The organism is Peribacillus faecalis, from assembly GCF_014712675.1.
GTDB classification, from domain to species: Bacteria; Bacillota; Bacilli; order Bacillales; family DSM-1321; genus Bacillus_AD; species Bacillus_AD faecalis.
The window spans coordinates 115343-215264 of record NZ_JACXSI010000012.1; the positions used below are offsets into that span (position 1 = coordinate 115343).

87 protein-coding genes and 1 pseudogene (1 of these 88 only partly in view) are annotated in these 99922 nt (G+C 39.2%); 28 read left to right on the forward strand and 60 right to left on the reverse strand.

Features of this window, described 5'->3' with window-relative positions; genetic code table 11:
* A protein-coding gene (locus IEO70_RS06320) for a copper homeostasis protein CutC (protein ID WP_190997518.1) crosses the window boundary here: on the reverse strand, window positions 1–451 show its 5' portion. Its footprint begins 230 nt before the window's first position; the window shows 451 of its 681 coding nt (coding positions 1–451); its start codon is at window positions 449–451; its stop codon lies beyond the left edge, outside the window.
* Window positions 452–1226: 775 nt separating this feature from the next.
* Between IEO70_RS06320 and IEO70_RS06325 the strand changes: the two genes are divergently transcribed.
* Both IEO70_RS06325 and IEO70_RS06330 read left to right on the forward strand, forming a co-directional pair.
* Window positions 1227–1985, forward strand: a complete 759-nt coding sequence (locus IEO70_RS06325; RefSeq protein ID WP_190997519.1) for a TrmB family transcriptional regulator — start codon at window positions 1227–1229, stop codon at window positions 1983–1985.
* Window positions 1986–2228: 243 nt separating this feature from the next.
* The gene (locus IEO70_RS06330) at window positions 2229–3413 is read left to right on the forward strand and encodes an MFS transporter (RefSeq protein ID WP_190997520.1); all 1185 of its coding nucleotides are present in this window, start codon (window positions 2229–2231) and stop codon (window positions 3411–3413) included.
* A gap of 48 nt (window positions 3414–3461) precedes the next feature.
* Here IEO70_RS06330 and IEO70_RS06335 read toward each other — a convergent pair whose 3' ends face one another.
* The gene (locus tag IEO70_RS06335) at window positions 3462–5384 is read right to left on the reverse strand and encodes a heavy metal translocating P-type ATPase (RefSeq protein ID WP_190997521.1); all 1923 of its coding nucleotides are present in this window, start codon (window positions 5382–5384) and stop codon (window positions 3462–3464) included.
* Between the two features lie 356 nt (window positions 5385–5740).
* Here IEO70_RS06335 and IEO70_RS06340 point away from each other — a divergent pair, with 356 nt between their 5' ends.
* The 5 genes from IEO70_RS06340 to IEO70_RS06360 all read left to right on the forward strand — a co-directional run bounded on the left by IEO70_RS06340 (window position 5741) and on the right by IEO70_RS06360 (window position 11708).
* The gene (locus IEO70_RS06340) at window positions 5741–6400 is read left to right on the forward strand and encodes a biosynthetic peptidoglycan transglycosylase (protein ID WP_190997522.1); all 660 of its coding nucleotides are present in this window, start codon (window positions 5741–5743) and stop codon (window positions 6398–6400) included.
* Window positions 6401–6960: 560 nt separating this feature from the next.
* Window positions 6961–8712, forward strand: coding sequence for a SulP family inorganic anion transporter (locus tag IEO70_RS06345; RefSeq protein WP_190997523.1), 1752 nt, complete (start codon window positions 6961–6963; stop codon window positions 8710–8712).
* Window positions 8712–9038 (forward strand): ArsR/SmtB family transcription factor, encoded by a 327-nt coding sequence (locus tag IEO70_RS06350; protein ID WP_190997524.1) that lies wholly within the window; start codon window positions 8712–8714, stop codon window positions 9036–9038. The genes IEO70_RS06345 and IEO70_RS06350 overlap by 1 nt, the downstream gene beginning before the upstream one ends.
* A gap of 298 nt (window positions 9039–9336) precedes the next feature.
* Window positions 9337–9852 (forward strand): sigma-70 family RNA polymerase sigma factor, encoded by a 516-nt coding sequence (locus tag IEO70_RS06355; RefSeq protein WP_206711511.1) that lies wholly within the window; start codon window positions 9337–9339, stop codon window positions 9850–9852.
* A complete protein-coding gene (locus tag IEO70_RS06360) occupies window positions 9849–11708 on the forward strand; it encodes a hypothetical protein (RefSeq protein WP_190997525.1) in 1860 nt (619 codons plus the stop codon). Before IEO70_RS06355 ends, IEO70_RS06360 begins: the two co-directional genes overlap by 4 nt.
* Before the next feature lie 48 nt (window positions 11709–11756).
* On the opposite strand, the gene IEO70_RS06365 is transcribed toward IEO70_RS06360, so the two are convergent.
* Both IEO70_RS06365 and IEO70_RS06370 read right to left on the reverse strand, forming a co-directional pair.
* Window positions 11757–12524, reverse strand: coding sequence for an IclR family transcriptional regulator (locus tag IEO70_RS06365; RefSeq protein ID WP_190997526.1), 768 nt, complete (start codon window positions 12522–12524; stop codon window positions 11757–11759).
* 490 nt (window positions 12525–13014) lie between these two features.
* The gene (locus IEO70_RS06370; RefSeq protein ID WP_190997527.1) at window positions 13015–15195 is read right to left on the reverse strand and encodes a malate synthase G; all 2181 of its coding nucleotides are present in this window, start codon (window positions 15193–15195) and stop codon (window positions 13015–13017) included.
* Window positions 15196–15514: 319 nt separating this feature from the next.
* Here IEO70_RS06370 and dacB point away from each other — a divergent pair, with 319 nt between their 5' ends.
* Window positions 15515–16972 carry a D-alanyl-D-alanine carboxypeptidase/D-alanyl-D-alanine endopeptidase gene (gene dacB, locus IEO70_RS06375; protein WP_190997528.1) on the forward strand — a complete coding sequence of 486 codons (1458 nt, stop codon included), beginning with the start codon at window positions 15515–15517 and terminating at the stop codon, window positions 16970–16972.
* Window positions 16973–17059: 87 nt separating this feature from the next.
* Here the strand turns inward: dacB and IEO70_RS06380 are convergent, their stop codons facing one another.
* Window positions 17060–17821 (reverse strand): glucose 1-dehydrogenase, encoded by a 762-nt coding sequence (locus IEO70_RS06380; protein ID WP_190997529.1) that lies wholly within the window; start codon window positions 17819–17821, stop codon window positions 17060–17062.
* Window positions 17822–17919: 98 nt separating this feature from the next.
* A complete protein-coding gene (locus IEO70_RS06385) occupies window positions 17920–18324 on the reverse strand; it encodes a nitrous oxide-stimulated promoter family protein (RefSeq protein WP_328820884.1) in 405 nt (134 codons plus the stop codon).
* 89 nt (window positions 18325–18413) lie between these two features.
* Between IEO70_RS06385 and IEO70_RS06390 the strand changes: the two genes are divergently transcribed.
* Entirely contained in the window at window positions 18414–19586 is a 1173-nt protein-coding gene (locus IEO70_RS06390) for a M20 family metallopeptidase (RefSeq protein WP_190997531.1), read from the forward strand.
* 531 nt (window positions 19587–20117) lie between these two features.
* Here IEO70_RS06390 and IEO70_RS06395 read toward each other — a convergent pair.
* The 8 genes from IEO70_RS06395 to IEO70_RS06430 form a co-directional block, all read right to left on the reverse strand.
* Window positions 20118–20537 (reverse strand): MarR family winged helix-turn-helix transcriptional regulator, encoded by a 420-nt coding sequence (locus tag IEO70_RS06395; RefSeq protein WP_235973509.1) that lies wholly within the window; start codon window positions 20535–20537, stop codon window positions 20118–20120.
* 16 nt (window positions 20538–20553) lie between these two features.
* Window positions 20554–21768 (reverse strand): MFS transporter, encoded by a 1215-nt coding sequence (locus IEO70_RS06400; protein ID WP_190997532.1) that lies wholly within the window; start codon window positions 21766–21768, stop codon window positions 20554–20556.
* Window positions 21769–21976: 208 nt separating this feature from the next.
* Entirely contained in the window at window positions 21977–22660 is a 684-nt protein-coding gene (locus tag IEO70_RS06405; RefSeq protein WP_190997533.1) for a hypothetical protein, read from the reverse strand.
* Window positions 22657–23388, reverse strand: a complete 732-nt coding sequence (locus tag IEO70_RS06410; protein WP_190997534.1) for a hypothetical protein — start codon at window positions 23386–23388, stop codon at window positions 22657–22659. Before IEO70_RS06410 ends, IEO70_RS06405 begins: the two co-directional genes overlap by 4 nt.
* Window positions 23357–24268: an ATP-binding cassette domain-containing protein gene (locus tag IEO70_RS06415; RefSeq protein ID WP_190997535.1), complete on the reverse strand. Its 912-nt coding sequence runs from the start codon at window positions 24266–24268 to the stop codon at window positions 23357–23359. Before IEO70_RS06415 ends, IEO70_RS06410 begins: the two co-directional genes overlap by 32 nt.
* Before the next feature lies 1 nt (window position 24269).
* Complete coding sequence (locus tag IEO70_RS06420) at window positions 24270–24647, reverse strand: GntR family transcriptional regulator (RefSeq protein WP_190997536.1); 378 nt, start codon at window positions 24645–24647, stop codon at window positions 24270–24272.
* Window positions 24648–24928: 281 nt separating this feature from the next.
* Window positions 24929–26746 (reverse strand): ABC transporter ATP-binding protein, encoded by a 1818-nt coding sequence (locus IEO70_RS06425; protein ID WP_190997537.1) that lies wholly within the window; start codon window positions 26744–26746, stop codon window positions 24929–24931.
* The gene (locus IEO70_RS06430; protein ID WP_190997538.1) at window positions 26739–28496 is read right to left on the reverse strand and encodes an ABC transporter ATP-binding protein; all 1758 of its coding nucleotides are present in this window, start codon (window positions 28494–28496) and stop codon (window positions 26739–26741) included. Before IEO70_RS06430 ends, IEO70_RS06425 begins: the two co-directional genes overlap by 8 nt.
* A gap of 148 nt (window positions 28497–28644) precedes the next feature.
* Between IEO70_RS06430 and IEO70_RS06435 the strand changes: the two genes are divergently transcribed.
* Window positions 28645–29190 carry a TetR/AcrR family transcriptional regulator gene (locus IEO70_RS06435; protein ID WP_190997539.1) on the forward strand — a complete coding sequence of 182 codons (546 nt, stop codon included), beginning with the start codon at window positions 28645–28647 and terminating at the stop codon, window positions 29188–29190.
* Between the two features lie 56 nt (window positions 29191–29246).
* Here IEO70_RS06435 and IEO70_RS06440 read toward each other — a convergent pair whose 3' ends face one another.
* Window positions 29247–30212, reverse strand: coding sequence for a bile acid:sodium symporter family protein (locus tag IEO70_RS06440; protein WP_190997540.1), 966 nt, complete (start codon window positions 30210–30212; stop codon window positions 29247–29249).
* A 208-nt stretch (window positions 30213–30420) separates the two neighbouring features.
* Here IEO70_RS06440 and IEO70_RS06445 point away from each other — a divergent pair, with 208 nt between their 5' ends.
* Window positions 30421–30621, forward strand: coding sequence for a YwbE family protein (locus tag IEO70_RS06445; protein ID WP_190997541.1), 201 nt, complete (start codon window positions 30421–30423; stop codon window positions 30619–30621).
* Window positions 30622–31123: 502 nt separating this feature from the next.
* On the forward strand, window positions 31124–31321 hold the full coding sequence (locus IEO70_RS06450) for a hypothetical protein (protein WP_190997542.1): 198 nt from the start codon (window positions 31124–31126) through the stop codon (window positions 31319–31321).
* A gap of 168 nt (window positions 31322–31489) precedes the next feature.
* On the opposite strand, the gene IEO70_RS06455 is transcribed toward IEO70_RS06450, so the two are convergent.
* The 5 genes from IEO70_RS06455 to IEO70_RS06475 all read right to left on the reverse strand — a co-directional run bounded on the left by IEO70_RS06455 (window position 31490) and on the right by IEO70_RS06475 (window position 35129).
* A complete protein-coding gene (locus IEO70_RS06455; RefSeq protein WP_190997543.1) occupies window positions 31490–32095 on the reverse strand; it encodes an alpha/beta hydrolase in 606 nt (201 codons plus the stop codon).
* A gap of 501 nt (window positions 32096–32596) precedes the next feature.
* A complete protein-coding gene (locus IEO70_RS06460) occupies window positions 32597–33022 on the reverse strand; it encodes a MarR family winged helix-turn-helix transcriptional regulator (protein WP_190997544.1) in 426 nt (141 codons plus the stop codon).
* Between the two features lie 101 nt (window positions 33023–33123).
* Window positions 33124–33882, reverse strand: coding sequence for a type I 3-dehydroquinate dehydratase (gene aroD, locus IEO70_RS06465; protein WP_190997545.1), 759 nt, complete (start codon window positions 33880–33882; stop codon window positions 33124–33126).
* A 75-nt stretch (window positions 33883–33957) separates the two neighbouring features.
* Complete coding sequence (locus IEO70_RS06470) at window positions 33958–34506, reverse strand: shikimate kinase (RefSeq protein ID WP_190997546.1); 549 nt, start codon at window positions 34504–34506, stop codon at window positions 33958–33960.
* A 173-nt stretch (window positions 34507–34679) separates the two neighbouring features.
* Window positions 34680–35129 carry a DinB family protein gene (locus IEO70_RS06475; protein WP_190997547.1) on the reverse strand — a complete coding sequence of 150 codons (450 nt, stop codon included), beginning with the start codon at window positions 35127–35129 and terminating at the stop codon, window positions 34680–34682.
* A gap of 179 nt (window positions 35130–35308) precedes the next feature.
* Between IEO70_RS06475 and IEO70_RS06480 the strand changes: the two genes are divergently transcribed.
* Complete coding sequence (locus IEO70_RS06480) at window positions 35309–36448, forward strand: conserved virulence factor C family protein (RefSeq protein WP_190997548.1); 1140 nt, start codon at window positions 35309–35311, stop codon at window positions 36446–36448.
* A 71-nt stretch (window positions 36449–36519) separates the two neighbouring features.
* On the opposite strand, the gene IEO70_RS06485 is transcribed toward IEO70_RS06480, so the two are convergent.
* From IEO70_RS06485 to IEO70_RS06525, 9 genes are all read right to left on the reverse strand, one after another.
* A complete protein-coding gene (locus tag IEO70_RS06485) occupies window positions 36520–37203 on the reverse strand; it encodes a Crp/Fnr family transcriptional regulator (RefSeq protein ID WP_190997549.1) in 684 nt (227 codons plus the stop codon).
* A gap of 217 nt (window positions 37204–37420) precedes the next feature.
* Entirely contained in the window at window positions 37421–38380 is a 960-nt protein-coding gene (gene arcC, locus IEO70_RS06490) for a carbamate kinase (protein WP_190997550.1), read from the reverse strand.
* Window positions 38381–38401: 21 nt separating this feature from the next.
* Window positions 38402–39817, reverse strand: coding sequence for an arginine-ornithine antiporter (gene arcD, locus IEO70_RS06495; protein WP_190997551.1), 1416 nt, complete (start codon window positions 39815–39817; stop codon window positions 38402–38404).
* Window positions 39818–39891: 74 nt separating this feature from the next.
* Window positions 39892–40902, reverse strand: a complete 1011-nt coding sequence (gene argF / locus IEO70_RS06500; protein ID WP_190997552.1) for an ornithine carbamoyltransferase — start codon at window positions 40900–40902, stop codon at window positions 39892–39894.
* 172 nt (window positions 40903–41074) lie between these two features.
* Window positions 41075–42307, reverse strand: a complete 1233-nt coding sequence (gene arcA / locus IEO70_RS06505; RefSeq protein WP_190997553.1) for an arginine deiminase — start codon at window positions 42305–42307, stop codon at window positions 41075–41077.
* Window positions 42308–42596: 289 nt separating this feature from the next.
* Window positions 42597–43049, reverse strand: a complete 453-nt coding sequence (argR, locus tag IEO70_RS06510; RefSeq protein WP_190997604.1) for an arginine repressor — start codon at window positions 43047–43049, stop codon at window positions 42597–42599.
* A gap of 146 nt (window positions 43050–43195) precedes the next feature.
* Window positions 43196–45835, reverse strand: a complete 2640-nt coding sequence (locus IEO70_RS06515; RefSeq protein ID WP_190997554.1) for a cation-translocating P-type ATPase — start codon at window positions 45833–45835, stop codon at window positions 43196–43198.
* A gap of 657 nt (window positions 45836–46492) precedes the next feature.
* Entirely contained in the window at window positions 46493–46708 is a 216-nt protein-coding gene (locus IEO70_RS20180) for an S-layer homology domain-containing protein (protein ID WP_328820882.1), read from the reverse strand.
* A gap of 241 nt (window positions 46709–46949) precedes the next feature.
* Window positions 46950–47837, reverse strand: coding sequence for a R2-like ligand-binding oxidase (locus tag IEO70_RS06525; RefSeq protein ID WP_190997555.1), 888 nt, complete (start codon window positions 47835–47837; stop codon window positions 46950–46952).
* Window positions 47838–47930: 93 nt separating this feature from the next.
* On the opposite strand from IEO70_RS06525, the gene IEO70_RS06530 reads away from it, so the two are divergent.
* Together IEO70_RS06530 and IEO70_RS06535 are read left to right on the forward strand one after the other, a co-directional pair.
* Window positions 47931–48617 (forward strand): helix-turn-helix transcriptional regulator, encoded by a 687-nt coding sequence (locus IEO70_RS06530; RefSeq protein ID WP_190997556.1) that lies wholly within the window; start codon window positions 47931–47933, stop codon window positions 48615–48617.
* Window positions 48618–48706: 89 nt separating this feature from the next.
* Window positions 48707–49438, forward strand: coding sequence for a GTP pyrophosphokinase (locus tag IEO70_RS06535; RefSeq protein ID WP_190997557.1), 732 nt, complete (start codon window positions 48707–48709; stop codon window positions 49436–49438).
* Window positions 49439–49672: 234 nt separating this feature from the next.
* Here the strand turns inward: IEO70_RS06535 and IEO70_RS06540 are convergent, their stop codons facing one another.
* Window positions 49673–50881: a LacI family DNA-binding transcriptional regulator gene (locus IEO70_RS06540; RefSeq protein ID WP_190997558.1), complete on the reverse strand. Its 1209-nt coding sequence runs from the start codon at window positions 50879–50881 to the stop codon at window positions 49673–49675.
* Window positions 50882–51169: 288 nt separating this feature from the next.
* A complete protein-coding gene (locus IEO70_RS06545) occupies window positions 51170–52843 on the reverse strand; it encodes a PTS transporter subunit EIIC (RefSeq protein ID WP_190997559.1) in 1674 nt (557 codons plus the stop codon).
* A 257-nt stretch (window positions 52844–53100) separates the two neighbouring features.
* Between IEO70_RS06545 and IEO70_RS06550 the strand changes: the two genes are divergently transcribed.
* A complete protein-coding gene (locus tag IEO70_RS06550) occupies window positions 53101–53532 on the forward strand; it encodes a DUF2871 domain-containing protein (RefSeq protein ID WP_190997560.1) in 432 nt (143 codons plus the stop codon).
* Window positions 53533–53811: 279 nt separating this feature from the next.
* On the opposite strand, the gene IEO70_RS06555 is transcribed toward IEO70_RS06550, so the two are convergent.
* The 5 genes from IEO70_RS06555 to IEO70_RS06575 form a co-directional block, all read right to left on the reverse strand.
* A complete protein-coding gene (locus IEO70_RS06555) occupies window positions 53812–55470 on the reverse strand; it encodes an FAD-dependent oxidoreductase (protein WP_190997561.1) in 1659 nt (552 codons plus the stop codon).
* Between the two features lie 189 nt (window positions 55471–55659).
* The gene (ahpC, locus tag IEO70_RS06560; RefSeq protein WP_190997562.1) at window positions 55660–56223 is read right to left on the reverse strand and encodes an alkyl hydroperoxide reductase subunit C; all 564 of its coding nucleotides are present in this window, start codon (window positions 56221–56223) and stop codon (window positions 55660–55662) included.
* A 428-nt stretch (window positions 56224–56651) separates the two neighbouring features.
* Window positions 56652–57572, reverse strand: a complete 921-nt coding sequence (gene cysK, locus IEO70_RS06565; protein ID WP_190997563.1) for a cysteine synthase A — start codon at window positions 57570–57572, stop codon at window positions 56652–56654.
* Between the two features lie 74 nt (window positions 57573–57646).
* Window positions 57647–58231: a redoxin domain-containing protein gene (locus IEO70_RS06570; RefSeq protein ID WP_190997564.1), complete on the reverse strand. Its 585-nt coding sequence runs from the start codon at window positions 58229–58231 to the stop codon at window positions 57647–57649.
* A gap of 15 nt (window positions 58232–58246) precedes the next feature.
* Window positions 58247–58894 carry a hypothetical protein gene (locus IEO70_RS06575; RefSeq protein ID WP_190997565.1) on the reverse strand — a complete coding sequence of 216 codons (648 nt, stop codon included), beginning with the start codon at window positions 58892–58894 and terminating at the stop codon, window positions 58247–58249.
* A 285-nt stretch (window positions 58895–59179) separates the two neighbouring features.
* Between IEO70_RS06575 and IEO70_RS06580 the strand changes: the two genes are divergently transcribed.
* Window positions 59180–60286 (forward strand): response regulator, encoded by a 1107-nt coding sequence (locus IEO70_RS06580; protein WP_190997566.1) that lies wholly within the window; start codon window positions 59180–59182, stop codon window positions 60284–60286.
* 22 nt (window positions 60287–60308) lie between these two features.
* Here the strand turns inward: IEO70_RS06580 and IEO70_RS06585 are convergent, their stop codons facing one another.
* The 4 genes from IEO70_RS06585 to pruA form a co-directional block, all read right to left on the reverse strand.
* Entirely contained in the window at window positions 60309–63386 is a 3078-nt protein-coding gene (locus IEO70_RS06585; RefSeq protein WP_190997567.1) for a hybrid sensor histidine kinase/response regulator, read from the reverse strand.
* A gap of 16 nt (window positions 63387–63402) precedes the next feature.
* Entirely contained in the window at window positions 63403–63945 is a 543-nt protein-coding gene (locus IEO70_RS06590) for a hypothetical protein (RefSeq protein ID WP_190997568.1), read from the reverse strand.
* A gap of 582 nt (window positions 63946–64527) precedes the next feature.
* On the reverse strand, window positions 64528–65442 hold the full coding sequence (locus tag IEO70_RS06595; protein WP_190997569.1) for a proline dehydrogenase family protein: 915 nt from the start codon (window positions 65440–65442) through the stop codon (window positions 64528–64530).
* 11 nt (window positions 65443–65453) lie between these two features.
* The gene (gene pruA, locus IEO70_RS06600) at window positions 65454–67001 is read right to left on the reverse strand and encodes an L-glutamate gamma-semialdehyde dehydrogenase (protein WP_190997570.1); all 1548 of its coding nucleotides are present in this window, start codon (window positions 66999–67001) and stop codon (window positions 65454–65456) included.
* Window positions 67002–67168: 167 nt separating this feature from the next.
* Here pruA and IEO70_RS06605 point away from each other — a divergent pair, with 167 nt between their 5' ends.
* Window positions 67169–68812 carry a sigma-54 interaction domain-containing protein gene (locus IEO70_RS06605; RefSeq protein ID WP_190997571.1) on the forward strand — a complete coding sequence of 548 codons (1644 nt, stop codon included), beginning with the start codon at window positions 67169–67171 and terminating at the stop codon, window positions 68810–68812.
* A 4-nt stretch (window positions 68813–68816) separates the two neighbouring features.
* Here the strand turns inward: IEO70_RS06605 and IEO70_RS06610 are convergent, their stop codons facing one another.
* Both IEO70_RS06610 and IEO70_RS06615 read right to left on the reverse strand, forming a co-directional pair.
* Window positions 68817–69977 (reverse strand): AI-2E family transporter, encoded by a 1161-nt coding sequence (locus IEO70_RS06610; protein ID WP_190997572.1) that lies wholly within the window; start codon window positions 69975–69977, stop codon window positions 68817–68819.
* A 907-nt stretch (window positions 69978–70884) separates the two neighbouring features.
* A complete protein-coding gene (locus IEO70_RS06615; protein WP_190997573.1) occupies window positions 70885–71493 on the reverse strand; it encodes a class I SAM-dependent methyltransferase in 609 nt (202 codons plus the stop codon).
* A 107-nt stretch (window positions 71494–71600) separates the two neighbouring features.
* Between IEO70_RS06615 and IEO70_RS06620 the strand changes: the two genes are divergently transcribed.
* Together IEO70_RS06620 and IEO70_RS06625 are read left to right on the forward strand one after the other, a co-directional pair.
* Entirely contained in the window at window positions 71601–72818 is a 1218-nt protein-coding gene (locus tag IEO70_RS06620) for an ATP-binding protein (protein ID WP_190997574.1), read from the forward strand.
* 310 nt (window positions 72819–73128) lie between these two features.
* The gene (locus IEO70_RS06625; protein WP_190997575.1) at window positions 73129–73596 is read left to right on the forward strand and encodes a GNAT family N-acetyltransferase; all 468 of its coding nucleotides are present in this window, start codon (window positions 73129–73131) and stop codon (window positions 73594–73596) included.
* A 113-nt stretch (window positions 73597–73709) separates the two neighbouring features.
* Here the strand turns inward: IEO70_RS06625 and hemG are convergent, their stop codons facing one another.
* From hemG to IEO70_RS06645, 4 genes are all read right to left on the reverse strand, one after another.
* On the reverse strand, window positions 73710–75107 hold the full coding sequence (hemG, locus tag IEO70_RS06630; RefSeq protein WP_190997606.1) for a protoporphyrinogen oxidase: 1398 nt from the start codon (window positions 75105–75107) through the stop codon (window positions 73710–73712).
* A gap of 129 nt (window positions 75108–75236) precedes the next feature.
* Window positions 75237–76295 carry an ABC transporter substrate-binding protein gene (locus tag IEO70_RS06635; RefSeq protein ID WP_190997576.1) on the reverse strand — a complete coding sequence of 353 codons (1059 nt, stop codon included), beginning with the start codon at window positions 76293–76295 and terminating at the stop codon, window positions 75237–75239.
* Window positions 76296–76328: 33 nt separating this feature from the next.
* Complete coding sequence (locus tag IEO70_RS06640) at window positions 76329–77159, reverse strand: ABC transporter permease (protein WP_190997577.1); 831 nt, start codon at window positions 77157–77159, stop codon at window positions 76329–76331.
* A gap of 2 nt (window positions 77160–77161) precedes the next feature.
* The gene (locus IEO70_RS06645; RefSeq protein WP_328820885.1) at window positions 77162–77929 is read right to left on the reverse strand and encodes an ABC transporter ATP-binding protein; all 768 of its coding nucleotides are present in this window, start codon (window positions 77927–77929) and stop codon (window positions 77162–77164) included.
* An 895-nt stretch (window positions 77930–78824) separates the two neighbouring features.
* On the opposite strand from IEO70_RS06645, the gene IEO70_RS06650 reads away from it, so the two are divergent.
* From IEO70_RS06650 to IEO70_RS06665, 4 genes are all read left to right on the forward strand, one after another.
* Window positions 78825–80417 (forward strand): acyl CoA:acetate/3-ketoacid CoA transferase, encoded by a 1593-nt coding sequence (locus IEO70_RS06650; RefSeq protein WP_190997579.1) that lies wholly within the window; start codon window positions 78825–78827, stop codon window positions 80415–80417.
* Between the two features lie 78 nt (window positions 80418–80495).
* Complete coding sequence (locus IEO70_RS06655) at window positions 80496–81734, forward strand: L-lactate MFS transporter (RefSeq protein WP_190997580.1); 1239 nt, start codon at window positions 80496–80498, stop codon at window positions 81732–81734.
* Window positions 81735–81823: 89 nt separating this feature from the next.
* Window positions 81824–82786, forward strand: a complete 963-nt coding sequence (locus IEO70_RS06660) for a DUF561 domain-containing protein (RefSeq protein ID WP_190997581.1) — start codon at window positions 81824–81826, stop codon at window positions 82784–82786.
* Window positions 82787–83077: 291 nt separating this feature from the next.
* A complete protein-coding gene (locus tag IEO70_RS06665; RefSeq protein WP_235973511.1) occupies window positions 83078–84463 on the forward strand; it encodes a sigma-54 interaction domain-containing protein in 1386 nt (461 codons plus the stop codon).
* Window positions 84464–85159: 696 nt separating this feature from the next.
* On the opposite strand, the gene IEO70_RS06670 is transcribed toward IEO70_RS06665, so the two are convergent.
* The 3 genes from IEO70_RS06670 to IEO70_RS06680 all read right to left on the reverse strand — a co-directional run bounded on the left by IEO70_RS06670 (window position 85160) and on the right by IEO70_RS06680 (window position 87348).
* Window positions 85160–86254 carry a DUF1648 domain-containing protein gene (locus tag IEO70_RS06670; protein ID WP_190997582.1) on the reverse strand — a complete coding sequence of 365 codons (1095 nt, stop codon included), beginning with the start codon at window positions 86252–86254 and terminating at the stop codon, window positions 85160–85162.
* A 19-nt stretch (window positions 86255–86273) separates the two neighbouring features.
* Entirely contained in the window at window positions 86274–86657 is a 384-nt protein-coding gene (locus tag IEO70_RS06675) for a GntR family transcriptional regulator (RefSeq protein WP_328820883.1), read from the reverse strand.
* 109 nt (window positions 86658–86766) lie between these two features.
* Window positions 86767–87348, reverse strand: a complete 582-nt coding sequence (locus tag IEO70_RS06680; protein ID WP_190997583.1) for an ANTAR domain-containing response regulator — start codon at window positions 87346–87348, stop codon at window positions 86767–86769.
* 172 nt (window positions 87349–87520) lie between these two features.
* Here IEO70_RS06680 and IEO70_RS06685 point away from each other — a divergent pair, with 172 nt between their 5' ends.
* Window positions 87521–87916, forward strand: coding sequence for a hypothetical protein (locus IEO70_RS06685; protein WP_190997584.1), 396 nt, complete (start codon window positions 87521–87523; stop codon window positions 87914–87916).
* Window positions 87917–87951: 35 nt separating this feature from the next.
* Window positions 87952–88368 carry a hypothetical protein gene (locus tag IEO70_RS06690; RefSeq protein ID WP_190997585.1) on the forward strand — a complete coding sequence of 139 codons (417 nt, stop codon included), beginning with the start codon at window positions 87952–87954 and terminating at the stop codon, window positions 88366–88368.
* A gap of 479 nt (window positions 88369–88847) precedes the next feature.
* On the opposite strand, the gene IEO70_RS06695 is transcribed toward IEO70_RS06690, so the two are convergent.
* Entirely contained in the window at window positions 88848–90296 is a 1449-nt protein-coding gene (locus IEO70_RS06695; protein ID WP_190997586.1) for a protein adenylyltransferase SelO, read from the reverse strand.
* A gap of 167 nt (window positions 90297–90463) precedes the next feature.
* Between IEO70_RS06695 and IEO70_RS06700 the strand changes: the two genes are divergently transcribed.
* Together IEO70_RS06700 and IEO70_RS06705 are read left to right on the forward strand one after the other, a co-directional pair.
* On the forward strand, window positions 90464–91000 hold the full coding sequence (locus tag IEO70_RS06700) for a hypothetical protein (protein WP_190997587.1): 537 nt from the start codon (window positions 90464–90466) through the stop codon (window positions 90998–91000).
* A 195-nt stretch (window positions 91001–91195) separates the two neighbouring features.
* On the forward strand, window positions 91196–91531 hold the full coding sequence (locus IEO70_RS06705; RefSeq protein WP_190997588.1) for a thioredoxin family protein: 336 nt from the start codon (window positions 91196–91198) through the stop codon (window positions 91529–91531).
* A 617-nt stretch (window positions 91532–92148) separates the two neighbouring features.
* On the opposite strand, the gene IEO70_RS06710 is transcribed toward IEO70_RS06705, so the two are convergent.
* The 10 genes and pseudogenes from IEO70_RS06710 to IEO70_RS06750 form a co-directional block, all read right to left on the reverse strand.
* The gene (locus IEO70_RS06710) at window positions 92149–92772 is read right to left on the reverse strand and encodes an HAD family hydrolase (RefSeq protein ID WP_190997589.1); all 624 of its coding nucleotides are present in this window, start codon (window positions 92770–92772) and stop codon (window positions 92149–92151) included.
* Between the two features lie 157 nt (window positions 92773–92929).
* Window positions 92930–93394 carry a DinB family protein gene (locus tag IEO70_RS06715; RefSeq protein ID WP_190997590.1) on the reverse strand — a complete coding sequence of 155 codons (465 nt, stop codon included), beginning with the start codon at window positions 93392–93394 and terminating at the stop codon, window positions 92930–92932.
* 164 nt (window positions 93395–93558) lie between these two features.
* Complete coding sequence (locus tag IEO70_RS06720; protein WP_190997591.1) at window positions 93559–93885, reverse strand: hypothetical protein; 327 nt, start codon at window positions 93883–93885, stop codon at window positions 93559–93561.
* Between the two features lie 504 nt (window positions 93886–94389).
* Window positions 94390–95856 (reverse strand): recombinase family protein, encoded by a 1467-nt coding sequence (locus IEO70_RS06725; RefSeq protein WP_190997592.1) that lies wholly within the window; start codon window positions 95854–95856, stop codon window positions 94390–94392.
* Window positions 95856–97247, reverse strand: a complete 1392-nt coding sequence (locus IEO70_RS06730; protein ID WP_190997593.1) for a recombinase family protein — start codon at window positions 97245–97247, stop codon at window positions 95856–95858. Before IEO70_RS06730 ends, IEO70_RS06725 begins: the two co-directional genes overlap by 1 nt.
* Entirely contained in the window at window positions 97237–97419 is a 183-nt protein-coding gene (locus IEO70_RS06735) for a hypothetical protein (RefSeq protein WP_190997594.1), read from the reverse strand. The genes IEO70_RS06730 and IEO70_RS06735 overlap by 11 nt, the downstream gene beginning before the upstream one ends.
* Before the next feature lie 92 nt (window positions 97420–97511).
* Entirely contained in the window at window positions 97512–97646 is a 135-nt protein-coding gene (locus IEO70_RS20185; RefSeq protein WP_268938719.1) for a hypothetical protein, read from the reverse strand.
* Window positions 97627–97869, reverse strand: coding sequence for a hypothetical protein (locus tag IEO70_RS06740; protein WP_190997595.1), 243 nt, complete (start codon window positions 97867–97869; stop codon window positions 97627–97629). Before IEO70_RS06740 ends, IEO70_RS20185 begins: the two co-directional genes overlap by 20 nt.
* A gap of 753 nt (window positions 97870–98622) precedes the next feature.
* Window positions 98623–98792, reverse strand: a pseudogene (locus tag IEO70_RS06745) (transposase); the annotation flags it as partial.
* Window positions 98793–99756: 964 nt separating this feature from the next.
* Window positions 99757–99922, reverse strand: a 166-nt coding sequence (locus IEO70_RS06750) for an IS3 family transposase (RefSeq protein WP_190997596.1), incomplete at its 5' end; no start/stop codon positions are given.

The following is a 99922-nucleotide window of genomic DNA, read 5'->3' on the forward strand; positions in this document are numbered from 1 at the left end:
CATATCCGCCTGATGTCAAAATCGTATTGATAGACGGATAATCCATTAACGTCCGCAACCCTTCCTCTAAATCAAACAATTCATCAAAAGCCCGATGAAAGGTAACATTAAGCCCTTTGCTGACATGAAGCAATTTCTCGAGCATTTTTACATCAATGCGGCTATTTGCTTGCAGACAGCCAAACACCACTCCATCAGCTCCAATTTCCTTCACCGCTTCAATATCATACTTCATTACTTCCAGATCATAAGAAGAATAGCAAAAACTACTGCTCTTCGGCCGAATCATAACCCTAATCGGCAACGATACAGCTTCAACGCATTGCTCAATCATGCCGATGCTCGGTGTCAATCCGCCCTCTGAAAGCGCGCTCACCAATTCAATTCGATCTGCACCCGCCTTTTCGATCGCTACACAATCTTCCACACTCATCGCAATAACTTCAAGCATTTTCGCCACCTCAAATCTATATATCAAAAAAATTTTTATTTATCATTGACTACATCTTAAACAACTAAATACGTTATAAATTTATTATACCAAGAAAAATTCTAGTATTATTAGAATCTCACACATATTTTTTTCATTTTTTTTTTTGTAAATAAGGGTTATTGTTTTGTGCACCGGGTATATATTAGTAACGGGATGATAAAACATTCCGTTGAAGATAAACGGTGGTCGGTTGCTTAACTTACAGCATTGCACCTTGTAAAGAAAGGGTGTAATTTTTAAGCAAGATTGTTAAAGCAAACTCGTTAACATCTGTATGTGACAAAACGGTTTGATGAACGTTCAGACGTTCTGGAGCAAATGGTATTGTTATAACAATCGGGAGAACGATCCGTTAAACAAGGGGTATTCGAAAACCTGAAAACGTTATAACAAATAGGAACGCGATTCAAATCAATCGGCAGTTTATCAACATTCACTGCGAGCGAATGAAGAGGCTGCTAACAATAGTGAACGTTTTGAGAGCAAAAAGATGAATTAACTAATCATTTAAGAGGGTGTAGCGAAAATAAGCACACAAGACTCAAATAAACAGAGAAAGCAACCTGCCACCCATTCATACCGAATAAAGAGTGAGGCTTCCAAGCAAAGGAAGCCTCTTTAATTGTTTAGGAAATTATAAAAATCTACATTGTGTATAAGTTTAAAAACGCTGCTTGTAAAAAAAACAACATACACATATGATATAAAGACCAACATTTTACTAGGAGGACATATGCTACAAAAGTTCGGCTTTTCTCAATACGAAAGCAAAATATATGAGGTTCTTGTCTCAAGCGAGCAACCCATAGATGTCAATATGATTGCCAAACATTCCAGCGTCCCGAAGGCTAAAATCTACGAAGTCCTTGCACGTATGGTACAAAAAGGCATGATTATGGAGGCCGTTTCAGAAAAGAAAAAAATGTATACTGCCCTGCCGCTCAATCAAGCCGTTGAACGTCTGACAGCTGAATTTCAAGCTAATATTGAGAAATTCAAAACAAGCACAACAAAAAAAACATTTCGCGATGATCGCGTTTGGAGCTTCAAAGTGCAGGCAACGATTAGGATGCAGATCAAACAGCTCATCCGAGAAGCCAAAAAATCAATCCGCTTCTCTGCATGGAATGATGATTTCGCTTTCTATTTGCCTATGCTGAAAGAAAAAGAATCAGAAGGTGTTGACGTAAAAGTACACATTGTCGGTGAACCGCAAGCTGAACTGAAGGAAATACATTATTTTATTCCAACCGAAGAAGATGTTTTTCTGGAGCGTTTCCAGTTGCTGATTGTTGATGATCAAGAAATCATTTTCGCAACGAACGAAGATGAATCATGGCAAGCTATCCGTACAATGTCTACTCCCTTCGTTAAAATATTCGCTGAGTTTTTCTACCATGACGTCGTTTTAACAAAAATTTTAAGCAAATATAGCGATACGCTCATGAGAGATCCGGAAATTAAAAATACTGTGACGAAATTACGGTTTTAATAAGAAAAACCGTTACCGGTCCTCATCTTCGTTCAAAAATATACACTTTGAAACAAAGGCCTGCCGAAATGGCAGGCCTTTGTTCGTTAATCGGTCAGCATTTCCTGTTAATCATTCCACCTATAAAAGAATTTATCCACATTAAAAATCTAGGTCTTGAATTTCTCGCCTATTTCAGTTAGCATTGAAAGAGTGATTTTTTACTACAGCAGTGGTAAAAGAAATGAAGGAGCGGAATTTTTCATGAATTTTAAAGTATACATCTTGGCTATTTCCGTTTTTGTAGTAGGCATGGTCGAGTTGATGGTAGGCGGGATTTTACCGCTTATTTCGGCAGATTTAAATGTTTCGATCAGTACAGCAGGACAACTTATTACTGTCTTCGCCCTCGTGCTAGCGATTGCAACACCGACAACGTTGGCTGCAACTGCAAAAGTCGAACGAAAAAAACTGTATATATCAGCTTTATTTATGTTTTTTATCGGAAATATCCTTTCCTATTTCAGCCCAAACTTTACAATGATGATGGTTGCACGTGTATTTACGGCAACGGCGGCAGCATTGCTGATCATTTTATCCTTGACGATTTCAGCTAAAGTCGTTCAGCCTGGATTCCAGGCGAGAGCCATCGGAATCATCACGATGGGTATCAGCGCATCACTAGTGCTTGGTGTGCCGGTTGGCGTAATGATTGCCAACGCATTTGGTTGGCGCATTCTTTTCTTAATTATTGCGATGTTGACGCTCGTTTCCATGCTTGTAATCTATCGTTATTTAGATCCGATTCAGCCGGAGAAAACGGTGCCGCTTCGAAAACAATTTGCTTCCTTGAAAAGCAACAAAATTATAAGTGCGCATCTAGTGACTGTCTTTACGTTAGCTGGTCATTACATGATTTACGCGTATTTCACGCCATTTTTACAAGAAACGATGTCTCTAAGCGCTTCATGGATTAGCGCTGCTTATCTTGTGTTCGGAATGTCCGCTGTCATTGGCGGAGGCTTCGGCGGTGTTCTTTCGGACAAACTTGGAGCGAAGAAAAGTATTTTAATCATTGTCGGCGTACTTGTCGTTACATTAATTGTTTTGCCATTTTCAACACATGTACCGCTTCTGTTCATTCCGGTATTGATTATCTGGGGCATGCTAAGCTGGGCTCTAAGTCCGCCGCAGCAAAGCTATTTGATTGAAACGGCACCTGAATCAGCGGCCATTCAGCAAAGCTTCAATACGTCCGCCCTGCAAATCGGAATCGCACTTGGTTCTGCATTAGGCGGAATCGTTATTGAAATCGCACCGGTTTCTAATGCTTCCTACTTTGGCAGTGCGGTTGTAGCAATCGCATTCTTATGCGCGGTTTACTCAATTACACGACCTGTTCGCACTGACAAAACAAACTCAACAGTAAAAGAACAAAGGATTAGCTAAATAAAAAGTTGTCCAGAGCACTCGCTTTGGACAACTTTTTTGTTTAAGTTATAAATTTTTCTCCATTCGTATAGCTTGCAACAAGCGCAAACCATTCAAAATGACTAAAATCGTGCTGCCTTCATGTCCGATGACACCGTATGGCAGACTGATAAATTGCAAGAAGTTTGAGCAGATCAGCAGCATGATGACCGCAATTGAGAAGATGATGTTTTGTTTAATGATTTTATTCATTTTTCTTGAAAGCACAACCGCTTCCGCAATTAATGAAAGATTATTTTTCATTAATACGACATCTGCTGTTTCAAGCGCGACGTCTGTACCTTCACCCATCGCAATCCCAATTGATGCTGTCGCAAGTGCCGGCGCGTCATTAATGCCGTCACCGACCATTGCCACTGTTCCGTACTTTTCTTTTAGTTTCTTAATTTCCTCTACCTTCGTTTCCGGAAGACATTCTGCTACGAAGCCGTCTATGTGGCTTTCTGCTGCAATTGCCTCCGCTGTCGCCTTGCCGTCACCTGTCAGCATGAAAGTATGCACCCCTACTGATTTCAGCTTTTCAATTGCCGCAATCGTTTCAGGTCGAACCATATCTTTCAATGTAATCAAACCGGCAATACCTTTCTCATCGCGTACAAACACTGTTGTTTTTCCTTCTGCTGCTAGCTTCAATGCAATGCCATCTTGGAACTGCACCGCTTCCTCCGCTCCTACAAAATCTTTTTTGCCGACTTTCCACTGTTTTCCGTCTAAAATTGCTTGTGCACCGTTTCCAGAAATATCTTCAGATGAATCAGGCGAAATCAGCGGCAATTCAGTATGCTCGGCTGCGTATTTCACAATTGACTGCGCTAGCGGATGATTAGAATATTTCTCAACAGAAGCAACGTGTTGAAGGAATACTTCTTCCGTTAAATCGTCACGAAAAATAACATCTGTCACCTCAGGTTTACCTTTCGTCAACGTTCCTGTTTTATCAAGAGCAATTGCCTTTAAGTTTCCCAAGTTCTCCAAATGGATACCGCCTTTAAAAAGAATGCCACGGCGAGCTCCATTAGAAATCGCTGATAACGTAGCTGGCATGATTGATGCTGCCAAGGCACATGGCGATGCTACTACAAGCAGAACCATTGCGCGGTAGATCGTTTCGTTCCAGCTCCAGCCTAATGTGTAGTGCGGCAAAAACATCATAATTGCCACAAAGATCAATACGCCATTTACATAAGCGCCTTCGAATTTTTCAATGAATAGCTGTGAAGGCGATTTTTCGCTTTGTGCTGATTGTACGAGTTCGATAATCTTTTGGAATAAAGTCTCTTCCTGACCCTTCGTAATCTTAACCGTAATCGTACCTCTTAAATTCACCGTTCCTGCAAAAACTTCATCTTCTATTTGTTTAATGACAGGGATTGGTTCTCCAGTAATGGCCGATTCATCAATATTGGTCGAACCTTTAACGATCATGCCATCTGAAGGGACACGTTCCCCGGCCTTAATTAAAACTATATCCCCGATTTGCAAATCTGCCACTGACACAACGGTTTCTTTGCCATCATCATCAATCTTCACCGCTTCTTCCGGCTGCAAATCCATTAAAGCAGAAATCTCTCTATGGCTCTTATTCATCGTATACGTCTCAAGCGCACCGCTTAATGCAAAGATGAAAATTAAAATTGCGCCCTCTGTCCAATAGCCGATGACTGCTGAACCGACAGCTGCCAAAAGCATGAGAATTTCTACGTTCAGTTTCTTATCCTCGATTGTCGCCAAAATCCCTTCCTTCGCTTTGGCATATCCACCGATCGCAAAGGCAAAAAGGAAAGTAATGATTGACCACGTTTCAATTTTATTTTCTGACAAGAGCCATGCAACCAAAATCAGAACACCGCTAAGTAAAGCCGCAATCAATTCGGCATGCTCACGCAATTTCTCCCAACGGTTACGTAAAACCCCTACTGATGCATCCATAGGAATCCCCCACTTTCTCAAAATCATTTCCAGTAATTAAGTAAATAATTTCCTTGTTATCTATCTAAGTTAACCTTAACAAAGAAAAACATCCTAGTCAATCTAATTGATAAAATTATTTTCTAATTGAGAACGAGTGTTAATTACAACCAATAATTATCCTCAATTAGCCATTTTCTATTCGATAATTATTATCAATTACAATTTGTTTTTTTCAGTCTTTATAAGCAATAGATAATTGTCAGATGAATCCATAGCAGTTTTCAATCGTATTCATTAAAATAGCAATATACACTCTAGGTTTTGTCTTTTTGGCATACTAAGAGCAGAAGTCACAATAATTACGAGGGAATCAAATGTTTAAACTTATCCGTAAGCTAATCAAATTAATACTGATTGCAGCGATTTTAGTTGGTGCATTTATCGGACTGACCGGCTATTTCAAATACAAAGAAGCGATTAAAGCAATTCCGATTGAAGAAAAGGTCGCTTCTATTCAAGAAAGCAGCAATTATACACCTTTAGATGAAATATCGGCCGATTTCACCGATGCGATTGTCGCTATCGAAGATCATCGTTTTTATGAGCATGGTGCAGTCGATCCTATCGCTTTAGCTCGCGCCACGTTTATTAACCTGCGCGAAAAAGAGGTGTTGCAAGGCGGCAGCACACTAACACAGCAGGTTGCGAAAAACATTTACTTTGAAAACGATCAAAACTTTGTCCGAAAAGTTGCCGAACTATTCGTTGCCTACAATCTTGAAAAAATCTATTCAAAGGACGAAATTCTTGAGCTGTACGTTAACGTCATCTATTACGGAGACGGCAATTATGGCATTAAAGAAGCAAGCGAAAACTACTTCGGTAAAATGCCATTAGAACTGAATTATGATGAAGCGACACTACTTGCCGGTTTGCCTCAAGCCCCAAGCGCCTATGCCCTAAGCACCAACTATGAACGCGCGAAACAAAGACAATCGGAAGTAATCGAAGCCTTGACGGAATATAGGAACTAAGAAAAACCGTCACCGGTCCTTTATCATTTTTGAATCCTCCTCTTGAATTACTTCAATGAAAAAGGAGCCATGCGACAGGACTAAGACAGCCGCGCCGTGAAACCCGATCTTGGTTTCACAGAGTGGTTGGCTTAGGACCTAGCATGGCAGGTGTAAGGTTAGACAATGAGAAAAACCGTCACCGGTCCTTTTTCATTTTTGAATCCTCCTCTTGAATTACTTCAATGAAAAAGGAGCCATGCGACAGGACTAAGACGAACCTTGAAGGAAACCCGCTTCTGGTTTTCGAAAAGGGACGGCTTAGGCTCGAGCATGGCAGGTGTAAGGTTAGACAATAAGAAAAACCGTCACCGGTCCTTTTTCAGCAACTACAATCAAAATATAATCTTTATAATTAAGGGACAGTTTGGTTCCTCCATTAAATGGAGAATTATCAAACTGTCCCTTTTCTTTCCTCATATAAAACTGGGTAAAATATCCACAATAAAACATATTGAAATAAGCTAACAACAGGAGTAATATTTGTATGTTCAAATATTTGAATATGCAAATACAAGGAGATGAAAAGCTTGTTTTCAAATTGGTTTAAAAACTATAATGCCGATATGTTCAAGAAAGACTTACTCTCCGGTATCATTGTCGGTGTCATTGCGATTCCACTCGGTATGGCATTTGCCATCGCTTCAGGAGTCAAACCTGAATATGGTATTTACACGACAATTATCGCCGGTATTTTAGTCTCTATTTTCGGCGGATCCAGCTTTCAGATTTCCGGTCCTACAGGAGCGTTTATCCCGCTATTATTTGGTATAGTCGCTACATATGGCTATAATGGTCTCCTTATTTCCGGATTTATGGCAGGTATTATTCTTATTTTAATGGGTGTTTTCAAATTAGGCGCCTTAATTAAATACATCCCTCGCCCCGTGACAATCGGGTTTACGACAGGTATTGCTGTCACCATCTTTGTCGGGCAAATATCGAAGTTCCTGGGACTGGACGGTGTTGCCAGCAAAGAATATTTTCACGAAACGGTGCACGAAATCATTACTCATTTTTCTACAATTGATATTTATAGCATCCTCACAGCAATTATTTGCTTAACGACAATTATACTGACACCCAAAATTGCTCCAAAGGTTCCGGGTGCCATTATCGGGATTATTGTTTCTACTGTTTTTGCACTTATCTTTTTCCCGGACAAAGTCGCAACAATCGGTTCAGCTTACGGAGATATCCCGAGCTCATTACCGAAGTTTTCATTCTTTGATGCGTCATTTCACGAAGTAGTGAATTTGATTCGCCCAGCCTTCACGATTGCGATGCTATGTGCGATTGAGTCCCTGCTATCGGCTGTCGTTGCTGACGGCATGACAAATACTCGTCACAACAGTAATAAAGAGTTAATTGGGCAAGGTATCGCCAATATGGTAACACCACTGTTCGGCGGTATTCCGGCAACAGGTGCGATTGCCCGTACAGCAACTAACATTAAAACTGGTGCGCAAACTCGTATGGCCGGTGTCATTCACGGTGTTGTCGTGCTGCTGACATTAATAATTCTTGCTCCATATGCATCCGTCATTCCATTAGCGAGCATGGCTCCAGTACTGATGGTTGTTGCTTGGAACATGAGTGAACGCAAAGAATTCATGCACGTCTTAAAAACGAAAACCGGCGATTCTATCGTCTTACTTCTTACATTCCTGCTGACTGTTTTCGTTAACCTGACAGTTGCCGTAGAAGTTGGATTGCTACTAGCCGTTATTTTGTTCGTAAAACGTATGAGCGAAGTTTTCCAAGTAAACAAAGTGCTTCCTGAGCTTAGCGATGACATCAAAGGTAAAGTAACGTCATCTGCTGTTTCACAAGCGCATTTCTGTCCGCAAATCAATATATTTGATGTAGAGGGCTCGCTATTCTTCGGCGCTGCCGAAACATTTGCGTACTATGTACAGGATTCGATTAATTATCATCCGGAAGTTGTCATCCTGAAGATGAATAAATTGATTCACCTTGATACAACCGGCGAAAACAATCTAAAACACATTATTGAACAACTGGAGAAGAACAACTCGACAGTACTCATTTCCGGGCTGAGAGGACAACCATTGCAAATGGTGAAACTGACAGGTCTATATGATAAAATGGGTGAAAAGCACTTCTTCAAAGATACTCAATCAGCTATTCACTATGGAACAACCCTTATTTCAAAAGATGTTTGCAAAGGGTGTGACCATTTTGCCTTTAAAGAGTGTCAAAAGCTTTCTAATGTGAAGAGTGGCCCAAGACCGGAGACGGAGGAGAAATAATGAACCTAGAAATGCAGCAGTTTAAAGCCGACTTCTTTAAAGCACTCTCCCATCCATTACGTATACGCATATTGGAATTGCTTGCAGAGGGTGATAAAAATGTCAATGAACTGCAAAGCTTAATAGGGAGTGAAGGATCAGCTGTTTCCCAGCAACTTATGGTTTTGCGCAGCAAAAACATCGTAACGGGAACAAAGGACGGCAACAAAGTCGTTTATTCACTGAGCGACCCGATGATCCTCGAATTGCTTGAGGTCGCAAAAAAAATATTCAGCAATCAGCTGGTCAATACAATCAACATACTCGACTCCGTTCGAGATAAATAGAAAAACCGTTACCGGTCCTTTTTCATTTTTGATTATGCTTCTCGATTCTACTTCAATGAAAAAGGAGCCATGCGGCAGGACTAAGACGAACCGACCGAGAAACCCGGTTTTGGTTTCTTGGGTGGGATGGCTTAGGCCCGAGCATGGCAGGTATAAGGTTAGACAGCGAACAGGCAGAGAATCAAATTTCTCTGCCTGTTTATTTATGAGATAATAATCTTACAGAAATTTCACACAACATAAAACGTAGGGTACTTATTCCTCGTCTAATGGATGGAGGCAGAAAGGAGGGCACTTGTTGAACTATTCAGATGAGCGAATTTTTGATGAAATTGTCGCAGGTCAAACAGAGTATTTGTTGCGCATTGCCTACTTGTATGTGAAAGATTGGCAAGCGGCAGAAGACATTGTGCAGGATGTATTTTTAACCTACTATGAGAAGTTCGAACAATTCGAAGCGAAATCATCTTTAAAAACATATCTCGTTCGGATGACAATCAATAAATGCAAAGACTATTTAAAAAGCTGGCGTTACCGCAAAAATGTTCTTACCAATCAATTTTTTCAAGCGAAGAAAGACCGTGAAGCATTATTAGAGCAAACTGAGCGTCTCGATATCGCCAACGCTGTCCTGAAACTGCCATTGCATTTGCGCGAGGTGATTATCCACTACTATTACAATGAACTGCCAGTGCTGGAAGTAGCACAGCTGCTTTCGCTTTCAGACAATACCGTAAAAACAAGATTGAGACGTGCTCGTCAAGTTTTGAAAAACCAACTGCCAAGTACGGAATGGGAGGTGCTTTCGGAATGAATGAAATTAAACGGCAGCTTGATGAAAAAATGGGCAATACAAAAGAGAAGGCCAACAATCTCATAACCAAAATTAACAAAGAAAAGCTGCAAAGTCACCATAAAAGAAAAGCTCCATCCAGTATTCCATACTATGTGACTTTAGGCTCCTTCACTGCTTTAATCATATTATTCTTCCTTATGAATCCTTTAGATTTCTTCCAAGAAACCACATCAGACGACCCTGCTGAAGAGTCTATAATTGTCAAAGATGACTTGAAAAGCTACTTCCGAAAATCAGGAGAGATTGCTTATTATGAGGGCGTCAGCAGCGACATAGCGACTTATTCCGTGAAAACAACATGGCTTTCCGACAATTATGTGCAACATGTCATTGAAAATGACGGTGCTATTGTCCAAAGAATTTTCCGGATAACAGACAAGGAAGTCCAGTTCGTCTACAATCAAGAAGTTGTTGAACCTGCTGACTTCAAAGAAGATGAACTAGAACAATTGCCTGTTCTCTCGGTTCTGTTAAAATCACCACTTGAAGTCGGAGATACTTTTGATAAAAAAACAGTTTCCTTCCCTGAAATGGTCGAAACGCCAATTGGAATATTCAATAATGCCATTAAAACATCAGAGCAAATGGAAGACGGCGTCAATCATGTTTATTATGTGCCGAATGAAGGAATTGTTAAAACTGTCTACACCTTTAATGACGGTGATGAAGTCGTAAGCGAGCTTGTTTCCGTAGCTAACGTTAACCAACAAGCACTGAAAAGTTATTTCAGAAAAACCGGAGACATCGCTCACTTTGTCGGTAATTACGGTGATTCTTCTAATTATACTATTGAAACAACATGGCTCGCTGACAATTACGTACTGCACATCATCGCCTATGAAGGCACATCTACACAAGAGATTTACCGAATAACAGAAGATGAGATCCAGCTTGTTTATCAAGGTAATTACGAACAATACCCTGCTCACTTTGAACTAGCTGCTTTAGATCAGTTGCCTGTCCTCTCTGTTATGTTAAAAACAACTGTTAAAGACGACGAGACATTTGATGGTAAAACCGTTTCCTATCTTGAAAAAATTGAGACACCAATCGGGTCTTTTGACAATGCTATAAAAGTATCAGAGCCTCTAGAAAGCGGTGAAAAACACGTCTACTATGTACCGAATGAAGGGATAGTAAAAAAAGTCACTTCCTTTAGCGACGACTCGGACATAGTAAGCGAGCTTCAATCAGTAGAGTCATCAATTAATCCAAAAAAGTATGCCAATCTACCGGAAACCATCACTGCATTGAATGCTAAAACAAATGAAAATCAGACTGTTAACTTAGATGAACACCCGACACTACAAATTATCTTAAATCGCATCAGTGAAAATATTCAAAACATCTCGTTCATCTATCTCCCTTTTGCTGTGAAAGGTAGTTCTGCTGAATATGGCATATTGGAATTCAACTGCGTAGACGACATTTGCACGTTACTATTTATAAAAGAAACACAAGGACAAACTCAATCAACATTAATTGGCTATGGAAAATCCTCTGACTCAATGCTGATTTCTCCTGACGGAAAGAAAGCAATGATCAAGATTCGAGCAAATTTAGTTACGAATTCAGGTTTCGATTTATATCAAGACAGATTAGCATTAATAGATTTACAAACTTTGTCGCTGACTCAACCTGCCGGATTCGAGCAATATCAGGACCGACCGATTAAAGAATCCAAATGGCAAGATGACGATACGATTGAGATTGTCACAGCCGACATCGAGGAGTCTTCCATCGAAGCAGTAGAAGAATGGTTCAGGCTAAAAGAGAAAGCTCCGTTGAAAGAACTGACCATTAATATTCAATAACGTTCCAAAGAGAAAAGCGTACTCGACTTCGAATACGCTTTTCTTCTGCTATTGACTATACCCTAACCGCTCGGAAATTTGTTTCCCAATCGTAATCATTCGCTTATGAAGCTGCTCCAGCCGCTCCTCTGTCATCCGGATTGTCGGCCCCGATATACTGACAGCCGAAACGACATTGCCTGTATGGTCAAAGATTGGAACCGCAATACATGTGATACCGAGTTCATTCTCCTCTAAATCGAGCGCATAGCCGCGTTCACGAACTTGCTCTATCTCCTTCATAAGCACTTCTTTATCCGTAATCGTGTGAACTGTATGTACCGGCATCCCTTTTCGCTCAATAATGCCTTCGATCACATTGTCCGGCAATTGCGCAAGGATTGCCTTGCCGACTGATGTACAGTGCATTGGAGCGCGCTTTCCGACCTTCGAATGCATACGGAGCGTCTCATTGCCTTCAAGCTTCTCAATATAGACAACTTCACCTTGGTCATACACGACAAGGTGAATTACTTCATTCGTTTCACTCTCTAGCTCCTGCAAAAATGGTCGTGCCTCACCGCGCAAATCAATCGACTCGAGAAGTTTTGAGCTAATTTCGAGAAACTTGTAACCAAGCTTATATCGACCCGTTTCCTCATCTTGCTCCACATACCCATACTGCACAAGCGTTGATAATATACGATACACAGAACTTTTATTTATATCAATATTATTGGCTATTTCCGTCACACCAAGACCGCCCTTCTTCAGGCTCAGCATCGTAATGATATCAAGCGCCCTGCTGACAGATTTCACCATATTCTCTCTTGTCAAATTCCACCACCGCCCAAAATAATCTAACCATTCTAAATATTATATCATTATAATAGAAAAACCGTCACTGATTCCTTTTGGTTGAAGCAAATATTGAATAATTAGCAGTCATCTCAAAATTATGATTGTCTCTATAACAAGAAAGGCTGACTCAAAAAGCAATGTTTTCAAGCCAGCCTGCTGTTTATGCAAAATAAAAGTATATATTTTTGAAGGAGGTGGGTGTCTAACCTTATATCTGCCATGCTCGGAGGCCTACAGGATGTAGGTCCATCGGCGTTGCCACAGGACGTGGCGCCTTTAGCCGATGTTCCTCTTTTCCCGTGCCGGCTAGGAAATCAAAGGGCGAATTTCCCATCCGTCCCGTCTTACATCTGCCGCATGGCTCCTTTTTGATTAGCGGAATAATAATAATGATGCTCATTTTGAATTTGCACCTAATTATATATGTTGCGTTTCACCAAAAAGGACCGGTAACGGTTTTTCTATATTATTGTTTAATTGCAAATTTTTCTTTCGCTTCAATGCGGCGACGGTGAAGAATCGGCTCAGTGTAGCCATTTGGTTGCTCATAGCCTAATAAAACTAGATCGCGAGCTGCTTGGAAAGCAACCGAATCATCATAGTTCGGGCTCATCGGATAGTATGCTTCATCACCCTCATTTTGCTTGTCAACAAGGATCGCCATACGCTTCAATGACTCCTCGATTTGTTCTTCAGTCAAAATACCGTGGTGCAACCAGTTCGCTAAAATTTGGCTAGAAATACGCAACGTTGCTCGGTCTTCCATTAATGCAACATTGTAAATATCAGGCACCTTCGAGCAGCCGATTCCTTGCTCAACCCAGCGAACTACGTATCCTAAAATACTTTGGGCGTTATTATCTAGCTCTTCTTGAATTTCTTCCTTGCTCCAATTTGGATTTTCCGCTAATGGAACGTTCAAAATTGCATCAAGTTGAGAAGCAGACTGCTTCGCTAATTCATCTTGTACACTTGGCACATTTAATTGATGGTAGTGAAGTGCATGTAACGTAGCTGCTGTATTAGACGGTACCCACGCTGTATTCGCTCCCGCTTTCAAATGGCCGATTTTTTGCTCCATCATTTCCGCCATTAAATCTGGCATAGCCCACATACCTTTTCCGATTTGCGCGCGGCCTTTGAAGCCTGTATCCAAGCCTGTGAATACATTCGCTTTTTCATAAGCTTGCAGCCATTGCGACGCTTTCATTTCATTTTTACGGATCATAACGCCTGCTTCCATTGATGTATGAATTTCATCGCCTGTACGATCTAAGAAACCAGTGTTGATGAATACGACACGGTCTTTTACTTCGCGTATACATGCCTTCAAGTTAACAGAGGTACGGCGCTCCTCGTCCATAACACCAATTTTCAGCGTATGGCGCTCTAATCCAAGCATATCTTCAATACGGTTGAACAATGTATTCGCAAACGCTACTTCTTTCGGTCCGTGCATTTTCGGCTTAACAATATAAATCGAGCCTTTTGACGTATTGCTATACTTCGCATTACCAAGCAATGTATGCTTCGCAATCAAGCTTGTAATAACACCATCCATGATGCCTTCTTGCACTTCATTGCCATCAGCATCCAAAATCGCACTGTTCGTCATTAAATGACCAACATTACGAACAAACATTAACGCACGGCCGTTTAATGAAAACTCTCCACCATTAACAGCATTGTACTGACGATCAGGGTTTAACGTTCTTGTCACTTCTTTACTGCCCTTCGTGAATGTCGCCGCTAAATCACCTTTCATTAAACCAAGCCAGTTGCGGTATACTTCTACTTTATCTTCCGCATCAACAGCCGCTACTGAATCCTCACAGTCCATAATTGCTGTAATTGCTGATTCTACTAAAATATCTTTTATGCCAGCATCATCATCTTTACCGATTGGATGATTACGGTCGATTTGAATTTCGAAGTGTAGGCCGTTATTTTTGAAAAGGATCGCAGATGGCTCCTCTTCTGTACCTTGAAAACCGGCAAGCTTCTCAGGATTCACTAAACCGACAACGCTTCCGTTGTTTAAAGTGACAGCCAGTTTGCCATCTTCTATGCTGTAGCTTACCGCATCATTATGTGACCCACCTTGCAAAGCAATTGTCTCGTTCAAGAAATTTCTTGCGAACGCAATAACCTTTCCGCCACGAACAGGATTATATCCGCCGGCACGATCAGCTCCGTCTTCTTCACTGATGGCATTTGTGCCGTACAGCGCATCGTATAAACTTCCCCAACGGGCATTTGCCGCATTAATCGCATAGCGTGCATTGTTGACCGGCACAACTAGTTGCGGACCAGCCTGCAAAGCGATTTCTTCATCGACATTTTCAGTGCCGATTTGGAAGTCTTCTCCTTCTTCTTCCAAATAACCGATGCTTGTCAAAAATGCTTTGTATGCTTCAATCTTGATTTTGCCGCCATTTTCTTTATGATAAGCATTTATTTTAGCCTGCAATTCATCACGCTCTGCAAGCAATTGTTTATTAACTGGGGTTAAATCTGTAATGATTGCTTCAAAGTCTGCCCAAAACTGCTCTTCTGTCACGCCGCTTCCCGGAATTACTTCTTTGTTAACGAAGCTGAACAGCTCCTCTGCTACTTGTAACTGACCTGTTTTTACGTAATTGCTCATTTCTAAATCCTCCCCTTGTTATCTGTTTGGTATTACGCAACTATGTTTCTTTATCTTTGCAAAAAAATATACATCACTTTGTTTTGTAATAACAAACAATGTTTCTGATTAGTTTCAAAAAAATATAACTTCTTCCAAAATTTATAAATCCTATACTTATTAAAGCATCAATACTTTTAGTTTTCAATATATTTTTTGAATATTTAAAAATATATCCCTTTCTTTATTTTACCTTTTTTAACCATTAACTAAAGGAAAATTTCACTCAATGATGAATATATTTCATTATATCTAAATCAATTGATGAAGGGAGTAATCCATGGAGAAAAAATGGGGAAGCTGGATAGCCGCAATGGCTATGCTGCTGATTGTAATCGGACTTAGCCAGCCAGCACAAGCTGAGGCCGCTCGAACTGAACAAATAAATCAATCAATAAGACAGATTGTGGAGCAGAAGTTAGCTGGCGGAGATGTTAGTATTGCCATCAGAGACCGGACTACCGGGAGATTACTCTATGAATATAACGGAGAGAAACCTATCAAACCCGCATCTAATATGAAGCTGATTACCGGAGCTGCGGCATTAGAGGCATTAGGCCAAGATTATCGCTTTACGACCGGCCTCTATACCAACGGAACACTGAACAAAGGTGTGTTAACCGGCGATGTTTATTTAAAAGGCGAAGGGGATCCCACCTTATCTATAGAAGATTTAAAACAATTTGCACAGGAGCTCAAATCAAAAGGGATAAACAAAATCGATGGCCGACTCGTCGGAGATGATAAGTGGTTTGATAATGTACGGCTTACTCCGGGCATTTGGGCAGAAGACGAACCGTATTATTTTGCAGCTCCTATTTCCGCCCTGACAACCTCCCCAAATAGTAACTACGATTCCGGTACAGTTATTATAGATGTTTCCAGTTCAACAATAGGACAGCCGCCCGCAGTTCAAGTGATACCCCATCAAGGAGATTTAGAAATCGTAAACGAAGCCGTAACAGTTGCGGCCGGTAATAGCAATACCGTTACCATTGCACGGCCTTATCAAACGAACCGTATTATGATTAGCGGGAATTTACCGGTCAATCAGACAAGCGGAGGTGTAGTCACTGTTCAGAATCCTACTGCCCACACATTAACCATGTTTGCAGCAGTCCTATCGGAAGCCGGAATTGAATATACAGGCGAAAAGTTATTTAGAGAAGCAACTCCGAAAAAAGCAAAGCTAGTAGCCATGAAAAAATCCATGCCTCTTGAGCAGCTTCTGATTCCTTACATGAAGATGAGCAATAATGGGATTGCAGATATTTTAATCAAAACAATCGGCAAGGTTCAAATTCAATATGGAAGCACACATACCGGATTAAAGGCTGTGAGAAGCTTCTGTAAGTCAATTGGTCTTCACATGAATAATTGGTACCTTGAGGATGGTTCAGGTATGTCACATGCCAATAATGTATCCGGCAATGAATTAAGCGACTTGTTATTTAAAGTACAAAAAAAGAACTGGTTCCCCAGCTTTTACAAGAGCTTACCTGTCTCCGGAAATCCCGAAAAGATGGTTGGAGGAACACTTAGAAAAAGATTAAACGATCCGATGACAGCCGGGAAAGTTATCGCAAAAACAGGATCTCTGGACGGTGTCAGCACTTTAAGCGGTTATCTGGAAAGCAGCAGTGGGAAGCAATATATCTTTAGTGTACTAGTGCAAAACAAAGAAGGATCAGGGTATGTGATTGATGAGATTGTAAGAGTAATGGCCAGTGGATTATAGGAAAAACCGGTATCGGTCCTTTTATCCTTGGAATAGAGCTATACAAAAAGGCGTGCTCATTCGCACGCCTTCAGATTATAAATTGTATTAATAAGCAGACCAGCCACCATCAGCTTTAATGACTACACCATTTACAAAAGATGATTCGCTCGAAGCTAAAAATAATGCAATATTAGCAATTTCCTCCTTAGTGCCTGCTCTTGTCATTAGGTTTGTACCAGCTATCGCTCTTTCCATCCCGAATTTATCAGGACTAGTTAAAGATGCTGTGATGTTTGTCGGAATAGAACCCGGCGCGATGGCATTGCATCGGATACCGAGTGGAGAATAATGAGAAGCGACGTTTTTCGTCATACCGACAACAGCAAATTTTGAAGCTGTATACGCCAGTCCTCCTCTTCCTCCCTCCACTCCAGAAAGCGATGCCATATTGACAATTACACCTGCTTTTTTCTCCTCGAAAATCGGCAACACCTTTCTCATCGTACGCATAACGCTTTTTGTATTAATTTCAAGCACACGGTCCCATACGTCATCAGGTACATTGGCTGCACAGTACATATTGTCAATGATTCCTGCGTTATTCACTAAAATATCCAATGATCCGTATGTTTCTATTGCTGCATTAACCATAGCATCGATATCTTCTTCAACCGTCACATTTGTTTTAATGGCGATTGCTTGCCCACCATTTGCTTTTATGTGAGCAACTGTTTCTTTTGCCCCTTCAATATTCAAATCAGCAACAACAACCTTTGCACCTTCCTTAGCATACAGCTCAGAAATTTCTCTACCAATTCCTCCACCGGCACCGGTCACAATTGCTACTTTATCAGTTAAACGGCCCATAGTATCTACCCTCCTGAAATACACTAAATATTCTATTAATTATATTTTACCATCAAGTAAAATCAGGCAACAAATTGATAGATACTGTTAATGCTTTCCTACAATGCCGATTCCTTCTCTCTTTCCGGCAACTCAGGCGCCTGAAAAAACATATCGTATACGAACATCCCCGCCAAAATTGGATACTTGAGCAGTAATCTCGTGCCAGTTTTGCGGATTACCTTCTTCATAAAATCTCTCATATCCGGTCTAAAACATTGAATAACACAATTTTGACATGATGGTTTTTCTGCTTGAAAAGGACATTGTGTCAATCTGAAAAAAACATAGTTTTTCAATTTTGTACAATCATCGCACAATTTCTCCCGTCCATGCTCGGATTTGCAGTATAAATCCAGCATCACCATGATTGTTTTCCTTTCCCTCTCAAATCGCTCCATAGTCTGTACCCTCCAGCTATTATATGTGACTACCATTATAGAAAAAAGTAAAGTGGGAATCATCAAATTTTTTTGTCACTCTTCGCACTTCTTCTTGAATATCGGTTTAATGTGCTATACAGTTAAGTAAAATTATAGAAAGAAGGGTGATCATGGAAAAATTGTTTGCGAGAATTGAAGAGCTTTATCCTGAAATGGTTGAGCTACGGCGCTACTTCCATCAGCATCCGGAACTTTCTTTTCAGGAGGTTCACACGCCGAAGAAAATTGCACAGTTTTTGAGCGAACTTGGGATAGAAGTCAAAACGGAAGTTGGCGGCCGAGGTGTTGTAGGTTACATTCGCGGAGGCAAACCTGGCAAGACTGTTGCCTTGCGTGCTGACTTTGATGCATTGCCTATTCAGGACGAGAAAGATGTTCCTTATAAATCAACAGTCGATGGCGTCATGCATGCATGCGGTCACGACGCGCACACATCCACCCTATTATTTGTCGCAAAAGTGCTCGCAGAACATAGAGAAGAATTGGCAGGAACGGTTGTGCTCATTCATCAGTTCGCCGAAGAAATTACGCCGGGTGGAGCGATTTCTATGATTGAAGACGGCTGCTTAAATGGAGTTGATGCAATTTTCGGTACGCATCTATGGTCGCCAATGCCGATTGGAACAGTCGGATACAATGCTGGTCCTTTCATGGCTGCCGCTGACCGCTTCGAACTAGAAATCATTGGGAAAGGCGGTCATGGCGCGAGTCCGCACGAAACAATTGACCCGATTGCAGTCGGTACATCGATTGTCCAGCAGCTGCAACAAATCATCAGCCGCCGCATCAATCCATTGAAACCGGCTGTGTTGACCGTAGCAAGCTTCAATGCCGGTTCCGCATTCAACGTCATTCCTAGTGCCGCCAGTATCACTGGAACTGTTCGCACATTCGATATCGATGTACAAAATCAAATCATCACCGAAATGGAGATGATCATCGCTACCACTTGTGAAAGTGCCGGAGCAACTTATATTTTCAACTATACGAAAGGCTATCCGGCTGTCATTAACCACCCGGATGAAACAGCCTTGCTTATGAAAAGCGCCAAGAAAGTAGTCGGTCCTGAGCAAACAATCAATATCGACCCTAGCATGGGCGGTGAAGATTTTGCCTACTATCTACAAAAAGTGCCAGGCACTTTCTTCTTCACCGGAGCTAGCAACGCAGAAAAAGGCATCACCTATCCGCACCATCACGGCAAATTTGATATTGATGAACAAGCGATGTTAATTGCAGCGAAAGTGTTGCTGACCGTTACACTTGATTATTTGCAACAATGAGCCGTGCGGCAGGACTAAGTGAACCATCGAAGAAACATGGTTTTGGTATATATGTTGGGACAAATAATACTCATCGGCTAAAGTAGTCACGTCCGCATGCCTTCGACGACTGTACCTACATCTTGTAGGCTCCGAGCACGGCAGGTATATCAAAATCCCTTTTTTGAGCTTAAATCCTTTAATTATCGATTCATTTTCGTTAAAAAACTTGCTATTTGAGCTTATTTTTAAAGTTTTAAAGTGAAGAGATGAGAAAATTTGCAATTTGGGAGTCTTCGCGAGAAATTTGAGAGCGGTCATGGCAAACTTGAGAGCCTTCGCGATGAATTTGAGAGCGGTCACGGCAAACTTGAGAGCCTTCGTGATGAATTTGAGAGCGGTCGCGGCAATTTTGAGAGTCGCCGCGAGAAATATGTGAGCGGTCACAGCAATTTTGAGATCGTTCACGGAGAACTTAAGAGCGGAGCACTAAGCCTGTTACCAAATTATCTACTTTCCTATAGTGTGACGAAAGCCCGCAAATCGCGGGCTTTATCCTTTTCGCTTCATCATATTGACGAGCATTTTTTCCAGTACTTGCTCGGTCACTTCCCGTTCTTCGCCGGTGACTCCTTGCAACAGTTCCTCTTGAAAAGCATCCATTTCTGCTTTAATCGCCTTATGTAACTCTAATCCTGCTTCTGATACATGCATCACTTTCTGGCGTTTGTCTTTGCCGGGTGCGACAAAAATAATCCCGCGTTCGTAAAGTTTTTGCACAATCGGTGTCACAGTCGGCCGCTCCACTTGCCAGTAAGAAGCGACCTCGCTCAGCTTCGCCGGACCTGCCTCTGATAAATAACGGAGCAATGCCCATTGAGTCGATGAAAAATTATACTTAGACAGCAATTCATTTAGATGATTGTGATACATCCGATGCGTATACGTAAACGTCGTTAGAAAAGAAAACATATGTGACACCTTCCCTTTATTTCATTTGAGTGCCTCTAGAAACCGGCACTTTCAGCAACTCTCGGTCTTTTCGTCCGTGCAGCAAGTAATACAATGGAACCGAGCAGACAATTAAAGCAACCATTGCCATAAAGATTATGCGATATCCTGTATGTGGAACAACAAACCCAAGAATAAAAGGTCCGACTCCCAATCCAATGTCAAGTAAAATAAAATACGTTGATGTCGCAAGTCCAAGACGATGTGGCTCCGTCACTTTAACAGCAATCGTTTGGGCAATTGAACTGAAGTTTCCATAGCCTAGCCCAATCAGCACAGCTGATAACAATAGCATCCATCCGGCAGTCGCCTGGCTGAACAAAACCATTCCGACAGCAAACAGCAAAAGACTCGGATAGGTAACAACATTCGCTCCTCTCACATCCATCAGCTTGCCGGTGAATGGCCGCGAGAATATAATCGCAATCGCATACACTAAGAAAAAGTAACCTGATGCTGTAACAAGGTCAATTTCCTCGGCGTAAAACGATAAAAATGACATAACTCCTGAATAAGCGAATCCTAACAGCAGTACGATGAATGAGATCGGCATTGCCTTCGGTTCTATAAATTTCGACAGCAAGCCTCCATTGTTATCCTCATTCTTGCGAGCAGGCAGCTTCGGCACATCAATTTTCACTAGCGCATAAAAAATGATACAAATAAAAGCCAGCACAACATTCATAGCAAAAATCAATGTAAATCCATTTTCGATATTAATCATCAAGATGCCGATGAACGGACCGATTGCAGTTGCCAAAACTGAACTTAAACTATAATAGCCAATCCCTTCTCCTTTACGGGCAAGCGGTAAAATTTGCGCAATAATCGTTCCCGTTGCTGTCGAGGCAAGACCTACTGCTACTCCTTGCAGCAAACGATTAACAAGTAAAAGACCGACATTGACCGCAGCAAAATACAGAACAGAAGTAACCGTAAATGCAATCAACCCGATCCAAAGTGTCTTCTTCGTTCCAATTTCTCCGCTGATGCGGCCTCCTGCCAAACGCCCAAAAAGCGCACCGATGATAAATATGCTAGAAACAAGCCCTGCCGTACTTGTCGAAGCATCAAACTCCGCCTTTGCATACGAAGCGATTGTAACCATCAACAAGTAAAACATCAGAATTAAAAGAAAATTAATGACGGATACAGTTACAAATTCCTTCGTCCACAGTTTCTCCTTTTTCAAAAACCATCCCTCTTTTTAAGTAGTTAGTTTTACTAACTAATATTAATTCTAGCAATCTTTCACGTCAATAAAACAGACTCGCTTATCAATTAAAGCGAGCCTCTTCCCTTATAATAGCTTTGGAAATTTAGTTACAGTGTCGGACGAATTATTTGCAAGAAGAAAAGGCAATGAAAGGTCTAGTGACCTCGATTGCTAATTTATAACCTTACCACTCAACATACTGCGTCTCAAATCTCGTTTCATTTTTAACCACAACATTCTTTGGTACTTGAATGTATGTGACGATGCTTCCTATATTAGAACCACTGAAACTAAGAGCAGTATCTTTATCCCCCGAAAACTGTGTAATCGGATATTCTTTGTTAAAGGCTATTCTTTTTAAATACACTGGCTCTGAGCTATAAAACATTAACTGTTCATCTTCCAATTTAAGTTTCGCCGGTTTTAGATAACCTGAAACATCTATATCACTCACATATGCACCCGTATGCAGTTGTTTGACATTAACGATTCCATCATTCTCATCCTTTATCTCAATAAAAGCAACATACCACTCATTCATGTCTGGTGATTGCTCGAGAATCAGCTCTTTACCGCTGTATTCAAAAGATTGCTCATCGATAATATAGTCTTCTAGTTGTTCAATTCTTCCGCTTTCTAAATCGGTATAGACCTTCTCATATTCCTCCTCATACTGCCCTTCATATTGGAGTGCTTTTATTTGAACATCTGGTTTCGACAAAATAAAGTAGACGATTGTAAAAATGACTAAACTAAAAATATAACTGCCCAAAACAATATTAACGTTTTTCAAAAACAGTGCTTTTTTCGAAATTTGAACAAAGAAAAGCAAAATAGAAAATAAAAGAATCACCAATATGATACTCATTTCCTAACCTCCATTCGATTAGAAATGACGCTCGCTAGTAGAAAAAAGATAAAAGTCGGGATGATCACTTTAAACATAAAATTTAAAAACGATGTTTCCATAAGATAAAATTGCAGCATTGAACTTATCATCTCAGAATTTGCGAACAGCATGCCAATCAGTAAAATCGGCAGAATAAATTTAAAGGCTTTATTCAATTGGGAGATAGTTCCGACAAGGTAGCCTAACGCACTTAGTAAAAGGCAATACAAAACAGTTGCCATAATGCCGACAGCTAAGTTTGTAACTGTGTAAGGCGCTGATAATATTTCAGCTGAAATAACTAATGGGAATAACAAACGATATGCAAACCCTATCAAAATAGCTGTCGCCCCTGCAACTGCGCTTATTGAAAGTAAAAATAACATATTTGAAAGATTGCTTGTTTGACGATTAGCAACAAAGGAGAAATCATCATATCGATAGTTTTTAGATGTAATCGTCATGCCTGTTACAAATGCCCATAACAAAGTAAAAGCAAATACCATATTAGTCGAATAAATATCGAACTCATATGAAAAATCACCTGAGGATGAACCACCCATGCTGCCTGATACCGTCGTTGAAAACAATAAACCAATTATCTGAACAGCCATCAGCGAACTGTATGATCCTTTGTACGCCTTCAGCTTGTACAAATATTGCTTCTTCACAATCTCACTCTTCGTCGTTTGCACGAAAGACATCATCAATTCCTCCTTTACTCTTATTCGTCAAGTACACGCATAAATCAGTCGCAGAAACTGAAAGTACCGTCAAACCGTTCATTTTTATCGACTCACGTTCCTGTTCTGACAAATTATTATCCACAACAACATACGTCATGCTGCCACCAAGTTGCTTCTCAAATAGTACTTCGCGATTCGCCGTCCAATCTTTTACTTTCTCAGTTGGTCCCTGTACAGCAATCGCCCACTCTTTCATTTCATCTATCGAGATATGTAATTGATTTTTGCCTTTGTCAATCAATAAAACGTCCTCAAGCAAATCCTCTATTTCCTCCAAATGGTGACTTGAAAATAAAACTGTCCGTGGAAACGCGATGAAATCCTTCAATAGCGCACGGTAAAAATCTTTTCGCACCGCTGCATCCATACCGAGTGTCGGTTCATCGAAAATCGTGAGCGCACAGCGCGAAGACAGGCCGATAATGCTGTGAAACGTACTTCTCATCCCTTTCGACATATCATTAACGTACAATTTTTCATCGAGCGAAAAGTAAGACAACAGTCGAAACGCCAACTTACGGTCGAAGTTCGGATAAAAACGGCTCGCTTCTTCTAAAATTTCGCCTAGCTTCAAAATTGTCGGCAGCGGCATTTCGTGATCGACCATAATTGAATTAGCTGATACGTTCAGGTTATTAAATGGTCTCTCGCCAAATACTTTCACTTCACCGGCACTTTCCTGAAAGAAGCCGGAAATAATTTTTAAGAATGTTGTCTTTCCTGCCCCGTTTCGGCCGATAATGCCAGTTATTTTATTTTCTTTAATCTCACAGGTAAATCCATTTAACGCCTTATTGCCTCGATACTTTTTCACTAAATCATTGCATTGAATAATCGCCACGCTATTTCCCCCTCATCTTTCTGACATTTTGAATCATCGAAATCAGCTCCGCCTCATCGACATCAAGACGTTCTGCCTCATCGACTAAATCAGCTATTAATTTCTTCAACGTCTGTTCTTTTCTTTTCTGCAAAATTCTTTCCCTTGCCTGATCCGCAACGAACATTCCGAGTCCCCGCCTTTTATAAAGAATTTCGTCCTCTGCCAGCAAATTCAGTCCTTTCGCGGCTGTTGCCGGATTAATCGTAAACATTTCCGCCAGCTGATATTGCGAATGCACTTTGTCATCTACTTGAAAATGGCCGCTTAATATTTCCGTTTCCAGCCATTCGGCAATTTGCACATAAATCGGTTTTGAATCATCACTGTTTAAAATCATGCCAACACCTCCAACTACCTCAGTGCATTACTGTTATAATGTACTATATTACATCAACTGTAAATAAACAACATTTTTGGTAATTTTCTTACTCAAATGATTAAAATACTTTCTTCTCATAAATCCTTATAGATAACAGACAAGACCAGACTCTAATCAAATCAGTCCACTTTCAAAAATAATCGAGCCCCATTTCCAATCAATCAGTCCAACCGAACTCCTGCTACAAAAAAACTCCCCCGGAAGCAATCTCCCAGGAGAGTCTATTAATCTATTAAGCTTTAAACGACCATTTCTTCTTCAAATGTACCTTCACTGAACTGGCTATTGTACAGATCAGCGTAGAAGCCTTGTCTTGCAAGCAATGTATCGTGGTTGCCGCTTTCGATAATGTCACCGTCTTTCATTACTAGAATCAGGTCAGCATTTTTAATTGTCGATAAGCGGTGGGCGATAACAAATGATGTGCGTCCGACTGTCAATTTGTCCATCGCTTGCTGGATCAGCAATTCTGTGCGTGTATCGACAGAGCTTGTCGCTTCGTCCAGAATCAATAATGGCGCGTTTTCTACCATTGCACGGGCAATCGTCAGCAATTGTTTTTGACCTGCTGATAAGCTTAGCTGATCATTCAATACCGTGTCATAACCGTGCGGCAACGTTTGAATAAAGTGATCAATGCCGACTGCTTCACAGGCGCGCACCACTTCTTCATCTGTCACACCTTTTTTATTATAAATGATGTTTTCTTTAATTGTTCCTTCGAACAGCCATGTATCTTGTAATACCATACAGAATAAATCATGGACATTTTCACGAGTAAGCGTATGCGTCGGTACACCGTCGATTTTGATTTCACCGCTGTTCACTTCATAGAAACGCATTAGCAAGTTGACCATTGTTGATTTCCCGGCACCGGTCGGTCCAACGATAGCCACCTTTTGCCCGGCTTTCGCATGAACAGAGAAATCATTGATGATGACTTTATCTTCGTTGTAACCGAATTTAACGTTTTTAAATTCAACGTCGCCTTTTACCTCAGTCAGTACAGCTGTTTTATGGCTTTCATCTTCTAGCTCAGCTTCTTCTAAAAATTCGAAGACACGACGGCTAGCAGCAGCAGTCGACTGCAGTTGAGTAGCAGCTTGTGCCATTTGTGCAAGCGGCTGTGTAAACAAGCGAATGTACATCATGAAGGCTACGATAACACCGAAAGAAATTTTTCCGTCCATCGCTAGTGCTGCACCGACAACACAGACAGCAACATAGCCAAAGTTACCGATAAACATCATGATTGGCATCATTAACCCAGATAAGAATTGTGATTTCCACACGCTGTTTTGAAGACGTCCGTTAATTTCATCGAACGTTTTCTTCGCTTCTGCTTCACCGTTATACACTTTAATGATGTTGTGACCCGCATAAATTTCTTCAATATGAGCATTCATTGCACCAAGCTCTTGTTGTTGGCTCAAGAAATATTTTTGTGACTTTTTAATGATCAACCCCATTAAACCGAAGCCGATTAATGTTGAGGCAATCGCTGTTAAAGTCATGATGACGTTCGTTGTGAACATCATCACTAACGAACCTAAAAATAATGTAACAGCGCTGACAAGTGTTCCGATACTTTGATTCATCGTCTGTCCGATAATATCGATATCATTTGTGATACGGCTAAGAACATCCCCGAAGTTATGTGTATCAAAATATTTCAGCGGCAATTTGTTGATTTTCTCTGAAACATCTGTACGCAGCTGTTTGGAGACGCGCTGTGTCACAGTCGCCATAATAAAACCTTGAATGTAAGAAAATAATGCGCTGCAACCATATAAAGCTACAAGCAAAAAGCCGATTTTCGATACAGCATCCAAATCAATTGAACCGAATAATCCGGCTGTAACGTGATCAGTCAATTCACTCAATTTGTCCGGACCGATAATCGTGAAAATTGTTCCGGTAATCGCAAGCACGATCGCTAAAACAATAACTGGCAAATACGGCTTACAGTAAGCAATCAATTTGCCCCATGTGTCGCCGAAGCTTGCTTTTGGCTCATCAGAAGAGCCGGGATGTTGGTGTTTTTTCTTTTTAAGCATACTCTAGCTCCTCCTTCGAAAGTTGGGAATACGCGATTTCTTGATACACAGGACATGATTTCAACAGCTCTCGATGTGTACCGCAGCCGACCATTTCCCCTTCATCAAGCACGATAATTTGATCAGCATCCATAATAGTTCCGATTCGTTGCGCAACAATTAAGTTTGTCGCTTCACTTGTTTCATTTCTTAATGCGGCGCGCAGAACGCGGTCCGTTTTATAGTCCAGTGCAGAGAAAGAATCATCGAAAATATAGATTTCCGGATTTCTGTATATCGCACGTGCAATTGCTAGACGTTGTTTTTGTCCGCCGGAGAAGTTTGCCCCGCCCTGTGCGACATGCGATTCATATTGGTCTTCCATTTTTTCAATGAAGTCTGTTCCTTGTGCGATCGCTACTGCTTTTTTGACAGCCGATTCGCATACATTTCCTACTCCGTAAGCGACATTGCCTTTCACGCTGCCGCTGAACAGCACATTGCGTTGAGGCACATAGCCCAATTTATCGTGAAGATTCGTTTGCTTATATTCTTTAACATTAATACCGTTGACAAGCACTTCTCCTTCTGTAGCATCGTAAAAGCGCGGAACTAAGTTAATAAGCGTACTTTTCCCGCTTCCTGTCGCACCGATGAAGGCAACCGTTTCACCTTTTTTCGCTGTGAAACTGATGTTTTTCAGAACATATTCTTCTGAATCAGGATATTTGAAGCTTACATTGCGGAATTCAACATGGCCTTTTTGTTTAGAAGGCATTTGATTATTGATTGAACCGTCAGTAATTGATATCTCTGTTTCTAAAACTTCATTAATACGGTTAGCAGCTACAACTGCACGCGGCATCATAATGAAGATAACCGTCATCATCACGAAAGCCATCACGACTTGGACAGCATATGCGGAAAAGACAATCATGTCGCTGAACAGACCGATTTTATCAGTCATTTCAGCTTGTTCAATCAAGTGAGCACCAATCCAATAAACAGCTAAGCCCAACCCGCTCATAATCAGCATCATGAATGGCATTAGTCCTGCCATAACACGATTTGTGAAAAGGTTAGTTCTCGTTAAAATATCATTTGCTTCTTCAAATTTTTCTTCTTGGTAACCTTCTGCATTGTAGGCACGTATGACACGGAGACCTGTCAGATTTTCGCGCGAAACGCGGTTCAGATTGTCCGTCAATGATTGAATTGCTCTGAACTTAGGCAGGGCAACCAGTCCGACTACGACAACGAACAATAATAATGCACCGACAGCAGCGGCAGTAGTCGCTGTCCACTCCCAGCTTTTGCCCGAAATTTTCACAATGGCCCATACTGCCAAAATTGGTGCTTTAATCAATACTTGAAGACCGAATGTCACAATCATTTGAATTTGCGTAATATCATTTGTTGAGCGTGTAATTAAACTTGCTGTAGAGAAGCGGTTAATTTCCGCCATTGAAAACGACTCTACTTTATTGAACAGCAGCGAACGAAGGCGTGCTGAAAATGATGCTGCAATTCTTGTCGCGAAGAATCCGACTACAAATGCCGCCGCCAAACTTCCTAAAGCACATAGAAGCATATAACCGCCCGCTTCCCAAATTTGACTCATTGTGCTGCCTTCCGTTTGCACATAGCCGGTGATTTCCGACATATAATCCGGCAATTTCAGATCAAGCCAGACTTGAGCGACGATGAATACTAAACTAGCTAAAATAAGCAGCCATTCCTTCAGCTGCAAATGTTTTAATATTTTAATCATACAGTTGGATACTCCTTCGCATAAATGTTTATCTTTGTTGGTTGATTCCGAATGTAACACTTGTTACACTAGATATTCATTATATTAGTATAATTTTGAAACTCAATAGTTTGAACAGCAACTGTAACAAAAAAGGGAGTTTTGTTTCATGAAAAAAGAACGGAATTCAGCGAATGCGTTTGCAAAGGATTGCATCGCTACTGCTTTCTTTAAATTAATGAAGGAAAAAGAATATGAAGATATCACGATTACCGATATTGCGAAGAAAGCAGGCGTTTCGCGCGTCACCTATTACCGTAATTACAATTCGAAAGAGGATATAATCACACAATATATGGATGAACTGGGTTATCAGTTTGAGGAACAAACGAAGCATCTTAATATTATTAAGGATACGCGGACATTTATCGTTTCCTTCTTTCAGCATTGGCTAAAGCATGAGGAATTTTTGTTAAGCTTATTGCAAGCCAATCGAACAAATATTATGCTAGAACACATTAATAAATCAATTAAAAAGAATACTACAACCGCAATGCAAAAGTATGAGGCCTGTCATTATTTAGGTTCCATACACAATATTTTATTTGAATGGATTAAAGGCGGTAAAAAGGAGAGCCCGGAAGAAATGGCAGATATCATTTGCATGTTGTACCAATCTCCTCTAACACCTTCGCTAATAGAAAAAAGGCTATAAAATGCGCCTAAAAGAAGATGACTCCGGATTTTTCCGAAGTCATCTTCTTACTATTCTTAAACTGTTTTCGATTCATTCTGTTCAATCGTTTCATTCTTATCCTTCATGCGGCTGAAAATTGTCGCCAATATCGGCCCGGAAATATTATGCCAGACACTGAAGATGGCGCTTGGAACAGCTGCCAAAGGCGAAAAATGTGCGACTGCAAGCGAAGCGCCCAATCCAGAGTTTTGCATCCCTACCTCAATAGCAACAGCTTTCTTTTTCGACAAGTTCATGCCGAATAGTTTACCGAATAAGTAACCGACTAAATAACCTAAGCCATTATGTAAAATAACAACCGCGAAGATCAACAATCCTGTTTCTGCAATTTTTTGCTGATTTGCTGCAACAACTGCCGCAACAATAGCAACAATAGCAATAACAGATACGAGCGGCATGACCTTCACACTTGCTTTTGCCTGTTTATTGAACAGCTTTTGGACAATAAAGCCAAGGACAATTGGAATCACAATAACTTTTACAATCGACATAAATAAAGATGCTGGCGCAATATCTATATATTCACTTGCAAATAAATAAATAAGTGCTGGTGTTACAAATGGTGCCAATAAAGTAGTAATCGATGTAATTGTGACCGATAAAGCCACATCGCCTTTCGCCAAGAATGTCATGACATTGGAAGCCGTACCTCCGGGACAGCAGCCTACCAAAATCACCCCAACCGCAATTTCAGGTGGCAAATCAAACAGCTTGACCAGTAAAAAGGCTAACCCCGGCATAATGACAAACTGACCGACAACGCCAATTGCCACATCTTTCGGTCTCGTAAATACTTCTTTAAAATCTGCTGCAGAAATCGTTAATCCCATCCCGAACATAACGATTCCCAATAATATTGTGATATATGCCGCAATCCATGAAAAACCGCTTGGCACAAAGAAGGCAAAGGCTGCAAAAATAAGCACCCATACAGCAAATGTATTGCTGACAAATTGACTGAAACGCTCTAATGCTTTCATAGTACACCTCGTTGTTAAATTTTATTCGTTATGGGAAATTATACATCCATAACAAAATATACGCAATAGTCTGAATATTTTTACTAACATGTGTGTAGTGGAAACGTTAGAGGGAATTAATAAATAAAACCGGATTCATTGAAAGAAGAAGCATTTTTTCTAGCTTCCTGCTACAATGAAGCATACATACTTTTGGGAGGTGCATCTTATGGAGCATACAAAACGAAGCAATATCTCACCCGGTGCATTGGTGGATATCGTGCTAAAAAAGGATCAGAGAACCGGCAAACTGACTCGTGGAACAGTGAAACGTCTATTAACGAACTCAAGCACCCATCCCCACGGCATTAAAGTCGAGCTGACAGACGGACAAGTCGGCCGTGTACAACATATTATCGAAAAAGCATAATTTTTCACTTCAATCCGCCTTTCCCTTATTATTAAGAAAAACCGTCACCGGTCCTTTTGAGTGGTTTGCAGTCAGTTTAAGATGATTACCTTCTTAAATATGTAGCAAATCAAAAGGAGACATGCGGGAACCGAAAAGCGGAAGCGGCCCGTTCAGCCCCGACCTGCATAAGACGAATCACGTAGGAAATTGTAAAATTTCTGGAGTGATTTGGCTTATGACCTCGAGGGGCTGGCCGCTGCAGCTAGACAAAACCTAAGAAGAAACAGCGACTAAGAGTGCTACGTCCTGTAGCAACGTCGCTGTGACTCTCATCCTGAGAGCCCCACGCAAGAAACCCGGTTTTGGTTTCTTGCTGGGACAAGTAATGAACATCGGCTAAAGGCATCACGTCCGCATGCCTTCACCGATGTGACCTACATCCTGTAGGCCCCTAGCATGGCAGGTGTAAGGTTAGATAGCTACCGAAGTTCAAAATTTAATAGTGTAAGGAGGCCTATAAATGGCTAATTGCAGCATGTGCTTTGATGGAAAGATTATTGATGAGAGCCATCCTGATTATGAAAGATTAGATAATGAACTGATCCGACTAATCGATGGCGGAGAATTTTCCTATTATACGGCATTCAAGCGTGCCACAAGACTTTATCCGGCCGTAATGGATTGCCCTGATTGCAAAGGAACAGGTATTGTCGAATAATTAATTACTTGCTTTCATCACATTTCCTATGTTATAGTAGCAAAGCGATGAGCTAATTGTGTAAGACGACAAACACTCCTTCAGTGGAAATGCAGGGATGTGGCCCGCAGTTTGTCGCCTCAATATTCGAAAAAAAAACGGATACCCCAGGGTGTCCGTTTTTTTTGCTTAAAAAGTTCTTTTATACCATCTCCCAGCCGCTTCCACTTCCGTACGCGAAAGCGAATGTCCATTGCTCTCCCAATGGACAGCAACTGCTGCTCCTGCATTTGCCAACATCTTTTCCAGTTCCTCTGACTCAGCAGCCGGACAAATCGGATCATTGACACCAGCTGCGATAAACACAGATGTTCCTGCTAAATTCGGCAATACGATGCTGCGACGCGGAACCATCGGGTGATGCAAAATTGCCCCTTTCAATGCAGCTTCATAATGGAACATTAAGCTTGCCGCAATATTGGCACCGTTTGAATAACCGATTGCCACCACATTATTTCTGTCAAAGCTATACTTTACTGAAGCTTCTGTTATAAAGTCATTCAACTGTGCTGTGCGAGCAATCAGATCGGCTTCGTCAAATACCCCTTCAGCCAAACGTCTGAAGAAACGCGGCATCCCATGCTCCAATACTTCGCCGCGAACACTCAAGACAGAAGCTTCTTCATCGACCATCTTCGCTAACGGCAATAAATCGTATTCGTCTCCGCCCGTCCCGTGCAATAAGAGCAGCGTCGACTTCGAGTCATCTTTTCCTTTTTGGAAAATGTGCTTCATCTCTATCTCTCCCTTTCGAAAAACCGTCACCGGTTCTTTTTCATTTTTGAACCTACTCCTCGATTTACTTCAATGAAAAAGGGGCCATGCGGGAACCGAAATGCGGAAGCGGCCCGCAAGTAAGGAACAGCGACTAAGGACGCTACGTCCGCATATCTTCGTCGCTGTGACTCTCATCCTGAGAGCCTCCGACCTGCATAAGTCGAATCACGTAGGAAATTGTAAAATTTCTGGAGTGATTGGGCTTATGACCTCGAGGGCTGGCCGCTGCAGCTAGACAAAGTCTAAGAAAGGAACATCGGCTAAAACCGCCACGTCCGCATGCCTTCGCCGATATGACCTACATCCTGTAGGCCTCCGAGCATGGCAGGTGTAAGGTTAGACAGTTATCTTCGTTCAAAAATATGCTTTCTTAAAAGCAAAATATCTCTATTTCGAGATTTTTACTCAAAATTTTTCAGGCTAAAAAACCGCACTGTCTGGCTTTCGCCTGAAAAATAATTACTGTTCTGCTTTTCCAATCTTCTTCAGCAGCGTCATCGTAGTCTGCAATTCTTCTTCCGTCAAATCAGCGAAAATTCCTTGAATCGTTTCTTCATGCTGAGGAAAAATTTCTTCAATGAACGTCCTGCCTTTTTCGGTAATTGCCGCATACGTCACACGGCGGTCTTTCGGGCAAGCTTTGCGCTCTACCAATTGTTTTTTCTCTAATTTATCGACCACATACGTAATGCTGCTACTTGCAAGCAAAATCTTTTTGCCGATATGCTGAATTGGCTGATCGCCTTTATGGTACAGCAGCTCTAATACCGCAAACTCAGTCAAATTGACACCGTACTTCTCCATATCGCTTCTTAAAATATCTTGTACAGCCTGCGAAGCACGCATAAATACAATCAACGTTTTTAAAGAAAGCTCTTTTTTCATTTTTTTCACACCTATAATTTAATTGAAATATCTCAATTTTAAATATTCTCTATTCGAGATAATTTTAACAAAAGAGCGATTAAATCGCAACTTTTTCATTATTAGCTGTTGCTGTACTTATGTATTATATGCAAGGCAGACTTTAATTCTCCAATCGGAATTTGTCCCGGTGCCGAGGCTGCTTTTACCGTTCCGAATGTTAAATCTGAGCCAAAAACTTCTCCTGCCAGTCGGCTAATGACACCTAAATTCCCCATCGACATTGTCACAATCGGTGCATCGCACTGCTGCTTCATTGTATTAGTCGCATCCAGCAATGTCAGCACATCATTGACAGATTGAGGCATAACGGCAATCTTCAAAAGGTCGGCACCATACTGTTGCATCTTTTCCAGACGGGCAATAATCTCTTGCTTGGAAGGTGTTTTAGAAAAATCATGATTAGATATCATAATATACACTTCAAATTCATTCGCTTTCGCAGTCAGAGCCTTCACTGTTTCTTCTTTACTGAACAGTTCGACGTCAACTAAATCCACAACACCGCTCTGAATGACAAGCTGATTCATATCGAAATAGTAGTCTTCATCAATTTCCCTATTGCCTCCTTCTTTGACGCTTCGGAATGTAAAAAGCAGCAATTCATCGTTGAATAGGTTGCGCAGCTTCTGAACCAATTTCAAAACTGCGGCTATATTGTCTACCTCTTCAAAAAAATCGGCACGCCACTCGACAATATCAGGCTCATACGTTTTGACAACGGCCGCTTCCCTCAATATCTCTTTCTCTGTTCTTCCAACAAGAGGAACAACAACTTTAGGCTTTCCTTCTCCGATTGTCACATTCTTGATTATCAGCATCCCGACATCCTCCGCTCCAATTGATATAAGTAAGGGCCTCCAAAAAGTTCAGAAAGCCCCTCTCTAATAAATCATTTAATATAATTCCCAGGCTAGTTTTAAAGAGTCGACAATATGGGTTGCGACTTCCTCGGGATCCTGCTCATCTGTCTCCATTTTCGAATGGTGTACTTCATAATATTCCTGTCTTTTATAGAAAAGCTCTTCAATTTCGTCCAAAGAACGCCCTTGCAATACAGGTCGGCTGTCAATGATCAAGCCGATTCTGTCTTTCCAATGTTCCCATGATAAATCTAAATAAATGACGATGCAGTTTTCCAAGCAAGCTTTTCTAATTTCCTCTTGCATGAAAGCTCCGCCGCCAAGCGAGATGATATGCAGCTTCTGCTCAGTGCACAAATGAGTAATTATCTCGCGTTCCTTATCGCGGAATGTTTTCTCACCATATTTTTCGAAAACTTCTTTTGGCGGCATACCAAATGCTTTTTCAATCTCATCATCCGCATCTATAAAACTTCTATACAGTTTCTCAGCCACTCGCTTGCCTATCGTTGTCTTCCCCACACCCATGAAACCGATAAACACAATATTTTTCTCTCGTATAGACAATTCATGACTATTCATTCAGTGCGTCTCCTTGCTCTCTTTTTAATAGTATTTTACCAAAATTATAAGAGATTGTTTAGTTTAAATGAAAATAAAGTACAGAATTATCAAAAAACTCTTTCGCTAAGCTCGCTAAAGACAGAAAAAGCCTGAAGCATTACGCCCCAAGCTTGATTATAAAATGTTGGCTCTTAAGCCTCTACAATGCGTTTCATCGCTTTCATTTGTCCAAGATGCTCTGCTTCATGGTGCAGCATCAAGTCGTATAAATCACCGACTGTATCAATGCCCTCTTTCGGGAATTTGAACGGAAGCGGATGAACAAAGCAGCTTTCCGGAAGTTCAGCTAAACGCCCTGCTTGCTCCTTCAAAGCTCCTGCAAGTGTTTCAATTGATGGTACATCGCCTTGCCAGTCAGCTGGCTTCGTGCCGAAACCGAAAAGAGCCGCATACTCTGCTGGTACATTGTCTGCGTTTTTTGGATAGCCGAACATAAAAGATTCTGCAGTCACTAGCAAATGTCCGATATGCCAATGAATATTATTGTTGAATCCCTTTGGCTGAACCTTTGCTGTTTCTTCATTTAAACCGTTTACAAAATCTAAAAGCATGCCGCGTGTTAATTGAAATTGTTTAGACATATAATTCTCCCCCTATCATTTAACCAATATTCGTCGGTTTGATTTAATAGTACAAAAAAAAATTCTTTCTGACTATTAATCCGTTTCTAATTAATTGAAAGCATGCTGTTTGCTTTATCTGACAGCCTTTCGATAAGATGAACTTACAGATTCATACGAATAAAGAAGGGGTGCATTCTATGAACATCAAATCGATTGAACCGACTCCAAGTCCAAATACGATGAAAATAAATTTAGACCAAGAAATGCCTGCTGGCAAGAGCAATAATTATAAGAAAGAACATGCCGAACAAGCACCGGCGCTTATTAAGGAGCTGCTGGAAATTGACGGTGTAAAGGGCATTTATCACGTTGCTGATTTCCTCGCTGTCGAGAGAAATCCTAAGTACGATTGGAAAGATATTTTAATAGCTGTCCGACAAGCATTTGGCGAGGAATCCGCTGATGAACAACGACAAAATGTGATGCTGGAGACATATGGAGAGGTAGCCGTACAAGTCCAGCAATTTAAAGGAATACCTATGCAAATTAAGTTGAATGACGGGCAAACGGAAAAACGATTTGCATTACCGGAGCAATTTATACAAGCATTGGCAAAAGCGCAAAAGCCTGATGATAATATAGTCATGCTACGTAAATGGGCTGATTATGGCTATCGCTATGGTGATATGGATGCAATCGGAAAAGAAGTGACCGATGAATTGACAGCTGCTTATCATACGGAAAGGTTAGATACACTTGTCACTGAAGCAGTAGCTGATGAAAAGTCTGCTAAAGTTTTAACGAGAAAGCCTCAGCAAAAGCTGACTGCCGACATGCTTACCGATGAAAGCTGGGAAAAACGTTATGCAGCGCTCGAACAAATGCCTGATCCTGAACTTGAGGACATTCCACTTCTTGAAAAGGCACTTGATGACAGCAAAGTTTCCATCCGCCGACTGGCTGTTGTCTATTTAGGGATGATTAAAGACAAAGCCGTTTTGCCGGGGCTGTATAAAGGACTGAACGATGCAAGTCCGGCTGTGCGACGGACGGCAGGCGATTGTTTGTCTGACCTTGGCTTTGAAGAAGCGATGAGTGAAATGGCAAAAGCACTTCAAGATAAAAATAAGCTCGTCCGCTGGCGTGCTGCGATGTTTCTATATGAAGTAGGAGATGAAAGTGCCCTTTCTGCCTTGAAGCAGGCAGAAAATGATCCGGAATTCGAAGTGGCTTTGCAAGTAAAAATGGCCATCGCCCGTATAGAAAACGGAGAAGAAGCACAAGGCTCCGTTTGGAAGCAAATGACGGAGGCAAGGTTGAATAACCCAAAAGCGTAGGCGCAAGACGTCAATACAAAACTTATTAATACCACAAAAAGAGCTGCAACTCTCTGCAGCTCTTTTTGTGTTCACCCTGCCAGTTCATCAATTGTTTCTGGCTTATGTATCGTCCATATTTTATTTTTACAGGATAGTATATCTTCTTCTTTTAGTTGCTTCAACACTTGACTTACTGTTTCGCGTGATGTCCCTGATAGGTAAGCAATTTCAGTAGTTGTAATAGGACACTCGATAATGATTTCATCTTTGCTGCCATAAACGCCTAAGTCCGACATTAAATATGTAAGCGTTTGTATAACACGTTGCTGAGCATTCGCAAGTTGTTGAACGCGGTTCTCATGTGTTTTAAGTATGTCAGAAAGAGAAGTTACAATCTTAATCAGCTGACTGCGGTTTTTCTTAATATGTTCTTCAAAAACTTTTGTAGGTAAATAAAATAATTCCAAATCAGTGACAGCCTCAGCTGAAAAGTGGTATGTCGAGTCAGTGAATAGCCCCCCGCACGGAAACGTTGTAAAAGATTTGACATAATCGCAATAAGTCATTTTTCCGCTTTGGTTAGTGCGTGTCAGTTTTACAAACCCTTTCAGCAAAAAATAAATGCGTTCACGCGGGTCATCTTCAATAAATAGAAATTGCCCCTTTTTATACGTTCTCCAATATACGGTTGATTTAAAGAGTTGTAGCTGATCGTTAGAAAGGTCAGAGAATAAATCGAACTTTTTTAAATCCTTAATAGAATATTGATTCATACTTACACTTCCTTGCTTAATTTTGAAGCAACTATCACTATTATAAAGTAATAAAATTCAATAATGTATATACCTGAAAATGTATACAAATAAAATACAAATATAGTTCTAGTATACTTCACTAAAAAGCAAGTAGAGACAAAAATTCCACAGTAATTGTCATGAATAAGTTAAAGAAGAGGCGCAAGTCTGCGCCCCTTCCAAACAGTTATTTAATTTAAGCTAAAACGGCCGATCCCTTTTTTGATACGATTGTACCAGCTTTTCCTTCAAGAGCTTCGAACGCTTTATCAAGAGAAGTAATGATTGTTTGGCGTTCTGGTTTACTGTTAGCGAAATTGATAGCTGCTTCAACTTTTGGAAGCATGCTGCCCGGAGCGAAGTGGCCTTCTTTCACCATTTCTTCTAGCTCAGCAACAGATACTTCCTCTAGCTTGCGTTGATTTGGTTGGTTGTAGTTAATATATACATTATCAACGCCTGTTAAGATGATTAATGTATCAGCATCTACTAGTTCTGCTAGTTTTTGAGCAGCAAAGTCTTTGTCTATAACCGCTTCAATACCTTGCAGTTCCTCTTCTGTTTCAATAACCGGAATTCCGCCGCCGCCGACAGCAACAGTGATGATTCCTGCTTCTACTAAGCTATTGATAACATGATGTTCATGAATGCTTACTGGTTTTGGAGAAGCAACTACTCGTCTCCAGCCGCGACCTGCATCTTCTTTGAACACTGCGCCGCTTTCTGCCATTGCTTTTTTCGCTTCCTCTTCTGAATAGAAAGGACCGATTGGCTTTGTTGGATTTTCAAAAGCCGGATCGTTTTGGTCGACAACGACACGAGTCACAATTGTCGCAACATCTTTTTCAATGCCATGTCTTTTCAATGCTTTATCGATGGCATTTTCCATCCAGTAGCCGATCATGCCTTGGCTCATCGCTCCGCATGTATCAAGTGGCATTGCTGGATTTTTTTCACAATCTCCAGCTTTTTGCTGTAATAAGATATTTCCAACTTGTGGACCGTTGCCGTGAGCGATTACGATTTCCACATCATTTTTAATAAAGCCAACTAATTGCTCCGCTGTACGATTTAATGCCTCTTGCTGTGCTTCTGCACTAGCATCTCCAGTTTGAATCGCATTACCGCCTAAAGCAATGACCACTTTTCTTTTCATAACTCTATTCCTCCATTAATATTAAATTGTAATGCTTCCTGTAATTAGTTCAAATAGCGCATATACCGCTAATACGACGAATACAATCGCCACAATAAGTTCTGGTTTTGTGAATATTTTTTTGTTTTCTTCTTTTTGAACAATACGGAAAACAATGATACCAGGTGCGAACAATAGCATTGTTAGCAGCAAGTAGCTTAAACCGGCTGCAATAACAAGCCAAACACCATAAATACTCGCAATTAAACCAACAACAAGATTTTTCGTGCGATCTGCTTCTTTTGTTTGCAAACTATATTTAAATTGATAGAATGCTGAGAAAGCATATGGAATCAAAATCGCAGATGATGCCAATGAATACATAAATTGATATGCTTGATCTGAAATGATGAAAGTTAAAATGAACAGCTGAATTAAGCCGTTTGTTAACCAAAGTGCATTAACTGGCGCTTTGTTGACATTTTCTTTCGCAAACCATTTAGGGAAAATGCCGTCTTTTGCCGCAAGGAATGGAATTTCACTCGCAAGCAATGTCCAGCCAAGCCAAGCTCCTAATACAGAGATAATTAAACCAAAATTGATCAGGACAGCTCCCCATTTACCAACAACAGATTCTAAAATGTAAGCCATAGATGGGTTGGGAAGATTAGCAACATCTGCTTGACTCATTACCCCAATTGACAATAATGAAACCAGCATATAGATAATTAATGTCCCTACTAAACCTAAAATAGTAGCTCGTCCTACATCTTTACGGTTTTTCGCACGGCTTGAGAAAACAACTGCCCCCTCAATACCGATGAATACCCATAATGTTACAAGCATAGTATTTTTAACTTGTGATCCAACTGCGCTCCAAGAGAATGAGCCTGCATCACCCCAGTAGTTGCCGACAAAAGTATCAATATTAAATGCGAAAATTGCTACAATGATGAAGACAAGAACCGGTACTAGTTTTGCGATTGTCGTAACTAAGTTTAAAATTGCAGCTGAATGAACACCGCGTAAAATTAAAAAATGTACGCACCATAGTAGAATACTTGCACCAATAACAGATGCAATATTTTGACCGCCCTCAAATACAGGGAAAAAGTAACCGATTGATGAGAATAGTAATGTTGCATAAGCAACGTTTCCTAAAAATGCGGATACCCAATACCCCCATGCGCTGTTGAAGCCCATGAAATCTCCAAATCCGGCTCTGGCATAGCTGTATACGCCACCGTCCAAGTCAGGTCGTTTCATATTTAAGTTTTGGAAACAGAAGCCGAGGGATATCATCCCGATTCCAGTGATGATCCAACCGATGATAATTGCGACTGCGCCGGCACCTGATGCCATATCACTCGCTAGATTGAAAATCCCTCCACCAATCATGGAGCCGACTACTAATGCCATTAATGAAAAAAGACCGAGTTTCTTATTACCGTCAGACATGATTCTTACACCTCTTTTTATTTAGACAGGCAGTGCGGATAATTCCGTAACTGCCTGTCATCATTATTTGTAAATTATTGAATATCGCCTAAAGTTGCGGCCATTACCGCTTTAATTGTATGCATTCTGTTTTCAGCTTGATCAAATACATGAGAATGGCGGCTGCGGAACACTTCGTCTGTTACTTCCATTTCTTTCAGACCGTGTTCTTTGTACATTTGCATACCATAAGCTGTTTCTGTGTCATGGAATGCTGGTAAGCAGTGTAAGAAAATTACATTTTCATTACCTGTTTTTTCGATCATTTCCATGTTTACTTGGTATGGAGTCAATAATTCAATACGTTCTGCGAATTTATCTTCTTCACCCATAGAAACCCAAACGTCAGTGTAAAGAACATCTGCGCCAGATACAGCTGCGTCAATGTCACTTGTAACAGTGATGCGGCCGTTTGATTTTTTCGCGATATCTTTCGCTAAATCAACAATTTCTTGTTCTGGGAATAATGATTCAGGTGAGCAAATGCGCATATCCATTCCCACTAAAGCACCAGCAACTAAGAAGCTGTTAGCCATGTTGTTGCGGCCGTCGCCGACATAAACGAATTTAACGCCTTTTAAATGGCCGATATGCTCTTTAATTGTTAAGAAGTCCGCAAGCATTTGTGTTGGATGCCAAGCATCAGTTAAACCATTCCAAACAGGCACTCCTGAATGTTCTGCTAAGCTTTCAACTGTTTCTTGAGAGAATCCACGGAACTCGATACCGTCAAACATGCGGCCAAGTACTTTCGCAGTATCCTCAACAGATTCTTTTTTACCTAGTTGAATGTCATCTTTACCTAGGTACTCAGGGTGTGCACCTAGATCGACGCTTGCAACAGTGAATGCACAGCGTGTGCGAGTGGATGGTTTTTCGAATAGAAGCGCGATGTTTTTACCTTCTAAATAGCGGTGTGGAATACCTTTTTTCTTTTTATCTTTAAGATCAGCTGCTAATTCGATGAAATATAAGAACTCTTCTTCTGTAAAATCTTTTTCTGCTAAAAAGCTGCGGCCTTTTAAATTTGGTTTAGTCATTAACATTGTTTATTGCCCACCTTATTGATTAATTTTTTTATTTCAAGAGATTCATAGTTAGTAGACGGACGCTATACTAAGGAACGGCAAGCAGGCTAGTCTCGTTAGCTCCTGTTAGTATTAAATCTGCCGCATAAGCCCTTTGATAGAGCCCGCCCTATTTCAAAAAGTTAGTTTATTAAATATCTTCACGCACAATCGGCATGCTCATGCAGCGTGGGCCCCCACGACCGCGAGACAATTCCGAGCTTAAGACTTCGATTACTTTCACACCATGACTGCGTAATAAGTCATTTGATACATAGTTGCGATCATATGTCACAACAACACCTGGTGCGATTGCTAATGTGTTAGATCCGTCATTCCATTGTTCACGTGCTGAGATGATTTCATCGCCGCCGCCGCAAGGAATTAGTACTAACTCATCAAGTTTTAATGCTTCTTTAAGCGTTTTATGCAGATCTCTGCTATGTGTAATATTTACATTTTCAGGATCAATGCCTCTTTCAAGCGTATATACATTCATGCTGCCATCAGCATCTTGAATACCTGGGTGAATTGTAAATTTGTTATAGTCGATCATTGTGAATACTGTATCCAAGTGCATGAATGCACGGCATCTAGGAATTTCGATTGCCAATACTTTTTTGATTTTATCTTGTTTAGCAAATAAGTTTTTCGCTAAACGTTCGATTGCTTTCGCAGATGTACGTTCAGATACACCGATTGCAATGACTTCTTCGCTTAGGACTAACTCGTCGCCGCCCTCGATTGGGAAATCATAGTTACGGTCTAACCATACCGGCACATCTTTTCCTGCAAAGCGAGGATGATGTTTAATGATATATTCCATGAATAAGGATTCACGTTGACGTGCCGGCTGACGCATTTTATTAATAGTCAAGCCGTTACCCATAGAAGCTGCCGGGTCACGAGTGAAGTAAAGGTTTGGCATCGGATCCATATAGAATGGATAATGATCTTCCATCATCTCATATAGATGTGTTTTCTTTTTCGCTTCAATTTCATTTTTGCGAACGCCCGCCATCACTTTTTCAATTAATTCAATACCTTCAAAAGTAAGCAGATATTCTTTTAATAGCTTAGCAGAACCATTAACATGTGCTTTTGATTCAACTAAGATTCTTTCAACAAATTCAGTGCGCAATTCCTCAGTATGTAAAGCTTCGTTTGCCAGGTCATCTAGGTACAGTACCTCAACGCCTTGATCGCGAAGCGTTTGAGCAAAGAAGTCATGTTCTTTTTGAATAACATTCAAATAAGGAATGTCATCAAATAACAGTTGAGGTAAATATTCTGGTGTTAGATTTTCAAGCTCTTTACCAGGACGTTTCAGTAAAACAGTTTTTAGTTTACCAATTTCTGATGTTACATGAATTGGGTTGTTCATCAGATGTTTCCTCCTTGACTAGCTGAATTGTTCTTACAAGCTAATAATAAGTTATTTCGGAATAGTAAACTGTGGTTAATCCAACAAAGAAAACGTTAAATATTTGACGTAAAACTTAATAGAGTATACAGTTTTTTGTAAACATATACTTTTGTAAAAGTGGGCAAAATAGAGAAACTCAGGTAAGAAAGCGTTTTCTTGACAGGACGTACTCATCCCTCAAGTTAAATTCTTGCATTTTACTGCATACAGAATGCATAAAATAGCATAAAAAAAAGTTAGCCATTTGCTAACTTTTTTTTATTAACCGATTATAAAGGGTTTCTGTATCCTGTTCAGTGCGGGTGATAATTAGGCATGTGTCATTGCCACATACGCAGCCCATCATCTCTTCCCATTGCATTTCATCTAACAAAGCGCCTATCACATGGGCATTGCCTGGTATTGTACGGATGACTAAAAGATGATCGACGCAATCGATTTTCTCTACTACTTCTTGAATTTTCCGAAGTAATTTTTGATATTGAGCATCGACATTTTTATTCGTAATAAAAGCATATTTTAAAGTCCCATTCTTTGTTGGAACCTTAGCCAAATTTAACTCCTTAATATCCCGTGAGATTGTTGCCTGTGTGACCTCCATACCATTCGCATTCAACAATTCCACCAACTGTTCCTGCTTTTCAACCTCATGCTCTTCGATAATTTTTCTTAAAAAGAAGTGTCTGCGATCTTTATTCAGCTTCATAAAAATGCTCCTTCATATATGTATAATATTATAGTAATATAATTAAAACTTATTTTCACTCTTTTTAATATTGTTGGCGAAGGAGGATTGGCATGTGACAAAAGCAAAAAAGCTGTGACGACAACATCACAGCTTTCTTCTTATTTGACAAAACGCATAACGACTTTCTTCAGCTCCATCAATATGACTGCACCAACCGCAAGACCAGCTGCAATCGCCCAATCATTGAATCCGAATGTATCCGGAATCGAGAATACATCGCGAGCTCCCGGCAAAGTCGTGATCGTATATAAAACTAAGCAAACTCCCACTGCGCCAAGAACATATTTATTGCTGAATAAGCCGATTTCAAAAATCGTTTGCTTATTGGAGCGTGCGGCAAACGTTTGCAATGTGCGGGCTAAAATTAATGTTGTGAATGCCATCGCTACACTGATTTCTTCTGAATGCTGCAAACCGATGTATTGCGAGATGATAACGGCGATACCGATGACTAGGCCGCGCAATAGTACATCCTGCATAGTTCCGCCGGCAAAGATGCCTTCGCGAATATCTCTCGGCTTCCGGTTCATGACATCAGGCTCTGATTTTTCCATCCCGAGAGCAATCGCAGGCAGAGAATCATTAACCAAATTAATAAACAATAGCTGCAAAGCTGTAAACGGATTAACCCAGCCGATAATCATCGCAAATAAAATCGCAATGATGGAGCCGACATTGCCGGCAAAAAGGTAAGCAATCGCCTTTTTAATGTTATCAAATACCGTTCGGCCAACTGCCACTGCTTTAACGATTGAAACGAAATTATCGTCTGTTAAAATCATTGCCGCTGCGTCCTTGGCTACATCGGTACCACTTCCCATCGCTACACCAATGTCTGCCTGCTTTAAAGCAGGAGCATCATTTACGCCATCACCAGTCATGCTTGTGATTCGTCCCTTTTTCTGCCAAGCTCGTACAATCCGAATTTTATTTTCCGGGGAAACACGAGCATAAACCGAAATGTGCTTCAGTTTTTGGTCAAGCTCTTCATCTGACATTGCATCCAGCTCTTGGCCTGTTACAGCAATGTCACCTTCCTCCATTAAGCCAATATCACGGCCAATTGCCTGTGCTGTCGTCTTATGATCACCGGTAATCATCACCGTACGAATCCCGGCTTTCTTCGCTTCTTCAATTGAGCTGTAAACTTCTTCACGTGGAGGGTCGATCATAGCTGTCAATCCGACCAACACTAAGTCATACTCATCCTCAAGGCCAACCTCAATTTGTTCTGATTGTATTTCTTTATATCCATAAGCTAAAACCCGAAGCGCTTTGTTCGAAAAGTCTTCATTCGCCTCTTGAAAACGTTGGAGAATTTCACGAGTGAACGGCTGCTTCTCGCCATCAATCAATACTTGGCTGCAGCGCTCGAACATCACGTCCGGACCGCCTTTTACAAGCATTGCCTTTTGCTGATTGAATATGTGAATTGTTGTCATCAGCTTTCTGTCAGAATCAAAAGGAATTTCCGCTTCTCTCGGAAAGTTATCGCGGATTTCATTATAGTTTTTATTATTCTTATTGCTAAACGTAATTAACGCAACCTCTGTCGGATCGCCAAGCTCTTTGCCTTCTTCATTAATATGCGAATCATTGCAAAGAACTGCTATATGTATTAATGCTCTTTCACTATCTGTCCAAACATTTGGATCACTAGGGAATTTTTCTTTCTTTCCTTTAGGCAAATAATAATCGACAACCGTCATCTTATTTTGCGTTAGCGTACCAGTCTTATCTGTGCAAATAACGCTAGTCGAGCCGAGCGTTTCTACAGCAGGCAGCTTTCTGATAATAGCATGCTGCTTAGCCATTTTGCTCGTCCCGACAGACAACACAATCGTCACAATTGAAGATAGAGCTTCAGGAATCGCTGCCACTGCCACTGCCACTGCAAACATTAATGCATTTAAAATACCGACTGTCATATCAGCTGTATTATCTGAAAACCATAGTCTTCCTGCTTCAACCCCGAAAATGACGATACATAAAATAAGAATGGCTACTCCCAACTTCTTGCTGAATACTTCAAGCTTCCGTTGCAGCGGCGTAGCCTTTTCCTCTGCACTCTCTAACAGGCCGGCAATTTTCCCGATTTCTGTATCACTGCCTGTACCTGTCACAACAATTGTACCGCGGCCATATACGACCATTGCACCGCTGTATACCATATTGAAGCGGTCGCCCAGAGGAACATTGCCTTCGATTATATTAGAATGCTTTTCAACCGGCTCAGATTCTCCTGTCAACATGCCCTCCTCCAGCTTTAAGCTGCCGGACTCCAGCACCCGCCCATCAGCCGGTACATAATCCCCGGCCTCCAGCAGAACAATGTCGCCTTTCACCAGCTCGCGCGCCGGCAATGTTTGTCTAACGCCATCACGCACAACCTTTGCTTCCGGTGCCGAAAGCTGCCGAAGCGCATCAAGCGAGCTTTCAGCTTTCCTCGTTTGAATAACGCTAATAACAGCATTAATTATCAGTACGGCAAATATAATAATCGATTCCATTATTTCACCTAAAACTATTTGAACAATTGCAGCAATAAGCAAAACAATTACCATCGGATCTTTGAAGTTATCCAAAAACAGCTTCCAAATCGGATCCCGCTTCTTTGCAGCAAGCTCATTGTAACCGTCCCGAGTTAACCTGTCTTTTACCTCAGCCGAGGATAAGCCTTCCTCTGTGCTGCCTACTGCTTTCAAAACATCCTCACTATTGTTGCGATAATAATCCATAAAAACAGCTCCCTCCTGCGACAATGCTCACTTTCACTCATGTATTTACTATCTTATAAAAACCAAATTAATATGCTTTTATTTTAGCAAAAAAAAAATAGTTATGAGACATTTCCAAAAATTAAAAAGAAAAACCGGAACCGGTCCTTTTTTATCATGAATATGCTGCATAGATTCGCCTCGATGAAAAAGGAGACATGCGGGAGGACGAAGATGAATCACACGAGAAACCCGTTTTTGGTTTCTTGGGGGAGGCAGCTAAGGACCAAGTATGGCAGGTGTAAGGTTAGACATCTATCTTAGTTCCAAAATATTCATTTTCTTATTTGCAAAGAAAAACCGGAACCGGTCCTTTTTTATCATGATTTTTGCATAAAAAAGCCTACAAAAAAAGTCAAAAGAAGACTATTTTGCAGGCCTGAGTTGCTTATTAATGTGATATTTTATTGTCGTTCCGCCGTTCCACGTTATTTTACATGAATACCATTATAGACAGCCACAGTGAAGTCTGCTCTAGTTGCATAATCACTCACCCGGTATGAAAACCGCCTGTACGGTCGATGCTGTTCATTGTTGCAATCGCGTCATAAGCCCAATTTCAGGCACCTCTTTATAAACAGGTTTGAGTTGGCACTTTCAACTCCTGTCGTTTTAATATTAAATTTCATTCTTAACAATTACAGCCATTTGCGCTCTAGTCAACTTTTCATTCGGACGGAATGTCTCGTCCGGGAAACAGTTGATGACACCCAGTTCTTTTATAGCAGCGATATCCTTCGCAAAAGTATGTTTTCCATTAACATCCTGGAAATACTCCAGCTTCTTCGGTTTATGATTTAAAATGCGGTTAATAATTGCCGATGCTTGTTGCACTAATAAATTTTTTATCCCCTACATAAATTCCCGAATGCGGTATTCCCTCTTTATATGTATCAGAGTATTACCCGTCACAGATGATGCTTGTCCTTTCGCCAGAAAGAATGGCAGTAAAAAGGATACCATCATATGCCATTTATCGACCTTTTCCTATCGGGAATGACATAAAACAAGCCAAAAGAGCTACTCCAAAAGTCATTGCTGACTGTAGAGCAGCCCCATCATCTGCTTATTCAAATTAAATATCAATCAAAATTTCATCAACTTCCTGATCTTTAGCCCTCGCTAAAATTTGCATACGGACAGACAGCTGCTGCATCATAAAATGCAAAGTCAGCTCCGGGTTATTATCCGGATCTTCACTCGCTTCTGCTCCCTCTTGATTAATTTTATAAGCATAGACTGCCAATTCCTCCATTTTCTGTGTGACAACATCGAACAATTCCGGCTGTTCTTTAATCAATCTTTGCAGCAAATACGTGCCATAAGCGATATGTCTCGATTCATCTTTTTTCAAATAGCCGATGCCCTTCAGCAACCCTGGCATTATGCCCGCTTCCTCCAACGCATTATAGAAGGAGAAATAACCTGTTTCAGCGAGAACCCCCTCTACAAACATGTTATAAACGGTTGCCGCTTCTGCCTGAGCCCGAGGAGATTGGTCTTCACTCAATCGCTCCATAGCCTCTGGCAGCACTTCATAAAATACTTCCTTATATGCTCCTGTATGCAAATGTGAGAGGTCGTCTTTCTCCCCAATTGCATCCAAAACTAACCTGAAAAACTCCGTATGTTTTGCTTCCTCATAGAGAAACGTAGTCAGAAACATTTCCTCTTCCAGACGACCTTCCTTGGCAATCGCCATGATTAACGGCAATAAATCAAGTGTTACCGCTTCTTCACCAGCCTGAAACTGAGCAATCAGCCGCAAAATGCCGGCCTTCTTCGCATCGCTTAATTCCGCCCAATCCTTCGCATCTTGTGTAAAATCTATATCAGAAGGATTCCAAATGCCGAATTTCTTTGCCTTTTGATACAATTTGTAAGGAAATGATTCCTCATCTAATCCTTTCGCACTAGTTGTGATGATCACTCTCTCCTTAGACATAGCAACTTCTCCCTTCATATTGACGCATCGTATTGTAAGCGCTTTACAAGTATTGTAATATGAACTTATATGTATATGAATATCTGAAAATATAGGGGGGAAAATCGTCGAATGCTAAGTCAAACACTCAAAGACTATATGAAAGATGTCGCATCAATTAAAAATGCCGAAAAGCAAATCGAAATGATGATTCGCGGCTGCATCGAATATTTCCCTTTCCAAAGAGCCTCACTCTTCTCATTCTCGCATATCAATTTCATCGGAGAAGGGGTTTACCAAATCGAAAAAGACAAATTAAGCAAAATGTCTTGGCTGAAGCAAGATATTCGTACTTTCCCGCTCGTTCACTATGCCATCACCCATAATCAGCCGTTGTATATTAAAAATGAAAACTTGCAGTACACACTACCCCCGGAATATGAGCCCTATTTCGACTTAACATCGTTGGCCATCATACCAATCAGTAAGCAGCATACCGTCGTTGGCTGTGCTTTCATTGATCGATACACCGGAAAGCAGCCTTTTGATGATCAGCAATTAAAGCAAATCTTTCACTATTTCCAGCAGCTATTCCACAGTTTATCTCATCTTCCCCAGTTAAATCCCGTTTTGAGCAAAAGAGAAATAGAAGTTTTACAACATTTAGCCAATGGTTACGCCATTAAAGAAATGGCATCAATGATGAACATTAGTGTTTTCACAGTCCGTGATTATTTGACCGCCGCTATAAGAAAACTCGGTGTCAATCATCGCTCACATGCGGTTGCAGAAGGTTTCAGAAAAGGGATATTAAAGTAAGCGATTGCTACAATCTAACATTGGTTGACCTGACTGTTTGCTTTATAATGGAACTATCTTGAAAAGAGGAAAGGAAAAACACAGCAACGATGAGTTCCAAAACAAACTTAGACTTACAGCATTTCATGGAAACGAAGAAAGAATTAACACGCTTTATGATGACATATAAGTGTGCGATGGATGAGATAGAAACAAAAATAAACGTATTAAAACAAGAATTTCAATATATACATGAATACAATCCGATTGAGCATGTCAGAAGCCGGCTGAAATCTCCGGAGAGCATCATTCAAAAAATGTACCGTAAAAACGGAGGTACTGTTTCATTAGATGAATTGAAGGAAAATATTCGGGACATTGCGGGCGTACGAATCATTTGCTCCTTTATTTCTGATATATACAGAATCAGCGATATGATCCAAAAACAAAAAGATGTCGAATTAGTCAGCCTGAAAGATTACATTAAAAATCCGAAGCCAAATGGCTACAGAAGTTTGCATCTTATAATTAAGATACCGGTCTTTATGTCTGACAGAGAAGAGCATGTATATGTAGAATTGCAAATTCGGACAATGGCGATGGATTTCTGGGCCAGCCTCGAGCATAAAATCTATTATAAATATCAGAATGCAATTCCTGAGAATATGTTAGAAGAACTAAAAGAAGCTGCTTATACCGCTTCAGAACTCGACAAGAAGATGGAGAAGCTTCATAAGGAAATAGGCAAAATTAAAGAAGATACTAATCAACAATTAAAGATTGATAATCAAACGATGAATGTACCTTCAGAATTGATCAATATGCTATTAGCACAAAAATAAACTCCAGCAACAGCTGGAGTTTACTTCTTGTAGTAAATTAAATAATTGTTAGTAGAATCATGTCAAACCCTGCTTTTAGTTTAATAGATTGCCTTGCCTTCTTCAAGCTGACTTGAAGCATTGTCCGATTTTATTCAATTCTTCCACCATGATAATTCACATATAGAAAAACCGTTACCGGTCCTTTTTCTTGAATGCTACCTAATAAAGCAGTAAAGGACGAAATTATTCACATTACATCCTTTTCTCTTCCCTATTTATAACCGATTCCCGTTCGACTAGAGATACAGGCAACATATAACTATTCCGGACTTTTTCGCCCTTCGCTTTACGGATCACAATCGTAACAGCCGTTTCTGCCTTCAAAAATATATTTTGATCAACCGTCGTCAGTTCCGGATTGCAATAGCGACTGAAATAAATATTATCAAATCCCATAATCGACAAATCCTGTGGGATACGAAATCCCCTTTTCAAAAAACCCTTCATTAATCCAATCGCCATAATGTCAGCTGGACAAAATACCGCGTCATAGTTCCTGCCGCTCTCAGCTATGATGTTAGCAAGATTAATTCCTTCATCATAACTGTATTTATTTTTCGAGATAAATATATCTTCGCTCTTATACTCAATACCATATGCTTCAAGAGCTTCCTTATATCCTTCAATCCTCTTATCAATAAAATTACCGTAATCATTCTCGCAACCGGCAAATGCAATTCTTTTATGACCTTTCAAAATTAAATATTCAACACTATTAAACGTTCCTTTTTGATCTTCAGAAGTTAAATTCACAAAGTCTGGATGAGTGCCATATTCATCAACGACAACAACCGGCTCATCCACAGTTAATAGTATTCTCTCAAGATTTTCGGGGATTTGCCCCACTATAATAAAACCTAAAAAATGATGGTTCGCCACTTCACTATATGATTGTTCTTCCAGTGTATTAAATATTTTAATTGATAAATTATTTTCTTGTGCCGTATGTTTTACCCCGCTAATAAATTCTTGATAAAATGGATTGCTTTCGATTAATGTATGACGGTAATCTTTCTCCATCTTAATAAAAATCGCCAAGGTCGAAGGCAAGGTATTCATGAGCTGGTCAAGGCGATCACTTGGTAAATATCCCTTCTCACGGATGATTTTTTGCAGTTTTTTCTTTGTTTGTTCCGGTAATGAACCGATTTTAGTTTTTATAAATGATTGCATGAAATCGTGATAAAATGGATGCGGTTCTTCTCTTGATTCAGAAGCCTGAAGTGCTAAATTTCTGGCCGAACTGTTCGGCACATATCCGAGCTCTTTGATTGTTTGTAAGACTCGCTCTTTCGTCTCAGCTGATACTTTATCGACATCATTTAAGACATACGAAACGGTAGCCTTTGAAACATTCGCTTTTTTTGCCACATCAGCTATTGTCACCTTATGCGTCTTCATTTTTTCCTCCACAACATGTCAATAAACCTAATTTTACCGCTATCCTTGCATTTGTAAATAGAAATAAGAAAAACCGTTACCGGTCCTTTTTCATTTTTGTATTCGCCTCTTGAATTCACTTGAATGAAAAAGGGAGACATGCGGGAACCGAAATGCAGAAGCGGCCCGCAAGCAAGGCAGGTGTATGGTCAGACAACTATCTAAGTTCTATAGCTTTATACTTAATCAGAAAAAAATGGGCCTCTCATTCATGATTTGATCACTTTTGAGAAAGACCCATTTTAACGATTACATAATCTCTTTAATATAATTTTTCAGCGTATCCGATTTGCCGCCGAAAATTGCTTGAACACCGCCTGATACTTCGAGTACACCCGCAGCACCCAGCTTTTTCAATTGGTTTTTATCAACTTTTTTTGCATCTTTTACTTCAACGCGAAGTCGGGTGATACAAGCATCGATATTTTCAATGTTGTCGCTTCCGCCTAATGCTTCTAACACGTTTGGAGCGATTTCGCGAAGCTCATCATTGCCAGAGGTTTTTGAAGCTGTTTTTGTGCCTGTTTGACCTGTTTTTTCTTGATAATCAGCTTTTGTATATAGTTTCGTTTCTTCATCATCTTCTTCACGACCAGGTGTTTTCAGATTGAACTTCTTGATCACGAAACTGAATATGAAGTAGTAAAGAACAAAGTAGACAACACCGACAAGCAGTACATAATACCAGTTAGTTGAAACCCCTGCACCTGCCGGCAAAAGACCAAATAATGTAAAGTCAATCAGACCGCCAGAGAATGTCATACCGATGAATACGTTTAACATATCCATTAACATGAATGACAGACCGGCCAATACTGCGTGAATCACGAATAACCAAGGAGCAACAAATAAGAATGTGAATTCAATTGGCTCTGTAATACCTGTTAAAGCAGCAGTACCCGCAGCTGAGAATAGCAGTGAACCGACTAATACTTTCTTAGCAGGTTTTGCACATTTGTACATTGCAAGTGCCGCACCAAGCAGACCGAACATCATGAATGGGAACTTACCGGCCATATAACGTGTCGTTCCGGAAACAATTTCACTCATTGTTCCTTGAGAAGCGCCTACTAAATCACTCATTGAGCCTAATTGTTGGAAGTAAGCCGGGCTTGCTCCACTAATAACTGTTTTAGTACCATCGATGATAACATCTGCTTGTACGAAAGAAGAGTACCAGAATGGCGTATAGAAAACATGATGAAGACCGAACGGAATTAATGAACGTTCGATTAAACCATAGAAGAATGTGCCAACTAAGCCTGAACCTTGAACAAGCTCAGATAACCAAGCGATGCCGTCTTGAACAACAGGCCAGACAAATGCCAATAAAGCACCGACAAGCGCCATTACTAAAGACGTAATGATTGGAACGAAACGAGATCCCGCAAAGAATGAGAACATAGGGTTAAAAGTAATATTATAATAGCGATTGTGCAGTATACTTGTTACAATCCCTGCGATAATACCACCGAACACTGACATATTTAATGTAAATATACCAAGCGATGTCGTAACATATGTACCATATTCCCCAACATTATCAGCTGTTACAACACCTAATGTTGTGTAACCTAAACCTAATAATGTAGAAATAACCTGATTCATAACTAAATATCCGAAGATCGCAGCTAAACCTGCAGTACCTTTATCGTCTTTAGCTAAGCCGACTGCAACACCGACTGCGAATAAAATCGGCAAGTTTCCGAAAATGATATTACCGATATCATTCATAATTTGAAGTATAGCTTTAACTGCATCTAAATTTACGAATGAAATAAGCGGATTATAAATGGACGGTGCATTTTCCAAAGAAGCAATTCCGATCAAGGCACCACCGATACCCAGTAAAATACCGGCAATCGGTAAAGCGGCAATCGGAAGCATAATTGCTTTACCAATACGTTGCAAATACTTAAACATTTGATTTTTCTTCCTTTCCTCATCAACTAGTTAACATTGGTTAAGCGGTTAACTTATCCAAAATACTATATCACAATAAAAAGCAAACGCTTTCAGCTATTATGAATATTCTGTGAAGTTTTTGTGACAATTTTCTCTTAATTCTTACTAGTAACTATTCTCCCGTTATTCTGCTAAGTAAGCACATCACAAATTTGTTTTACTGTATACACGAAGAGGTAAAGTACTGTAAGGAAAGCTAGGGGAGGTAAAGAAGAATGAAAAAACTATTTAATTCCGCTTTCATATACTTACTTGCCGCTCTAGGCAGCGGTATACTTTGGAGAGAAATTACAAAGATAATGGATATTTCAGAACCTACTGCCTTAGGGACTGTGCATACACACCTATTCGCATTAGGTTTTATGATGTTCATGATTTTTATTTTACTGGAAAAGAACTTTCATGTTTCAGAGGCGCCTAAGTTTAAAGTGTTTTATATCCTTTATCACATTGGCGTAATTTTGACTGCCACCTTTATGTTCGTTCGCGGCATGACCAGTATGCTTGTCATTAACGGCACACTTGAAATGTCAAACGGATTAGACAGCGCGATTTCCGGTATGTCGGGTATGGGTCATACTATATTAACGGTTGCGCTCATTATCTATATGTTCATGCTTAAAAATAAAGCTGTGCCGGAGGATTAGAAAAACGTCATCGGTCCCTGGAACTGGACGTCGAGCCTCTCGTTTATAGCGAGAGGCTTTTAGTTTGGTTTGTTCTATTGGTTTTTCGCTCCGGATGGACGCTTTCCGCGGGGCAAGGCACCAAGCCACCACTTTGCTAAGCTTCATTGCTGTCTCGGCCTGCCAGCTTCCTCTGAGCAGGAGTCGCCGCCCTCCTCTCCAACCAAAAGAACATTTATCCAAAAACAACCATAAAAAGAAGCAACCTCCCGACAAGAGATTGCTTCTTTTCCTTTATTCTTATACTAATAAAGCTGCGATTTCGTCAATTTTTTTAGCACCGAAAACGACTTGTTCGTCATTGATGATCATCGCTGGAACACTCATTACTTTGTATTCCTTTTTAATGTCTTGGAATTGACTGATATCGACCATTTCCGCTTCAATATTAGGGTTCTCGATGGCAATGCGTTGCGCGCCGACCACTACATCTGGGCAATAGTGGCATGCAAGTGAAACCATGACTTTAATGTTTGCTTTTTTATCGATTGATTTAATTGTATCCATAATGCTTGCATCCAATGCTTGCCCAGGACCAGCTAGGTTGTAAATAGCTAGGATGAATGAGTTCAACTCATGTCCACCTGGTACGCCGTGGTATTTAACCCCGCTATATTCGCCGTTTGCATTCAATAATGAAACAACAGGGTATTTATCGGCATGGATTTTAGCCTCCATATCCGGATTTTCACCTTTGTTATATAGCTCAAGGTGAAGCTTATCGCCAAGCTCGGCAACGTCTAATAAGAAGTCGCGAAGCTCTACAGACTTAGGTAGGCTTTCGTCAACGATTGACACTAATGTTACATCGTTTTCCATTTTAGCGAAAATGCCTTTTAGCTGACCGCGGATTGCATCAGATAATAACGAGCTTTTGCCTGATCCAGCTGCAGTAGCTGCTTTTTCTTCTTTTTTAGCAGGTTTTGCTTCTTCAACCGGCTCATCTTTAATGCCAAGACGTTCTTTTTCTTCTGATACATATTTACCTGCATCCGTTGCCGCAATCGCTCCGTCAGCAACAGCTGTAATTACTTGGCGCAATGATTTCGGACGAAGGTCACCAGCTGCATAAACACCTTTGACATTTGTTCTCATATCATCATCTGTTAAGATGTAGCCTGCACGGTCCATCTCGATATGACCTTTGAAAACATCCGTTTTTGGCTGATAGCCGATGAATACGAACACACCGAACGTGCCGTCTTCTTCTTTTGCAGTGTATTCCCATTCTTCATTTGTTTTATTGTTGATGAAGCGAGCACTCTTGATCATGTCGTCTCCATAAACACCTTGTAATTCTGTATTGAAATGAACTTCAATTTTATCATTTGCGAATACTTTATCTGCAATTGAAGGAGCACATGTGAATTCAGGTTCACGAGCAATGATGCGCACTTTTGTTGCATAACGAGTCAAGTACATCGCTTCTTCTGCTGCAGCAAAGCCAGCGCCGATTACGAATACCTCAAGACCTTCGAAGAATTCTCCGTCACAAGTTGAGCAGTAAGCAACACCGCGACCTGTAAATTCTGCTTCGCCCGGGAAGCCAAGTTTACGAGGAGATGCACCTGTTGCGATGATTACCGCGCGGCCTTTTAGTTCCCCATTGATTGTTTTAATGATTTTCACATCGCCTGAAAAATCAACGCCTGTTACTTCTGTTTTTGTGAACTCCACACCAAAATCTTCGTTTTGAAGGCGCATTTCTTCAATGAGTCCAGGACCTGAAATGTTACGGATACCAGGGTAGTTAGCAATTTCTGAAGTAGTAGACGTTTGACCGCCGAAGTTGCCTTTTTCGATAATTAATGTTTTAAGTTTCGCGCGACCGGCATATAAGCCTGCTGAAAGGCCTGCAGGACCGCCGCCGATAATCAATAAGTCATAAATCTTTTCCATAACCGTTCTCCTTGTAGTATAATCTTTTTATCTATTTTTTTATAAAGGCAGTACAAGAGGCACTTATTAGCGGTAAGTGCCTCTTTTTTTATATTTTATAGCCTTTCACCTGCCATAAATGGACAGGCATAAGGCTTTATAAGACCGGCACTTGAAATTCAAGTTAAACGGTTCAATTGTTATTTTTTATTAGATTTTACCAACTAGGTCTAAGCTTGGCTCAAGAGTTTCTTCACCTGGAGTCCATTTAGCTGGGCAAACTTTATCTCCGTGCTCTGCAACGAATTGAGCAGCTTGTACTTTACGTACTAACTCTTCAGCGTTACGGCCGATTCCTAGATCGTGGATTTCGTAAGCTTTAACTTCGCCTTCTGGATTTAAGATGAAAGTTCCGCGTAATGCTAAACCGTCTTCTTCAATTAACACACCAAATTGTTTTGATAGTACATGCGCTGCGTCAGCAAGCATTGGGTATTTGATTTTACCGATTGTATCAGTTGCATCAGCCCAAGCTTTATGTACGAAATGTGTGTCTGTAGATACAGAGTAGATTTCGCAGTTCATTTCTTTGAATGCTTCATAGTGATCTTGAACGTCTGCTAATTCAGTCGGGCAAACGAATGAGAAATCAGCTGGATAGAAGAAGAATACAGACCATTTACCTTTTACATCGTCTTGAGTAACTTCTTTGAATTCTCCATCTTGGTATGCTTGTACTTTAAAGTCTTCTAGTTTTTTATTGATCATTGACATATTATTTATTCCTCCTGAGAAGTAATTTGTATTTATCCTTTTTTTATAATAATTATTAATAAGGAATTAGTCAAGCAAAAAATGTAAGTTAGTGTCGAAAATATAGGAATTTCATTCTTTTCTGCCTCTATTTCCCTATGCTTCTTCATTATTGACTTTTACAGCAATCTTTATTCTATATTTGTTTAATATAATATAGCTGTTTTCTACATTCCTTGGACTAGCTCACTTATTTATTTTATCCCTCCTTATCCTTGACTTTCCTAAATTAACTTTACGCTCAATCATTTATATTCTCATATATAAATAATAATTGAGAAAGGATAAACCACTCTTTCTTCTTTAGCCAAATGGATGAATCGTTAAACTAAAAAAACTTAAATGCCTAAATGACATTTAAGTTTTTCATTCTGTATTCAGCGTCAGTTTTATGAGAACAACCCTGCCATACTCAAATATCTTTCCCCTGTATCCGGAGCGATACATAGCACACGATGACCAGGCCCTAATCTTCTTGCTTCCTGAATAGCAGTCCAGACAGCTGCACCAGCAGACGGACCGACCAAAATACCTTCTAGTCTCGCTAATTCACGCGTAATATGAAGGGCATCTTCATCCTCGACCAACTCAATATGATCATAAACCTCTGTATTTAATATTGATGGAATAAACCCTGGACTTGTGCCGACTAATTTGTGCGCACCCGCTTGACCTCCTGATAAAACAGGAGACCCCTTCGGCTCAACGACTACAACACGCAGGTCTGGAAGAGCCTCTTTCAATGTCTCTCCTGTACCCGTAATTGTCCCGCCGGTGCCTGCAGTCGCAACGAATACATCCAGCTTTCTGTCTGTCTGATCCAAAATTTCGATTGCTGTTGTCGTACGATGAATAGCGGGATTAGCTTCATTCTCAAATTGCTGCGGTATAAAACTGTTCGGAATTTCTTTATGCAATTGAAGGGCTTTTGCCACTGCACCTGGCATTTTTTCCGCTGCCGGTGTCAATACAACTTCCGCTCCATAAGCTTTTAATATCATTATTCGTTCCTTCGTAGCATTGTCCGGCATAACGAAAATTGCTTTATAGCCTTTCGCTGCCGCATTCATTGCCAAACCGATACCGGTATTTCCGCTTGTCGGCTCAATAATCGTTGCCCCGGCCGAAATCAAACCTTCTTTTTCAGCCGTATCAATCAATGAGAAAGCTGCGCGATCCTTAACGCTGCGACTTGGATTGAAATATTCAAGCTTCACCAAAACCTCAGCACATGTTTCATCAACAAGTCTATTTAGTCGCACAACCGGTGTATTTCCGACCAAATCGATTACCGAATTATATACTTTCATGCTCTCATCCCCTTTCATACAATATTAAAACTATTCATACCTTTTTACAATGAATTATCTTTCTTCTCGTTAATTTAATCCATACCATGAACAAGCTCTTCAAGCATTTCCTGATCCATCGGTCCCATTACCTTGTGCTGAATATAACCATCAGAATCAATGAAATAAGTGGTCGGAATCGAGATCGCTTGATACAGTATACTTACGTCTCCTTTTGAATCAAGAACAATAGGAAAAGTCAGTCCATAATCTTTAATAAACATACCGATATCCATCTCATTCTTTTCAGCTGTAGTCATATTCACGCCCAATATCTCCACATTTTGATCTTGATTACGAACATAAAAGTTTTGCATATGGGGCATTTCTGCTTTACATGGCGGACACCAAGAAGCCCAGAAATTAAGGACGACTTTCTTCCCTTGCAAACCCGATAGGCTCAGCTCTTCTCCGGTAAAAGTCTGCAATTGAAAATCAGGCGCTTTATCACCTGTCTCTAAACCTGTCTTATCATTTAAATCCGTATCCTCTTTTTCCTCCTTCTCTTGCTCCACCTGAATGTTGCTATTTGAAACTTGTTCCGAAAAAAAGTTATCGTAGATTGCCCAGCCGATTAAACCAAATAACCCAATCAATACCAATATGCTTTTTTTATTCATGCGCTTCACCTCTTCTTAAACTTTTTTATTTGAAAAATAAAGGGATAACAAAATCAAGAAAAAGAACAGCCATTGATCACTGGTAAATAACAATATTTTATTCATCGAATGAAGCAATAATAAAGAAAGGATTAAATAGAAGAAGGAAAATAGAATAACAAATGAAAATAATTTTCTCGCTTGCACTTTATTGAATGTACTTTCAACCAAAGCCGCCAATCCGATTAATGTATGAAAAAGTATATCTTCCTGTAAAAACAACGCATATAGTAAGTGATATATTCCTACTGCAATACTGCTATAAAAGATTACTATTTGTATCTTTAATTGAGACTCTATTCGTTGCTTGCTTGCTTTCACAAAAAAATACAACACAGCAGAAACGATCGCTATAATAAGCCCGTCTTTTCCGCCCGTGAAATAGAGCAACGATAGCGGCTGTTTCCAAACCAAGCCCGGTTCAAGAAGCAATAAACTGCCCTTCCAAACAAAAAAACCAACAAATAAACTGTTTAAAATCAAATCAACGATCTGTTTGCTTTCTTTTGCGCCATTCAAGAGCTTAAGCCAAATCCATACAGCAATTACTCCTATTAAAGCAGCCGCAGCTAAAAGCAGCCATTTTAGCAAAATCGCAATTGAACCTATTTGAATTACTTCCATACAATCCCCCTTAAAATTAAGAACACCAACATACCTATAAGGGTATACTAATGAATCTCGATATCCCATGTCAATTAAGTAAACTTTATCCAGAAGAAACGAGACAATGGTCTACCTGTTAGCAGCTCCTATAAATTCAATTAAGGGTGCTTGCTCTTTTATTCTTTTATTCTTTTATTCTTTTATTCTTTTATTCTTTTATGCTATCCTATTACTAGTTCCATTTGACTAAAAATTCATTAAAAATATAATTTTCAAATACAACTGATGGAAGAGGTATTTTGAATGATACGCGCAATTTTAGTTGACGATGAGCCGCTATCGTTACAACTCTTAGAAAAGAAATTAACAAGCACTGGGGAGATTGAAATAGCTGCCAGCTATGCTAGCGCAGAGTATGCCCTCCAACAGATGAAGCAACTCGACTTTCAAGTAGCCTTTCTTGATATTGAAATGGCCGGTTTGAGCGGTTTGGATTTAGCAGAGGTGATTTCAGATTGGAATCCGAGCATTCATATAGTGTTTGTAACGGCTTATCGGGATTACGCAGTTCAAGCATTTGAATTAAATTCAATAGATTATTTACTAAAACCAATTATGATGGAACGACTTGAAAAAACAATTTCAAGAATTAAGCAAATGCATCTGCAGAAGCGTTTCCCTGAAAACGAGCATAGTCCTTCCTTGAAAATCAATTTTTTTATGGAATTTTCAGCTTCTACTCACAAACAAATCATCAGCTGGAAAACAAACAAAGCGAAAGAACTATTCGCTTATCTTTTTATGCATCAAGATACATATGTTCACCGTGATACACTCATTAATGATTTATGGCCTGAACAAGACTATAAAAAAGCTAAAATCCAACTTCACACGAATTTATCCTATCTGCGTAAAACGCTTGAGTCAAACGGAATCCGAGATGCTCTGCAATTCACTAATCAAAGCTACCGATTACATATTGAGGAATACTATTGCGACGCAGAGACATTTGAGAAATTCATTGATGAGAACCGAATTACTGAAGAAAATATAAAGGAAGCTGAGCAAGTACTTGCCTTGTACAAAGGAGACTATGCTGAAAAAAACGCCTATGCATGGTCAATACAGAAATCAAAAGCGTTAAAAGAAAAACTGCTCTCATTGTTGCAGCAACTAATTAATTTTTACACTGAAACCAACAACAATATGAAGACCCAACAATATTTGCAGTTGTTGCTCATGCACGATCCATATTGTGAACCGGCAATCCGACACTTGATACAGCACCATCTTAATAGCGGAAATCGTATGGAAGCGATTAAAGTATATCAAAACTTTACTTTTTTGCTAGAAGAAGAGCTAGGCATTCAACCTGAATATGCAACAAGTAATCTTCTGAAAAATATATAGGGGGCGGTATCTTACCGCCCCCTCATTCTTTCGGAACTTGGAATGAAACACTCGTACCGACTGATAGCTCACTTGAGATCGTCACTCCTTGACCAAACAGTTGCTTCAATCTATTGTCCGTATTCAGCAAGCCGATTCCTCGGTCTTGTTCCGATTTCTTTTTCAGAAGATGATTTAAACTGTCATCCGCTATTCCAATACCATCGTCAATTATTGAAATCTTCACCCATTCCCCATAATCGATTGCTTCAATCTTCACCGTTCCACCTTGTGGACGCTTTAGTACTCCATGTTTGATTGCATTTTCTGTCAAAGTTTGGATTGCAAGAGGCGGAACTTGCACATCCAGCTTTTCATCGATGTTCCATTCAATATTTAAACGACTGCCAAAACGAGCCTGTTCAATATATATATAAGAACGAACAAGTTCAAGCTCCTCTTGAAGCGGAATAAGCTTATTCAAATTTCTCCCGTCAAAGCTTGTACGTAAATATTTGCCGAACTCATGCAATAAGGTAATCATTTTCGATGAATCAATATCACTGAGCGCTGCAATTGTATTTAATGTGTTATATAGGAAGTGCGGTTCTATTTGAGCCTGCAGCCATGCCGATTCCATCCTAATTCTTTCCGAAATTGAATCTTTCAAGAATGTCAGCGCCTGAACACGTGCAACGAGCTCCATTTTATCAACCGGTTTCGCTACATAATCATTCGCTCCGGCAAGAAACCCGCTCTGTACATCCTCCGGCCTTCTTCGCGCCGTCAGCAGCAAAATCGGCAACTCGGTAATAGAGTAGCGCTCTCTTATTTTCATAGTCAGCTCATAGCCGGACATATTTGGCATCATCACATCTGATATAACTAAATCCCACTTCCCCTTATTTAATAGCTTCAACGCTTCTTTACCGCTTGACGATGTGGATATATCATATTGTCCAGAAAGAATTTGTTTCATGATTTTTAAGTTAACAGGGTCATCATCTACTATAAAGATGCGTGCTCTCTCTCCATGCATTGTCACCGCAGTTTCCATCTCAGCAACACGATCCGGCAATCTGAAATCGACTATGTTTTCTTCAGCAACCGTTCTTTCTTCCTCATTCGCGAGCGGAAGTGTAAATATAAATGAGGAGCCTTGATTTACAACAGATTGTACAGTAATGGTGCCACCGTGAAGTTCCACTAACTCCTTGCAAATACTAAGACCTAGCCCAAGCCCTTCTGCCAAATTTGAGTTTTGAGTGCCACCTTGTTCATACGGCTGAAAAATCTTTTTAATTGATTTAGCATCAATGCCAATCCCTTCATCTTTTACCGTAATGACGGCTTGTTTCTTTCGGACTTCAGAAGTAATCATAATCGTCCCTTCTTCCGTGAACTTCAGCGCATTGTGCAGCAAGTTGAATAATATTTGCAGAAGCCGATTCTCATCTGCTTTCACATTCGGAAATCCCTCCGGAATATCACAGAAAAACTCTATTTTTTTCCCTTCCTTCATAAATCGAAGCATATCAAGCACACCTGAAACAACCGACGCCAGGTGAATGCTTCTCAATTTCAATTGAATTCTCCCTTCTTTTATGTTGGAGAGATCGATCAATTCATTCAGAAGCATCGACATCCGTTTGGCAACTGTAACAAGAAGCTGCAGATTCGCTTTTGTATCATAATCTAAGTTTTTATTTTCTTCATCGATAATTTCCTGTGCCATATTAATGATTCCATGAAGCGGATTGCGCAGTTCATGGGATGTGTGAACTAAAAATTCATCCTTCCTTTTGTCAATTTGCTCCATTTTCTCAGCATACTGCCGATTATCCTCAGATACATGAAAGAAATATTTAAACCAATAAACAGCAAATAAAATGACAGCCACAATCAATTCAAGAGGCAAGTACGGATAATTCGATATGTTCAGCCATCCCGTATTTTTCAAGATACCCCACACTGAACTTGACCCGATACTCACGATCAGCAAGAACAAAAAAATCGTACCTCTCTTGCCTGATAGAACCATCTTTACAGTAACAAAAGAAATTACAATTGCCGGAAATATAAAAATAGCGAGTAGAAATAGCCTCATATTATACAGTGTTACGTCAAGAGGCATGACAAAAATGCTCACACTATATAATGTGCAAAATAATGTATAGCTGATTAAAATTTTTTGTTTCAATATTACGCTTCTAAAGCTATGCACTAAAAAAAGTGATGCTGTTATATACGCAAGAAGAATAATGACCGTCCAGTGCTCGTACGTTAAAGACGGAAACATATAGTACAAAATCTTATTATCATCGGCAATTGTCGCTATTGCTATGCTGAAAAATGATAACGCTAAAAACAGTACTTCTTTCCTTCTTTTGAAAACAAAATAAATAAAGAGAGAGTAAATACCATGCAGCAAAAACACAACAGCTGCTACAATTTGCAAAGAATAGCCAAGAAATTGGTCCCTTACAATTGTTCCACTAGAACCTAATACAATTGATTCTTTAATGCCACCATATCTCGGATCAATAAAATTAGCTACCTGAACGGCAATCTCAATTTGATTGGATGTACTTTCAAATTCAATCTGAAACGGCTTATTATCTGGCATAAAACCGTCCGCTGATTCTGAGAGGCTTCCCCTTTCCGTTACTAACTCGCCATTTATAAAAACTTTCGAAGACGTACTTAAATCCTTGAAGTACATACTATAAGTTTGCTCACTATCATCATCCAACAAGATTAATAGACGATATGTACCATAGCCAAAATAATTCTGATTTCTTTCTTCTTTGCTCCATAATCCCGGAACTGTCAGATAGACCGGCTCAGAATCAGCCGTTTTGCCAGACTCTATAAATTTCTCATCATAAAAGCTCCATTCTCCATCCAATGGTACTGATTTACTTCCCAATACATCAACGCCGCGCAGATCAAGAACACCTGCTTCGGCATGTGGAAACTCCGATTTTGAGTGATACATTATCCAACTTAAACGAAGTCCGGTAATGATGATTAAAAACACACCTGTAATAAGTATTAATTTTCTTTTTTCCATAATACTTTCTTTAATTCGACATTTATCTACAAAACCCTCTATCCTCATAGTACGACCTCATGAATTATTCATTATACTTCATCACTTTCATTTGAGAAGGTCCTTTTTGCAAAGCTTCCTCTAAATGGGTTTTTCCAACTTCAAAAATCTTTTCCATATCCATTTCAGCACTTACAGTTTCAATAATGCATCCTGACAAATACAAGCAAATATTTGCATTCTGACCATCCGAGATCAAGGGAGTATTTTGAAACAGGTTCTCTAAAAATAATACCGCCTCTTGAATCGTTGATTTCGGAACCAACAATACCCATATATGCTTTGTCGGCAGGCGAAATATTAAATTAGAACTTCCTTTTTCCTGTACCAGATATTTATGCATCTCCATCAAACCATCCTTCATCACATCGACCCCATATCGGTGGACGAGCTCATCAAAAGCATGAATAGAAACTAAAATAAATGTAAACGGTACATTCGATTGTTTATAACTAATTTGCATAAAGTGATAATATTTCCGTAATTGCTCTGCTTCCCGCAATAATTCCAGGTCGATCAAATCCTGCTCCCAATCGTCCCTGGGAAGTAGCCTACTTTTTTCAAACACGTACATAATCCTCCTTGCCCATATTCAATGTTATAGTCTACTAGCTTGCGCTTACATAATTCTTAAAGAGAAACCGGCACAAAAAAAAGAGCACTTTCAAAGTACAGATCACTTAAAAAATGCTCTTCTCTATAAAACGCTAGTTACAGCTGTTTCTAGCTTTTCTTTCACAACATCATCTATAAATGACTGTATGTTTTTAGGTAGTATAAACCTTTACTTCTCCATTAATAGACTGTGAGAGAAGCATACAAAACAACTAACTATAAATGACGATAAACCCTAAACAAATAATACATACCGCATATAAAAATAGAGCGATTACCTTATTGCTTTTAGGCGAATCCTTTACTCGATATATCGAATAAAAATTATAAGAAACAATCGAAAATATGATAAAGGTTATAATATTAATTGGATTCAACGCAAGTCCCCCTTAATAAACAAACTGCCCATCCTTAGTTGCAACTATATTACCATATATAACAATCAATAGGATGAACAAACAAAAACACACCCTCCGCCTAAACGAATAGGTGTGTAACTTCCTAAAATTCTTATAGATACATAGGCTACAATGTTCTACTTCGAAAAAAATCCTTTCAAGGCAAATGCAACATTTTGCGGTCGTTCCGCGAGACGCCTCATATAATAGCCGAACCAGTCGTCACCAAACGGCACATATACCCGCATTGTAAAGCCTTCCTCCGCTAACTGTCTCTGCAACTCCGTTCTGAATCCATACAGCATTTGAAACTCGAACTGACTACGTGAGATGTTTTGTTCCGCAACGAGCGACTTCACTTTCGCAATAATTTCATGATCATGGGTGGCAATAGCTGTGTAACTCCCACTCAGTAAATGCAGATTAATAATATTGATGAAGTTTTCGTCTATTTCTTTTTTATCCTGAAAGGCGACTTCAGCTGATTCCTTATATGCCCCCTTCACGAGGCGAAGCGGAACATCCTCAAAATCGATTACGTCCTGCTGTGAGCGATACAAATATGCCTGAATGACGGTACCGACTTGTTGATAAGTCTTGCGGAGCTCCTTTAAAATATCGAGCGTCATTTGGCAATGGCTGTAATCCTCCATATCAATCGTGACAAATTGATTCGTTTGCTTTGCCGTTTCCATAATCGTCACCATATTTTCGAGACAGAACTGCTCGCTCAAATCCAAGCCCAATTGAGTCAGCTTCACCGATAATTGGCTCTCTACTCCGCTTTCGGCTATTGCTTCCAACGTCTTCACATTGCAGACTGTAGCTTCAATTGCTTCCTTTCTACTGGTGACAAACTCCCCTAAATGGTCCAGCGTGCATATTAGACCTTGTTCATTTAACCGTCGGACTTGCCCCATCGCTTCATCAATGGAGGTACCTGCTACTACTTGAGAAGCACCCAATTGAAGGCCCCATCTTTTCGCTGCCTTATTTAACGTTTTATTTTTGGATGCAAACATAAATACATTTTTAGAAACTTGAGACAGCATTTTCACCACCCCTAGAAAGATTCACTTATAGTTTTAGCTTGCATATGAAGAACTAAATAATCGGGACCGCCTGCCTTGGAATCGGTACCGGACATATTAAAACCGCCAAATGGCTGATAACCGACAATTGCCCCTGTACAGCCGCGATTGAAATAAAGATTACCGACATGGAATTCTGCTTTCGCCCGTTTCATATGCGCGCGATTTTTCGTAATTAAAGCACCTGTCAGCCCGTAATCCGTATTGTTGGCAATCTCCATCATATGGTCAAAATCTTTTGCCTGGCAGATCGCTAAAACCGGGCCAAAAATTTCTTCCTGCATAAGTCTTGCATTCTCAGCAATGTCCGCAAATATCGTCGGCTCGATGAAATAACCTTCTTCCTGATTGCCATTGCCTCCGGTAAGCAACTTGCCTTCCTCTTTGCCAATCTCGATATATCTCATAATCTTATTGTAAGAAGCTTGATCAATGACCGGGCCCATAAATGTTTGCCCATTTTCAGGGTTACCGACAATCAATTCCTTCGTCAAAGTAACTACCCTTGCGACAACCTCTCCGTATACATCTTGATGGATAACAGCGCGCGAACCGGCCGAGCATTTTTGTCCGGAATATCCAAAAGCGGATGCGACAATCGATGTTGCTGCCAAGTCTAGATCAGCATCGCAATTTACGAGAATCGTGTCTTTTCCCCCCATTTCTGCAATTACCCGCTTCAGCCATATTTGCCCGGCTTGAACCTTCGCTGCTTTTTCATAAATACGGCAGCCTACCTCACGCGAACCAGTGAAAGAGACGAAGCGTGTTTTCGGATGCTCCACCAAGTAATCTCCAATCTCCGCTCCGCTTCCCGGCAAATAATTAAGTACGCCATCCGGCAAGCCCGCTTCCTCCATAACTTCCACAAATTTTGCCGCAACAACAGGTGTGCTGTTGGCCGGTTTCAGAATAATCGTATTGCCTGCTACAATCGCTGACGCAGCCGTTCCTGACATAATCGCGAGCGGAAAATTAAATGGCGAAATAATAATCCCGACACCGAGCGGAATATACTCATACTGATTTCTTTCTCTATCTCTGCTCTCTACAGGCACACCTTGGCTCAGCAAGAGCATTTGACGAGCATAGTATTCAAGAAAATCGATTGCTTCTGCCGTATCCGCGTCCGCTTCCTTCCACGGCTTACCTGCCTCCTTCACTAAATATCCGGAAAACTCATGCTTGCGGTCACGAATAATGGCCGCTGCACGCAACAAAACAGCTGCACGTTCTTCTGCACGTTCTTTTTTCCAGCATTCGAATGCCAACAGTGCCGACCCCATCGCTTGTTTCGCCAATGCTTGGTCGGCTTTCGCTACCTTACCGATAATCTCTCTTTTGCGGGCCGGATTGACCGATAAAATCATTTGCTCTGTCATAATGCGTTCTCCGCCGATCACAAGCGGATATTGTTTCCCTAACTGGCTGTTCACCAGCTGTAATGCTTCCTCAAAAGCTGCTTTATTTTCCACTTTTGAAAAATCCGTAAAAGGTTCATGCCGGTATTCTCTCACCATAAGCGCTCTCTCCCTTGCATAAATTCTTGCTTATTACTTCTGCAATTTTTATGCCAAATGCTCCAATTGTATTCCAAAGCGGTTCATGGTTGATGATGTCTAATTTTATTTACACTCCCGAATTGAAATTGTATAATTTTTACAACAAGTTTTTAAGAGGTGATGGAATGAAACATCTGCTGCCGTCACTGGATCAACTGATCGAAACGGACTTTTTAATAGTTGATCATCGTGACAATCCGCTCATTGATAGCAATCCTGCCATTTTGGTCTTGAAAACAGAGCAGCATTATTTCAGCACTGCCGCTGCTTCCCCTCTAAATTGGCAAAAAACAATCGCTATTAATGATGAAAGCGACTGGACCGATGTTATATGTACCGAATGCAAAATCATTCTCTATGAAAACAATCACCGACAAGTGACAGGCTATATAAAAAGCGCTACTTTAATGCACACACTCTTTTCCTGCTATCATCACTTACTTGCTTATTTTGAGACTACCTTAAAAACAATCGACCTCGCCCTTACGATCATCGACGACCATGAGAAAGTGGCCGTTTGGACAGATGGAGCCGAACAAATCTTTTCAATTCCAAGAGAGCATATCATCAGCAAGCCAGCCACCGATTTTTTCAATCCGGAAATGTTGCAGGTGTTAAAAACATTGCGCACTGGTAAATCCGTCATTAAGCATCAGCATCAGCCACGTGAAGATCTATTCGTTCTGATTAACGCCAATCCGATTATGCTTCAAGACAAAATTATCGGCGCTGTCTCGGCAGAAACCGATATTACCGCCCAAATCAGACTGCTTCAGGAGCTTTTTCACATGACTAATAAAGTCGAACAGTTGCACATTAACCTCCAACCTAAAGAGGACCCTTTTTTGCGAATTAAAGGAACAAGTAAAGCAATTCAGCGCTGCAAAGACACAATTCAAAAAATATGCGCAACAAAAGCGACAGTCTTGATTTCAGGAGAAAGCGGCACAGGCAAGGAATTGTTTGCGAGAGCTATTCATGATTGCAGCAAGCAACGAAACGAACCGTTTATTGCGATAAATTGCGGGGCAATTCCTCCAAACTTGTTTGAAAGCGAGCTGTTCGGCTATGAGGGTGGAGCTTTTTCTGGCGCTGACCCTAAGGGCAAAAAAGGTAAGTTTGAACTAGCTGGCAATGGGACTTTATTTTTAGACGAGATTGCGGAAATGCCACTTGATATGCAAGTGAAACTGCTGCGTGTTTTGCAGGAAAAGTCGTTTTTCCGTATTGGCGGAACAAAGCTACTTTCAGCAAATTGCCGTATTATTGCCGCCACCAATCGTAATTTAGAGGTTATGCTGCAGAAGGAAACATTCAGGGAAGACCTTTATTACCGCCTAAATGTTTTATCTTTGGAAATTCCGCCATTGCGGGACCGAAAAGAGGATATCTTCGAATTGATTCAATCATTTTTGCATGAATTTTCTCTGCTTCATCAATGTCCAATTCATTCGTTTCCATATGAAGTGCTTCAGACACTAATTCAGTATGATTGGCCTGGAAACATTCGCGAGCTTCGCAATATCATTGAGCGCCTCGTCATTTTGGCTTCGGATGGCATCATCCAGCTCGAGCACTTGCCGGCATCAATCTATCAAACAACACTGCCGGATGCTCCGCTTTCTTTACAGGAGCAAGTTGACCGATATGAGAAAGTCCTACTCCTAGAAGCACTCCGGCTTGAAAATGGCAATAAAAGTGCCCTAGCCAAACGACTAGGGCTCTCAAGAGCAACTCTTTACAATAAAATGAAACGATTAGGTATTTAAAGCTTCATTGAATTTCTGTCTCCGGAATTCCTTTCTTCTTCAGACGTTTAGCAACACCATCGCGAATGATTGTGTAAATAACGGCGAAGAGCGGAACAGCGACCATCATGCCAATAATACCGGATATGCTCGCGCCTACCAATACAGCAAGCAAAACCCACATGCTTGGTAACCCTATTGAGCTTCCGACAACCTTCGGATAAATAAAGTTTCCTTCAATCCGTTGAAGCACAATAATGAAAACAATGAACCATAGCGCCTGCATCGGATTTTCCATCAGAATAAGAAACGCCCCAATAGTTGTACCGATAAAAGCGCCGAACACCGGTATCAGTGCTGTAAACCCAACTAACGAGCCGATTACGAGCGCATGCGGCATTGATAATATTTTCATTCCTATAAAACAAAGCACGCCGATAATGATAGCCTCTGTAAATTGTCCCGTAACAAAGCGAGAGAAAATTCGATTTGATATTTGTGAAACATAAACGATGTAATTCACCTTATTGATTGGTAAGTATGCATACATCATCTGCTTCACCTGACTGAACAGCTTCTCCTTTTGTAACAAAATGTATATAGCAAAAATAAAGCCGGTTACAATATTGAAAATTCCTGAGAAAATCGATCCGGTAATATCGATAATCCGTTCAAAAAAGTTACTGCTTTCCATACTGGTGAATTGATTGATCCAACCCATTATTTTTTCCCAATCAATATTCCATTTGGGCAATTTAATGCCATACGAGCTAAGCCAGACGCTTAACTGGTCATTCCAAATCGTCAGCTGGTGCATATAGCTCGGCATCTGATCTTTCGCGAGATTATATGTCCTTTTCAGCTCCGGAATGACTTGGAACAATAATATAAACACCGCTCCAATAATGACAGCAATCGTCAGCAGTAAACAGATCGATCTTCGCGACTTCATCCAAAACCTATATTTCTTTTTGTTCAACGGAGCAAACAAAACATTCTCAATCAACTTCAATAGAACGTTCAAAATAAAGGCAATAAAGAAGCCAATCAACAATGGAGATATAAGTCCAATTATCACTTTTAGTAAACCCACGACACGACTGATGTCTTGCAAAATCACCAATAAAATAATCGAACAAGCAATAATGAATAAAATGCTTTTTATATTATGTTTGTTGAATTCCATAGACAAACCTCCAATCAGCTCTCACTTAGAATAACCGCTTATTAAAAACGTATCACAGAAAAGTTAGCGAGAAACTTTCCCCTCGCGCAAATTCATGAGACTGACAAGAAAGTCACACACTCCAAACAAACTAAGAAAAACCGTCACCGGTCCTTTTTGGTGAAGCACAGTCCCTCTGCCAAGATGCCAATCGCAGATGATTACCATCATAATTATTTCGCCAATCAAAAAGGAGACATGTGGGAGGACTAAGACAAACCGAACGAGAAACCCGGTTTTGGTTTCTTGAGCGGGGCAAACAAAAGGAACATCGGCTAAAGGCGCCACGTCCTGTGGCAACGCCGATATGACCTACATCCTGTAGGCCTCCGAGCATGGAAGGTGTAAGGTTAGACAGCTATCTAAGTTCAAAAATATATACTTTCTTTATCTCTGAGCAAAGGTGATGTAGTGCTTTATTGGGGATGGCGTTATCTTTATTGAGCGCAGCTATCCCCGACCGCACTATTTTTCTAGCGGCGACGCTAACCTCTTCCGACCGCGCTATCTTTTCGTTCACCGCGCTATCTTCTTCTCGGATGACGCTATCCGTATAGCCAACGAGCTATTCCTTATGTGACCGCGCAATAAGTTCTCTAAAAAACTGTGTAACTAGCAGAAATCAAGTAACTTCCATGTAAAATCCCCTAAAGTGGCTGGCTTTTCGTAAAATAATTGGGTCTTCCGCTTCTTTTGATGAACAAAATGCCGGTTTTCGATTGCGGGTAGATATCTTGAGAGCGGTCGCGTAGGATTTGAGAGTCGTCGTGCGAATTTTGAGAGCGGTCACGCGATTCTTAGACTCGGAGTTAGGGGCAGGCTCGCTACAAAAAAGCAAGGCTGCCCAAAGAGGACAGCCTTGCACATATTAATACGACAACTTATAAATCATAAACCGTTCATTCGGATTTTTAGGATAAGCATCAGTCAGCTCTATTTCTTGCACCAGTTCAAATGGCGTTTGATGCTCAAGATAATACATGTATTCATCCGAAATATAATAAAATACAAGCTCGACATCTCGGGGATGTTGTTCACAAGAAAGTAAAATGTGACTGACAATCTTCATAAAGATTTGCACAGAAAACGGATTAAAGAAATAAAAAACGTTATCTTGCGACTTAATTTCATATTCCTCTGCTAAACAGCACTGAAAAGCAAACTGCTCCTCACTGCCCCTCATTTTCCGGCAATAACTCTCCCGATTGTCCATCGCTAGCTCATAAAATACTTCATTCATCTCCACACCTGTTACTGTCGCCTTAAATAAATGATGAATAAAAAAATTTAAGCGCCCTTTTCCGCAACCGAAGTCGACAATATGATCACTGCTTTTTAACGTATAATGTGAAAACAAATGCTGCAGAGCACTGTAGGGGGTCGGCTCATAACGATGATAGTGATAAGATTTATTAAAACCAGCTTGCTCGCCAACAGTGACGATATTCAATAAGTCATCATATTGTTGTTCTTTCATATATAGCTCCTATTTCCTAATTCAGTTATATTTCTTATTATTTTACAAATGAATGATTCCATATTACCATATATTAAAATAGCGAATATTCAGAATCTAGGTGTGCCATGTTAAAGAACTATCAATATTACCAAAACCAACGCCAAAAGATTTTTATAGGCTTCATGGTTGCCATTCTCTTGATGGCCATTACGGGAGTCTCTGTTACTTCGATTACTTGGCAAAAGAGTCCTTTACTTCTCTCTTTTCTTATTCTATTAATCACCCTACTTGCCATAACATTAACACTTTTTATTAAGAAAAATAAAGATTTATACAAGACAATATTCATTGTACTGTTGACTATTTATTTATACTCGATATTTTGGATTTTCCCGGAGACAGCTGTCATGCTCAGCATGCTTGCAATCGCACCGATTATACCAATTTTCTTATTTGATAAAAAGGGATTTTTCATTGTCGCTTCCTTTAATATTATTTTCGGTTCTGCATTCATCTATATTATTGCATGTACCAGTTTGAAAGATATCTATACATATCTTTCTATGGACACATTCTTAAACATTTACAATTTTATCGCCATACAGGTCATTCTTATATTTGCATTTTTCGCGACTAACAATAAGCTTAAAACGATTGAAGTGTATCATAAAGAGCTGGAGCAAGCAAAGCAGGAAAACTCAACCAGTCAACTTGCCGCATCTATTGCTCATGAAATAAGAACACCTATAACAGTTGTTAAAGGATTTGCACAGCTATTGGAAGAGGATACAAACCTTAACCATGAAAAGAAAGCATATGTTAAATTGATTCTTAACGAATTGAATTATACAGAGCTTATTATTACAGATTATCTCTCTCTAGCTAAACCGCAATCTGCCAAAATACAGAAAATAGAATTAAATACAGAAATAAAAAAAGTAGCCGATCTTCTTCTCAATTATGCTCAGCAGCAGCAAATCGCTATCAGTCTATCGTTGAAGGACGATATGTATGTGAGAATCGACCCTATCGAATTAAAGCAAGTCCTTGTTAATATCATCAAAAATGGAATCGAATCAATGAAAGCCAATAATACTATTGAAATTTATACATGTCAGATTGGTAATATAGCAAGAATCAGCATATCCGACCATGGTCTCGGCATGACGCAGGAACAAATCGAACAGCTCGGTACACCCTTCTATTCTCTAAAGGACCGTGGAACAGGAATTGGATTAACCATTTGTTATCATATTGTCCATAAATATAAAGGGGAAATAGAGGTAACAAGCCAATTAGGTGTCGGAACGACCTTCAACATCTATTTACCATTGCACGATTGATAAGTATAACCGACCTCGTGAAAGATAATAGGTTCGGATAAGGACTTAAAAACTAATTAACATATCAATTAAAGGTTCAAATCAGATATGATTCGAACCTTTAACTTTTCTTGACTTCATGTATTCTCGGTGCCGCTGACATTAATGATGGGGTCTATTGATATTACAGTCGGATCTTATAGAGGATCGGAAAAAGTCGTCTGCAAATGTTTATTGTATCCGTATTATTATTTATAGCTAATATGTTGTTGATTTTCTTCGTTTCAATGGTTTAAGGTTTATTCGCGATTAACAAAAAGGGGCAAAGAAGATGAAAACCAGGCAAACAAAAGATTTTGAATTAGTCGCTAAATTGAACAAATACGTTCACGATATACATGCAAATCTATACCCTGAGTATTTCAAAAAATATGACTTTGAGGAAATTAAGACTTTCTTTCAAAAAATTATTGATAAAGAAGAATTCACTTTCATTCTGTTGGAGGACGATAATCTACCTTTAGGTTATGCTTGGATTGAATTTAGAAATTATCCCGAAAACACCTTTAAAAAGGCATATAAATCAGTGTATGTTCATCAAATAAGTATTTCGGAAAACCAGAGAAAAAAAGGCTATGGTTCAAAGTTAATGAATGAAATCATTGAAATTGCAAAAGCAAACGGTATTAACAAGATTGAATTAGACTATTGGTTTAATAACGAAACAGCAAAGGACTTTTATAAGAAAAATGATTTTGTCAAATATCGCGAGTTTGTCTATAAAGACATTCAGTGCTAATGTTATTTATTTGCAATGATAATTTAAAGAGGTGCTAATAGTTGCACCTCTTTTTAAATTTCAAACTTTAAACCCAAACCTCTTACGTGCAAGAGACAGGTCTTCCGTCTTCCCTATTTCACTGCGACACGCAAGCTTTCCGCAACTTGCTCTGCCGTTTCTATGCCGTTTGTAATGCAAGCGCCAATGCCGACTCCATAGTAGGAGCAACCGGCAATGTATACATTCGGATAATCGCGTTGAAGCTTCTCATTAATGGATTGAATGCTCTCCGGGTGCTGAATTGTGTAATTTGGCATCGCCTCTTTCCACTTTGTGATTTCGGTTGAAACCGGCTGTTCGCGGAAACCTAATGCTTTTTCTACATCATTTAAGCCTGCTTCACGCAATTGTTCCTCGTCCATCTGATCCATTTGAGGATAAGCTGGTATTGTACTCTTATAAAACAGGCGCACAAGCAGTTTGCCATCCTCAGAAGTATTCGGCCACTTTCGGCTCGTCCATGTACAGGCATTGCACATTAAATCGCTATTTTTTGAAACGATAAATCCAGTTCCATCAGCCGGCAGCTTCGAATCGGGCAAATCAAAACCGAAATAAATGCTGATCAGCGATGAATTTTTAAACTTTGCAAAATCTTCATCGAGCTCCGGATCATGCAGCAATCGTTTCGCAGCCTGATCCGGAATACTTAACACGATATAATTCGCCTGCAACTCCTCGTGGTTATCGCAAAATATTGTGTAGCCACCTTCTGCTTTTTCAATGCTCGTTGTCTTAATGCCTTTTAATATCGTTACATCAGTTAATTTCTCCTCAATCGTATCAATCAGTGTTGAAAGCCCATTTTTAAAAGATAGGAATTTCTTTTTATTCCGCTTTGTCTGCTCCTGATTGGCTTCGAGCCCACGAATGATACTGCCGTACTCGTTCTTATAATCTAATAAATGAGGCAACGTCGAAGCAATTGACAAATCATGCAAACTTCCCGAATAGACGCCCGATAAAATCGGAGCAATTTGATTCTCAACTATTTCCTTGCCTAAAAGATATTCCAGAAATTCCCCGATAGAATCTTCTTTCGTAAAATGCGTATTTTCAATATGCATTTCTTCCAATACTCTTTCTTTCCCTGCCTCTGACAAAAGTGTGCTTTTATATAGTGCTTCTTTATTCACCGGAATACCGAACACAGAATTCTCCGGTATAAGATGCAGTTCATTATTTGTATGGATAAAAGAAGTTCCCGTCGCATTATATACCACTTGCTCCTCAAGCTCCAGCTCTTCTATAAACGGCAGTACATCCTTTTTGCTTGCTACAATTGAATCGGCACCGCTTTCCATTTTAAATCCATTTTCATAGACGGTCCGGATTTTCCCTCCCAATCTATCATTTTGCTCAACTAACAGTAATTCAACGTCTGAATTGTGATTGCGCTTCCATTTTTGCAAATAATACATGGTTGAAAGCCCTGTGATTCCACCGCCAATGACGACTATACGCTTCAATTTCTTCACTTCCCCATCTCTTTATACTGAATATTATAACATTAAGACGGTTTATCTATTTTTCAATATGATGACAGTTTAAAAAAGCACTTAAAAATGAGGATAACTCAATTTTAAGTGCTTTACGGCTTACTCTAATTCTTTTAATACTTTCGCATGTAATTCCTCAGCAATTACATTATTTACATCCAGTTCATCTGTTAACAGTCCGTTATCATCAAACCAATTAATCCATGTCCCGATATTTTCTTTCCAAACTGTTGCATCACGATCAACATATGGCAGATTATCGGCAACCAGTTGTTCGGAAATGCCAGTCTGCTCTGACAATACAGTTACTGCACTTTTGAATTCTTCGCTATTCTTGTCTGCAGCATTTAGCACATTATCATGATAATATCTTACTGATTCTACATAAGCTTTCAGAAAGCGTTCTGCAACATCTTTATTTTCAATCATTTGAGCTGAATAGAATATGCTTGTCGTTTGCATTTCAACTACATCGCCAATCCAAGTAATGAGATGTGCACTTCCTTTTTCCAACAAAGGCGTTCCAACTGTACTTAAAAGTAAACCAGCATCCACCTGATTACTTTCTAAAGCTGCAGCAACATTACTGATTCCACCAAGCGGAACAAGTTCAACATCATCAATTGTCAAACCTGCACTTTCCAGCAGCTGTCCTGCCATAAAATGATGTGATGATCCCGTTTGGGTAATACCGATTTTCTTACCTTTTAAATCCTTAATGCTCTTAACTCCTGATTTAAATGCATCATTACTGACAACTAAAGCTGTCAATTTATAATTCTCTTTCTCTCTTCCGCTATCAGCTACTAAACGTACTTCCGAGTTTTTCCCTAATAAATTAAAGAAACCTGCCGTTAATGCAGTTGAACCTACATCAATATCCCCAGTTTGAGCTGCTACTGCAATAGGCTGCGCTGCTTGAAAAGGAACATACTCAATGTCGATGCCATACTTTTCAAAAATCCCTTTCTCATCTCCAATATAAATGGATGAATTAGATAAGGACTTTAACATCCCTACTTTTACTGTCTCAACTTTCTCTTCTGTTTTTGAATCGCTTTTAGTCTCTCTAGAGCTTTCAGAAGAACATGCTGCCAATCCAAGCGCCACAATTAAAATAAACATTAATCCACTTAACAACTTTTTACTTTTCCCCATTTAGATTCCCCTTTTTACTTTTATCTAAAAAAATTAACGCCAAGGAATTAATTTTTTTTCTAACCATGCCAACCCGTAATTAATAGTAATACCGATTATACAAAGCACCGATACGCCCACAAGAACTTTTGAAATATCCAATAAGTCTGCATTAAGCAGAACAAAAGCTCCAATTCCGTGCTGTGCGGCTACCATTTCTGCTGAAACTAAAAGCAATAATGATGTACCGGCCGAAATTCTCATTCCTGACAGAACCATCGGAAACGAACTTGGCAATATAACTTTTCGAATTAAATCCCATCTGTTTGTACCAAATGTCATAGCAACATTGATCAACAAGCGACTAGTTTGCGATACACCCATATATGTATTGTAAACAATAGGAAAGAACACACCTATTGCAATAACAGTGACCTTAGAAATCTCGCCAATCCCTAACCAAAGCATAATTAACGGCAATATAGCTATCTTCGGTATCGGATACAGCAAATTCACAATCGGCATTCCGATTCGTTCAGATATTTTTGATATTCCAAATAAAACACCGACTACAATCCCCACAAAACAACCAATCAAATAACCTAAGGAAATACGCAGTAAACTAGCCTTTATTTCTATCCACAATGTTCCGTCCAGCACCAATTCTATACCAACTGTAAAAACAATGTAGGGTGACGGCAATGTCAGCTCATTCACCAATCCAATTGAACATACAAGTTGCCAAAATGCTATCAGTACTAAAATTCCTGCCGGTGCAAAATAAGTAGGTATTTTTCTATCTAAAAAAGCCAGCTTATTTTTTATAATAAAGCGATTCTTGCCGACAGCGTTGTCTTCCACTGCCTTTTGCTGCAGATCTAACATTGTTAACCCTCCCTTACAGCATCTAATGCATCATCTTTAATTAAATCCCAGATTTGGCGATGGTATTCTGCACAGATTTCTTCATAGGCCTTATCCCCACGTCCTTCACGGGGTAAATCAATTGAAATGATTTCTTTAATTCTCCCGGGTCTTCTCGACAAAACTACAACGCGATCAGCGAGATGAACAGCTTCATTGATATTATGTGTAATGTAAACTGTACGGTGTCGTTCTTGATTCCAAATATTCAATAATTCTTCTTGCATAATCTGCCTTGTTTGAGCATCTAGAGCTGACAACGGCTCATCCATTAATAACAAATCAGGTTTTACTGCTAAAGCTCTCGCAATACCCGCTCTCTGCTTCATACCACCGGATAACTGGTGAGGATAAGATGCTTCAAATCCCGTTAAACCCACCATTTGTATGTAATGTTGAACACGTTGTTCAATTTCCTCGCTAGGTATTTTCATTTGCTCTAAACCGAATTTCACATTGTCATAAACCGTTCTCCATGGAAAAAGACCGGTTTCTTGAAAGACAACGGAAGTAACAGGCTCTTGGTTAACCTTGATATCATCAAAATATATTTGACCGGATGTCGCAGGCAGCAGACCGGCAATAATATTTAATAAAGTGGATTTACCGCAGCCACTTGGTCCAACAATGGCTACAAACTCTTCATTCTGTATCGTTAAGTTAATATCTTCTAATGCAATTGTCTCTCTTTTCTTAGCGTCAATATATGATTTAGTTATATTGCTAATCACAAGCTTCAATTTTTCTCCTCCTTTTTCTGTTGATCTTTGTAAGTTATAAACTTTAATACTCTAATACTTCATTTCGCTAAAATAAAAACATTGTATAAATATTACGTTATTTTTTCTGAGTATTCAATCTATTTGGGGATTTATTATTATTTTTTAATACTTTTTCAAGGATTGCAGCTATACTGGGGCTTCAAATTGCGCATGATTCACTGATAATCTTGAGAATAATCCTTGTAGTAAAAATGCGAAATCGCATTCATAAAAAAAAATATCGCTATTCATAAATTTTTTTTATCTTTTTTTCATATCCGAAAAGCTCATTCTCCCTCGTTCCTTTCTTTATTTATATTAGCTCCCAATGCTTCGCAATAAAATCAATTAATACTGCCCTACAAAACTGTCGTAAAATAGCTACCATTGAACATAGAAAGGCTAATCGTTCTTTTTTCATTTACAAACTATGTCCTGCAAATATTCTTCCATAAAACATTGTAATAACCGCATTTCGAGCAGTCACAAAACATTTGATTGGATATTGATAAATATCAAACAATTACAACATCTACAACATCAACCAGCCGATAGAATTGATGTCGCTTTTTATCTACACATCCACCTTCATAAACTCCTGCATTTTCAGGCTGTTGACTTACAAAAAAACCTGCTTTACTATTCTAATTGTGAATCAATTCACAAATAAACGAATTCAAAAATAACACGTTACAGTTATATGATTGGTGCATGATTGAAAGGATGTACTTTTTTTACACTCTAGTTTGTGAAATAAATCACAAATAACCTTTCACATCTTTTAAACACCAGAATTCCGGTTTGTGAGTTGTTTATTTTTATAGCAAATAATGTGAAGAATTTCACAATATAAGGAGTGCTTTAAATGTCAAAAGTGATTTCAGCTGCTAAAGCGGCAGAATTGATTCAAGACGGTTCAACAGTAGCAGCAAGTGGTTTCGGATTATCTTGCTGGGCTGAAGAAATGGGTATCGCTATCGAAGATCGTTTCTTACAAACAGGACATCCGCGTAATCTGACAGTAATGCATGCAAGTGCTGTCGGTAACCGCCGCGATAAAGGTATGAGCCATCTTGGCTATGAAGGCTTAATTAAACGTTGGATTGGTGGTATCGCCATCGCTTCCCCAGGAATGGCTAAGCTGATTGAAGAAGATAAATGTGAAGCTTACAACCTTCCTCAAGGTGTTATTACACAACTTTATCGTGAAATTGCTGCTAAACGACCTGGCGTAATTACGAAAGTCGGCATGGGTACATTCGTTGACCCACGTGTTGAAGGAGCAAAAATGTCACCATCAACAAAAGAAGACATTGTAAAAGTGGTCGAGCTTGACGGCGAAGAATGGTTATTCTATAAATCTTTCCCGATCAATGTCGGTCTGATCCGCGGTACTGTCGCTGATGAAAACGGCAACTTAACGCTTGAAAAAGAAGGCCTTCACATGGAAGTACTTCCAATTGCTCAAGCTGTCCGCAACTCTGGCGGTATCGTTATCGCTGAAGTTGAAACAGTCGCAAAAGCTGGCACTTTAAATCCGAAAGACATTAAAGTACCTGGTATTCTAGTTGACTACATCGTCGTGTCACAACCGGAAAACCACTTCCAAACAGAAAATACTAAATATAACCCAGCATTCTCTGGCCATGTAAAAGTACCTTTAGAAAGCGTACCTGCTCTAGAGCTTGATGAGCGTAAAGTTATCGCGCGCCGTTCTGCTGCTGAACTAGTACCAAACACAATCTTAAACCTTGGCGTAGGTATCCCAGTCAACGTTTCAACAGTATCTGCTGAAGAAGGTGTCAGCGATCAATTAATCCTGACTACTGAAGCTGGTTCTGTCGGCGGCGTACCGGCTGGATTAAAAGACTTCGGTCACGCATACAACAGCGATGCGATTGTTGACCACCACGCGCAATTTGATTTCTACGATGGCGGCGGTATTGATTTATCCGTTCTTGGCTTAGCACAAACAGATGAATTCGGTAACGTAAACGTAAGTAAATTCGGCACTCGCGTAGCAGGTTGCGGTGGCTTTATCAACATTTCCCAAGCAGCTAAAAAGCTTGTATTCGCAGGAACTTTCACAGCTGGCGGATTACAGCTAAAAGTAGCTGACGGAAAATTGGAAATTATCCAAGAAGGTAAAGCGAAGAAATTCATCAAACAAGTACAACAAATTACATTCAGCGGAAAATACGCAACTGAAACAAACCAAAAAGTTATTTATGTTACAGAACGTGCTGTATTTGAACTGATTGACGGCAAACTGACATTAACAGAAATTGCACCAGGTGTAGATTTACAAACGCACATCCTTGATCAAATGGAATTCACACCTGTCATTTCTCCAGATTTAAAAGAAATGGACGCAGATATGTTCCAAGAAAACTGGGGCAAATTAAAAGACATTATCCGTGAAAACGGCGTTCAAAAACAAGAACCTGTATTAGTTTAACATTATTAATTCTCCGGCAAAGGAGGACACCCTCCTCTGCCGGCATCAACTAAATAAATAAGAAAGAGGAATGTATATATGAATGCGAATTTAAATCGCTGGACAATTCTTTGCGCTTCAACGCTAATCAATCTTTGCGTTGGTGCCGTGTATGCTTTTAGTATTTTTGCACTTCCGTTAACGGCGGTATTTGATGTATCAATGGGAGAAATTATGATGGCATTTACAATCAATGCTGCAATCTCTCCAATCCCGATGATCCTTGGCGGTAAATTGAATGATAAAGGCCATGCGAAAACAGCAATTATTCTAGGTGGATCTATGTTCGGCCTTGGGTTTATTTTATCAGGCTTTGCTACTGCTCCTTGGATGCTTTACATTACTTACGGTTTAATTGCCGGAATCGGACAAGGTATCGTATATTCTTCAACAATCGGAAATACAGCTAAGCTATTCCCTGATAAACGCGGTTTAGCTGCTGGTATCGTAACAGCTGGTTACGGTGGAGGAACAATCTTCATTTCTCCAATCGCTAACTCTTTAATTGCAAGCAATGGTGTTCAATCTGCACTAATGACACTTGGTGGTGCTTTCTTAGTTATTATCTTAGGCTGCAGCTTCTTATTCAAAGCAGCTCCAGTTGGCTACATTCCAGAAGGGTGGACTCCTCCTGCTCAAGCTAAAAAAGGCGGCGTGAATATCCCTTGGAATGAAATGATTAAAAAACCAATCTTCTATTGTATTGCAGCATTGTTCCTAATCGGTGCTCTTTCAGGAATGATGGTTACATCTAACGCTTCTGTAATCGGTCAAACAATGTTCGGCCTAACAGCAGCATCTGCCGCTTTATATGTAAGTTTATATTCTTTCAGTAACTGTGTTGGACGTGTATTCTGGGGAGCTGTTTCCGATAAAATCGGACGCTTCAAATGCTTATTAATGATCTATGCAGTAATCGCAGCAATGATGTTAACAATTGCATTATCTACATCTGTAGTAGGATTTGTCGTTGCTATTGTCGGTATCGGCCTTTGCTTCGGCGGAACAATGGGTATCTTCCCTTCTATTGTTGGTGAGAAATTCGGTATGAAATATTATGGCGTGAACTACGGCGTAGTATTCATCGGTTATTCAGGTGCTGCATTCTTTGGACCTCGTATCGCTGCAAGCGTTGCGGCTTCAAACAACGGGGATTTCACAAATGCATTCTATATCGCACTAGCCATCTCATTAGTAGGTCTTGCATTAACATTCGTTTACCGTTCACTTGAAAATAAACATGAAGCAGAAAATCAAGCAACATCTAAAGCAGCTTAATTGCTTCTAGTTGATCCCTCAGCACTTAAGTTAGTGCTGAGGGATTCATGCCAAACATATACTATTAAAACTTTTGGGAGGAAACAACAATGAGTATTACACAATTATTAGGTATTAAATATCCAATTTTCCAAGGAGCAATGGCTCAAATCGCTCTATCACCATTAGTAGGAGCTGTATCAAATGCAGGTGGATTAGGAATCATCGGTTCTGGCGGATTCACGGCTGACCGTCTGCGCGACGAAATCCGCAAAACAAAAGAAATTACAGACAAGCCATTCGCAGTTAACTTAATGCTAATGATGCACAACATCCCTGAATTAGTAGATGTTATCATCGAAGAAGGCGTTAAAATCGTTACGACTGGTGCAGGTAACCCGGCTCCTTACATGGAAAAATTCAAGGCAAACGGAATTAAAGTTATTCCTGTAATCCCATCTGTTAAAATCGCTAAAAAAATGGAAGCAATTGGAGCTGACGCAGTTGTTGCTGAAGGAACTGAAGCTGGCGGACACGTTGGTGAAACAACAACAATGGCACTTCTTCCTCAAGTAGTAAGCGCAGTAAACATTCCTGTAATAGCTGCCGGCGGTATTGCTGACGGACGCGGTATCGCAGCTGCATTCGCTCTAGGTGCTCAAGGTGTTCAAGTGGGTACTCGATTCTTAACAACAGTAGAATGCCCAGTACATGAAAACTTCAAACAAGCTGTACTTGATGCAGACGATACATGCACAACTGTTACAGGACGCAGCCTTGGCGGTCCGGTACGAAGCATCAAAAACAGCATGATTGCAGAATTCTTGAAATTAGAAAGTGAAAGAGCATCTCGTGATGAATTAGAAAAACTTTCTTTAGGCTCTTTACGTAAAGCTGTTCTAGAAGGGGATACTGATCGCGGTTCTGTAATGGCCGGTCAAATTTGCGGTATGTGCAATGAGCTGACTACAGTAGAAGAAATGATCACAACTATGTTTGATGAAGCACAAGAAGTTTTAAACAAACTAGGAAACGTACAACTAGTTGAAGAAAAAGAATTAGTATTAGTTTAAAAACCGTTACCGGTCCTTCTTTAGTTACTGCACAAACATAATAGTTCCCGAACACTTAGTTCACACTCTACTATTATGTCAGTCAAAATCAAAGAAGGAGCCCTGCGGCACGTGTATAAGGTTGGATATCGAACTAAGTACAAAATCGGGGATGCTTCACAATCTGTGTAGCATCCCTTTTTCAATGCTAATCCCCAAATGAATTCCATATATTCACACAATCCAAAACTACTATCCTTACTTATAATAGAACTATGACAAAATTCATTTTTAGCGAAGGAACTAAAAAAGATGAGCCAACACGAACTTGAAATGTTAAATAATCAATATACAGAAGATAACCTCAATGATTCACCATCCACTCTTTTTGTTACAGATTCACAAGGAAATATATTAATATCCAATGAATTTACTGCCTTGACGGTAGGAATGCCGCTAGAAGAACTATTGAAATGCAATGTCCAAGATTTAGTGACAGAGGGCTATTACGATCGTTCTATTACGATGGAAGCTATCCGAAAAAAAGAAAGGGTATGCAAAACCGTTACGACGAACAAAGGCTTCAGTGTACTATCTACAGCAATTCCGATTTTATATAAAGATGGCGAAGTACAACTGATTGTCACGACCTCCAATAAATTGAAGAAGCCGGAATCCTCCGAGCTCATACCTCTTAAGGAAGAAATTCAAAAACTCGAAGAACAACATACAGAAGATGAAGAAGCTACCGAGATTGTCGCAGAAAGTTTGGCAATGAAGCAGATTCTCAAAGTATGTAATCAAATTGCCTCTTATAATAGTAAAGTATTGATATATGGAGAATCGGGTACAGGCAAGGAAGTTATAGCCAGATACCTTCATCGTAAAAGTTGCCGTGCTAACGAACCATTTATTGCAATCAATTGCGCTGCCATACCACCATCCCTCTTTGAATACGAATTATTCGGGCAGGAGCAAGGAGATATTGGAGAGTTTATCAATGAGAAACAGGGTATGTTTGAAGCAGCCAATGGCGGCACTCTTTTCCTTGATGAAATTTCCGAAATGCCTCTCGACTTGCAGGCTAAATTGTTGCGAGCCATCGAAACAAATGAAGTAAGAAGAATTGGCGGTATCACACATATCCCAATTAATTGCCGCATTATCGCTGCGACTAACCGCGATCTTTGGCAACTAGTTCGAAAAGGCCAATTCCGTGAGGATTTATATTATCGAATCAACGTCATACCAATTCACATTCCGCCTCTACGTAACCGTAAACTTGATCTTGTCGGTCTGATTTCTAGCTTTGTATCAGAATTCAACGAGAAATACAATAAGAAGTTCACTTTAAATGCCGAAGAATTCGATCATATGCTCTCTCTTAATTGGCCGGGAAATGCCCGCGAGTTGAAAAACTACATTGAAAGATTGGTCATTACCGATCAGCTTCAAATGCATAGATCAAAAGAGGAGCAAGTAGGCGATTGGTTTGCGCTTGATTTCTTCATAAAAAACAATGAAATGCACTTCGACTCTCTGAAAGACTTCACTGCCATTGTAGAGGGCCGATTCATATTGCAAGCTCTTTCTTCCAGCAATGGCAATGCTACAGAAGCAGCAGGCAAACTTGGAATACACCGCTCCGTTATCTATAGAAAACTTAAGAAAATGGAAGAAGTAATATCTAAAGCGTAAACATCCTTGACAGCGGACTCGTGTGGGTCTGCTGTTTTTATATTGCTGTACTCTAAAATTACTGGCGCTCTAAAATTTCGTTTCGCGCTCAATAACACCTATAAAATCCCCGTAATTAATTGCAATCTAGCATAGCAATAATTTTTTATAGATTCTTGCTTGTTTTCTTGCCATATCAGCTATATTTACTATTAGAGCTGTGCTATTTAGATAATAAAATCCCCTTTTCACATTTAACAAAAGGTCAGTTTTACTTCTTGCTTTTACCGTGACTCCACCTCTTCTCTCACCGCGATATCAGCTCCACAGTATTTCACGAAAAAAAGAAAAATTTAGTAAAAAACTCCTTGCAAAAGTGGAACTAGCATCTTATAATGTACTTAAGTGATAATAATTATCATTATCAAATAAATACAAACTAATTGGAGCCCCCCTCTTTTTAGTGCAATAATAGAGGCATTCTCAAAGAATTTTTCCCTTTCTTTGAGAATGCCTCTGTTTTTTCATAAGGTTATGTTAAACGCACTGTTGATTTCCACTGCGGGCGGACGCTTTCCGTGGGGCATGCGCCAATCCTCCTCGTCACTAACACTCCTGCGGTGTATCGGCCTACACGCTTCCCCCACAGGAGTCGCCGCCCTCCGTTCCAATCAACGAACAAAAATTGCGAAAATCAACAACAAAGAACAGAGCCTTTTATAAAAATATAGTAATAAGCAAAATTAAAACAATTGGTCCAATGCAAATTACATATCCGATTGGATTAGCAAAGTTCAGCGTCCAACCCACGCCAAAACGTTTCTCAACAAAGATGGACGGATCATTTCTATTAAAATAAAATAGCCCGCCTTTCCAATATGCATCCGATTCGTAATCTGCAATTTGCCCTCCAGAGTGTCCTTCAATCTGCGTATTTGATTTGCCGACCTTTACGGCCAAAAGAATGACTCCAAGCAATATGATGAATAAAAAAATCATCGGGACAATCATCATGACAGTGTCACCTACCAGGTTTCCATGAATAGTAGCCAACTGCAAAAATGACATTAAAATTGTTACTGCCACACTTGTAAATAACATGAAGATGCTCGTATTTTTACGCAATGTCAATTGACGGTTGCGGGAAGCATCCAGACTAGAGGGGCTCAGCTTAATACCTGAGTTTCTTTTGCCTTCATTAATACCAAGGAACATCAATTGCATCACCAATGTAACTAACAAAAGCGAAATAGCTGTAAAGGGATTTTTATCTGTAAAAGCATCCGGCTTACCATTTACACCCCAATGCGTCGGTATTTGATCAGGCAATAAATGATATTGGAAACTGGTGTAAATAATCAATCCGATTGTTACAATCATTGGCAGCACAAAAATATACCATGGCAGCACAGCATCTGCAGAACGCACCGATAAATCAGTTACCTTCACTTGCTTGAAATCGGCTCCCCAACCCTTCTCCGATTTTCTTTTCTTGATTTGAACGTGGAAGTTGAAATATAAAACAATACCAAGAAAAATAACCGCAAATTGAATGAACATACCGACTAATACAACTAAATCTTCTGCCGGTGTTTTCATATAAAACCATAATACATAGGGAATGAATACAACCAAAGTGAAAACAAACAGCAATGAACTATACCGTTTTTTATAAGAAAGCAACTTCTCATCTTTTAAATGCTCTTCTGGTATAACAACCCCAAATACAATCGTCTTTTTGACCAAATATGGTACAATCATCTGCAATCCTGTAAGACATATAATAATGGCTGCAAAAATGAAAAACGTCATTATCTTTTCCTCCTTACGTCTAATCTTTGTGTAATTGTCGCAAAAGCATTTGCAGCATCTCCTCCACTTCTTCATGTTTCATTCCTAATACAACCGCTTCAGCAACAACCGGCTCCATCATTTGCCGTAGTCTTTCATAGTGAACAACTTCATCAAACATTGTCGCCTTACATATAACAGCTCCTGATTTTGGAACAAGACTAATAATTCCTTTCTTCTCCAAAGCTTGATAACTTTTATGAACAGTGTGCATATTCACTCCGAGATCCGCCGCAAAAGCACGTACAGAAGGAAGGCTATCACCATGCTTTAATTCACCTTTTGCAATGCCTTTAATAATCTGATTCGTAAGCTGCATATAAATCGGTACTTCAGATTGAGAATCTATGTGAATGAGCATCATTTCACCCCTTTCTGTTCTATATTAAGTATAACAAAATTGTTCTAGTTAGAATAGAACAAACCCTTGAAATTGCCATAAAAAAAATGATCTCATACCAGAGATCACCTTTTCACTTATTCATCATCGCCGAATCATCCTTAGAAATGATTAATTCGGCAATTTTCGCGATTGGCAAATGCTTATCTGAACTCAAATTCCTTAATAATCTATATGCCTTCTCTTCTGGAACTTTTCGTTTTCTCATAATGATTCCTTTTGCTGTTTCAACACTCTTTCTTTCCTGTAAAGATAAATTCAGTGCCTTCAATTTCTTTTCGTATACTCTTTTCTCCTTAGCCTGAACAAGTGCGTTTTCTACAGCTGGAATTAGACTTATCTCATTTAATGAATTAGCTAAATATCCAAGCACATGAATTTTATTAACATCCCCAACCTGTTCTGCTTGGTCGGCTGAACATATTAGCAAACTGGGTATCCGGTATGCTTTATAAATAATACCGCTTGCTTTCAAGCCATTTAGTTTTGGCAATTCTGTCTTCATCAAGATTAGATCGGGCCTTAATTCATATGCTAGTTTAATAGCCTGCTCCCCATTCCACGCATGACCTACTACATCAAATCCTGCAGTTGTCAACCAACCAGTCCATTCACTTACTAATTCATCATCTACTACTAAAAGTCTCCTGCTCATTCCTTACACCCACCTAAAGAAAATGACTTATTTAGCCCCAGTAAAATTGATTGCAAAAACAAGTACGAATCAAAACCTAACAAAGAATTTAAATAAAAATGTGCGTTTTCATTATATCAAGCCTATCAGTTCCGCATTTAATAAAAGGAGTATTTCAGGAGGTGATGTGTATATGTCTAAACATTCCAAATCCAAACATCGTGTACTTGGCTTTATTTCAACAAGTTTCTCTGAAACCGCTGGGTTAATATTACCAGCTAATGCTTTAGTTCCGTTAACCAGTCAAATCTTTGCATTAAATATCAACATCGCGCCATTGGGCGGGCTAATCATTCAAAAAGCTGGAACTTACGGTATTACATTTAACGGAAATTCCTCAATACCTGCTACATTTCAAATTTTTGCGAAGGATCGGCTTATTGCTTCTGTTTCAAACCTTCCAGAATCTGCTTTAACGAAAGTGGCAGATATTACAGCATATTTGGCTGAGAATGAGATATTGTATGTGAAAACAGCTGATGGAATCACCCTTTCAGACGCCAACTTAACTGCTGCAAGACTGCATTAAAATTCGATTAAAAATGAGATGGAGGTTATTTAACGATGTCGAATTCAAGTTCAAAACGACGCTCACGACGCTCGTATAAAGTGTTGGTATATGCTTCATATATTTCACCAACACCTGCAATAGCTATTCCTGCTAATTCAGCTATTCCTTTTAATAATCAAGTTTTCGCTAAAAATGCTACAGTTAATCCCCCTTTTGGAATTCTAATTCAGGAATCCGGTATATATGGTATTACCTTCAACGTCACCTTGGCTGCGATTACTGCAGAGACAACCACTTTTGAGATTTTTAGGAATAATACACCGATTGCGACAGTGACCGTACCGACTACTTCTACCGTTGCGAAAGTGGCAACTATTGATTTCCTGAGATGCGGAGATATTCTTTCTGTACGCACTCCAACAGGAGCAACAGTACTCGATGCTAACCTAACTGCTGCAAAAATTGACTAAAAGCGATATGTCATATTTTATAACACGTTTTTTCTATCCTCTGTTAGACAGCAATAATTTATGAACCAATTATAAATAAAAATACATTTATTGTCAATTAAGTCATCATTTTCATGTCACCTTTCGTTACATTATTACTTTCAGACACAAAAAAAGAACTAAAACTAAAAATCAGCCTTAGTCCTTTTCAAATAATCTTTAAGGTTGCTCGTATACCGTTGCACTTCTTTTCAGAAATGCTGCGAATTTTGCGCGTGTGGTATTGGCTCCTGGACGATATTAACCTTTTACGTTTATTGCGTTGTTCAAAACTAATGTTTCCACATAAGGTCTTGCCCAACTGTTTACTTGTACATCTGTAAACGTTTAGGTGTGCTGCCCGTCATTTCGCACGCATATAGTAATTACCTTTCGCCGGTCCTTTTTCATCATGAAATATATGCTTTTTATCATACAAAAAGCCAGACATGATGTCCGGCTTACGTTCCGCAATATGTTTTATAAGGCTCGTCTGGTTTATCCGGAAGAGTGCAATACTCTTCCTGTGCCGCTTCATAAGCATATGGATTTGAAAGAATGTGAAGCAGCTTTTCCATTACTGCATTGTTCCCGTCCATTGCTGCAGCAAGCGCTTCTTCAACGCGATGATTACGAGGGATAACTGTCGGATTGCTCGCTTTCATTTGTGCTTGTATTGCTTCCTTTGTTCGCTCTTGTCTTTCAAGACGTGCTTGCCATTTTTCATACCAGTGCTTAAATTCTTTCCCTGAAAGAGGGGTACTTTCCATTCTCTGAAGCGTCAAGCCGCGGAATGTATTTGTATAGTCCGCCTTTTGCTTTTGCATCAACTCTAACAGTTCATCGACAAGCACCTGGTCTTTTTCTTCCTCATTAAGAATTCCAAGCTTAGCTCGATAACCCGCGAGCATCTGGCTTTCAAATAAAGAAGGAAATTTTGAAAGCGCATTTTCGGCCAGTTTAATCGCTTCTTCTTGCTCCTCATGAATGAGAGGCACAAGACTTTCCGCTAATCGCGCCAAATTCCAAACCGCTATATAAGGCTGATTACCATATGCATACCGCCCTTGATGATCAATCGAGCTAAAAACAGTAGCCGGATCATACGTATCCATAAACGCGCACGGACCGTAGTCAATTGTTTCACCGCTAATTGTCATATTGTCTGTATTCATGACTCCATGTATAAAGCCGACAAGCTGCCATTTGGCAATTAAACTCGCCTGGCGACTGATTACTTCCTGAAGAAAAGCAAGATAACGATTATCCACATTCTCCACTTGCGGATAGTGCCGCTTTATCGCATAGTCAGCAAGCATACGAATATCTTCCGTTTTTCCAAATCGGGCCACATATTCAAAAGTGCCGACACGTAGATGACTGTCAGCAATTCGCGTTAACACAGCTCCAGGAAGCATCTCCTCCCTCACAACCTCCTCCCCGGTATTCACTACAGCGAGACTGCGGGTTGTCGGAATACCAAGCCCATGCATTGCCTCACTGATAATATACTCACGCAACATAGGTCCGAGTGCAGCCCGACCATCACCACCGCGGGAATACGGTGTGCGGCCAGCCCCTTTCAACTGGATATCAACCCGTTTGCCATCCGGCGTCATCTGCTCGCCAAGTAAAATCGCGCGCCCATCACCAAGCATCGTGAAATAGCCGAATTGATGCCCAGCATATGCTTGCGCTAACGGTTCTGCCCCTTCAGGAATATTATTGCCTGAAAAAATCTCCGCTCCTTCAGTTACTAGTTTGTCTGCATCCAAACCGAGTAATCTCGCTAACGGCTCATTAAACACAACCAGCTCCGGTGCTTCTGCAGCAGTCGGCATCACTGCGTTATAAAAGAGCCCCGGCAAACGTGCATAACTATTATCAAAGTTCCATCCTGTCTTTGTCATAATATCCCCTTTCGTTTGTTCATCTTTTCCTTATTATAGCCTTGCAAGCAGTTATTATATGTTTTAAAGACTTAGACAAATTACGGATTGAATTAGCTGTTTGAGAAAATCCTCCAAGGGTATTGGTTATTAATGCTTTTAATACAACATGAAGGGAGCATGACATTGTGGAAAGAGAAAGAATTGATTTGCCGATGGGCGAATTTGTGACGATTACCGTGGTGGAAGGTAATGTAAAAGGTGTATATACCGATTTATATGGAAATAATACAAAGTTTGATATAATCGGGGATTTATTTCTATCCGAGAACTCAATCAGTCCCGAAATCCGTCATTGTATTATCGAAAGCATTAACAATAGGAAAATGGAACAATTAGAAGACGATGATATAAAAAAATTAATCAATGTCTTTTATGCAATAAGAGACCAAGGTACCGTCATTATGCATGGAGAAAATCCTTTATATTTGCCCGACCAATTAGAAGAAGTCGACTTTGAAACAAAATTTGTCGATGCGACAAATTTCACGCAGTTTTTGATCACACAAATCATCGAAGCAATCGATAACAATGAAGAAGAAGCCATCGCAATCTTGAACGGGCTGATTCAAGATTATGCTTTTTACATTCAAGATGTATTGGAAAACGGACAAGAACGGCACTTCTCTGAAATGGTGCAAGACTGGATCAGCAGCGAAGAATGAGAAAAAACACCATCTATCCTTTTAGATGGTGTTTTTTCTTGTTCATTTTAATGAAAGCAAACTTCTGTTTATTTTTTCTCTTTAATGACAATATCATCTTTTTTAAAAAGAAAAAAATAAGCTACAATGATTCTAAATGAAAGGCTTACAATCAAATAAAAATAACACTATATGAAAAATCATAGGAGACAATACATGACTGAATTAACATCACTTACCTCAGCAGAAAATTTTATTAAGGATCATCAGTTTAGTTTTATATACGTATCAAGAACTAATTGCGGGGTATGCCATGCACTGTTGCCTCAGCTGAAGCGTTTACTGGAAGAATTTCCATCAATACAGTTAGGCTATATAAATGCAGATAATGTCGAAGAAATAGCAGGATACTTATCAATTTTTACTGTACCGGCACTGCTTTTATTTGTAGATGGCAAAGAAATGATAAGAGAAGCCCGATTTGTACACATGCAGGCTTTACAAGAAAAGATAAGCAAAATTTATACAATGGTTAACGGGGATTCGGACTAAAGCGAGACGATTGAGTATTTTATGAGTATCGAAGGGGGTCGCACACTTTACGAGCAAAATAAAAAGCCGCACCCCCTTGATACACAAGGACTTGCGGCCTCCATAAAAGATGATTCCGACTGGGTTCGAACCAGCGACCTCTACCCTGTCAATTTTGTTTGATGAATTAAGCTCTATTAAATACCTTCATAGATGCTTGATTTAATAAGGTTTTCAAGGTGTTGAAACAAAATCAGTTAAATAAATTTAACTCAGAAAAATAATTCTGTGAGCATTTTTGTGAGCATTTGGTTAGCAAGTGGTCTGTTATATCAAAAACAAATAATACAGTATATAACACAAAATATGAGACCTCAATCTATATGTGTGAAGTGTATGTGGCAACACAGAAGATATTGGTGGGTTTATCAACTATCTTAAATGATATAGGTTCTTAAAGTTGTTTCAAAAAGGCTCTGTTCGCAATCAATGTTGTTAATAAAGAGCCTTATTTTTACTATCTCTCTTATTCCGCTAACGCCCCCATTAGTTTAAGTACAAACCTTCACAATCTTAGTTTCTTATATGTACTGCACAATTGTTTTTAGTAAATTTGCACAAACAAGCCATTTTAGGTTTTACATTTTTATTAAATCTAAAATATCTTTTGGTTCTTTTAATATAAAGTCTGCCGATTCAAATCCTTCAGTTTTTTTAGAACCCCATAAAGCAAGGGCGAACTTCACACCAGCACTCTTCGCACATTGCATATCATAAATTGAATCTCCAATATATACTGCTTCATTATTGGTGGCATTCAATCTCTCTAAACAAACTAATATCGGTTCAGGATGTGGTTTATGGTTTTTAGTATCAGTTGCACAAATAATACATTCGAAATGGCTACTAATTCCAAATGGTTCAAACTCATCAATTACTTCTTGTTTTGTTTTAGATGTTACAATACCTGTTCTGATTGGACTTGCTGATACAGCTTCGATAACTTCTTTTAAACCCTTGAATATCTGTACTTCTTGAGAAAATTCTAATACAGTTTGTGACCACTTCGAATTTACTCTTTCTATATCAAATATTTCTAGTCTTTTTAATGTTTCTATTCCTGGAATTCCTAAGGCAAATCTTAAATCATCCTGTTGGTAATCTCGCCCTTCTTCTTTTAAGATTTTTTGTAAAGAATTTAATATAGCTTTTTCAGTATCTAAGATAGTTCCATCTACGTCAAAAATTACATACTTAAACAACTTTTATCCCTCCTTAGCTTCTACTTAATTATAAGCGTTTTACGATAATAATATAATGAACTATTCTTGAACTAACCTGCTTCTTTAGTTCAAAAAGAAAAAGTTGCCCATATGACAGCTTTATTCTTTTGCTATTGCGCTCATTATTTGCAGAAAATTATTCAAACATTAAAATTTTAGGATCTTTTTTGTAACAGTGTACAAGCATTGCGTGTAATTGCCCTCTGTGATGATAAACGTGTGCTAATATCTCTAATAACCATTCATACCTTGTAAAAGCCAAACCCCAGAATGAAGTTGTTTGAGATAGGAGTTCTGTATCCGATAAATTCATATAATTATTTTTTAATAATCTAAAATTAGTAATTAACCCATCTTCTATTGATTCTAAAGTTTTATATGAGACATTAGAATAAAACTTTTCCATCTCTTCTTGGGTTGCTCCATTAGAAATATGCCAGTCTGCTTCACATATTACTGCTATGTGTTCCAACAATTCCCCGATAGACTGCTTATTAAATGTCGGTCTTTTTTGTAAATCGTCAACTTCTAATTTATTTATTATTTCAATTATTGTTTTGACAGCTACTTCAATTTGATGTAAAACACTTTCACAATTCATAAATTCCTCCTTGTTAAACTATAGTGCTCCTTTTCTTCAATAAGGAGTTCAACATAAAAAGGCATTAATCCTTCCAGGATCAATGCCTCGTTAGCTGAAAAAATAAATGGTCCTGTCTAGCAATCCTCTTGTATCAACTCTTGCACCCATAAGTTTTATGAATTTCATACTTTGATTGATAAAAATGTATTTAGCTTATCATTGAATACATTTTCCTCAAGCCATTCTTTAATTTCGTCTTCAACTTTTTCTCTATGTTTAGCTTCATCTTCAGTAAAAACATATTCATCATCGCTTCGTGCTCTTGCTTCTGCTACTTTCAAAATCTTTTCAAAAAATCTCCTTGCTTCTTTTTTCGCAATTTCATTTTCAGCGTCCATTCTTTCAGTCAAAGTTGTATTCACATTGTCCAATAAAGTGATACCTTTATAAAGAAGATACAATCCAGCATAAAGTTTTCTTTCTTCTTGTTCCGTAAATTTAATTGCCAACAATAATCACCTCTTTAAAGAATTTCACCCCATCCTTGTTCAACTAACCTTCTTCGTTTGTGGAATAATCTAAAAGAGCTGATTACAGCAAAAGGAAAGCCCAAGAAACTCTCCCAATTTATTTGTCTTTTACATTTTTTCTTTATTTTGCTCTCTCAAATAGTACAAAGCCTCTATTATTATTCCTAGCTCTAGCAAGAAATACTTCGTTAATATCTATTATTTAAAATTAATTTTTATAGAACATAAATTACAAATTGTACCGATATTTTTTTATCAGCAAGTAAAACGTTTAGTGTTTAAATTTCGGTAGTTTGTCCATACTAATAACATATTTTTCGGTTTTTCATACATATTGGTATACCGTTCTGGATAAACAATCGAAATATTAAGTGAAGAATTTCCTTATATAAAGGGATATAGAATGAATTGTTACTATTAAAATGAATGCTGGATAACTAAGTTCGGTAGTCTATCCAGCAATAACATTTTAGTTTCGGTAATTCATCCATTGATAGCGGGAACAAATTCTGAGAAGATGTTGGTTTTATAATTAATATGAGACTCACGTTTCGGTGAAAGTAAGATTTGATCAACAAAATAAAGAATGATTAACCGTTTTTCTACCAAGTCTAGCTGTTGATGCAAAATCAAATGAAATCTAGAGAAAAATTGATTGGATTCAATGGCTTTAAGCGTTTCATTTAAGTTTTCTATGCAACATTGTTGTTCATTTAATTTCTCCCGATAATGTTCAATCGAAGATAAAATCTGTAATTCTAATTCTCTATCTTCCAAGTCCTTAGCTAAGACTAACTTTTTTGTTAGATTTTCGATTCGATTTTCTGTTTCAATGATCATCTCACTAACATCATAAATCATATGATGGAGAAGTTCTTTTGTTTCTTCGTTGATTTGTTTTTTTACCACAAGTTTGCCAACACGGTCTAAAATCATTGGCAAAAATCTTTCGTGCAATTCCGTAGCACTGACTTTATAATTGCATTCTTTACAAATATAGTTTTGATAATGGTATTGTACGCCGTTGCGTTTGGTTGAACTGTTCTTAGTATCCATTATCTTATGACATTCCTGACAAGTTATTTTATTTAAAAAGAGGAATGGTGTATCTAGTCTTCCATATTTCTTTTGCAAAAGAATATTTTGTCGTTGTAATTGTAGTAGGAAGTCATCCACAATTGGTTCGTGAACATCTTCAAATAAAAAGATTTTCTGGCCGTCTTTCCGTTTTGGAATATGCCATTTTAAATTTCCTATATAAACTGGATTTTTAATGATATTTTCTATTGTGCTAGAACCCCATTCTTTTCCCCTAGGAGAAGGGATAGCCGCTTCATTTAATAGTGAAGCTATTTTTAATAAAGAATGCCCCCAACTATGTAAAAAGAAAATAAATGAAACAATTATGGCGTTTTCATTTGGATACAATTTTTTGCTCATTTGATTATAGCCAAATGGTGTTTTGGAGCCTGGACGAATAACTGAATCTTGGATTAAGTCATTAACTATGCTTCCTATTGCTCGTTCTGATTTCACTTCCGATTCGTGCTGAAACAATAAAAAACTCATTTTTATTTCCATACTTTCAGGGTCAATTGGTTCATTTGATTTTGTTGTATAGATTTCTAAACTAGGAAGTTTTTTTAGTAATGGTCGATAAAAATCTATTGTAAAAGAATAACCAGTTCGATCCATCCGGGAAACATCGTGAAAAATAACTGTTGGAATCTTTAATTCAATCATTTTTTCACTTAATCTCATCAGTTCCTTACGTTGATCAGCACGTTTAGAATACGCACTTGTAACATCCTCGATAAAAATTAGTTCATCTGGAACAACTATGTTGTTTCGTTTTGCGAATTCTTGAATGTGCTGCTTTTGGATTTCAATACTATTATTTTGCTGCTGTTTGTAGGAGGACCGGCGAATATATCCAAAGCTTATTTTCATTAACTTTCACCCTTTTCGAAAATATATTGTTCTTGGATTTTACTTATATAATCAAATTTATTAATTACAAGATTTACCTCATTTTGATAAACGTATATTTGTTCTATTAACATTGAAAAGAGAAAATAAGCATTGGAAACCTTACTATTAATGAGATAATCTTTAATTAGCTTTACAATATTTTCATTATCAATTAATAGTTTTTCAGTTGACCTAATTTCTGCTAGTGAATTTTCAACCTTACTTTCTATATTTGCTAATTCCTGATAACGAGGATGCTCTCTCCAATTCTGTAGATTGTCATTGTGAATGATGATTTCTTCTAAAATGTTGTTCTTATTCTTCTTATGTATCTTCAAATCATCTTCTAGAAGTCTTTTAAATTTTTTAAAATACTGCTTTGAATCCTTAACTAGCTGATTAAAATCAAAGTTGTCAATAATATTATTCAGTGATTGGTCTATGATAGATGAAAGATCATCCGTTGTAACTTCTATTTTTATATGTTTTCTTGAACAAGTATAAAAAGAGGTTTCCGATGCAGTTTTGAAACGATAATTCATCGGTTTTTGACAAATACCGCAAATTGGTTTATATATATTGTTTTCTTTTAGGATGGAACGAGTTTCTATATATTTTGTAATGCAGGAATTGCCACTTTTCAATTTGTTAAATTGAGTTAATGATATATATGGATCGACGTGATGAAGTTTATTTTTACCTGTGAATAAGTCGTATCCGGAATAAAACGGATCCCCGATAATTCTTAAAAGAGTGTCTGTTGTAGTATTGAGATCCTTTTTATACTTTTTTAATAGTCTTTCTATCTCGATGAAGTCTGAGACCTCAGCTATTTCAGTGAAGTACTGTTTTAAAAGGGTAGCGTTATTCGGATTCTTTATGTATTGTTTAGTATTTATTTCTTTTATATAACCTAACTTTTGAGCGGGATATCTTCTTCTTGCTTCTTCCGTTCTACGAGCGATATTTTTCCCTTCAAAGTCTCCAACAATATTTAAAACACCTTCAACTAGTAGATTATCAGTTGCTTGTAGATGTCCGTTACCAGTAGAGGTAAAAAATATACGGACATTCTTTCTTCTACAGATAGAAACAAAATAATTTGCTTCATAAAAGTCCCGAAACAGTCGAGAGCGATCGAATGCGTAGATTGTATCTACTTGATTGTTAAGAATCATACAAATTACTTTCATCATTTCTGGACGTTCAGATATTTTTAGTTTGTTTGCAGAAACATCGTTTTCATCAATAATCATTATTTCTTTAGGAAGGTATTGTTGACGATAAGGGGCATCGGCAGATTCTTGCATTGCTAAATCTTGACCTTTTGAACTTACACGACGCACAAAAATTTTGTATTTATTTTCCACTTTTATCTTCCTCATTTCTAGCTTTAGTCAAAGCTTGATGCAGTAATCTTGCTCTAAGCTGATAGGATACATCTAACTGTTCAACAATAATACGTTGGATTAGCAGTTGAATCCATTTATTAGTTGCACCATTATTTTCTGAACTAGTATATAAATGAACTTTTCTTCGCATAAATCACACCTCCGACTAATAGCATTGACGGAATAAGTTATGATTTATACATTTTTTCGAAAAATCAATTAACAACAATCTATTAAATAATATTAGTTAGAATCAGAATCACCGAAATCTAAATCAAAACGTAATTGAACAGCTTCCTTCTTTTTAGAATGCTTGATAAGGATTTGAATCATTCCTTTTTGTTGTCCGGGAAAAGGTTTAAGCTCCTTTTTCTTCACTACTATCACCCCTTTGTATATAATCTAGGAAACTATTTAATTGAAATGAGGAAAGATGTCCATTTTCTTCAATTTGTTTAAGCTTTTCTATTAGTTCCAAAATGGAAGGTTTTTCAATGCATTTAGGAGCTTTTTCTTCAAACTCTGTAATTTTATAATTGTAGATCTTTGCTCCACCTTTGAATGTATTTCCTTCTGTGCCCTCTAGACGAGTTACTTTCATATGTAATATCACCCTTTGCTGTAATTTGGATAAGTTATTATTTTTGTATTCGAATTATATTCAACTTGAAATAAAAAAAACAATAGGCGAGAAGAAAAAATATAAATTTTTATGAATATTTCAAACGAATAGTTTTAACGAGATTTTGATGATTTCAAGTGCATTGAAAAATAAAGGTGATAAAGATTAGGATTCAGTGTTACCAAGTCTGCAAAAATAGAAAAGATACTTACTCTATCTTGGATTATGTTTTGTTAGATTAGTTATTCTAGCTAATGGTGAGATTATTGGTTAATTCCAGAAATCCACATAATATTGTTATACGATTAAATATAAATATCGTTATTGGGAATTTATACACGTTAACTAATAGGAGCAATACTGAAGATCAAGGCTGTCAAATTGACGATCTTTTCTTATGCTGCTAGAGGAAAAGGTTAGCATACAAGACCGCTTTTTTGCAGATATTCTCTGTGAACGTGGAATTGTAACTTGTAATTCTAAAAATATTTTAGAGAAAGAAGGTTATTCTAATGGTTTGTCACGGGGCAGTAATCCATTAGAAGCTATGCTTGCGGCTTAAAACTGATAAAAAATCCAAAAAGAAAACCACCCGCAAGCCCGCTAAGTAAGAGTGGTTTTCAAAAGTAAGGCTGGTCTTCTAGAAATAAACGTAGGATGTTCATCATCCTATACTTATTTATAGCCATATTATACCAAACCTATTCCTCCCTCTTTAGATATAACTCTTTCCAGGGCAAGTAATATCTTATGTCTCCAATAGAAGGCGGTACTCAAATGGATTTTAACTTCTTTATGATAGCTCTTAGCGAATATCCCTCCACCATCATTTCAATATATTTGAACCATTTATGAGGATATTTAGTACCAGTCATATCATTAAACGATTTACCACAATCCTTTCAAAGATAACTCTAACAAGCTTTATATGTACCATTTCATTACAAAGCATTATTGTTCTTGTTTAGTAGCTTTTTGACTAACCTGATATATGGTGGTGAAGCCCAGAATTCACCCTTCACTTTAAGGGTAGAATTCGGCATTAATAGAAAACTCCTGTTTTGCGTTTGGAGCCGCCGTTATTTTGTAGTACCAGTAATGCATCTTATGCACTCTGAGTCGCCCAGGTCTCGCTTTACCAACCGTTTCACCACGAAACGTACTACAACCCACCTTGCAAATTGCAACGAGCACGGGATGTTTGATTCCTAATAACTAAATGGAAGAAGTATTAGGATCAATCTGGGTATCTAATTCCCTTCTAACGGGAGACATCACGATGGTAAGTCGTGAGCGAGATTGACGGGAAACTCTAACAATTTTTTATCGTCTTTTTTGCATTCTCTAATCGCCTACCGATAGATGAATGAGCACACTGCCAGTTATATTAAATTTTTTCTTCGATGTTAGATGACCTAAATCAAAAAGATTATGATTCTCTCTTAAATTCATAAATCATAAATGATTTCTCATCCTAATTTTAATTTCAAGAAAATAATTGTTTCCCTTGTTACATTAGATAAAATTTTTTATCATATCATTTTGGTGTTCTTAGAAAATAAGAAAACAAGATTATTTTTATAGTATATAGTTACTACATATCTTTTACTTTCTCCTTGAAGGAATATGCTGATGGACTTAATATTAAATTAATTTAAAGTATATTGTCCCAAAATGGAATTATGGTATGGAGATTATTAAAGAAGAAATTTAAAAAAGACACAGGAATTTATTTAGGTAGAAGCTTCTACGGAAGAGCCTTTTTTATAAGACCCTGTTCGTAAATATTGTTGCTAACGACTAAAAAAAGAGACAGCTTTCTCTTGAAATGTACCCTTTGTAAAGGACATTTATAAAAAAGGACAGTTAGGCTGCCTGAATAAGATGATCTCTGTACTGAACAGGGGTCATCTTATTTAAATTCCATTGATACCTGTAATGATTGTAGTAAGTCATATATCTTTTGATTTCACGTTTCAACTCATCAAAAGATACGCACGCTTTGATAGAAGCTTCATCCTTAAAATGCCCA

Coding starts and splice junctions, on each gene's coding strand:
- IEO70_RS06485 (WP_190997549.1), bottom strand. CDS start 37,203: ATGAATCAATATTCTATTAAGGATTTAAAAAAGTTCGATTTATTCTCT.
- IEO70_RS06395 (WP_235973509.1), bottom strand. CDS start 20,537: ATGTTTTCTTTTCTAACGACGTTTACGTATACGCATCGGATGTATCAC.
- cysK (WP_190997563.1), bottom strand. CDS start 57,572: ATGAAAGTATATAATTCGGTAATCGATTTGGTCGGAAATACACCGGTT.
- IEO70_RS06410 (WP_190997534.1), bottom strand. CDS start 23,388: ATGATGTCTTTCGTGCAAACGACGAAGAGTGAGATTGTGAAGAAGCAA.
- IEO70_RS06615 (WP_190997573.1), bottom strand. CDS start 71,493: ATGAAAGAACAACAATATGATGACTTATTGAATATCGTCACTGTTGGC.
- IEO70_RS06370 (WP_190997527.1), bottom strand. CDS start 15,195: ATGAGCAATTACGTAAAAACAGGTCAGTTACAAGTAGCAGAGGAGCTG.
- IEO70_RS06445 (WP_190997541.1), top strand. CDS start 30,421: ATGGAGCATACAAAACGAAGCAATATCTCACCCGGTGCATTGGTGGAT.
- IEO70_RS06340 (WP_190997522.1), top strand. CDS start 5,741: ATGTTTAAACTTATCCGTAAGCTAATCAAATTAATACTGATTGCAGCG.
- IEO70_RS06380 (WP_190997529.1), bottom strand. CDS start 17,821: ATGGGCCGTTTAACTGATAAAGTAGCAATTGTGACCGGTGCCGGTGGA.
- IEO70_RS06550 (WP_190997560.1), top strand. CDS start 53,101: ATGAAAAAACTATTTAATTCCGCTTTCATATACTTACTTGCCGCTCTA.
- IEO70_RS06635 (WP_190997576.1), bottom strand. CDS start 76,295: ATGGGGAAAAGTAAAAAGTTGTTAAGTGGATTAATGTTTATTTTAATT.
- argF (WP_190997552.1), bottom strand. CDS start 40,902: ATGTTAATGACTAAACCAAATTTAAAAGGCCGCAGCTTTTTAGCAGAA.
- IEO70_RS06335 (WP_190997521.1), bottom strand. CDS start 5,384: ATGGATGCATCAGTAGGGGTTTTACGTAACCGTTGGGAGAAATTGCGT.
- IEO70_RS06405 (WP_190997533.1), bottom strand. CDS start 22,660: ATGAGTATCATATTGGTGATTCTTTTATTTTCTATTTTGCTTTTCTTT.
- IEO70_RS06610 (WP_190997572.1), bottom strand. CDS start 69,977: ATGGAATTCAACAAACATAATATAAAAAGCATTTTATTCATTATTGCT.
- IEO70_RS06655 (WP_190997580.1), top strand. CDS start 80,496: ATGAATGCGAATTTAAATCGCTGGACAATTCTTTGCGCTTCAACGCTA.
- IEO70_RS06685 (WP_190997584.1), top strand. CDS start 87,521: ATGTCTAAACATTCCAAATCCAAACATCGTGTACTTGGCTTTATTTCA.
- dacB (WP_190997528.1), top strand. CDS start 15,515: ATGGAGAAAAAATGGGGAAGCTGGATAGCCGCAATGGCTATGCTGCTG.
- IEO70_RS06705 (WP_190997588.1), top strand. CDS start 91,196: ATGACTGAATTAACATCACTTACCTCAGCAGAAAATTTTATTAAGGAT.
- IEO70_RS06735 (WP_190997594.1), bottom strand. CDS start 97,419: ATGCGAAGAAAAGTTCATTTATATACTAGTTCAGAAAATAATGGTGCA.
- IEO70_RS06470 (WP_190997546.1), bottom strand. CDS start 34,506: ATGAATAGTCATGAATTGTCTATACGAGAGAAAAATATTGTGTTTATC.
- IEO70_RS06690 (WP_190997585.1), top strand. CDS start 87,952: ATGTCGAATTCAAGTTCAAAACGACGCTCACGACGCTCGTATAAAGTG.
- IEO70_RS06430 (WP_190997538.1), bottom strand. CDS start 28,496: ATGATTAAAATATTAAAACATTTGCAGCTGAAGGAATGGCTGCTTATT.
- IEO70_RS06385 (WP_328820884.1), bottom strand. CDS start 18,324: ATGATTCCCACTTTACTTTTTTCTATAATGGTAGTCACATATAATAGC.
- IEO70_RS06580 (WP_190997566.1), top strand. CDS start 59,180: ATGATACGCGCAATTTTAGTTGACGATGAGCCGCTATCGTTACAACTC.
- arcC (WP_190997550.1), bottom strand. CDS start 38,380: ATGAAAAGAAAAGTGGTCATTGCTTTAGGCGGTAATGCGATTCAAACT.
- IEO70_RS06680 (WP_190997583.1), bottom strand. CDS start 87,348: ATGAGCAGGAGACTTTTAGTAGTAGATGATGAATTAGTAAGTGAATGG.
- IEO70_RS06450 (WP_190997542.1), top strand. CDS start 31,124: ATGGCTAATTGCAGCATGTGCTTTGATGGAAAGATTATTGATGAGAGC.
- IEO70_RS06455 (WP_190997543.1), bottom strand. CDS start 32,095: ATGAAGCACATTTTCCAAAAAGGAAAAGATGACTCGAAGTCGACGCTG.
- IEO70_RS06330 (WP_190997520.1), top strand. CDS start 2,229: ATGAATTTTAAAGTATACATCTTGGCTATTTCCGTTTTTGTAGTAGGC.
- IEO70_RS06725 (WP_190997592.1), bottom strand. CDS start 95,856: ATGAAAATAAGCTTTGGATATATTCGCCGGTCCTCCTACAAACAGCAG.
- arcA (WP_190997553.1), bottom strand. CDS start 42,307: ATGAACAACCCAATTCATGTAACATCAGAAATTGGTAAACTAAAAACT.
- IEO70_RS06535 (WP_190997557.1), top strand. CDS start 48,707: ATGAGTTCCAAAACAAACTTAGACTTACAGCATTTCATGGAAACGAAG.
- IEO70_RS06660 (WP_190997581.1), top strand. CDS start 81,824: ATGAGTATTACACAATTATTAGGTATTAAATATCCAATTTTCCAAGGA.
- IEO70_RS06425 (WP_190997537.1), bottom strand. CDS start 26,746: ATGCTTAAAAAGAAAAAACACCAACATCCCGGCTCTTCTGATGAGCCA.
- IEO70_RS06420 (WP_190997536.1), bottom strand. CDS start 24,647: ATGATTTTAAACAGTGATGATTCAAAACCGATTTATGTGCAAATTGCC.
- pruA (WP_190997570.1), bottom strand. CDS start 67,001: ATGGTGAGAGAATACCGGCATGAACCTTTTACGGATTTTTCAAAAGTG.
- IEO70_RS06575 (WP_190997565.1), bottom strand. CDS start 58,894: ATGGAAGTAATTCAAATAGGTTCAATTGCGATTTTGCTAAAATGGCTG.
- IEO70_RS06740 (WP_190997595.1), bottom strand. CDS start 97,869: ATGAAAGTAACTCGTCTAGAGGGCACAGAAGGAAATACATTCAAAGGT.
- IEO70_RS06460 (WP_190997544.1), bottom strand. CDS start 33,022: ATGAAAAAAGAGCTTTCTTTAAAAACGTTGATTGTATTTATGCGTGCT.
- ahpC (WP_190997562.1), bottom strand. CDS start 56,223: ATGTCAATGATCAATAAAAAACTAGAAGACTTTAAAGTACAAGCATAC.
- IEO70_RS06325 (WP_190997519.1), top strand. CDS start 1,227: ATGCTACAAAAGTTCGGCTTTTCTCAATACGAAAGCAAAATATATGAG.
- IEO70_RS06695 (WP_190997586.1), bottom strand. CDS start 90,296: ATGACAAAGACAGGATGGAACTTTGATAATAGTTATGCACGTTTGCCG.
- IEO70_RS06345 (WP_190997523.1), top strand. CDS start 6,961: ATGAAAAGCTTGTTTTCAAATTGGTTTAAAAACTATAATGCCGATATG.
- IEO70_RS06525 (WP_190997555.1), bottom strand. CDS start 47,837: ATGAAGGGAGAAGTTGCTATGTCTAAGGAGAGAGTGATCATCACAACT.
- IEO70_RS06350 (WP_190997524.1), top strand. CDS start 8,712: ATGAACCTAGAAATGCAGCAGTTTAAAGCCGACTTCTTTAAAGCACTC.
- IEO70_RS06650 (WP_190997579.1), top strand. CDS start 78,825: ATGTCAAAAGTGATTTCAGCTGCTAAAGCGGCAGAATTGATTCAAGAC.
- IEO70_RS06640 (WP_190997577.1), bottom strand. CDS start 77,159: ATGTTAGATCTGCAGCAAAAGGCAGTGGAAGACAACGCTGTCGGCAAG.
- IEO70_RS06665 (WP_235973511.1), top strand. CDS start 83,078: ATGAGCCAACACGAACTTGAAATGTTAAATAATCAATATACAGAAGAT.
- IEO70_RS06625 (WP_190997575.1), top strand. CDS start 73,129: ATGAAAACCAGGCAAACAAAAGATTTTGAATTAGTCGCTAAATTGAAC.
- IEO70_RS06675 (WP_328820883.1), bottom strand. CDS start 86,657: ATGATGCTCATTCACATAGATTCTCAATCTGAAGTACCGATTTATATG.
- IEO70_RS06585 (WP_190997567.1), bottom strand. CDS start 63,386: ATGAGGATAGAGGGTTTTGTAGATAAATGTCGAATTAAAGAAAGTATT.
- IEO70_RS06545 (WP_190997559.1), bottom strand. CDS start 52,843: ATGTTTAAGTATTTGCAACGTATTGGTAAAGCAATTATGCTTCCGATT.
- IEO70_RS06530 (WP_190997556.1), top strand. CDS start 47,931: ATGCTAAGTCAAACACTCAAAGACTATATGAAAGATGTCGCATCAATT.
- IEO70_RS06715 (WP_190997590.1), bottom strand. CDS start 93,394: ATGAATTGTGAAAGTGTTTTACATCAAATTGAAGTAGCTGTCAAAACA.
- IEO70_RS06670 (WP_190997582.1), bottom strand. CDS start 86,254: ATGACGTTTTTCATTTTTGCAGCCATTATTATATGTCTTACAGGATTG.
- IEO70_RS06515 (WP_190997554.1), bottom strand. CDS start 45,835: ATGGATTATTATCGCAACAATAGTGAGGATGTTTTGAAAGCAGTAGGC.
- IEO70_RS06540 (WP_190997558.1), bottom strand. CDS start 50,881: ATGAAGACGCATAAGGTGACAATAGCTGATGTGGCAAAAAAAGCGAAT.
- IEO70_RS06440 (WP_190997540.1), bottom strand. CDS start 30,212: ATGAAAGCATTAGAGCGTTTCAGTCAATTTGTCAGCAATACATTTGCT.
- IEO70_RS06435 (WP_190997539.1), top strand. CDS start 28,645: ATGAAAAAAGAACGGAATTCAGCGAATGCGTTTGCAAAGGATTGCATC.
- IEO70_RS06555 (WP_190997561.1), bottom strand. CDS start 55,470: ATGGAAAAGATTTATGACTTATTGATTATCGGCGGCGGTCCTGCAGGC.
- IEO70_RS06570 (WP_190997564.1), bottom strand. CDS start 58,231: ATGAATAAAAAAAGCATATTGGTATTGATTGGGTTATTTGGTTTAATC.
- IEO70_RS06390 (WP_190997531.1), top strand. CDS start 18,414: ATGGAAAAATTGTTTGCGAGAATTGAAGAGCTTTATCCTGAAATGGTT.
- IEO70_RS06360 (WP_190997525.1), top strand. CDS start 9,849: ATGAATGAAATTAAACGGCAGCTTGATGAAAAAATGGGCAATACAAAA.
- aroD (WP_190997545.1), bottom strand. CDS start 33,882: ATGCTGATAATCAAGAATGTGACAATCGGAGAAGGAAAGCCTAAAGTT.
- arcD (WP_190997551.1), bottom strand. CDS start 39,817: ATGTCTGACGGTAATAAGAAACTCGGTCTTTTTTCATTAATGGCATTA.
- IEO70_RS06605 (WP_190997571.1), top strand. CDS start 67,169: ATGAAACATCTGCTGCCGTCACTGGATCAACTGATCGAAACGGACTTT.
- IEO70_RS06620 (WP_190997574.1), top strand. CDS start 71,601: ATGTTAAAGAACTATCAATATTACCAAAACCAACGCCAAAAGATTTTT.
- IEO70_RS06475 (WP_190997547.1), bottom strand. CDS start 35,129: ATGTCTAAACAATTTCAATTAACACGCGGCATGCTTTTAGATTTTGTA.
- IEO70_RS06595 (WP_190997569.1), bottom strand. CDS start 65,442: ATGCTGTCTCAAGTTTCTAAAAATGTATTTATGTTTGCATCCAAAAAT.
- IEO70_RS06480 (WP_190997548.1), top strand. CDS start 35,309: ATGAACATCAAATCGATTGAACCGACTCCAAGTCCAAATACGATGAAA.